Annotated in this window: 98 protein-coding genes, 1 tRNA gene, 1 other RNA gene and 1 pseudogene (2 of these 101 cut by a window edge); 59 read left to right on the top strand and 42 right to left on the bottom strand. The window is 65.5% G+C overall.

Annotated features, from left to right (window positions below):
- Positions 1–2456, top strand: the 3' portion of a protein-coding gene (locus G572_RS0116835; RefSeq protein WP_029059482.1) for a TRAP transporter large permease. The gene continues 208 nt to the left of window position 1, outside the view; 2456 of the gene's 2664 nt are visible here — the last part of the coding sequence; its start codon lies off the left edge, out of view; it ends in the stop codon at positions 2454–2456.
- 305 nt (positions 2457–2761) lie between these two features.
- On the top strand, positions 2762–6223 hold the full coding sequence (locus G572_RS0116830) for an indolepyruvate ferredoxin oxidoreductase family protein (protein WP_029059481.1): 3462 nt from the start codon (positions 2762–2764) through the stop codon (positions 6221–6223).
- A gap of 30 nt (positions 6224–6253) precedes the next feature.
- Here G572_RS0116830 and G572_RS0116825 read toward each other — a convergent pair whose 3' ends face one another.
- Positions 6254–7000, bottom strand: coding sequence for a response regulator transcription factor (locus G572_RS0116825; RefSeq protein WP_051242561.1), 747 nt, complete (start codon positions 6998–7000; stop codon positions 6254–6256).
- Complete coding sequence (locus G572_RS0116820) at positions 6997–8937, bottom strand: PAS-domain containing protein (protein WP_029059479.1); 1941 nt, start codon at positions 8935–8937, stop codon at positions 6997–6999. Before G572_RS0116820 ends, G572_RS0116825 begins: the two co-directional genes overlap by 4 nt.
- A 264-nt stretch (positions 8938–9201) precedes the next feature.
- On the opposite strand from G572_RS0116820, the gene G572_RS0116815 reads away from it, so the two are divergent.
- From G572_RS0116815 to G572_RS0116780, 8 genes are all read left to right on the top strand, one after another.
- Positions 9202–11190, top strand: coding sequence for an AMP-binding protein (locus G572_RS0116815; RefSeq protein ID WP_029059478.1), 1989 nt, complete (start codon positions 9202–9204; stop codon positions 11188–11190).
- A complete protein-coding gene (locus G572_RS0116810; RefSeq protein ID WP_029059477.1) occupies positions 11187–12014 on the top strand; it encodes an ABC transporter ATP-binding protein in 828 nt (275 codons plus the stop codon). The genes G572_RS0116815 and G572_RS0116810 overlap by 4 nt, the downstream gene beginning before the upstream one ends.
- Before the next feature lie 13 nt (positions 12015–12027).
- Positions 12028–12924 (top strand): branched-chain amino acid ABC transporter permease, encoded by an 897-nt coding sequence (locus tag G572_RS0116805; RefSeq protein WP_029059476.1) that lies wholly within the window; start codon positions 12028–12030, stop codon positions 12922–12924.
- A 32-nt stretch (positions 12925–12956) separates the two neighbouring features.
- On the top strand, positions 12957–14033 hold the full coding sequence (locus G572_RS0116800) for a branched-chain amino acid ABC transporter permease (RefSeq protein WP_029059475.1): 1077 nt from the start codon (positions 12957–12959) through the stop codon (positions 14031–14033).
- A gap of 74 nt (positions 14034–14107) precedes the next feature.
- Positions 14108–15427, top strand: coding sequence for an ABC transporter substrate-binding protein (locus G572_RS0116795; protein ID WP_029059474.1), 1320 nt, complete (start codon positions 14108–14110; stop codon positions 15425–15427).
- A 40-nt stretch (positions 15428–15467) separates the two neighbouring features.
- The gene (locus tag G572_RS0116790) at positions 15468–16286 is read left to right on the top strand and encodes an ABC transporter ATP-binding protein (RefSeq protein ID WP_029059473.1); all 819 of its coding nucleotides are present in this window, start codon (positions 15468–15470) and stop codon (positions 16284–16286) included.
- Between the two features lie 131 nt (positions 16287–16417).
- On the top strand, positions 16418–17659 hold the full coding sequence (locus G572_RS0116785; protein WP_029059472.1) for a phenylacetate--CoA ligase family protein: 1242 nt from the start codon (positions 16418–16420) through the stop codon (positions 17657–17659).
- Positions 17660–17800: 141 nt separating this feature from the next.
- Positions 17801–18241: a response regulator gene (locus G572_RS0116780; RefSeq protein ID WP_029059471.1), complete on the top strand. Its 441-nt coding sequence runs from the start codon at positions 17801–17803 to the stop codon at positions 18239–18241.
- A gap of 39 nt (positions 18242–18280) precedes the next feature.
- On the opposite strand, the gene G572_RS25605 is transcribed toward G572_RS0116780, so the two are convergent.
- On the bottom strand, positions 18281–18814 hold the full coding sequence (locus G572_RS25605) for a response regulator (RefSeq protein WP_051242557.1): 534 nt from the start codon (positions 18812–18814) through the stop codon (positions 18281–18283).
- Between the two features lie 314 nt (positions 18815–19128).
- On the opposite strand from G572_RS25605, the gene hemH reads away from it, so the two are divergent.
- From hemH to G572_RS0116760, 3 genes are all read left to right on the top strand, one after another.
- Entirely contained in the window at positions 19129–20160 is a 1032-nt protein-coding gene (gene hemH, locus G572_RS0116770; protein WP_245566249.1) for a ferrochelatase, read from the top strand.
- A 157-nt stretch (positions 20161–20317) separates the two neighbouring features.
- Positions 20318–21316, top strand: a complete 999-nt coding sequence (locus G572_RS0116765; RefSeq protein ID WP_029059469.1) for an SPFH domain-containing protein — start codon at positions 20318–20320, stop codon at positions 21314–21316.
- A gap of 2 nt (positions 21317–21318) precedes the next feature.
- Positions 21319–21783, top strand: a complete 465-nt coding sequence (locus G572_RS0116760) for an NfeD family protein (RefSeq protein WP_029059468.1) — start codon at positions 21319–21321, stop codon at positions 21781–21783.
- Between the two features lie 9 nt (positions 21784–21792).
- On the opposite strand, the gene G572_RS0116755 is transcribed toward G572_RS0116760, so the two are convergent.
- From G572_RS0116755 to G572_RS0116745, 3 genes are all read right to left on the bottom strand, one after another.
- On the bottom strand, positions 21793–22647 hold the full coding sequence (locus G572_RS0116755; RefSeq protein ID WP_029059467.1) for an OmpA/MotB family protein: 855 nt from the start codon (positions 22645–22647) through the stop codon (positions 21793–21795).
- A 77-nt stretch (positions 22648–22724) separates the two neighbouring features.
- Positions 22725–23492: a motility protein A gene (locus G572_RS0116750; protein WP_029059466.1), complete on the bottom strand. Its 768-nt coding sequence runs from the start codon at positions 23490–23492 to the stop codon at positions 22725–22727.
- A 166-nt stretch (positions 23493–23658) separates the two neighbouring features.
- A complete protein-coding gene (locus G572_RS0116745; RefSeq protein ID WP_029059465.1) occupies positions 23659–24666 on the bottom strand; it encodes a KpsF/GutQ family sugar-phosphate isomerase in 1008 nt (335 codons plus the stop codon).
- A gap of 231 nt (positions 24667–24897) precedes the next feature.
- Between G572_RS0116745 and G572_RS0116740 the strand changes: the two genes are divergently transcribed.
- The 5 genes from G572_RS0116740 to G572_RS25600 all read left to right on the top strand — a co-directional run bounded on the left by G572_RS0116740 (position 24898) and on the right by G572_RS25600 (position 31590).
- On the top strand, positions 24898–26370 hold the full coding sequence (locus G572_RS0116740) for an outer membrane beta-barrel protein (RefSeq protein ID WP_029059464.1): 1473 nt from the start codon (positions 24898–24900) through the stop codon (positions 26368–26370).
- Between the two features lie 91 nt (positions 26371–26461).
- Positions 26462–27724, top strand: coding sequence for a lytic murein transglycosylase (locus tag G572_RS24380; RefSeq protein WP_084650231.1), 1263 nt, complete (start codon positions 26462–26464; stop codon positions 27722–27724).
- Between the two features lie 98 nt (positions 27725–27822).
- A complete protein-coding gene (locus G572_RS0116730) occupies positions 27823–28977 on the top strand; it encodes an SGNH/GDSL hydrolase family protein (protein WP_051242555.1) in 1155 nt (384 codons plus the stop codon).
- A gap of 133 nt (positions 28978–29110) precedes the next feature.
- Complete coding sequence (locus tag G572_RS0116725; RefSeq protein ID WP_051242552.1) at positions 29111–30472, top strand: methyl-accepting chemotaxis protein; 1362 nt, start codon at positions 29111–29113, stop codon at positions 30470–30472.
- 122 nt (positions 30473–30594) lie between these two features.
- Positions 30595–31590: an alpha/beta hydrolase family protein gene (locus tag G572_RS25600; protein WP_051242551.1), complete on the top strand. Its 996-nt coding sequence runs from the start codon at positions 30595–30597 to the stop codon at positions 31588–31590.
- A gap of 137 nt (positions 31591–31727) precedes the next feature.
- Here the strand turns inward: G572_RS25600 and G572_RS0116715 are convergent, their stop codons facing one another.
- Entirely contained in the window at positions 31728–33158 is a 1431-nt protein-coding gene (locus tag G572_RS0116715) for a glutamate synthase subunit beta (protein WP_029059461.1), read from the bottom strand.
- Positions 33159–33173: 15 nt separating this feature from the next.
- Positions 33174–37907 (bottom strand): glutamate synthase large subunit, encoded by a 4734-nt coding sequence (gltB, locus tag G572_RS0116710; protein WP_029059460.1) that lies wholly within the window; start codon positions 37905–37907, stop codon positions 33174–33176.
- 609 nt (positions 37908–38516) lie between these two features.
- Here gltB and G572_RS0116705 point away from each other — a divergent pair.
- On the top strand, positions 38517–39545 hold the full coding sequence (locus tag G572_RS0116705) for a threonine aldolase family protein (protein ID WP_029059459.1): 1029 nt from the start codon (positions 38517–38519) through the stop codon (positions 39543–39545).
- Between the two features lie 143 nt (positions 39546–39688).
- Here the strand turns inward: G572_RS0116705 and G572_RS0116700 are convergent, their stop codons facing one another.
- On the bottom strand, positions 39689–40138 hold the full coding sequence (locus G572_RS0116700; protein ID WP_029059458.1) for an Hsp20 family protein: 450 nt from the start codon (positions 40136–40138) through the stop codon (positions 39689–39691).
- A gap of 277 nt (positions 40139–40415) precedes the next feature.
- Between G572_RS0116700 and G572_RS24370 the strand changes: the two genes are divergently transcribed.
- Positions 40416–40844 carry a hypothetical protein gene (locus G572_RS24370; RefSeq protein WP_037546994.1) on the top strand — a complete coding sequence of 143 codons (429 nt, stop codon included), beginning with the start codon at positions 40416–40418 and terminating at the stop codon, positions 40842–40844.
- Positions 40845–40968: 124 nt separating this feature from the next.
- The gene (locus G572_RS0116690) at positions 40969–41925 is read left to right on the top strand and encodes an alpha/beta fold hydrolase (RefSeq protein ID WP_029059457.1); all 957 of its coding nucleotides are present in this window, start codon (positions 40969–40971) and stop codon (positions 41923–41925) included.
- Positions 41926–41946: 21 nt separating this feature from the next.
- Here the strand turns inward: G572_RS0116690 and hisN are convergent, their stop codons facing one another.
- On the bottom strand, positions 41947–42738 hold the full coding sequence (gene hisN / locus G572_RS0116685; protein ID WP_029059456.1) for a histidinol-phosphatase: 792 nt from the start codon (positions 42736–42738) through the stop codon (positions 41947–41949).
- Between the two features lie 356 nt (positions 42739–43094).
- Positions 43095–43985, bottom strand: coding sequence for an N-formylglutamate amidohydrolase (locus G572_RS24365; protein ID WP_037546992.1), 891 nt, complete (start codon positions 43983–43985; stop codon positions 43095–43097).
- Between the two features lie 300 nt (positions 43986–44285).
- On the opposite strand from G572_RS24365, the gene cpdR reads away from it, so the two are divergent.
- The 5 genes from cpdR to G572_RS0116655 all read left to right on the top strand — a co-directional run bounded on the left by cpdR (position 44286) and on the right by G572_RS0116655 (position 47178).
- A complete protein-coding gene (gene cpdR / locus G572_RS0116675) occupies positions 44286–44645 on the top strand; it encodes a cell cycle two-component system response regulator CpdR (RefSeq protein ID WP_029059455.1) in 360 nt (119 codons plus the stop codon).
- Positions 44646–44846: 201 nt separating this feature from the next.
- Positions 44847–44921: transfer RNA gene (locus tag G572_RS0116670), tRNA-Val, on the top strand.
- A gap of 180 nt (positions 44922–45101) precedes the next feature.
- Positions 45102–45227, top strand: coding sequence for a type B 50S ribosomal protein L36 (gene ykgO, locus G572_RS0116665; RefSeq protein ID WP_029059454.1), 126 nt, complete (start codon positions 45102–45104; stop codon positions 45225–45227).
- A 202-nt stretch (positions 45228–45429) separates the two neighbouring features.
- A complete protein-coding gene (locus tag G572_RS0116660; RefSeq protein WP_208979126.1) occupies positions 45430–45987 on the top strand; it encodes a tetratricopeptide repeat protein in 558 nt (185 codons plus the stop codon).
- 129 nt (positions 45988–46116) lie between these two features.
- Positions 46117–47178: an alpha/beta fold hydrolase gene (locus G572_RS0116655; RefSeq protein WP_029059452.1), complete on the top strand. Its 1062-nt coding sequence runs from the start codon at positions 46117–46119 to the stop codon at positions 47176–47178.
- A 57-nt stretch (positions 47179–47235) separates the two neighbouring features.
- Here G572_RS0116655 and pyk read toward each other — a convergent pair whose 3' ends face one another.
- From pyk to G572_RS0116640, 3 genes are read right to left on the bottom strand one after another with little or no spacing between them, the layout of a single operon-like run.
- Positions 47236–48672 (bottom strand): pyruvate kinase, encoded by a 1437-nt coding sequence (gene pyk / locus G572_RS0116650; protein WP_029059451.1) that lies wholly within the window; start codon positions 48670–48672, stop codon positions 47236–47238.
- Positions 48669–49163, bottom strand: coding sequence for a DUF1036 domain-containing protein (locus G572_RS0116645; protein ID WP_084650229.1), 495 nt, complete (start codon positions 49161–49163; stop codon positions 48669–48671). Before G572_RS0116645 ends, pyk begins: the two co-directional genes overlap by 4 nt.
- Positions 49164–49196: 33 nt before the next feature.
- Positions 49197–50525 (bottom strand): glycerate kinase type-2 family protein, encoded by a 1329-nt coding sequence (locus G572_RS0116640; RefSeq protein ID WP_029059449.1) that lies wholly within the window; start codon positions 50523–50525, stop codon positions 49197–49199.
- A 155-nt stretch (positions 50526–50680) separates the two neighbouring features.
- On the opposite strand from G572_RS0116640, the gene G572_RS24360 reads away from it, so the two are divergent.
- From G572_RS24360 to G572_RS0116625, 3 genes are all read left to right on the top strand, one after another.
- Positions 50681–51496 (top strand): N-formylglutamate amidohydrolase, encoded by an 816-nt coding sequence (locus G572_RS24360; RefSeq protein WP_037546990.1) that lies wholly within the window; start codon positions 50681–50683, stop codon positions 51494–51496.
- A gap of 46 nt (positions 51497–51542) precedes the next feature.
- Entirely contained in the window at positions 51543–51848 is a 306-nt protein-coding gene (locus G572_RS0116630; RefSeq protein ID WP_029059448.1) for a DUF1244 domain-containing protein, read from the top strand.
- Between the two features lie 143 nt (positions 51849–51991).
- Positions 51992–52255, top strand: coding sequence for a DUF2312 domain-containing protein (locus G572_RS0116625; protein ID WP_029059447.1), 264 nt, complete (start codon positions 51992–51994; stop codon positions 52253–52255).
- 129 nt (positions 52256–52384) lie between these two features.
- On the opposite strand, the gene G572_RS0116620 is transcribed toward G572_RS0116625, so the two are convergent.
- The 7 genes from G572_RS0116620 to G572_RS0116590 all read right to left on the bottom strand — a co-directional run bounded on the left by G572_RS0116620 (position 52385) and on the right by G572_RS0116590 (position 60213).
- Positions 52385–53782: an NAD(P)(+) transhydrogenase (Re/Si-specific) subunit beta gene (locus G572_RS0116620; RefSeq protein ID WP_029059446.1), complete on the bottom strand. Its 1398-nt coding sequence runs from the start codon at positions 53780–53782 to the stop codon at positions 52385–52387.
- Between the two features lie 12 nt (positions 53783–53794).
- A complete protein-coding gene (locus G572_RS0116615; RefSeq protein WP_029059445.1) occupies positions 53795–54271 on the bottom strand; it encodes a proton-translocating transhydrogenase family protein in 477 nt (158 codons plus the stop codon).
- A gap of 12 nt (positions 54272–54283) precedes the next feature.
- The gene (locus tag G572_RS0116610) at positions 54284–55423 is read right to left on the bottom strand and encodes a Re/Si-specific NAD(P)(+) transhydrogenase subunit alpha (protein ID WP_029059444.1); all 1140 of its coding nucleotides are present in this window, start codon (positions 55421–55423) and stop codon (positions 54284–54286) included.
- 48 nt (positions 55424–55471) lie between these two features.
- Complete coding sequence (locus tag G572_RS0116605; protein ID WP_029059443.1) at positions 55472–55756, bottom strand: aa3-type cytochrome c oxidase subunit IV; 285 nt, start codon at positions 55754–55756, stop codon at positions 55472–55474.
- Between the two features lie 118 nt (positions 55757–55874).
- Complete coding sequence (locus tag G572_RS0116600; protein ID WP_029059442.1) at positions 55875–57245, bottom strand: ABC1 kinase family protein; 1371 nt, start codon at positions 57243–57245, stop codon at positions 55875–55877.
- A 113-nt stretch (positions 57246–57358) separates the two neighbouring features.
- A complete protein-coding gene (locus G572_RS0116595) occupies positions 57359–58339 on the bottom strand; it encodes a heme-dependent oxidative N-demethylase family protein (RefSeq protein ID WP_051242546.1) in 981 nt (326 codons plus the stop codon).
- Positions 58339–60213 carry a M3 family oligoendopeptidase gene (locus tag G572_RS0116590; protein ID WP_051242545.1) on the bottom strand — a complete coding sequence of 625 codons (1875 nt, stop codon included), beginning with the start codon at positions 60211–60213 and terminating at the stop codon, positions 58339–58341. The genes G572_RS0116595 and G572_RS0116590 overlap by 1 nt, the downstream gene beginning before the upstream one ends.
- 188 nt (positions 60214–60401) lie before the next feature.
- On the opposite strand from G572_RS0116590, the gene G572_RS0116585 reads away from it, so the two are divergent.
- The 3 genes from G572_RS0116585 to mepK all read left to right on the top strand — a co-directional run bounded on the left by G572_RS0116585 (position 60402) and on the right by mepK (position 66133).
- A complete protein-coding gene (locus tag G572_RS0116585) occupies positions 60402–62018 on the top strand; it encodes a sigma-54-dependent transcriptional regulator (protein ID WP_029059439.1) in 1617 nt (538 codons plus the stop codon).
- A 116-nt stretch (positions 62019–62134) separates the two neighbouring features.
- Positions 62135–64099 (top strand): L,D-transpeptidase family protein, encoded by a 1965-nt coding sequence (locus tag G572_RS24355; RefSeq protein WP_051242543.1) that lies wholly within the window; start codon positions 62135–62137, stop codon positions 64097–64099.
- A gap of 279 nt (positions 64100–64378) precedes the next feature.
- Complete coding sequence (gene mepK, locus G572_RS0116575; RefSeq protein ID WP_051242541.1) at positions 64379–66133, top strand: peptidoglycan L,D-endopeptidase MepK; 1755 nt, start codon at positions 64379–64381, stop codon at positions 66131–66133.
- A gap of 272 nt (positions 66134–66405) precedes the next feature.
- Here mepK and G572_RS0116570 read toward each other — a convergent pair whose 3' ends face one another.
- Both G572_RS0116570 and rpsU read right to left on the bottom strand, forming a co-directional pair.
- On the bottom strand, positions 66406–67230 hold the full coding sequence (locus G572_RS0116570; protein ID WP_029059437.1) for a tetratricopeptide repeat protein: 825 nt from the start codon (positions 67228–67230) through the stop codon (positions 66406–66408).
- A gap of 356 nt (positions 67231–67586) precedes the next feature.
- Entirely contained in the window at positions 67587–67814 is a 228-nt protein-coding gene (gene rpsU, locus G572_RS0116565) for a 30S ribosomal protein S21 (RefSeq protein ID WP_029059436.1), read from the bottom strand.
- A gap of 382 nt (positions 67815–68196) precedes the next feature.
- On the opposite strand from rpsU, the gene G572_RS0116560 reads away from it, so the two are divergent.
- Positions 68197–69588: an MATE family efflux transporter gene (locus G572_RS0116560; RefSeq protein WP_029059435.1), complete on the top strand. Its 1392-nt coding sequence runs from the start codon at positions 68197–68199 to the stop codon at positions 69586–69588.
- Between the two features lie 61 nt (positions 69589–69649).
- Here the strand turns inward: G572_RS0116560 and G572_RS0116555 are convergent, their stop codons facing one another.
- The 3 genes from G572_RS0116555 to G572_RS0116545 all read right to left on the bottom strand — a co-directional run bounded on the left by G572_RS0116555 (position 69650) and on the right by G572_RS0116545 (position 71678).
- Entirely contained in the window at positions 69650–70753 is a 1104-nt protein-coding gene (locus tag G572_RS0116555) for a 5-(carboxyamino)imidazole ribonucleotide synthase (RefSeq protein ID WP_029059434.1), read from the bottom strand.
- A gap of 71 nt (positions 70754–70824) precedes the next feature.
- A complete protein-coding gene (gene purE, locus G572_RS0116550; protein ID WP_029059433.1) occupies positions 70825–71322 on the bottom strand; it encodes a 5-(carboxyamino)imidazole ribonucleotide mutase in 498 nt (165 codons plus the stop codon).
- Between the two features lie 134 nt (positions 71323–71456).
- Entirely contained in the window at positions 71457–71678 is a 222-nt protein-coding gene (locus G572_RS0116545) for a YdcH family protein (protein WP_084650224.1), read from the bottom strand.
- Positions 71679–71981: 303 nt separating this feature from the next.
- Between G572_RS0116545 and G572_RS0116540 the strand changes: the two genes are divergently transcribed.
- On the top strand, positions 71982–72161 hold the full coding sequence (locus tag G572_RS0116540; protein WP_029059431.1) for a YdcH family protein: 180 nt from the start codon (positions 71982–71984) through the stop codon (positions 72159–72161).
- Positions 72162–72257: 96 nt separating this feature from the next.
- Here the strand turns inward: G572_RS0116540 and G572_RS0116535 are convergent, their stop codons facing one another.
- A complete protein-coding gene (locus G572_RS0116535) occupies positions 72258–73895 on the bottom strand; it encodes an acyl-CoA synthetase (RefSeq protein WP_029059430.1) in 1638 nt (545 codons plus the stop codon).
- A 102-nt stretch (positions 73896–73997) separates the two neighbouring features.
- Positions 73998–74762: a sulfite exporter TauE/SafE family protein gene (locus G572_RS0116530; protein WP_029059429.1), complete on the bottom strand. Its 765-nt coding sequence runs from the start codon at positions 74760–74762 to the stop codon at positions 73998–74000.
- Positions 74763–75069: 307 nt separating this feature from the next.
- Here G572_RS0116530 and G572_RS0116525 point away from each other — a divergent pair, with 307 nt between their 5' ends.
- Positions 75070–76977, top strand: coding sequence for a propionyl-CoA synthetase (locus G572_RS0116525; protein ID WP_029059428.1), 1908 nt, complete (start codon positions 75070–75072; stop codon positions 76975–76977).
- 177 nt (positions 76978–77154) lie between these two features.
- A complete protein-coding gene (locus G572_RS0116520; protein ID WP_029059427.1) occupies positions 77155–77946 on the top strand; it encodes an SDR family NAD(P)-dependent oxidoreductase in 792 nt (263 codons plus the stop codon).
- 74 nt (positions 77947–78020) lie between these two features.
- Here the strand turns inward: G572_RS0116520 and G572_RS24350 are convergent, their stop codons facing one another.
- Positions 78021–79928 (bottom strand): ABC transporter transmembrane domain-containing protein, encoded by a 1908-nt coding sequence (locus G572_RS24350; protein ID WP_084650222.1) that lies wholly within the window; start codon positions 79926–79928, stop codon positions 78021–78023.
- A gap of 348 nt (positions 79929–80276) precedes the next feature.
- Between G572_RS24350 and rpmE the strand changes: the two genes are divergently transcribed.
- A complete protein-coding gene (rpmE, locus tag G572_RS0116510) occupies positions 80277–80501 on the top strand; it encodes a 50S ribosomal protein L31 (protein ID WP_029059426.1) in 225 nt (74 codons plus the stop codon).
- 169 nt (positions 80502–80670) lie between these two features.
- On the opposite strand, the gene rcdA is transcribed toward rpmE, so the two are convergent.
- A complete protein-coding gene (rcdA, locus tag G572_RS0116505) occupies positions 80671–81213 on the bottom strand; it encodes a protease adaptor protein RcdA (RefSeq protein WP_029059425.1) in 543 nt (180 codons plus the stop codon).
- Between the two features lie 419 nt (positions 81214–81632).
- Positions 81633–81824 (bottom strand): DUF1192 domain-containing protein, encoded by a 192-nt coding sequence (locus G572_RS0116500; protein ID WP_029059424.1) that lies wholly within the window; start codon positions 81822–81824, stop codon positions 81633–81635.
- Positions 81825–81956: 132 nt separating this feature from the next.
- Between G572_RS0116500 and G572_RS0116495 the strand changes: the two genes are divergently transcribed.
- A complete protein-coding gene (locus tag G572_RS0116495; RefSeq protein ID WP_029059423.1) occupies positions 81957–82967 on the top strand; it encodes an NAD(P)H-quinone oxidoreductase in 1011 nt (336 codons plus the stop codon).
- 131 nt (positions 82968–83098) lie between these two features.
- A pseudogene (locus G572_RS24345) lies at positions 83099–83824 on the top strand (DUF1013 domain-containing protein); the annotation flags it as partial.
- Positions 83825–84075: 251 nt separating this feature from the next.
- Here G572_RS24345 and G572_RS0116485 read toward each other — a convergent pair.
- From G572_RS0116485 to tkt, 10 genes are all read right to left on the bottom strand, one after another.
- The gene (locus tag G572_RS0116485; RefSeq protein WP_029059422.1) at positions 84076–85107 is read right to left on the bottom strand and encodes a peptidoglycan -binding protein; all 1032 of its coding nucleotides are present in this window, start codon (positions 85105–85107) and stop codon (positions 84076–84078) included.
- Between the two features lie 25 nt (positions 85108–85132).
- Positions 85133–86137 carry a hypothetical protein gene (locus G572_RS0116480; protein ID WP_029059421.1) on the bottom strand — a complete coding sequence of 335 codons (1005 nt, stop codon included), beginning with the start codon at positions 86135–86137 and terminating at the stop codon, positions 85133–85135.
- A 91-nt stretch (positions 86138–86228) separates the two neighbouring features.
- Complete coding sequence (locus tag G572_RS0116475; protein WP_029059420.1) at positions 86229–87023, bottom strand: inositol monophosphatase family protein; 795 nt, start codon at positions 87021–87023, stop codon at positions 86229–86231.
- Positions 87024–87142: 119 nt separating this feature from the next.
- Positions 87143–87706, bottom strand: a complete 564-nt coding sequence (gene efp, locus G572_RS0116470) for an elongation factor P (protein WP_029059419.1) — start codon at positions 87704–87706, stop codon at positions 87143–87145.
- A 234-nt stretch (positions 87707–87940) separates the two neighbouring features.
- Positions 87941–89089, bottom strand: a complete 1149-nt coding sequence (locus tag G572_RS24340; RefSeq protein WP_051242537.1) for a tetratricopeptide repeat protein — start codon at positions 89087–89089, stop codon at positions 87941–87943.
- Entirely contained in the window at positions 89086–89730 is a 645-nt protein-coding gene (locus G572_RS0116460) for a thiamine phosphate synthase (RefSeq protein WP_029059418.1), read from the bottom strand. Before G572_RS0116460 ends, G572_RS24340 begins: the two co-directional genes overlap by 4 nt.
- 154 nt (positions 89731–89884) lie before the next feature.
- Positions 89885–90916: a class I fructose-bisphosphate aldolase gene (locus tag G572_RS0116455; protein ID WP_029059417.1), complete on the bottom strand. Its 1032-nt coding sequence runs from the start codon at positions 90914–90916 to the stop codon at positions 89885–89887.
- 105 nt (positions 90917–91021) lie between these two features.
- Positions 91022–92218, bottom strand: coding sequence for a phosphoglycerate kinase (locus G572_RS0116450; protein ID WP_029059416.1), 1197 nt, complete (start codon positions 92216–92218; stop codon positions 91022–91024).
- Between the two features lie 279 nt (positions 92219–92497).
- Entirely contained in the window at positions 92498–93505 is a 1008-nt protein-coding gene (gene gap, locus G572_RS0116440; protein WP_029059415.1) for a type I glyceraldehyde-3-phosphate dehydrogenase, read from the bottom strand.
- 165 nt (positions 93506–93670) lie between these two features.
- A complete protein-coding gene (tkt, locus tag G572_RS0116435) occupies positions 93671–95659 on the bottom strand; it encodes a transketolase (RefSeq protein ID WP_029059414.1) in 1989 nt (662 codons plus the stop codon).
- A 372-nt stretch (positions 95660–96031) separates the two neighbouring features.
- Here tkt and G572_RS0116430 point away from each other — a divergent pair, with 372 nt between their 5' ends.
- The 7 genes from G572_RS0116430 (at position 96032) to G572_RS0116405 (ending at position 101285) form a co-directional block, all read left to right on the top strand.
- Positions 96032–96340 (top strand): DUF4164 domain-containing protein, encoded by a 309-nt coding sequence (locus G572_RS0116430; protein ID WP_245566238.1) that lies wholly within the window; start codon positions 96032–96034, stop codon positions 96338–96340.
- A 9-nt stretch (positions 96341–96349) separates the two neighbouring features.
- Positions 96350–96727 (top strand): cell division protein ZapA, encoded by a 378-nt coding sequence (locus tag G572_RS0116425; protein WP_029059412.1) that lies wholly within the window; start codon positions 96350–96352, stop codon positions 96725–96727.
- Positions 96728–96822: 95 nt separating this feature from the next.
- Positions 96823–96978: non-coding RNA, 6S RNA (gene ssrS, locus G572_RS26030), on the top strand.
- 64 nt (positions 96979–97042) lie between these two features.
- Positions 97043–97699 carry a 5-formyltetrahydrofolate cyclo-ligase gene (locus G572_RS0116420; protein WP_245566237.1) on the top strand — a complete coding sequence of 219 codons (657 nt, stop codon included), beginning with the start codon at positions 97043–97045 and terminating at the stop codon, positions 97697–97699.
- 2 nt (positions 97700–97701) lie between these two features.
- Positions 97702–98532 carry a TIGR00282 family metallophosphoesterase gene (locus G572_RS0116415; protein WP_029059410.1) on the top strand — a complete coding sequence of 277 codons (831 nt, stop codon included), beginning with the start codon at positions 97702–97704 and terminating at the stop codon, positions 98530–98532.
- A 204-nt stretch (positions 98533–98736) separates the two neighbouring features.
- A complete protein-coding gene (locus G572_RS0116410) occupies positions 98737–99486 on the top strand; it encodes a YebC/PmpR family DNA-binding transcriptional regulator (RefSeq protein ID WP_029059409.1) in 750 nt (249 codons plus the stop codon).
- 449 nt (positions 99487–99935) lie between these two features.
- Positions 99936–101285, top strand: coding sequence for a globin-coupled sensor protein (locus G572_RS0116405; protein ID WP_029059408.1), 1350 nt, complete (start codon positions 99936–99938; stop codon positions 101283–101285).
- A gap of 11 nt (positions 101286–101296) precedes the next feature.
- Here the strand turns inward: G572_RS0116405 and G572_RS0116400 are convergent, their stop codons facing one another.
- Complete coding sequence (locus G572_RS0116400) at positions 101297–102073, bottom strand: sulfite exporter TauE/SafE family protein (protein ID WP_208979125.1); 777 nt, start codon at positions 102071–102073, stop codon at positions 101297–101299.
- Positions 102074–102286: 213 nt separating this feature from the next.
- Between G572_RS0116400 and ruvC the strand changes: the two genes are divergently transcribed.
- The 13 genes from ruvC to glmM all read left to right on the top strand — a co-directional run.
- Entirely contained in the window at positions 102287–102802 is a 516-nt protein-coding gene (ruvC, locus tag G572_RS0116395) for a crossover junction endodeoxyribonuclease RuvC (protein WP_084650217.1), read from the top strand.
- Positions 102802–103416: a Holliday junction branch migration protein RuvA gene (gene ruvA / locus G572_RS0116390; protein WP_029059405.1), complete on the top strand. Its 615-nt coding sequence runs from the start codon at positions 102802–102804 to the stop codon at positions 103414–103416. Before ruvC ends, ruvA begins: the two co-directional genes overlap by 1 nt.
- On the top strand, positions 103413–104465 hold the full coding sequence (gene ruvB / locus G572_RS0116385; RefSeq protein ID WP_029059404.1) for a Holliday junction branch migration DNA helicase RuvB: 1053 nt from the start codon (positions 103413–103415) through the stop codon (positions 104463–104465). The genes ruvA and ruvB overlap by 4 nt, the downstream gene beginning before the upstream one ends.
- Positions 104455–104922, top strand: a complete 468-nt coding sequence (gene ybgC / locus G572_RS0116380; protein WP_029059403.1) for a tol-pal system-associated acyl-CoA thioesterase — start codon at positions 104455–104457, stop codon at positions 104920–104922. Before ruvB ends, ybgC begins: the two co-directional genes overlap by 11 nt.
- A 244-nt stretch (positions 104923–105166) precedes the next feature.
- Positions 105167–105880, top strand: coding sequence for a protein TolQ (gene tolQ, locus G572_RS0116375; protein WP_029059402.1), 714 nt, complete (start codon positions 105167–105169; stop codon positions 105878–105880).
- A gap of 3 nt (positions 105881–105883) precedes the next feature.
- Positions 105884–106333: a protein TolR gene (gene tolR / locus G572_RS0116370; RefSeq protein WP_029059401.1), complete on the top strand. Its 450-nt coding sequence runs from the start codon at positions 105884–105886 to the stop codon at positions 106331–106333.
- 20 nt (positions 106334–106353) lie between these two features.
- Positions 106354–107307, top strand: a complete 954-nt coding sequence (locus G572_RS0116365) for a cell envelope integrity TolA family protein (RefSeq protein WP_029059400.1) — start codon at positions 106354–106356, stop codon at positions 107305–107307.
- Between the two features lie 199 nt (positions 107308–107506).
- Positions 107507–108808, top strand: a complete 1302-nt coding sequence (gene tolB / locus G572_RS0116360; RefSeq protein ID WP_051242533.1) for a Tol-Pal system beta propeller repeat protein TolB — start codon at positions 107507–107509, stop codon at positions 108806–108808.
- A gap of 195 nt (positions 108809–109003) precedes the next feature.
- Positions 109004–109489, top strand: a complete 486-nt coding sequence (pal, locus tag G572_RS0116355) for a peptidoglycan-associated lipoprotein Pal (protein WP_029059398.1) — start codon at positions 109004–109006, stop codon at positions 109487–109489.
- Positions 109490–109800: 311 nt separating this feature from the next.
- Complete coding sequence (ybgF, locus tag G572_RS0116350) at positions 109801–110817, top strand: tol-pal system protein YbgF (protein WP_084650215.1); 1017 nt, start codon at positions 109801–109803, stop codon at positions 110815–110817.
- Positions 110804–112144, top strand: a complete 1341-nt coding sequence (gene tilS / locus G572_RS24335; protein WP_051242532.1) for a tRNA lysidine(34) synthetase TilS — start codon at positions 110804–110806, stop codon at positions 112142–112144. The genes ybgF and tilS overlap by 14 nt, the downstream gene beginning before the upstream one ends.
- A 129-nt stretch (positions 112145–112273) precedes the next feature.
- The gene (ftsH, locus tag G572_RS0116335; protein WP_029059396.1) at positions 112274–114202 is read left to right on the top strand and encodes an ATP-dependent zinc metalloprotease FtsH; all 1929 of its coding nucleotides are present in this window, start codon (positions 112274–112276) and stop codon (positions 114200–114202) included.
- Between the two features lie 190 nt (positions 114203–114392).
- On the top strand, positions 114393–115343 hold the 5' portion of the coding sequence (gene glmM / locus G572_RS0116330) for a phosphoglucosamine mutase (protein ID WP_029059395.1). It continues 396 nt past the right edge of the window; the window shows 951 of its 1347 coding nt (coding positions 1–951); the start codon lies at positions 114393–114395; the stop codon falls past the right edge of the window.

The raw sequence follows: 115343 nt of genomic DNA, 5'->3' as shown, positions 1-115343 counted from the left end.
GCGGCGTCTACTGGGAGGCGGAACGCGACACGCTGATCGCAATTCCGTTGTTCGTTTTCATGGGGATCATGCTGCAGCGCTCGAAGATCGCCGAGGATCTTCTGGTTACCATGGCGCAGCTCTTCGGCCCGATCCCGGGCGGCCTCGGCATTTCCGTCGTCTTCGTGGGCGCGCTCCTGGCCGCGACCACCGGGATCGTCGGGGCGACGGTCGTGGCGATGGGCCTGATTTCGCTCCCCGCCATGCTGCGCAACAATTATTCGCCCTCGCTTGCCACCGGCACGATCGCCGCCTCCGGTACGCTGGGGCAGATCATCCCGCCGTCCATCGTTCTCATCATCCTGGCCGACCAGCTGGCCAGCGCCGTCGATCAGGCCGGAACGATCCGCCAGTCGCTCTTCAAGGAAAGCACCGGCGAATTGTCGATGCCGTCCGATTTCGCCGTGACCTCGACCAGCGCCGGCGAAATGTTCCTCGGCGCCTTCCTGCCCGGGCTCGTGCTCGTCGGCCTCTACATGCTGTTCATCATGGGGTTCGCCATCCTGAACCCGAAATCGGCACCGGCCGTCCACTACGGCGGCAAGTTCGACCGGGCCTTCTTCGGCAAGGTCGTGCTGACCCTGTTTCCGCCGCTTGCCCTGATCTTTCTGGTGCTCGGCTCTATCATCGCCGGCGTGGCGACCGTCAACCAGGCGGGCGCCATCGGCGCAATCGGCGCCATGATCATGGCCGGCTACCGCCTGAGCGACGGCGAGAAGGGCCAGTACACGCCCGCCATCCTGGCCGTTCTGGCGCTTCTGGCGATCGCCGTCGTCGTCAGCTTCCACGAGATCAACATCAAGCGGATCGACACCAGCGCGGATATGCTCGGCCTCATCGTGGCGCTGATCGCGGTGTCGCTGCTGCTCATCGCCATCTTCTGGAGCGGCTGGCGCACGCTGAAGATCCAGGACACGCTGAAGGGGGTGATGGTCGAGACCGCGAAGACCTCCTCGCTGGTGTTCATCATTCTCCTGGGGGCGGCGATGCTGACCTCGGCGTTTCGCGCCTTCGGCGGCGAGGAACTGGTCAAGGAGTTCCTGCAGGGGTTGCCCGGCGGCTTCTGGATGCAGTTCCTGATTGTCATGCTGGTGATTTTCGTCCTCGGCTTTTTCCTCGATTTCATCGAGATTGCCGTCGTGGTCGTGCCGATCGTCGCGCCGATCCTGCTGGCCGACCCGTCCGCCAATGTAACGGCCGTCTGGCTCGGCGTGATGATCGGGCTGAACATCCAGACGTCCTTCCTCACGCCGCCCTTCGGTTTCGCGCTGTTTTATCTGCGCGGGGTGGCGCCGGCGACGGTGAAGACGACGGCGATGTACAAGGGCGTGATCGCCTTCATTGCGCTGCAACTTCTGGCGCTGGGCATCGTCGGCTTCTATCCGGCGCTGGTGAACTACCTCCCGAACCGCTCCTCGCTCTTGTCGGAGACCGCGCCGCCGCCACTCAATCCGCGTTTGCAGTACTGCATGGAAAATTACGTTCAGGAGCGCTTCGCGGAGGACAGTGGCGACATTCGCGCCGCGATCCAGACGGCGCGGGCGCTCGATCTGTCCTATGTGCCGGAAGACCTGCGCGAGGACCTCGTGGAGAGCTTTGACAAGGCCGAGGAGAGCCTGACGCTGATGTCGCAGATCGTCGAGGCGGAAGCCGCCGTTGCGGTCGCGGCGGTCGATTATCGCCCGCTGCATGTGGCGGTGCGCGCCCTTGAACGTGACATTCGCCGCATCGACGAGCGGGTTTCCGATCTTGAGGTGATCGTGCGCCGCTCGGGCGAGGGGCAGATCTACTCTGCCGCGCGTGGCGAGCGGGCCGCGGCCGAGATCGAGGATCTCACGGCGGACCGCGAGGCGCTGGTGGCGCAGATCCCGCCCGTGTGGGAAAAGACGCACACCACCTTCGCCAAGATCCAGACACTGGAGAACCAGACGCGTCGCGACTATCGCCGCGCCGTCGACGACGCCTATGAGCCGCTTGGCGAACTCATGACGGTGATCGCCGACGTGGACCGGCTCGCGGCAACCGAGGACGATCTGCGCGGGCTTGCCGGGGAGCTTGAAACGATGGAGCCGGAAGCCTTCGTGGATCGTGTCACCGACGTGCGTGGCATCTACAGCGACATCGAAGGGGCTCGCGACGTGCGCTCCGCGGTGAACGATGCGCGCAAGGCGATGCGCTCACGCGAGCCCGACCGGGAAGAGGCGCGCGCCGCGCTTGGCGAAGCCTTGCAGCGCTTCGAGGCCGACGTCGCCTGGCGCCTTCGGGCGCGGGACGAGCTGCTGCCCGAACTCAGGGCCTACAACGACGCGATCAAGGACACCATCGGACTGCGCGGTCAGCCAAGACTGCCGCGCGAGCAGGCGCTTTATGTGGCTGCTTGCAACTCCGATCACCGCGACGTCTCGCTGAGCTTCTAGGTTCGGTCCGGCTCATTGACCGGGCGCATGGGAATGCGCCCGGCGCGACGCGCCGGGGAGACGTCTGTGGCAGGCCCCGGTTCCGCCTTGTAGGTGCCGTGCCTGCCGTTGCGGAATGCATGCGTGGCGATTTCGACCCGGTCGACACGCGAGGGCGCGGCTTGCCGCGCAGTGCTTGATCCCGGTGGGGGCAAGGCTGTTTACTGGTTGGCAAATGCATGCCCCGGCGCGACTGCGCCGTTTCGGGCGACCGTGTGCCCGCCCTTTCCGACAGGGCGAATACAGGCGAGGGGATCGCACATCACATGACGCGCAATCGGGTTTCGCTCGACGACAAGTTCGACCTCAGCAAGGAGCGGATCTTCATTTCCGGCACGCAGGCGCTCATTCGCCTGGTGTTGATGCAGAAGGAGCGCGACCGGCAAGCCGGCCTCAACACGGCCGGATATGTCACCGGATACCGCGGCTCGCCGCTGGGCGCGCTCGACCAGCAGTTTCAGCGCGCCTCGAAGCTCCTGACCCCGGCGGATGTCGTGTTTCGCCCGGCGATCAACGAGGATCTCGCGGCGACCGCGCTGTGGGGCACCCAGCAGGCGCAGATGCGCGGCGAGGGCAAATACGACGGCGTCTTCGGCATCTGGTACGGCAAGGGGCCGGGCGTCGACCGCTCCGGCGACGCCTTCCGCCACGCCAATCTCGCCGGCACCTCGCCGCATGGCGGCGTGCTGGCGCTGATGGGCGACGACCACACCTGCGAAAGCTCGACAACCGCGCATCAGTCCGAGTTCGCGCTGGTCGACGCGATGATGCCGATCCTCAACCCCGCCGGGGCGCAGGAGATCCTCGACTTCGGCCTCTACGGCTGGGCGCTGTCGCGCTTTTCCGGCCTCTGGACGGGACTGAAGCTCGTCAAGGACAATGTCGAATCGACCGCCTCCATCGACGGCCGGCTCGACCGGGTCATGCCGGTTCTTCCCGATTTCGCGTTTCCCGAGGGCGGTCCGCACATCCGCCCGGCCGAACATGCGCTGACCCAGGAAGCGCGGTTGCATAACCTCAAGCTCCCGGCGGCGCGCGCCTTCATTGCCGCCAATCCGCTCGACCGGGTTGTTCTGTCGGGCGGGCGCCGGCCCCGGATCGGCATCGTGTCGACCGGCAAGAGCTATCTCGACGTGCTGGAAGCGTTCGACATGCTCGGCCTCGACGAGGTTGCCGCCGCCGATCACGGGCTCGCGTTCCTGAAGATCGGCTGTCCCTGGCCGCTTGATGCCGCGCGCCTGCGCGACTTTTCAAAGGGCATGGAACTGCTGGTCTTCGTGGAGGAAAAGCGCGGGCTGATCGAGGGGCAGGCCAAGGAAATCCTCTATGGCGTCCGCGAGGCCCCGGCGATCATCGGCAAAGAGGACGAGGAGGGGCGCGTGCTCTTCCCGGCGCCGGCGGCGCTGGAGCCGATGCATATCGCGCTGGAAATCGGCCGCAGGCTGCAGGAGCGTCGCCCGACCGAGGCGCTCGGCGCGGCGATTGCGGATCTGCAAGGCCGCCGCGAGCGGCTCGCCCGCACCGGCGATGTCGCGGTTCGCAGCCCCTATTTCTGCGCCGGCTGTCCGCATAATTCCTCCACCGTGATCCCGGAAGGAAGCCGCGCCTATGCCGGCATCGGCTGCCACTACATGGTGCAGTGGATGGACCGCAACACCGAGGGCTACACCCAGATGGGCGGTGAGGGCGCGAACTGGATCGGCGAAGCGCCGTTTTCGCGCACCGGTCATGTGTTCCAGAACCTCGGCGACGGCACCTACAATCACTCCGGCGCGCTGGCGATCCGCGGCGCCCATGCCGCCGGCGTCAACATCACCTACAAGATCCTTTACAACGACGCGGTCGCCATGACCGGCGGCCAGGCCCACGACGGCGGGCTGACCGTCCCTGAAATCGCGCGTCAGGTGGCCGCCGAAGGCGCGCGCCGCGTCGCCATTGTCACCGACGAGCCGGAGAAATACCCGCCAGCAACCGACTGGCCGGCCAACACCAGCATCGATCACCGCGACGACCTGGTCCAGGTGGAGCGGGAACTCGCCGGCATCGAGGGCCTCACGGTCCTGATCTACGACCAGACCTGTGCGGCGGAAAAGCGTCGCCGGCGCAAGCGCGGCCTCTTCCCCGATCCCGACGAGCGGATCGTGATCAACGAACTGGTCTGCGAGGGGTGCGGCGATTGCGGCATCCAGTCGAACTGCGTCGCCATCCAGCCGGTGGAGACGGAATGGGGCCGCAAGCGCGCCATCGACCAGTCGTCCTGCAACAAGGATTATTCCTGTGTGAAGGGCTTCTGCCCCTCCTTCGTCAGCGTCAAGGGCGGCGTGCTCAAGGGCCGGGCGGTATCTCCGCCGCCGGCGCCGGACGTTGAGGAGCCGACGATTTCACCGCTGACGCAGACGCATTCGGTGCTGATCACCGGCGTTGGCGGCACCGGCGTCGTGACCATCGGCGCGGTGCTCGGCATGGCCGCCCATCTTGACGGGCTCGGCTGCGGCATTATCGACATGGCCGGCCTTGCGCAAAAGGGCGGGGCCGTCACCAGTCATCTGAAGCTCGCGCCGCGACCGGAGGATATCTCCGCAATCCGCGTCGGACCGGGAAGCGCCGATCTGGTGCTTGGCTGCGATATCGTGGTGGCCGGATCCGCCAAGGTGCTGACCGCGATGAAACAGGGGCGCACCACGGCGGTCATCAACACGCATGAGACGCTGCCCGGCGATTTCGCCCGCGATCCCGATTTCAGCCTGCCGGGCCGCCGTCTGGTGTCGGCGATCGAGGAGGCGGCCGGGCGCGAGGCCAGCCGCTTCATCGATGCGACCGCCGTTGCCACCGAGATCTTCGGCGATGCGATTGCCGCCAACATGTTCCTGCTCGGCTACGGCTGGCAGCTCGGCGCGCTGCCGCTCACGCGCGATGCGATCGAGGAGGCGATCCGCCTCAACAAGGTGTCGGTGGAGATGAACCTCTCCGCCTTCGCCTGGGGACGGGTCGCGGCCGTCGATCCGCAGGCCGTCGAGCGCATGGTTCGCAGCCGCCCCGAGGCGCTGGCGCATCGTCGCCTGTCGGAAACGCTCGACGAGATGGTGGAGCGCCGCGTCGCCTTCCTCACCGACTATCAGGATGCCGCCTATGCGGAGGCCTATCGCACGCGCATTTCGGCGCTGCGCCAGCGTGCGGCCGGTGTCGGCGCGCGCGGCGAGGACGTCGCCCGAACGGCGGCGCGCGAGCTCTTCCGGCTGATGGCGATCAAGGACGAATACGAGGTCGCGCGGCTGTTCACCTCGGGCGCATTCGCGGAGCAGATCGCGGAGACCTTCGAAAGCCACGAACGGCTGGAGTTCCACCTTGCACCGCCGATGCTGAGCCGCACCGACCCGCGAACCGGACGGCCGGCCAAACGGCGCTTCGGGCCCTGGATGATGCCGGCGTTCCGCATGCTGGCGCGGCTGAAAGGCCTGCGCGGCGGGGCGCTGGATTTCTTTGGCCGCACAGCGGAGCGGCGCATGGAGCGGCGCCTGCGCGACGACTATGTCGCCGTCCTCGAGGAGGTCGCGGGAACGCTCTCGCGGGCCAACGCCGATCAGGCGCTGGCGCTTCTGGCCTATCCGGAAGGGATCAAGGGTTTCGGGCCGGTGCGGGAGACATCCGCGAAGCGGGCGGAGGCGAAGGTGCCGGACCTGCTCGCAGCCTATCGCAATCCGGAGGCGGCGAAGCTCGCCGCGGAATAGCAGCGCAAGGGGCGGGCCGGGCGGCCCGCGTCAGCTCCAGTCGACCTGGGCCGTGAGCATGTAGCCGGATCCGTAGACGGTGCGGATCAGGGTCGGTTCGTCGCGGCGGGTGAGCTTCTTGCGAATGCGCGAGATGCGCACGTCGATCGCCCGGTCGAGCGTGTCGTCGCGCCCGCCGTGCTCCAGCAGGTGGTCGCGGGTCAGCACCCGTTTCGGAGCCTTCAGCAACGCCGTCAGCAAGGTGGCCTCGCCGGTGGAGAGAAAGCTCTCCTCCCCATCCGGCGCGACCAGCCGGTGCGACCCCGGCTCGAAACGCCAGCCGGCGAAGCGGGCGGTCTTTTCGTCCGCCCCGGCTTGCGCGTCCGGCGGGTTGGCGCGGCGCAGCAGCGAGCGGATCCGGGCCACGATTTCGCGCGGGTCGAAGGGCTTCACCACATAGTCGTCGGCGCCGAACTCCAGACCCATGATCCGGTCGGAGGCATGGGCGCGCGCCGACAGCACCAGAATGGGGACGGAGCCGCGCGCGCGGATGCGGTTGATCGCTTCCATGCCGTCCATGTCGGGCAGGCCGAGATCGAGAATCACGGCGGCGGGCATCTGCCGGGCGAGCTGCTGGAGCGCTGCATCGGCGGTCATGAAGCCCGTGGCGCGAAACCCGTAGGTGGCGAGCGTGTCGCACAGGAGCGAGCGGATGTCGGCGTCATCCTCCACGACGAAGATCTGCATGTCCGCGCCTTCAAGGGCGCCCGCGTCGTGGTGGGGTCCGGAAGTGGTCATGGAGCAAGAATCTCGCTCATCGTTTTCGCCAGAAGACTGCTTGTAAAGGGTTTGGGCAGGACGGGACAAGCGGGGCGCGGCGCCTTGGCCGTGTGGCCTTCGCGGTAACCGGTCATCAGCGCCAGCGGGAGGCCGGGTCGTATCCGGCGCAACTCCTCGACGAGGGCAAGGCCGTTGATCTGCCCGGGCATGACGATGTCGCTGACGACCGCGCGGATATCGGCAACGTCACGCACCAGGTCGATGGCATCGCGGGCCTCCGTCGTCACCAGGACCGTGTAGCCGAGCGCGCAAAGCTGGTCGCGAACGACGTTGGCAACGGCCTCGTCGTCGTCGACCAGGAGGATCAGTTCGCCGCTTCCGCCCGTGGCCTGCGACCCGTCCGCGCGGTCGTCGCCGACCTCAGCACCCGAAAGCGCGGGAAGAAGAATGCGGATGTCGGTGCCGCGCCCCGGTTGTGATTCGATCGCCGCGTTGCCGCCGGCGCGACGCGCGAAACCGTAGACCGTCGGCAGGCCGAGCCCGCTCCCGGTGCCGAAGGGCTTGGTGGAGAAAAAGGGGTCGAATGCCTGCCGGCGCACGTCCTCGCTCATGCCCGTGCCGGTGTCGCCTATGAGGATCTGCGCGTAGGCGCCGGGCTCCACCCCGAGCCGGTCGGCTTCGGTGTCGCTCAGTTGCAGCCTGGTGAGCGACAGCGACACGCGTCCGCCCTCCGGCATGGCATCGCGCGCGTTCAGCACGAGGTTGACCAGCGCGTTTTCCAGTTCCGCCGGGTCGACTTCCGCGACCAGATTGTCGTCGCCGATGGCGGTCGTCCATGAAATCGCGGAGGGCAGCGAACCCGCCACCAGCCCCTCGATGTTGGCGATGACGCCCGACAGACGCACGCGCCGGGTGTTCGGCGCATCGCCGCGCGCGAAGGCGAGAAGCCGGCGGGTGAGATCGGCGCCGCGCTGCGCGGCGTGGAGGATCGGGTCGAGGTGGCCGGCAAGATCCGGCATGGCCGGCGCATCCGCCCGGCGGCGCAGCGCCAGCACATTGCCGATGATGATCGTCAACAGGTTGTTGAAGTCATGGGCAAGGCCGCCGGTGAGCTGGCCGACGGCCTCCATGCGCTGGGCGTGGGCGAGCGCGGTCTCGCTGCGCTTCTGGTCGGTGGCGTCGAGCGACAGCACGAAACAGCCGAGCGTGCGCCCGTCGAGGGTGCGGTCGGGAATGAGCGTGGAGCGCATATGCACAAGCCGGCCGTCGGGGCGCGCGCGCGAATACTCGTAGGAGACCGCATGTCCGCGAAAGGCCTTTTCGATATGCGGGGCGATTTCCCGGTAGAGATCCGGTCCGATCACGTCTTCCGCCCGTCTTCCGATCGTGGATTCCACCGTCTGGTCGAACCATTTGGCGTAGCGGCGGTTGGCGAAGCGGAAGATCGGACCGGGACCGAGATAGGCGACGAGGGCGGGCACATTGTCGGTGACAAGGCGCAGCCAGTCCTCGCTCTGGCGCAGCTGGCGCGTGCGCTCCTCCACCGTGCGTTCCAGCGAGGCCTGTTGCTCGCGCTCGCGGGTGATGTCGGTATAGGTGGTGACGAAACCGCCCTCGGGCAGCGGCGCGCCGGTGACCAGAACCACCTGTCCGTCAGGGCGGATGCGTTCGAAATTATGCGGTTCGAACAGGCGGGCGCGCTCCACCCGTCGCGCGACCAGTTCCGCGACATCGCCCTCGCCATATTCACCGCGCGCGGCGTTGACCTCGAGAAAGGCCGCCAGGTGGGTGCCGCGCCTGGCCAGCCGAAAGGGAAAGTCCAGCATCTCGAAGAGCTGGCGGTTCCAGGCAACGAGCCTGAGATCGCCGTCGAAAACGGAAAAACCCTGGTTGATGTGGTCAAGCGCCGCCTGAAGCAGGTCGAGGCGGTCGCGGAAAAGATCGCCGCTGGACATGAAGTGACTTTACGCGAAGTCGCCGGGCTGTCGAAGAAAAACACGGGCGCGGGGGCAGGCCGATCTGAAACAATTCGTTGCAATTGGCACATACTGGCGCAATGACCGCGCCGTAGCCTTCCCTTGCGCCCCGATCCGCGTCACTCAACGGCAATTCTCCAAAAAGAGAGAAAGGCTTGATCCGGCGGGTCGATGGTAGTCTGATGGCGCCAAAGAATTATGCGACCCCGCAAGAAAAGGGGCGCGAAGAGGGGAAGAAACGCAATGGCAGGGTCGCCCGTCGTCGAGCGCCTCGACGAGGACACCTTTCCGAAAATCCTTCTGCACAACGCCAAGGTCTTTGCTGACCGTCCGGCAATGCGCGAGAAGGATCTCGGAATCTGGCAAGCCTGGAGCTGGTCGGAGGTCCTGGAGGAAATCCGGACCTTCGCCATCGGCCTGCAGGATATCGGCTTCACAGTAGGCGACCGGATCGCCATTGTCGGCAGCAACCGGCCGCGCCTCTATTGGACGATGGTCGCCGCGCAGTCGCTCGGCGGCGTGCCCGTCCCGCTCTATTCCGACAGTGTCGCAGAGGAAATGGCCTTCGTGCTGGAGCACGCCGAGGTGCGTTTCGCCTGTGTGGAGGACCAGGAGCAGGTCGACAAGCTCCTGTCCATGTCGGAAGACCTGCCGCGGCTCGAGCACATCATCTATGACGACCCGCGCGGCTTGCGCGATTACGACCACACAAGGCTGCATTCCTTCGAGGAGATGCAGGCGGTCGGGTGCAAGGCGCTCGACGCGGAGCCTGCCCGCGACCAGGCCTGGCTGGAGCGGATCGCGAACGGCAAGGGCGACGACATTTCGGTGATGCTCTACACCTCCGGCACCACCGGACGGCCCAAGGGCGTCATGCTGTCCTTCGACAATCTCGTGATCTCGGGACGCAACGGCAATGCCTTCGACAAGCTCGACGAGCATGAGGAAACGCTTGCCTATCTGCCGATGGCCTGGATCGGCGACCATGTGTTCTCGCTCGCCCAGGCCTATACGGCCGGCTATTGCGTCAATTGCCCGGAGAGCCTGGAAACGGTCTTGTCCGACCGCCGCGAGATCGCGCCGACCTATTTTTTCGCGCCGCCACGGGTGTTCGAGGGGCTTCTGACGCACATCATGGTGCGCATGGAAGACGCCGGAAAGCTCAAGAAGAAGATGTTCGACGTCTTCATGGGCGTGGCCAAGCGCGTCGGCGAGCACATTCTCAACGGCGAGAATGTCGATCTGAAGGACCGGCTTGCCTATCGGCTCGGCGAGATCCTGGTCTACGGCCCCCTGAAGAACCAGATGGGCTTCACCCGGCTCAAGGTCGGCTATACCGCCGGCGAGGCCATCGGCCCGGAGATCTTCCGCTTCTATCGCTCGCTCGGGCTCAACCTGAAGCAGCTCTACGGCCAGACGGAAGCCAGCGTCTATATCACCATGCAGCCCGACGGCGAGATCTTCGGCGACACGGTCGGCAAGCCGGCCACCCAGGTGGAGCTGAAGATCGCCGAGAACGGCGAGGTTCTCTACCGCTCCCCGGGCGTTTTCGTCGGCTACTACAAGAACGACGAGGCGACGAAGTCGACCAAGACCGAGGACGGCTGGGTGCTGACCGGCGATGCCGGCTTCATTGCCGACAACGGCCATCTCAAGATCATCGACCGGGCCAAGGACGTCGGCAAGCTCACGAGCGGCGCCCTGTTTGCGCCGAAATACGTCGAGAACAAGCTGAAGTTCTTCCCCGATGTGAAGGAGGTCGTGGCGTTTGGCGACGGCCGCGACTTCTGCGGCGTCTTCGTCAACATCGACCTGACGGCGGTGGGCTCCTGGGCGGAGCGCAACAATGTCAATTACGCCTCTTATCAGGAACTCGCCCAGCATCCGCAGGTCTACGACATGATCGAGAAACACGTCGATCAGGTGAACCGGGATCTCGCCGGCGAGCCGATGATGGCGGGCGCGCAGATCAAGCGGTTCCTGGTGCTGCACAAGGAGCTGGAGGCCGATGACGGCGAGCTGACGCGGACGCAGAAGGTGCGCCGCTCCTTCATCGCCGAGCGCTATGCGCCGCTGATCGAGGCGCTGTACGACGGCTCGACCAGCAAGCACGTGAAGACGGAAGTGACCTATGAGGACGGCCGCAAGGGCGCGCTTGAGGCAACCGTCGAGATCCGCGACATGACGATCCACCCCGCCTCGGGGCGCAACATTCAGGAGGCGGCGGAATGAGTGCCTTTGTCGAACCCGCCCGCATGGCCGGTCACTCCGGCATGGCGAAGGGCGAGGTGCTGCTGCGCGTCGACAACGTGTCGCTGTCCTTCGGCGGCGTGAAGGCGATCACCAACATCTCCTTCGATATCGTCAAGGGCGAGGTGCGCGCCATCATCGGTCCGAATGGCGCCGGCAAGACGTCGATGCTCAATGTGATCAACGGCTTCTACCATCCGCAGGAAGGCACCATCGCCTGGCGTGGCAAGGTGCGGCGCAAGATGAAGCCCTATGAGGCGGCGAGCAACGGCATTGCCCGCACGTTCCAGAACGTGGCGCTGTTCAAGGGCATGACGACCCTCGACAACATCATGACCGGCCGCGGCCTGAAGATGAAGAAGAATTTCCTCTGGCAGTGCCTGCACTGGGGGCCGGCGCTCACGGAAGAGAACGAGCACCGCCGCAAGGTGGAGGAGATCATCGACTTTCTCGAGATCCAGGCGATCCGCAAGACGCCGGTCGGGCGGCTGCCCTATGGCCTGCAGAAGCGGGTGGAGCTTGCCCGCGCGCTGGCCATGGAACCCGAGCTGCTGCTGCTCGACGAACCGATGGCCGGCATGAACCTGGAGGAGAAGGAGGACATGAGCCGCTTCATCCTCGACGTGAACCAGCAATTCGGCACCACCATCGCGCTGATCGAGCACGACATGGGCGTCGTCATGGACCTGTCCGACCGGGTCGTGGTTCTCGACTACGGACGCAAGATCGCCGACGGGCCGCCCGACGAGGTGCAGGCCAGCCAGGATGTCATCGACGCCTATCTCGGCGTTCCGCACGAACACTAAAGGACAGCGTGAGATGGAGTTTCTGATCGAAACGATCCTGTCGGGCCTGATGGCCGGCGTGATGTACTCGCTGGTCGCCCTCGGCTTCGTGCTGATCTTCAAGGCATCCGGCATCTTCAATTTCGCGCAGGGCGTCATGTGCCTGTTCGCCGCGCTCACCTTCGCCGGCATCATGGAAAAGACCGGCCTGCCCTGGCCGATCGCCTTCGTGATGACCATCGGCGTGATGGTTTTCGTTGCCTGGGCGGTGGAGCGCTTCGTGCTGCGCCATCTGGTCAACCAGGAGCCGATCATCCTGTTCATGGTGACCATCGGGCTCGCCTATGTGCTGGAAGGCGTCGGCGACATCCTGTGGGGATCGGACGTCAAGGTGCTGGACATCGGCCTGCCGTCGGGCGCCTCCGACTACATGCTCGACAATTTCAACATCTACGTCGAGAAACTCGAGGTCTTCGCGGCACTGATTGCCGCCGTGCTCGTCGGCTTTCTCGCCATCTTTTTCCAGAAAACGCGGATCGGCCGGGCGCTGAGAGCGGTCGCCGACGATCACCAGGCGGCGCTTTCGGTCGGCATTTCGCTGCAGACCATCTGGGTCATCGTCTGGTCGGTCGCCGGCTTCGTGGCGCTGGTGGCGGGAACGCTCTGGGGCGCCAAGTCGGGCGTCCAGTTCTCGCTGTCGCTGATCGCGCTCAAGGCGCTGCCGGTGCTGATCCTGGGCGGCTTCACCTCCATTCCCGGCGCCATCGTCGGCGGGCTGATCATCGGCGTCGGCGAGAAGCTTGCCGAGATTTATGTCGGCCCCTTCGTCGGCGGCGCGATCGAAAACTGGTTTGCCTACATGCTGGCGCTCGCCTTCCTGCTGGTCCGCCCGCAAGGGCTGTTCGGCGAACGCATCATCGAGCGCGTCTGACGCGGGCTTTTCCTCAGGAGGGGTGATACCTCATGCTTTATCGTGAAGCCGGCCAATACAAGACGTCCTACCAGAGCGACCAGGCGATCTTTCCGATCGCCCAGGACCGCTGGGTGGTTTGGGCGTTCGTCGCGTTCGCATTCCTGGTCGTGCCGTTCTTCGTCAACGATTACTGGACGAATGCCGTCCTCCTGCCGCTCCTGATCTACGGGCTGGCGGCGCTGGGCCTCAACATCCTGGTGGGCTATTGCGGCCAGATCTCGCTCGGAACGGGCGGGTTCATGGCGGTTGGCGCCTATGCCTCCTACAAGCTGATGACCTCCTTCCCCGAGATGAACATGATCATCGTCGTGTTGCTGTCGGGCGGGATCACCGCGGCGGTCGGCTCGCTCTTCGGACTGCCCAGCTTGCGCATCAAGGGGTTCTATCTGGCGGTTGCAACGCTTGCCGCGCAGTTCTTTCTGGTCTGGGTCTTCAACAAGTTCGGCTGGTTCTACAACTACTCGATGACGGGGCAGATCACCGCGCCCGACCGCGAGGTCTTCGGCTTTCTGCTCACCGGTCCCTCGGCGCTGCCCTGGGTGAAATACCTGTTCTGCCTGACGCTTCTTGCCGTCTTCGCGCTGATTGCGAAGAACCTGGTGCGCGGGCGGCTGGGGCGCAACTGGATGGCGATCCGCGACATGGACATTGCCGCCGAACTGATCGGCGTGCGTCCGCTGCTCACCAAGCTGTCCGCCTTCGCCGTCTCCTCCTTCTACATCGGCATGGCCGGCTCGCTGCTCTTTTCCGTTTACCTCGGTGCGGTGGAGGTCGGCGAGGTGTTCGGCATCAATGTGTCGTTCCTGGTGCTCTTCATGGTGATCATCGGCGGGCTCGGCTCCATCGTCGGCTCCTTTCTGGGGGCCGCGTTTCTGGTGCTCCTTCCGATCTTCCTGAAGAATTTCATGGTCGACGGTCTCGGCATGCTGCCGACCATGGCCAAGCACGTCGAGATTCTCTTGATGGGCCTTCTCATCATCTTCTTCCTGATCGTCGAGCCGCACGGCCTTGCCCGGTTGTGGCAGATCACCAAGGAGAAGCTGCGGATGTGGCCCTTCCCCTACTGAGGCAACGCGACACAACAGACAAACACGCGTCCTCAGCCAACTGCCAGAGATCCTGTTCCAAGGGAGGAAACGAAATGAAACTGAAGCATCTGACAGCCGGTCTGGCCGCTCTTGCGGTGGCCGCGCCGCTGGCGGCGACAACCGCCCAGGCGTACGAACTGACGATCCCGTCGCTGGTCTATCGAACCGGCCCCTATGCGCCGGGCGGCATTCCCTTCGCCAACGGCTACGCGGATTACTTCAAGCTCCTCGAGCAGCGCGACGGCGGCATCAACGGCGCCACGATCAACTTCGTGGAGTGCGAGACGGCCTACAACACGCAGCAAGGCGTGGAGTGCTACGAAAACACAAAGAACCAGGGCGAAAGTGGCGCGCTCGTCTATCAGCCGCTCTCCACCGGCATCACCTACCAGCTGATCCCCAAGGCTTCGGTCGACGAGATCCCGATGTTCACCATGGGCTACGGCCGGACTTCGGCGGCCAACGGCAAGGTGTTCCCGTGGATCTTCAACTTCCCCGGCACCTATTGGGACGCGGCGTCGGGCATGGTGAATTATGCGGCCGCGATCGAGGGTGGCGAGGACCAGCTCAAGGGCAAGACCATCGCGCTGGTCTATCACAACTCCGCCTACGGCAAGGAGCCGATCCGTACGCTTGAGGAACTGTCGAGCAAACACGGCTTCAAGCTGGAACTGCTGCCGGTCGACCATCCGGGCCAGGAACAGAAGGCCACATGGCTGCAGATCCGCCGCATGCAGCCCGACTGGGTGCTGATGTGGGGCTGGGGCGTCATGAACCAGGTCGCGGTCAAGGAAGCCTCCTCGATCCGCTTCCCGATGGACCGCTTCATCGGCAACTGGTGGGCCGGGTCCGAGCACGACGTGACGCCGGCGGGCGAGGGCGCCAACGGCTATCTCTCCGCCACCTTCCACGCACCCGGCGCCGACTTCCCGCTGCACCAGGAAATCCTGGAAAAGGTCTATGACGCCGACATGGGTGCGGGCGACCGCGACCGGGTCGGCGAGGTGCTCTACAACCGCGGTCTCGTCGCCGCCGTGTGGACGGTCGAGGCCATCCGCAAGGCCATGGAGATCAAGGGGTCCAACGAGATCGTCGGCAAGGACGTGCGGGAAGGCCTCGAGGCGCTGAACGTCACCGAAGAGCGGCTTGGCGAGCTTGGCCTGCCGAACTTCACCTATCCGGTGGAGATCTCCTGCGCGGTTCACTCCGATCCGGGCACGGTGCTGATCCAGCAGTGGGACGCGGCCGCCGGAACCTGGCGCGTGGTCGCCTCCGGGATCGAGCCGGACCGGTCGGTGATCATGCCGTTGATCGAAGAGGATTCCGCGGCCTATGCGGCGGAAAACAACATCACTCCGCGGGACTGCAACTGACCGTCGCGACGGTCACAATCCCGGTAATGTGGAGCTGAAAATGAACGAGACGTCCGCCAATCCAATCCTGTCGGTGAACAACATCGAGGTGATCTACGATCACGTGATCCTGGTGTTGAAGGGCGTCTCGCTCACCGTTCCCGAGGGGGGCATCGTTGCCCTCCTCGGCGCCAACGGCGCGGGCAAGACCACCACGCTGAAAGCCGTGTCCAACCTGCTTGGCGCCGAACGCGGCGATGTCACCAAGGGCGCCATTCTCTTCGAGGGCGAGGAGGTTCAGGCGCTGTCGCCGAACGATCTCGTCAAGCGCGGCTGCATCCAGGTGATGGAGGGCCGGCACTGTTTCGGCCATCTGACGATCGAGGAAAACCTTCTGACCGGTGCCTATACGCGCCGCGACGGGGCGGCCGCGATCCGCCAGGACCTGGACAAGGTCTACGCGTATTTTCCGCGACTGAAGGAGCGCCGGTCGAGCCAGGCGGGCTACACCTCCGGCGGCGAGCAGCAGATGTGCGCCATCGGCCGCGCGCTGATGAGCCGACCGAAGATGATCCTTCTCGACGAGCCGTCGATGGGGCTTGCCCCGCAGCTGGTCGAGGAAATCTTCGAGATCGTCAAGGAACTGAACCGCAAGGAAGGCGTGTCGTTCCTCCTGGCGGAGCAAAACACCAATGTCGCCCTGCGCTATGCGACCTACGGATACATTCTGGAATCCGGGCGCATCGTGCTGGACGGCGACGCCAAGGCATTGCGGGAAAACGAGGACGTCAAGGAATTCTACCTCGGAGTCGGTGGCGAGGGTCGCCGGTCGTTCCGAAACGTAAAGCATTACAAGCGGCGCAAGCGCTGGCTGGCCTGACCGGCCACCGGCCCGTTTTTCGACCGGATCCCGATGACTGTCCGCCGCCGCCGAACCGTTTCAGCGGAACGGGGGCATATTGCCCGGGACGGCCGGGAGAAGAGCGTCAGCCCAAGCGCATGGGGAGAGCGATGAGCGACCATCATTTCGACCGACTGGAAGGACAGGACCCGGATCAGCGCGAGGCGGAGCTCTTCGCCCGGCTCCCGGGCCAGATCTCGCATGCGATCGCCAACGCGCCGGCCTGGGCGAAGCATCTGGCCGGCGTCGCGCCGCAAGACGTGCGCGACCGGGCGGCGCTCGCAAGCCTGCCGGTGCTGCGCAAGGCCGACCTGATGGCGGCCCAGCAGAAGGCGCCGCCCTTCGGCGGGTTCGCCGCCGGCGACCCCTCGACCTTTGCGCGCATCTTCATGTCTCCCGGCCCGATCTGGGAGCCGCAGGGCGAGGGCGCCGATCCCTGGAGCGCGGCGCGCGCCTTTCATGCCGCCGGCTTCCGGTCCGGCGACATCGTCCACAACGCGCTGTCCTACCAGATGACGCCGGGCGGCTTCATCCTCGATCATGGCGCGCGCGCCCTCGGCTGTGTGGTCTATCCCGCCGGGGTCGGCAACACGGAGGCGCAGGTGGATGCGATTGCCGCCTTGCGCCCGGTCGGATACGCCGGAACGCCGGATTATCTCAAGGTGCTGCTCGACAAGGCGGCCGAGCTTGGCCGAGACGTTTCCTCGCTGACCAGGGCACTGGTGTCCGGCGGGGCGCTGTTTCCCAGTCTGCGGGCGGAGTACAAGAGCCGCGGCGTCGACGTGCTGCAGGCCTACGCCACTGCCGATCTCGGCGTGATCGCCTATGAGGCGATTCCCGACGACGGGCTGATCGTCAACGAGAACATGATCGTCGAGATCGTGCGTCCGGGCACCGGGACGCCGGTGGCGGACGGCGAGGTCGGGGAACTCGTCGTCACGACATTCAAGCAGAGCTATCCGCTGATCCGCTTCGGCACCGGCGATCTGTCGGCCGCCCTGCCGGGCCGGTCGTCGTGCGGGCGCACCAACAGGCGCCTCAAGGGATGGATGGGACGCGCGGATCAGCGCACGAAGGTCAAGGGCATGTTCGTCGATCCCAAGCAGATCGCCGAGGTGCTCGCGCGCCATCCGCAAGTGGCGCGGGCCCGCCTCGTGGTCGAGCGCAAGGGCGATCAGGATGCGATGCGTCTGCTGTATGAAACCGAAGGGGCGGACGCGGATTTTTCCGACGCCCTGGCGCTCAGCCTGCGCGAGATCACGAAGCTCGGCGGGCAGGTCGAGCGGGTCGAGGGCGGCAGTCTGCCGAACGACGGAAAGGTGATCGCCGACGAGCGGGATTATGAATCCTGACGGCGGCATTAGCACTTTGTTAGGAATATCAGCGTGTAGGGACTATGGTGTTCGCGTTTTTGTTGCACACTCATGCCGGTTCGGCCTATGCAAGCCCGGATCATGGCAAAGAGAACGAGGGCAAGCGCGGCAATGCAAGATGTGGATACGCGGACACACGGTGCCGGCATTCTGCTCGTCGAGGATGACCCCGACGATATTCGCATCATCCAGAAATCGCTTGAAACCTCGCCTGTGCCCGTGTGCATCACCACCGCCGAGAACGGTGTCGACGCGCTTGCGGCGCTCGACCGGGTCGCGGCAGCCGGCGGTCCGCCGCCCGATCTTATCCTCCTCGACCTCAATCTTCCCGTGATGGGCGGCACGGAGTTTCTGGCGCGGTTGCGCGCGCATCCGCTGTTCAGCGCGATCCCCGTATGCGTCTTCACCACGGCGGACGATCCGGTGACCATCCGCTCCGCCTATGCGGCGGGGGCGAATGCGGTCGTGACGAAGGCCGACAGCCTTGCGGGCATGAGCGAGGTGCTGCACACGATCGTCGAATTCTGGTTCAAGGTCGCGGAGCGCTATCCGGCGGACTGACACGGCCTGTCCGCGCCGCAGCACGAAGGCCTGCTCTTTTTACAGATAATAGATTTCCGATTCCTCAAGCGCCGGCTCGGGCATCGGCGGGGTGTCGCCCTGCGTGGGCGTCAGGGCGGGGGTGGCCGCGGCCTCGGCCTTGGTCTCGGCGCTTGCCTGCGCCTCGATTTCGCCGACGGCCGCCAGGATATGGGCGCGCAGCACCTTCAGCGAGAACGGTTTGAGGATGACGGAACGCGCGCTGAGGTTTGCCGCACGCTCAAGCAATTCGAGATCGACCTGTGTGCTGGTGATGATCACCGGCGTGACGGCGGTCTTCGGATTGTCGGCCTGTCTAAGCCGGGTCAGCATGCGCGCGCTGTCGGTCCCCGGCGCGCGCCAGTCGAGCAGGATCGCGTCGACTGGGTTCGTCTTGAGCATGTGCTCGGCCATGGCGGCGCTTTCCGCCTCGACCACACCGCAAACCCCGATTTCCTTCAGCATTTGGCGGATCAGGCGCCGGGTGAAGGCATTGGGTTCAACCAGCATGACCGTCTTGCGACGGGTGAGATTTGCGTTCGATGTGACTGGCATGCCTTTGCGGGGTCCGGACTGTCACCGAGATGTTCGGGCGTTGCATTTATTGGTAGTTTTCACTATCGCCGCTAAAGGCCGCGTTAATTCCGTGCCCGACGCCTGCGGGAAAATCGGCGAAACGCATGCGGCAGCATGTCGCGCAAGGGGGAAAACCTTTGTGCACTTGTGCGCGTACAAGGGCTAATGTGAGGATAATCGCGGCCGACCGCCTGTCGCAGGCGGGGGCAACGCAAAAGACTGTGACCGGGAGTCCCATGGACAGCATGACCGCAATCGACCAGGAAGCCGACATCGAAAACCGTGCGCGCGCAATGCGGCAAATCCGGCTGCCCTTAGATCATCCGAAGGTGAAGGCCGGCAAGATCGGCGTCTTGCTGGTCAACCTCGGCACACCGGACGGAACGGATTTTCGCTCGATGCGGCGTTATCTGCGCGAGTTCCTGTCCGACAAGCGGGTGATCGAGTGGCCGCGCGCGCTGTGGTATCCGATCCTTTACGGCATTGTTCTCAACACCCGGCCGACGAAATCCGGCAAGGCCTATGACGAGATCTGGAACCGGGAGCTGGACGAATCGCCGCTGCGCACGATCACCCGGTCGCAGGCCGACAAGCTCGCCGCCGACATGAACGACCCCGACGGAAGGATCGTCGTCGACTGGGCCATGCGCTACGGCAATCCCTCGATCGCGTCGCGGCTGGAGCATCTGCGCGAGCAGGGCTGCGAGCGCCTTCTCGTCTTTCCGCTCTATCCGCAGTATTCGGCCTCGACGACGGCAACCGTGAACGATGTGGTGTTCAACGAACTGACCAAGCTGCGCTGGCAGCCGGCGCTCAGGACCGTGCCGCCCTATCACGACGATCCCGCCTATATCGACGCGCTGGCTGTTTCCATCGAGCAGAGCCTCGCCTCGCTCGACTTCGAGCCGGAACTGGTGCTGGCCTCCTTCCACGGCATTCCGCAGTCCTATTTCAAGAAGGGCGATCCCTATCATTGCCACTGCCACAAGACGACGCGGCTGGTGCGCGAACGTCTGGGATGGTCCGAAGACAAGCTCAAGATCACGTTCCAGTCCCGCTTCGGTCCCGAGGAGTGGCTTCAGCCTTACACGGACAAGACGGTGGAGAGCCTTGCAAAATCCGGCGTGAAGAAGCTCGCGATCATCAATCCGGGGTTCGTCGCGGATTGCCTCGAGACGCTTGAGGAAATCGCCGGCGAAGCCGGGGAGATCTTCGAGGAGCACGGCGGCGAGCACTTCGCCCATATCCCCTGCCTGAACGACAGCGTGGAAGGCATGTCGGTGCTGAAGACCATTGTCGATCGCGAGTTGTCCGGCTGGGTCTGAGCGAATCGGCGGTGGAAGATCCGCCGGCGTGACTTCGCGACCTTGCACATCCGCGCGGAGCGGGTACATCTGAGCGGGCAACCTGTCGGCAATCCCGTCGCCGGGTCGCCGCACGGGATGCCCCGTGTCCAAAATCCGTGCCGGGAAGGACAGTTTCATGATCGATGGTATCGCCGGCTTCGACATTCTGGTCGTTGTCTTGTTCGTGCTTGTCGTCCTGGTGGTCATTGCCGGCGTCAAGACGGTGCCGCAGGGCTTCAATTTCACGGTCGAGCGCTTCGGTCGGTATCGCAAGACGCTGACGCCGGGCCTCAATTTCATCGTGCCTTTCGTCGATCGCATCGGCCACAGGATCAACATGATGGAGCAGGTGCTCGACGTGCCTGCACAGGAGGTGATCACGCGCGACAATGCGAGCGTGACCTCCGACGGGGTGACCTTCTACCAGGTGCTCGACGCGGCCCGTGCCGCCTATGAGGTGTCGGGGCTGGAAAACGCGATCCTGAACCTGACGATGACCAACACCCGCTCGGTGATGGGATCGATGGATCTCGACGAGCTTCTGTCCAATCGCGACGAGATCAACAGCCGGTTGCTGAGGGTCGTCGATGCGGCGGCCGCGCCCTGGGGCATCAAGATGACCCGGATCGAGATCAAGGACATCAATCCGCCGCGCGACCTGGTCGAGGCGATGGGCCGGCAGATGAAGGCGGAACGCGAAAAGCGCGCTTCGATTCTGGAAGCGGAAGGCAAGCGCCAGTCGGAAATCCTGCAGGCGGAAGGCGAAAAGCAGTCGCTGATCCTGGAAGCCGAAGGCCGCCGCGAGGCCGCGTTCCGCGATGCGGAGGCGCGCGAGCGCTCCGCCGAGGCCGAAGCCCAGGCGACCCGCATGGTCAGCGAGGCGATCGGCGCCGGCGATCTTCAGGCGATCAACTATTTCGTCGCCAACAAATATGTCGAGGCGCTCGGCAAGTTTGCGAATTCGCCGAACCAGAAGCTGCTGATCCTGCCCACTGAAACAACATCGGTGCTGGGATCGCTCGCCGGCGTTGCGGAGATCGCCAAGGAAGCCTTCGGGGACGAGAACCGCGCCCGTCCGCGCGGCGCCGGCCGTGTGCCGAGCACCGGGACACGGCCCGACGAGAGCGGCGCATGAGCATCATCGAGCGGATCGTCTTCGAGCTCGGCCCCTGGTCCTGGTGGATCGGGGGGCTCCTGCTGCTCGGGCTGGAAGTGGTGGCGCCGGGAACCTTCTTTTTGTGGTTCGGCCTGTCGGCGCTGATCGTCGGGACGCTCGCGCTTTTCGTCGATATCTCCTGGCAGGTGGAGCTTGTGCTGTTCGGGGCCCTGTCCCTGGTCAGCCTGCTTGCGGGCCGTGCGTTCATGCGCAAGAGCGGGGACGCGGACGGCGATCCGAACCTCAACCGGCGCGGAAGCCGGCTGGTCGGCCGGGAGTTCGTTCTGGAGCAACCGATTGCACAGGGCGACGGCCGGGTGCGGATCGACGACACGATCTGGCGCGTGACCGGCGACGACATGCCCGCAGGCACCCGCATCCGCGTCGAGCGGCTGGACGGTCCGCTTCTCGTGGTATCGGCGGTGCCGTCGAAAGACCCCGTCTGAGCCGCGGCCTTACGGGTTGTGCCCGAGCGGGATCGGCGGCGCCTCGCGCATCAGCAGAATGCCGATGCGCCGGTTGGCGGCCAGATAGGGATCGTTGGGAAACAGCGGCTCGGTGTCGGCCTTGCCGACAACGCTGTAGAAGCGGTCGGAGGGGATACCGTATTCCGACAGGACCTGCCGGGCGGCATTCGCCCGGTCGGCGGAAAGCTCCCAGGCGGTGTAGCCGGGATTGATCGCCGCGCCACCCGAGGTGGTGTGGCCGGTGATCTCGATGCGGTTCGGCATGCGCGCGATGACCGGCGCCATTGCGGACAGAAGGCGCCGGGTGATCTCGTAAGGGTACTTCGAGCCTTCCGGGAACATCGAGCGGCCGTCCTGATCCACCAGCGTGATGTTCAGTCCTTCCTCGGTTTCCTCCAGAATGATGTTGGAGGAAATTTCGGTGATGTCGGGCATTTCCTGCCAGGCCTGGCGCAGTGAGGCGGCTGCGGTGGCGAACTGACGCGGACGCTCGATTTCCGCCTCGCGCACGTCATGGGTGTTCGCTTCCGGCCCCTGCTTGCGGCGTCTCTCGTGACGCTCTTCGGCGAAGTCGGAATCGAGCTCCTCGGGAACCTGGGTGATGTCCTTCATGTAGTCGCGGATCGGAATGCCCTCGACCTCGATGATGCCGGTGCGGCGCGATGTTTCCTTGATGCCGAAGGCCTCGCGCATGGAGCCGGCCACGACCTGAAGCTTCTGCTTGTCCTGGATCGAGAAGGAGATGATGAGCACGAAGAAGCACACCAGCAGGGACATGAGATCGGCGAAGGTCACGAGCCATTCCGGCGCGCCGCCGCCGCCAGCCGGTTTCTTTCGAGCCATCGTTTTCTCTCCAGTCTCGCGTCTGCCCGCTCAGCGAGCGACTGTGCCGTGGCATCGGGCTCCCGTGTGGGGCCGCCCTAGGCTGCCTCGGACAGTTCGGCGCGCTGCTTTTCAGGCAGATAGGCGATCAGCATGTCGCGGATCAGGGCCGGGCTCTTGTTCTCGCGGATCTGCATGACGCCGTCGATGACCAGTGTCTGGTTGACTTCTTCGACGTCGAACTTGGAATCCAGCTTGTCGACGATCGGCAGACAGATAACGTTGGAGATCAGCGCACCGTAGAGCGTCGTCAGAAGCGCGATCGCCATTGAGGGGCCAATGGTGGACGGGTCGTCCATCGTCGCCAGCATCTGCACAAGACCGACAAGCGTGCCGATCATGCCGAAGGCCGGAGCGGAATCGCCGAGCGCCTTGAACACCTTCTTGCCTGCCTGCAGACGGTCCAGATAAAGGTCGCGTTCGCGCTCCATGCTGTCCTTGATGAACTCCGATTCGTAGCCGTCGGCGATATATTGCACGCCCTTGGCAAGCGCCGGATCGCTGACCTCGACGTTTTCCAGTCCGAGCGGACCGGACTTGCGCACGGTGTCGGCAAGCGTGGTGATTTCCTCGATCAAGTCGCGCGGGTTGACCTTCTTGTGCGTGAAGGCGGCCTTGCTGCCAACGCCAAAGGCGCTGGTGATGCCGGACAGGGGAAAGCGCACCAGCGTTGCCGCAAAGCCGCCGCCCATCACGATCAGCATCGAGGGAACGTCGATGAACTGCGTGAGGTTGCCGCCAAGGAGAATGGCGATAACCACAACGGTGAAGGCCGCGATAATGCCGATGATTGAACTTAGATCCATGATCCTACCATGCTCCGGAACAAATCCGACCGACTGGAAGCAATGGCGATCATAGGCGCGGCAGGGCTAATCAATCCCTAAGCCGATAAAAAGCAACCGATGAGAATGCCGAAAAAAAGATCAAGGTAAACAGATTGTTAAGGCGCTCAACCTGAGGGCGGTCAGGTCAGGCGACGCCGTGGCGCAACAGGTCGTGCAGGTGAATGATGCCGACCGGGAGGTCGTCTTCCACGACGAAAACGGCGGTGATCGACGTGCGGTTGATGAACTCCATCGCCGAGGCCAGAAGGAGGTCGGCGCCGATCGTCTTGGGAGCCTGGGTCATGACCTCGCCGGCGGTCTTGTCGAGGAAGTCGCTGCTCAAATGGCGCCGCAAATCGCCATCGGTGATGATACCGATCAGCTTGCCGTCCGGATCGACGATACCGAGCACGCCGAAGCCCTTCTGGGTGATCAGAACGATCGCCTCGCGCATCAAGGTTCCGGCCGTCGTCAAGGGAAGCTTGTCGCCGGAATGCATGATGTCGCGCGCATGCAGCAGCGTCGCGCCGAGCCGGCCGCCGGGATGGTAGACCTTGAAATCCTGGGCGGTGAAGCCGCGCGCCTCGAGCAGCGCGATGGCAAGCGCGTCGCCGGTGGCCATCTGCAGCAGCGTGGAGCTGGTCGGAGCCAGTCCGTGCGGGCAGGCCTCCTCGACCTTGGGGAGGGAGAGCACAACGTCGGCGGCGGAGCCGAGCGCGCTGTCGATGCGCGAGGTCATCGCAACGAGCGGCACCTTGAAACGGCGCGTATAGGCGATGGTGGCGGCAAGCTCCTGGGTCTCGCCCGACCAGGAGATCGCGAGCACCACGTCCTGGTCCGTGATCATGCCGAGATCGCCGTGGCTTGCCTCTGTCGCATGTACGAAGGAGGCGGGCGTGCCGGTGGAGGCGAAGGTGGCGGCGATCTTGGCACCGACGTGACCGCTCTTGCCGACGCCCGTGACGATGACGCGGCCGCGCGCATGCACAATGGTGTCGACGGCGCGCGCGAAGGGATCGGCCAGCCCGTTTGCCAGCGCCTCGCGCAGGACGGCGAGACCGGCCAGCTCCGTGTCGATCGTGCGCAGCGACGAGGCGCGGGCCGAACCCGCATCTTGCGGGCGCGAAGAGGGCTGAAGCTTGGCTGCCGTCATGGTTTATCTGTCCAGTGGTGTCTTGCCGCCGGTCATACCCGTCGGAGGAACGTCCGGCAAGCGCTGGCTTCCGCGCGCGCAGGCGATTGGATGCGCCGGGGCGCGTGTCGGTCTCACCCGGGCCCGCTCTGTGCGATGTCGGGGGCGCGGAAACGCTTGGTTAACCTTAACAGATCATGATCGTGGCCAAAGTGGGCCGTTGCTGCCCGACGTTCCCGATTGGTCCCGTTTATGAACCGGTTTGTCGCGCCTATTCTCTTCGCCGTCATCCTCGCCGCGTCCGTGCAGACGGGTCGCGCGCAGGACGCGTCGTTGCGCGGCAGCCTGGGTGGTGCCGCGCCGCAGGGCAATGTCTTTGCGCAGGACGATGTCGGGGCAGAGGGGGAAGAGGGCGCGGACGAAGAGGATACCGCCACGAGCGGGTTGGCACGCGATACCGATGCCGGCGAGGACGCAGAACCCCTGGCGGAGGCGGGCCGCATCCGTGCCGTCCAGCCCTTTTCGGAACGTTTGCGCGCCGTGGAGAAACGCTCGCCGACCGGTGGCGGCGGCTCCCTCGTCAACGACATTTATGATGGCGAAACCGTGCGCGATGCACCGCGCGGGATCCGCGTCGGGTCGTTCCTGCTGTATCCGGAGCTTTTCACCGGCCTGGGCTGGAGCGACAACCGTTCCGGCGACACCTCCGGCACCTCCGGTCTGCTCTATCGCATCGCGCCGACGCTGCGGGCGCAATCGGACTGGTCGCGACACAGCCTCGGCGTGAATTTTCGCGGCAGTTTTACCGGCTATCCCGACAGCACCGTCGAGGCGGATCCGAGCGCCACGCTCGATGCATTGCTGCGGCTCGACGTCAGTGACCGCACCGAAGTGGACGTGTCCGCGCGCTACGGTCTGTCGCTGGAAGACAGCGGCAGCGCCGAGGCGACCGGCGGCGGGCGGGACATCCACGAACTGGGCGGCGGGCTTGCGCTGCGTCGCTCGGTCGGCATCGTCGGCGCGCAGTTGCGCGGCGAGGTGGATTCCACCGTCTACACCGGTGGCAACACGGCCGCCGCCAACCGGCAACGCGACAACGCGCTGTTTTCCGCGACCCTGCGCCTCGACAGCAACACCGGCGCCGGGCTTCAACCCTTCGTGGAGGGCAGTCTTCTTACCCGCCGCTATTTCGAGCGCTGCACGGATCCCGCCCTTTGTGCAGACCGCGATTCCAAGGGCTATGCCCTGCGCGCCGGCATCGCCTTCGACGCCGGCGGCAAGATCAGCGGCGATATCAGCGCCGGCTGGCGCAGCGAAACGCTCGACGATAGCCGCCTGGCGCGGCTTGAGGGCCTGACCGTCGACGGCTCGCTGATCTGGTCACCCTCGCGCCTGACCACGGTCACGGCGACACTTGCGACCAACCTCGCGCCGTCCACCATTTCCGGTACGCCCGGGTCGCTGCTTTACTCTGGCGACCTGCGGCTCGCCCACGGGTTTTCCGACGCCGTGTCGGGCGAGGTCGGTGTCGGCTTGTCACGGCGCGACTACGCCGGGATCTATCTGGTCGAGGATGAGGCGAGCGCCACGGCGGCGCTGACCTGGGCACTGACATCGAATGTCGCGGTTCAGGGGAGGTACACGTTCCGCCGCTTCAGTTCGACGACGCCGGGCTCGGGTTACAGCGAAAATGCGATCGAGGGCGGATTGCGGTTTCGTCATTGAGCGCCACTTAATTTGCAAACACGGGGCGCCGGGGGGCGCGCATGATCCTTCGCCGGACGGGCGGAGGGTTGAAACCACACCAGGAGTTTTGATGACTGTCTTGCGCATTTTCCGGATGGCCGTTGTGGCGTCTCGCGGGTTTCGGCGACGCTCGGGTGCCAGACTGTCGCTTGTCGCGCTGACGGCCGCGGTGACCTTCGGCGCCGGTGTGGTGTCGCCGGTGGCCGCGGATACGGACTTCAACCGCTGGGTCGAGGGCTTCTGGCCCGTCGCGCGGGATGCCGGCGTCCGCCGCGACACCTATCGGCGGGCCTTCCAGGGCGTCACCCCCGACCCCGACACGATCCGCCTGATGAACAAGCAGTCGGAATTCGTTAAGCCGATCTGGGAGTATCTCGGCACGGCCGTTTCCGACACCCGCGTCGAGAAGGGGCGCGAGATGCTCACCGACTATGCCTCGGAGCTGGCGGCCATCGAGCGGCGCTACGGCGTCGACCGCGAGGCGGTCGTGGCGATCTGGGGCATGGAGACCAACTACGGCTCCTTCATGGGCGAGCATTATGTCGTGCGCGCCCTGGCAACGCTTGCCTATGCCGCGCCGCGCCGCCGCAGTTTCTGGAACAAGGAGCTGGTGACTGCGCTGAAGATCCTGGACGACGGTCATGTGCAGCCCGACCGCATGGAAGGGTCGTGGGCCGGAGCCATGGGCCACACGCAGTTCATGCCGTCGAGCTGGAACCAGTATTCGTCCGACTACGACGGCGACGGGCGCCGCGATATCTGGACCAACATCCCCGATGCGCTCGCGTCGACCGCAAATTATCTCAAGCGGCACGGCTGGCAGACCGGCAAGACCTGGGGCTATGAGGTCGTGCTGCCGCGCGGCTTCGATTATGGTGCCGTCGACGAGGAAAAGGACCTTGCAGACTGGAGCCGGCTTGGCGTGCGCCGCACCAACGGGCGCGACTTCCCGCGTCCGTCCGACGATGCGGTGTTGATCCTTCCGGCCGGTGCGTCGGGTCCGGCCTTCCTGATGCTGCGCAACTTCTACGTCATCAAGCGCTACAACAACGCCACCGCCTATGCGCTCGCCGTCGGTCATCTGGCCGACCGCGTGCGCGGCGGCGGACCCTTCGTGCAGGACTGGGACCGCAAGGCGCTGCCCTTGTCGCGCTCCCAGACCAAAGACCTGCAGACCCGGCTCAACCGGCGCGGGTTCAATGTCGGGAGCGCCGACGGACGGATCGGCCCGGCGACCCGGCGCGGCATTCGCGCCTATCAGCGCTCGGTCGGCCTCATTCCGGACGGCTACGGATCGGTCGCGCTGCTGGAGCGCATCAGCTCCGGCGGCTAGCGCGCGGTGCATCGTCGGCGCGGGTCCTGGCTGACAATTGTCTTGCCGGGATCCGCGGGACCTTGGACGGCGGCGGTGGAATTCGCTAGGATTGCCGCATGATCCGCCTTCAAGCCCCGACGCCGACCTCTGTCGGCCAGAGCCTTTGCCGCGCGCTGTGTCGTGCGGCACTGCTGCTGTGTGTCGCCGGCCTCATCGCCGCCGGCGGCGCGCCGGCGTTCGCCCAAAGCAACGGTCCGATCGTCAAGCCGGGTGACACGCGGGGGACCGGCTTTCATCCGCTGTCGCCGCTCTTGCGCCTGTTCGGCGTCGACAACAAGCGACGCACGCGGATGAAGGAACAACGTCCGAAACAACGGATCCAGCCGAGGCGGGAACCGGTGAAGCCGGTGATCGTCGAGGTGCCCAAGGATGCGGATGCCCGCGTCGTGCTCGTCGTCGGCGGCGATCTGGCAAAGGACCTTGGCGAGGGGCTCGAGGCGACCTATTCGGAAGTGCCGTCGGTGCGGGTCGACACGCTGCTTTTCGCCGACGAGGGCCTGACGACGGACCTGGGCGGGGAGATCGCCGACCGCGTGCAGAGTGTCGTGCAGGGGCGCCGCGTCGGCGCGCTCGCCGTCCTGGTCGGGTCGGCCGACATGCGCGATTTCACGCTGCCGTCGGGAGCTGAACTGAAGTTCCGCAGCGAAGCCTGGGCCGATGCTTACGGACGGCGCGTCGACGGGCTGTTGTCCGCTGCCCGCCGGCAACGCACGCCGCTCGTGTGGGTCGGCCTGCCGCCGCCCAAGGGACCGGCCCGGCGCTCCGACTTCCGGTATGTCACCACCTTGATCAAGGACCGCGTCGAGGCGGCGAATGCCATCTATGTCGACGTCTGGGACGTGTTCCTCGATGAAGAGGGCGGGTATACGTCCTATGGGCCCGATGTCGAGGGACGCCGGCGGCGCCTGCGCGACAACGCGGGCGTTGGCTTCACCTGGTCGGGCAAGAACAAGCTTGCCTTCTTCGCCGAGAAGGCGATTGCCCGTGTGCTCGGTTCCTCGGGCGCCTTCGCGTTCGAGGGGGTCGAGGACGATCCGAATTTCGTCGTTCTGACCGGGCGCATCGGCTCGCCCGAAACGGAACTGGCGGGCGCGGAAGACGCGCGCAACGCCCCGGTGGCGGGGACCCCGCAGTATCGGCTGATCGTCCAGGGGGCGGTGCTTCCGCCGGCGAGCGGCCGCGTCGACGACTTCCGCCTGTCCGGCCCCTGACCGGCTGCGGAATGCGCGAAAGCAGCGCCGGACGTCCTTAGCGTCAATTGGCGAGATTGAAATCGTCAGCGGGTTTTCTTTTTTTTCATCAATTCAACGAAGGATGCTTGCAGGTCGAATACAGGGTCGCAACATGACTTCTTTCCGTTCTTCTCTTTTTTCCCTGACCGTTCTGGGTCGATTTCTGATCATGGTCGGCACCGCCGCGATGATCATGCTCGGCGGTACGGGGTTCGCGTTCTATACTTTCCGCGCGTCCCTCACCCAAGCGCTGGGCGACCCGGACAAGGCGTCTGCATTTGTCGGACCGGAGGCGGCCGCGAGCCTCGACGCCCTGATCCTCGGCGAAATGCTCGAGATTGCGCTGATCTGCACACCGGTCGGCTTGGCGTTTCTCGGCATCGCCTACGTTCTTGCCATGGGTGTCAAACGGCCCCTCAAGGCGCTGCAAACCGGGCTGGAAAACCTGTCGGACGGGGATTTCGAGATCGAGATCGCCGGTGCGGATCGCGGCGACGAGATCGGGTCGATTGCCCGCGCGGTGGCGGGATTTCGCGAAAGGCTTGCGGAAAAGGCGGTCGAGGACGCCCGTCTGGCAATGGCGCAGCAGGACGACATGGCCCGTCAGCGCGCCGATACGCTGCGGCAGGTCGCAAATGACTTCGAAACGTCGGTTGTCGGTGTGGTTCAGCGCCTGAGCACGGCGGCCGAGCGGGTCGGCGGATTGTCGAACGAGCTCGACGGGGCGGTCGACCAGGCGTCCACGGCGGTCGGGATTGCCTCCGACTCATCCCAGCAGGCCTCCAGTTCGGTGGCCACGGCGGCGGAAGCTGCCGAGGAGATGACGCAATCGATCCTGGCAATCGGCCGCGAAATGGAAGAATCCGCCAAGATGGCGCAGGCAGCCGTCGACGAATCGCGCGCCACCGACACCATTGTCGGGCGGCTTGCGGAAAGCGGTCGGGCCATCGGCGAAGTGGTCGACCTGATCAAGCAGATCGCCGACCAGACCAATCTTCTGGCACTCAACGCGACCATCGAGGCGGCCCGGGCCGGGGAAATGGGCCGGGGCTTTGCGGTCGTCGCAAACGAGGTCAAGACACTGGCCGGCCAGACCTCACGCGCCACCGAGGACATTTCCCAGCAGGTGGAGGCGGTGCAGCAGGTCTCCGAACAGGCCGTCGGCGCAATCCGCTCCATCGCGGAAACCGTCGAGCGGATCCACTCGATCTCCAACACCATCCTGAGCGCTGTGCAAAAGCAGATGGCGGCAACGGGCGAGATCACCCAGAGCGTCGATTTCGCCACGCAGAACACCGAAAGCGTTGCCTCCAGCATGACGGAGCTGTCCCAGGCAAGCGAAAGCACGCGGTCCGCCACAGACCAGATTCGCGGAGCAACCTCCGAACTGGCCGATCTGTCGGGTGCCCTGCACCAGCAGGTCGGAGGGTTCCTGAAAAGCATCCACGCCAGCCAGGACCGCGACGCGGCCTGATCGCACCGGCCCGCTCCAGGGCGGCATCTCCCGGGGCATGTTGCGCATGCGGGTGCGGGAGGATATTTCGGGCCGGTCCCGGTGACGTCTCCCCGCGCACCGGCATGATAGGGCTCCGGCACATGCGGTATCTTCGCCTTCTTCTGCTCGTTTTCCTTCCTGTCGGGTCCGTGAGTGCGATGGATGCGCCGGGACGGGCGATCCTGCCGGTCGCGGATCCTCAAGGCGAGCGCGAGCTGTCCCTGTCGCTGTGGTATCCGGCCAGCGGCGGCTCTGCGCAGGGCGTCGGTGGAAACGCCGTCTTTCGCGGCCCAATAGCCGTGCCCGGCGCGGTGGCGGACGCGGGTCCGTTTCCCCTTGTCTTGCTGTCGCATGGCGGTGTCCGGTCGAGCCCGGATTCCGGCGCCTGGCTGGGTGCGGCGCTGGCACGGTCCGGGCATATTGCGGTCGAGGTCAATGCGCCCCGGCCAGGGAGCGCGCGTGCGGGCGCGGACGAGATCTGGCGACGGCCGGACGACCTTGCGCGCGCCCTGGAGGCTGTGCTTGGCGATCCAAAGTGGGCGCAGCGCATTGACCGAAACCGGATTTCGGCAGTCGGGTTCGCGCTTGGCGGCACTGCCGCCCTTGCCGTTGCCGGCGGGCGGATCGATCCGGATGCCGTTCTGCGGTCCTGTCGGGACATGACCGGTCCCGACTGCGCCTGGTATGCCGCCGGGGACGTTGCCCTTGAAACGCTTGCCCGCGCGCCGCTGGCGCGTGACCGTCGGATTCCCGAGGTGTCCGCCGCGGTGGCGATTGCGCCGGAATATCCGGACGCGTTTTCCGGCGAGGGCGCGGCGACGGAGGTTCCCGCGCTCGTGATCGCGCTTGGTCCGGCGACGGAGACGAAAGACGCCTTTGCGGAGGTGGTCGAGAGGAGCGGGACGGCCAGCCTTGCAAGGCTTCCCGACGCCGGCCCCTTCGATGCCTTTCCGCTGTGCACGCCGAAGGGGGCGAAGATCCTGTCGCAAGAGGGGGGAGATCCCGCGCTTTGCGCGACATCGGCGCAAGCGCGCGGCACCGTTCATGCGACACTTGTCGACCGGATCCGTTCCTTTCTCGCGCGGACGGAAAAGTGACGCGGTCCGCCTGTCGGGCCGGATTGCGCCGAGCGACGCGATTTCGCGCCAGGCGCTGACGTTCAAACGAAAAACGGCGCCCATTCGGGCGCCGTTTTTCGTTTTTTCGGCGATTAAACCCCGTGAGTGTTTCCGCCTCAGCGCGGCAGATTGGTCGTGCCGGTCAGATGCAGGTCGATGGCGCGGGCGGCCTGACGGCCCTCGCGGATCGCCCAGACGACCAGGGACTGGCCACGGCGCACGTCGCCGGCGGCGAAGATGCCGTCGACGGAGGTCTTGTAGGCCTCGGTGTCGGCAAGGATGTTGCCGCGCGCGTCGCGGGCCATCTCGTCCTTCAGCTCTTCCAGATAGGTGCCTTCCATCGGACCGGCGAACCCGATCGCGGCCAGCACCAGCTCGGCGCGCAGGATGAATTCGGTGCCGGGGATCGGCACGCGCTTTTCATCGACGCGGGCGCATTTCACGCCGGTCACATGCCCGTCCTCGCCGACGATCTCGAGCGTTGCGGCGGCGAATTCGCGGTCCGCACCTTCGGCCTGGCTGGAGGAGGTGCGCATCTTGGTCGGCCAGTAGGGCCAGACCGCGAGCTTGTCTTCCTTTTCCGGCGGACGCTGGCGAATGTCGAGCTGGGTCACCGACAGCGCGCCCTGGCGGAACGACGTGCCGACGCAGTCCGATGCCGTATCGCCGCCGCCGATCACGACGACATGCTTGCCGCCGGCCCAGAATGGCGCCTCGCCCGAGACGTCCTCGCCGCCGACGCGGCGGTTCTGCTGCACCAGGAACGGCATGGCATACATGCAGCCCTGAAGGTCCATGCCCGGGAGCCCCGGATCGCGCGGGCGTTCCGCGCCGCAGGTCAGGAGCAGTGCGTCATGGCGGTGCTTGAGCTCGTCCACCGTGACCGAAACCCCGACATTGGCCTCGTAGTGGAAGACGACGCCCTCGGCCTCCATCTGCTCGACGCGGCGGTCGATGTAGTGCTTTTCCATCTTGAAGTCGGGAATGCCGTAGCGCATCAGACCGCCGGCGCGGCGCTCGCGCTCATAGACATGCACGGTGTGCCCGGCGCGGGCCAGCTGCTGGGCAGCCGCCATGCCGGCAGGACCCGAGCCCACCACCGCGACGGTCTTGCCGGTCTTCACGGCCGCCGGCTCCGGCTGGATCCAGCCTTCCGCATAGGCCTTGTCGGCAATCGCCTGTTCCACGGTCTTGATCGCGACCGGCACGTCCTCGAGGTTCAGCGTGCAGGCTTCCTCGCAAGGCGCCGGACAGATGCGGCCCGTGAACTCCGGGAAGTTGTTGGTGGAGTGCAGGTTGCGCGCCGCCTCTTCCCAGTCGCCGTTGTAGACGAGATCGTTCCAGTCGGGGATCTGGTTGTTGACCGGACAGCCGACCGGACCGTGGCAATAGGGAATGCCGCAGTCCATGCAGCGGGCTGCCTGTCGCTCGACTTCCTTGTCTTCCAGCGGGAGCGTGAACTCCTTGAAATGGCGGATACGGTCTGAAGCCGGCTGGTACTTTTGTTCCTGCCGATCGATTTCCAGAAAACCGGTGACTTTTCCCATGTTCTCCGTCTCCCCTTACTCGGCCGCCACCAGGCCGAGCCGCTTTTCTTCCATTTCCTTGAGCGCGCGGCGGTATTCCACCGGCATCACTTTCACGAACTTGGGACGGAAGTCGTCCCACTTGTCGAGGATCTCCTGCGCCCAGGCGGAGCCCGTGTGCGCGATATGGTTGGAGATCAGCTGGCGCAAGCGCTCGTCGTCGTGTCGGGTCATGTCGGCGGTAAGGTCGACACGTCCCTTGTGCTCGATGTCGCCGCCATGGTGGTGGAGCTTTTCAAGCAGATCGTCTTCTTCCGGAACCGGTTCGATATCGACCATCGCGAGGTTGCAGCGCGAGCGGAACGAATTGTCCTCGTCCAGCACATAGGCCACGCCGCCGGACATGCCGGCCGCAAAATTGCGCCCTGTCCAGCCGAGCACGACAACCACGCCGCCGGTCATGTATTCGCAGCCGTGATCGCCCACGCCCTCGACAACCGCGAGCGCGCCGGAGTTGCGCACCGCGAAGCGTTCGCCGGCGATGCCGCGAATGTAGCATTCGCCCTCGGTCGCGCCGTAAAGCACGGTGTTGCCGGCGATGATCGACGTGTCCGGGTCGGCCGCGCTCTTGGGGCTTGGCCGGATCACCAGCCGTCCGCCGGCGAGACCCTTGCCGACATAGTCGTTGGCATCGCCTTCAAGCCGCATCGAGATGCCGCGGGTCAGGAAGGCGCCGAACGCCTGACCGGCCGTGCCGGTCAGATTGATCTCGATGGTCCCGTCCTTCAGGCCCTTGTGGCCGTAGCGCCGGGCAACCTCGCCGGAGAGCATCGCGCCGGTCGAGCGGTCGACGTTCATGATGGTCTCGTCGATCGTCACCTTCTCCTTGCGCTCCAGCGCGGGCTCGGCGGCGGCGATGAGACGGCGGTCGAGAATGTCGTCGATCGGATGCTTCTGGCGTTCGCTCCAGCGCCGTTTTTCCGGCGTCGCCTCGGGCATGTGGAAGAGGCGCGAGAAATCGAGCCCGCGGGCCTTCCAGTGCTCCAGCATCTTTTCCTGGTCGAGCATGGTCGTGTCGCCGACGAGTTCCTCGAAGCGGGTCACGCCCATGGCGGCCATCATCTCGCGCACTTCTTCCGCCACGAAGAAGAAGAAATTCACCACATGCTCGGGCATGCCCTTGAAGCGCTTGCGCAGCACCGGGTCCTGGGTGGCGATGCCGACCGGGCAGGTGTTGAGGTGGCACTTGCGCATCATGATGCAGCCCGCCGCGATCAGCGGCGCGGTGGAGAAACCGAACTCGTCGGCGCCCAGAAGCGCGCCGATCACGACGTCGCGGCCGGTCTTCAGGCCGCCGTCGACCTGAAGGGCGATCCGCGAGCGCAGCCCGTTCAGCACCAGGGTCTGCTGCGTTTCCGCAAGGCCCATTTCCCAGGGGCTGCCCGCGTGCTTGATCGAGGTCAGCGGGGAGGCGCCCGTGCCGCCGTCGTAGCCGGAGACGGTGATGTGGTCGGCGCGCGCCTTGGCCACGCCTGCGGCAACCGTGCCGACGCCGACTTCGGACACCAGCTTGACCGAGATGTCGGCGGCCGAATTGACGTTCTTCAGATCGTAGATCAGCTGTGCCAGATCCTCGATCGAGTAGATGTCATGGTGCGGCGGCGGCGAGATCAGGCCGACCCCTTGCGTCGAATGACGCACCTTGGCGATCACCGCGTCGACCTTGTGACCCGGCAACTGACCGCCTTCGCCGGGCTTGGCGCCCTGCGCGACCTTGATCTGGATCATGTCGGCGTTGACGAGATAGTCGGTCGTCACGCCGAAGCGGCCCGAAGCGACCTGCTTGATCGCGGAGCGCATCGGGTTGGTCGACCCGTCCGGCATCGGCCGGTAGCGCTCGGGCTCCTCGCCGCCCTCGCCGGTGTTCGACTTGCCGCCGATCTGGTTCATCGCCACCGCGAGGGTGGAATGCGCCTCGCGCGAGATCGAGCCGAAGGACATGGCGCCGGTGGAGAAGCGCTTGACGATCTCGGCCGCCGGCTCGACGTCCTCGATCGCGACCGGCTTGCGTCCGACGTCTTCCGCCGCTTTCACCCGGAACAGGCCGCGGATCGTGAACCGGCCGTTCTCCTCGTTCGTCTCCTGCGCGTACTCGCGATACTTGTCCGGCAGGTTGCCGCGCACCGCGTGCTGAAGCGAGGCGATGTTGTCCGGCGTCCACATGTGACGTTCGCCGCGGATGCGGTAGTTGTATTCGCCGCCGACTTCCAGCGCGTCGCGCAGAGCCTGCACGTCCTCGAAGGCGACCCGGTGACGGCGGGTGGTCTCGTCGGCAACCGCATCGAGGTCGATGCCCTCGATGGTCGTCGCCGTGCCGAAGAAGAACTCCTTCACGAAGTCGCTCGAGAGGCCGACCGCATCGAAGATCTGCGCGCCGCAATAGGACTGGTAGGTCGAGATGCCCATCTTGGACATGACCTTGAGGATGCCCTTGTCGATCGACTTGATGTAGCGGTGCACGACCTCGTCCGCGTCGACTTCCTCGGGGAAATCGAGTTCGGCGTGCAGCTGCAGCAACGTCTCGAAGGCGAGATAGGGGTTGATCGCTTCCGCGCCATAGCCCGCCAGGACGCAGAAATGATGCACCTCGCGCGCCTCGCCGGTCTCCACGACAAGGCCGACGGAGGTGCGCAGGCCCTTGCGGATCAGGTGGTGGTGCACGGCCGCCGTCGCCAGAAGCGCCGGGATCGGGATCCGGGCGCGCGACAGCAGGCGGTCGGACAGGATGATGATGTTGTAGCCGTTGGCCACCGCACGTTCGGCGCTGGCGCACAGGTTGGTCAGCGCCTCGCGCATGCCTTCCGCGCCATGGGCAACGTCATAGGTGATATCGAGCGTCTTGGCCGAGAACTGATTGTCGGAGGTGTCGCCGATGGTACGGATCTTTTCCAGATCGTCATTGGCGAGGATCGGCTGGCGCACCTCGAGGCGCTTGGAGGTCGACAGGCCCTTGAGGTCGAACAGGTTCGGACGCGGCCCGATGAAGGACACAAGGCTCATCACCAGTTCCTCGCGGATCGGATCGATCGGCGGGTTGGTGACCTGGGCGAAGTTCTGCTTGAAATAGGTGTAGAGCAGCTTCGGCTTGTCGGAGAGCGCGGAAATCGGCGTGTCCGTGCCCATCGAGCCGATGGCTTCCTGGCCGATGGTGGCCATCGGCTGCATCAGGAGCTTGATGTCTTCCTGGCTGTAGCCGAAGGCCTGCTGGCGGTCGAGCAGGCTTTCCGCCGCGACCGGCGCGCGACCGCGCACGGCCGGCATGTCTTCCAGCACGATCTGGGTGCGGTGCAGCCAGTCCTTGTAGGGATTGGCCGTCGACAGGGTGCGCTTGATCTCGTCGTCGGAGATGATGCGGCCCTCTTCCAGGTCGATGAGCAGCATCTTGCCCGGCTGGAGCCGCCACTTGCGGATAATCTTTTCTTCCGGGACCGGCAGCACGCCGACCTCGGACGACATGATGACGAGATCGTCGTCGGTCACGACGTAGCGCGCCGGACGCAGGCCGTTGCGATCCAGCGTCGCGCCGATCTGGCGCCCGTCGGTGAAGGCAACGGCGGCGGGGCCGTCCCACGGTTCCATCAGGGCTGCGTGATACTCGTAAAAGGCGCTCAGGTTGTCGTCCATCAGCGGGTTGCCGGCCCAGGCTTCCGGGATCAGCATCATCGCGGCATGGGCGAGCGAATAACCGCCGGAGACGAGGAATTCGAGCGCGTTGTCGAAACAGGCGGTGTCCGACTGTCCTTCGTAGGAGATCGGCCACAGCTTGGAGATGTCGTCGCCGAAATGCGGCGAGGAAACGCTTGCCTGGCGCGCGGCCATCCAGTTGACGTTGCCGCGCAGCGTGTTGATCTCACCGTTGTGGGCCACCATCCGGTAGGGGTGCGCCAGATCCCAGGAGGGGAAGGTGTTGGTGGAGAACCGCTGGTGGACGAGCGCCAGCGCGGAGGCAAAGCGCGGGTCTTTCAGGTCGGAATAATAGGCGCCGAGCTGATAGGCGAGGAACATGCCCTTGTAGACCAGCGTCCGGCTCGACAGCGACACGATGTAGAAGCCGTGCTCGACCGCGTCGCTTTCCGCGCGCACGGTGTTGGAGATCACCTTGCGCAGCACGAAGAGGCGACGCTCGAAATCCTCCGGCGTCTCGCAGTCGCGGGATGCGATGAACACCTGGCGCGAGCAAGGCTCGGTCGCGGCAATGTCCGGCGCCTTCGACAGCGAGGAATTGTCGACGGGCACGTCGCGCCAGCCGAGGCACGCCTGCCCCTCGGCCGCGATCACGCGCTCGATGATGTCTTCGCAGGTCTTGCGCAGCTCGGGATCGCGCGGAAGGAAGATGAAGCCGACACCGTAGCGGCCCTGTTCCGGAAGCTCGATGCCAAGGCCCTTTGCCTCTTCCGCGAAAAAGGCATGCGGGATCTGCACGAGCATGCCCGCGCCGTCGCCCATCAGCGGGTCGGCGCCAACGGCACCGCGGTGGGTGAGGTTTTCCAGGATGCGAAGACCGTCGGTGACGATCTGATGCGACGCCTGGCCCTTGAGGTGCGCGATGAAGCCGACGCCGCAGGCATCGTGTTCCTTGCCGGGATGATACAGGCCGCAGCGCGTCGCCTCGTCGCGGCGCATGCGCATCGTCTTTGCCGTTGGGGCAGTGGCCGGTGCGGGTGTTCCTGCGAAGTCCTGTGCTTCGATCATCGCGTCGGTCTTGCTCATCTCAGCCCTCTTGTCTCATCCCGGCGTCCGGTCCGGCCTCTCCCGTTCGGGTCGCGTCCCCCTCGGGCAACGCGGCTCGTCCGGCGAACAGGCAAAAGCCCTGACGCTGACTTTGTGAAGCGGTCCCGCTCCGTCTGCCCGCCCGCTGTCGCGGCAGGGGCCAGTGGACGACCGTCCCTGTCCCCGGCGGTGCCAGATGCAAGCCTGACCCTTCGCCCCGGCTGCCTGTCCAGACCTTTCCGGCGGACGCGCCGCCGGTGGCTGCGCTGGCAGCGTTCAATCCCCTTGCCCGACACGCCGTTGTCGCCAAGCAACCGCTTAACCTAGGGCGCGCGAGACGCGGAACCACTGGGGCCCCGGATTTCCTTGCCCCAGATGGGACAGTATTCCTGTCCTATTGGGAGCGGCGCACAATGCCAGATTTCCGAAAAGGGGGCAAGCGGCTTGCGAATGGCCTTATAAACTATTTCTTTCGCCCGCGCGCAGCAATTTGTCACATTCGACCAGAGGCGAAACGCGCGCCGAAACAATCTGTCGAAGGGACGTCGCGTCGGTCGGGACTTCGCGACGGGACTTGCCAGTCGCGCCCCGTCGGGCCTAGATCGGATCATGAACTTTTCCAGCGACAACTGGGCGGGGGCATCGCAGCCGGTGATGGATGCGCTCACCCGCCACAATCACGGATTCGCTCCGGCCTACGGCACGGATCCGCTCACCGACCGGATCACCCAACGATTCCGGGACCTTTTCGAGACCGACGTGTCCGTGTATTTCACGGCGACCGGCACGGCGGCCAACGCGCTGTCGATGGCGGCCTGTGCGCGGCCGGGCGGGTTGATCCTGGCAAGCGAGACGGCGCATCTGCATTGCGACGAATGGGGTGCGGCGGAGTTTTACACCCACGGCATGAAGATCGTTCCGCTCAGCGCACCTGAGGGCCGAATCGCGCCGGAGGCGGTGAGCGAGGCGCTCGAGCGCTTTGGGCAAGCAAGTCGATTCGGGGCGCCTGCGGCGATGAGCCTTACCCAGGCAACCGAATGCGGAATGGTCTATTCCCCAGCGGAAGTGGCGGCGCTGACCGAGCAGGCGCATGCGCGCGGGCTCGTTTGTCACATGGACGGCGCGCGCTTTGCCAATGCGCTTGTGCATCTGGGGGCCAGTCCGGCCGAAATGACCTGGAAGGCGGGTATCGATGTCCTGTCCTTCGGCGGGACCAAGAACGGCTGCTGGTGTGCCGAGGCGATTGTGGTGTTCAACCCGGAAGCCCTGCCGCATCTTGCGACCCATCGTGCACGCGCCGGCCATCTCTTTTCAAAGTCGCGCTTCGTGGCGGCACAGTTCGACGGCTATTTCGAGGGGGATCACTGGCTCGACCTTGCAGGCCGGGCCAATGGGGCAGCGGCACGGCTCGCCAGGGGGATCGACGAAAGCGGTCGGGCGCGCGTCGCCTGGTCGACGCAAGCGAATGAGGTCTTCGCGGTCCTGACCAAGGCCCAGATCGAGAAACTCAGGGGCGAGGGCGCCCTGTTCCACGAGTGGTCGCGCGAGGGCTGCGCTGCCGACGAGCATGTCGTGCGGCTGGTCGCGAGCTTCGCGACCACGGACGACGAGGTCGACCGGTTCATTTCGCTGTTGTGACCGGCGTGCGGCTTCGCCGCGCGCGCAAAAACAGGAACGCCGCCGCCCGGATTGTCTCCGTGCGGCGGCGTTGCTGGTCCCGGATTGCCTGCCTGTCACTCGGGGGAGGTGGGCGTGACACGGCAGGCTTCGGGTCGGGTGCCTCAGTTCACGCTGCTTTCAATCTGACGGGCGTTCTCGCCGTTCTTGATCTCGATCCGGCGCGGCTTCATCGCTTCGGGAATCTCCCGGGCGAGATCGATGTGCAGCAGGCCGTTTTCCAGACTGGCGCCGGTCACTTCGACATAGTCGGCCAGCTGGAAGCGGCGCTCGAAGGCCCGCGCGGCAATGCCGCGATGGAGAAACTCGCCGCTGTCGGCGTCCGCCGGGCGTTCGCCCTTGACCGTCAGCACGTGTTCCTTGGCCTCAAGCGTCAGGTCCTCGTCGCGGAAACCCGCGACCGCCATGGTAATGCGGTAGGACGATTCACCCGTCCGCTCGATGTTGTAGGGCGGATAGCTGGGTGCATCCTGTGCATTGGCATCGAGCATGGCGAACAGCCGGTCGAAGCCGACGGTGGAGCGGTAAAGGGGGCTGAAATCCATATGACGCATCGGTGTGTCCTCTTTGGTTGAGCAACATGTGATGGTGCGATCCCATGGCGTCCGCCAGCTTGGCCGGACGGTGTCGGGATCGATCGTACAGACCCGTGTGTGGCGCCTGCACGAGAAGAGGTGGGGAGCGGATTTCTAGGTTTCAAGAGGGGGGCGCGCGGCGTGTTTTCGCCGATGAACGGATTCTGAACGGGGCCTTCCGGTTCGGTTCACGTGGCACCTGACACATTGGGGGCGTTCAACAGGCGCAGTTGGCGCCGCAAACCAGGAGCCCCCCATGAAAAAGACCCTCCTCGCCGCCGTGGCCGCCGGACTGTTGATGACCGCTCCGGCCGCACAAGCCCTCGATGCCCGGGTCTCGTCCTTCGCGCCGACCCCGGCCGTTTCCACCACCGCCGACGCCGGACAGGTGATCAAGGTCGGTCGGCGCTGGGGCCGGCATCGCGACCGCCGCCTCGGCCCGCGCCGCATCGTGCGCAAACTGCATCGGCGCGGCTTCCGCAACATTTCGCGCGTTCGCTCGCGCGGCGATGTCTATGTCGTTCGGGCGAAAGGCCGCCGCGGCGCGCCCCTGCGCCTCGTCGTCGACGCCTACTCGGGCCAGGTCGTGGGGCGCACCGTTCTCGGCGGGCGTCGCTGGGGCGGCGGCCATCGCGGCGGTCGGCGCGGCGGCCAGTTCAGCTGGGGCGTCTGGGGCCGCTTCTGAGCCGGAACTGCCTGCGTGACAGTGCCCCCTTGCGGCCGCCGGTGTTGAGCCGGCGGCCGGGCTCCTGTAAGACATTGCAAGCGTCTTTCTTCCGGCGTTTCGCCGTTCCAGCTTCCGGATTGCCATGGACCTTTTCGATCATCCGGACAACCCGGTCCCCGAGGGCGGACTTTGCGCCGAGGTTCGCACCGTGGACGGACACGCGCTGCGGACAGCCCGCTGGATGCCGAGCCATCGCCCGCTGAAGGGCACGGTGACGCTCCTGCAGGGGCGGGCCGAATGCATCGAGAAATATTTCGAGACGATCGCCGACTTGCGCGCCCGCGGCTTCGCGGTCGTGACCTTCGACTGGCGCGGCCAGGGCGGCTCGGCGCGGCTCCTGCGGAACGCCCGGCGCGGGCATGTCGACGATTTCGCGGATTTCGTCGTCGATCTGGAAACGGTCATGCGCGAGGTCACGCTTGCCCATATGCCGGGTCCCCACAACATCCTGGCGCATTCGACCGGAGGTCTCGTGCTGCTGCTCGCCGCCCGGCGGTTGCGCACCCAGATCGAGCGGGCCGTCCTGTCTGCGCCCCTGATCGGACTTGGCAAGGTGGGCCTGTCGCAAGGTCTCGTGTGTCCGCTCTCCGCCGCGCTGTCGGCCATCGGTCTCGGGACGGCGAGCGTACCGCGCTTTGGCCCGAATGCCAGTATCGCGTTCGAAGGCAATCCCCTGACCTCGGATGCGACACGGTTTCACCGCATCGAGACGGTTCTGGACGCGCGTCGCGATCTGGAAATCGACATGCCGACGATCGACTGGCTCGCCGCCGCCTGCCGCGCCATGCGCCAGGTGACCGGGCCGGACTTCGGTCCCGCGATGTCCCTGCCGATCCTGATCGTGGCGGCGGGTCAGGACATCATCGTGTCCACGCGCGCGGCCGAAGGTTTCGCCCGGCAGACGCGCTCCGCCCGCTATCTGGAAATCGCCGGATCGCGCCACGAGATCCTGATGGAAGACGATCTCTACCGCGACCAGTTTCTCGCCGCCTTCGCCGCCTTCGTCGCCGAGGGGGCGCCGCAGGCCGCGCTTTCGTGATGCAGGGCGCGGCGGTCGTCCTTACCGTGCCGCCGGGGCAAGCTGCGCCAGTGCGGCCTCGTGAAGGCGCGCGTCGCCGCTTGCAACAATCTGTCCGCCCTTCGCCGGCGAACCGCCGGACCAGTTGGTGATGATCCCGCCGGCGCCTTCCACGATCGGTGCGAGGGCGACGATGTCATAGGGCTGAAGGTCGGTCTCGATCACCAGATCGACCTGGCCGGAGGCCACCATGCAATAGCCATAGCAATCCGTTCCGTAGCGCGCGTTGCGCGCCTGTGCCTCGATCGCGCGATACACACTCTCTTCGGCGCCCTGAAACAGGCCGGGGTGGGTGGTGCACAGGATCGCATCCTCGATCCGCGCGCAGGCGCGCGTCGCCAGCGTCGCGGATTGGCCCGCGTGCCGGCGCCATGCGCGGGTGCGGTCGCCATAATAGCGTTCTCCGACAAAGGGCTGGTCCATCACGCCGAAGGTCGGCTCGCCGGCGGACATGAAGCCGATCAGCGTGCCCCAGGTCGGCAGGCCGCAGATGAAGGCGCGTGTGCCATCGATGGGATCGAGCACCCAGACATTTTCCGCGTCGAGACGGACGTTGCCGTGCTCTTCGCCGAGGATGCCGTGATCGGGATACTGTGCCTCGATGATTTCGCGAATGACGGCTTCCGCGGCGCGGTCGGCAACCGTCACCGGATCGAAGCCGGCCTTAAGCTTGTTCTCGACCGAAAGATCCGCGCGAAAATGCGGCAGGATGGTCCGGCCCGCCGCATCCGCGAGACGGTCCGTGAAAGAAACGAGGTCCGGGATCGACGGCATTGCGGCAAATCTCCTGCAGGGTGAAGGGAAACCGGAGGTGAGTGTCGGGCCGTTAAACCAGCCCGGCGGACCGGCGTCGAGAAAAACCGGTTCGGACGGATTTTTTCAGGAGATTTATGAATAATCACCTCATTGAAAAATATGAAAAAACGCTTTCTCCTCTGCGCGGGAGACCGCGGGATTGCGAAATCGACATTGACTTTTGTGCAGTGCGGTGGAATATTTGTGCAGCGCGATATGACTTGGTCATTGAGCGCCGCCCTCCTTGGGCGTTTCCTCCCTAGACTCGGGCCGCCTCGCAAGAGTGCGGCCCTTTTTTCTGTCCGGGCGTCAGGTGGCGGGGCGCGGTCTCGGGGTTATTCGGCGGCAAGCGCGTCCGGGAAGAAGCACTCGCCCTGCGCGGCCACCAGCGCCTTTGCCAATTTTTCGAGATCTCGCGTCAACGTGTCGAAGCCCGCGTGCTTGCGGGTGTGCGTCTCGTCCATGTAGAGCCCGCGGTTGATCTCCACCTGAAGCGCATGCAGTCCCTTCACCGGGCGCCCGTAATGCTCGGTGATGAACCCTCCGGCATAGGGCTTGTTGCGGCTGACGCGATAGCCCATGCCCCGCAGGATATCGGTCGCGGCATCCACGAGCTGGACCGCGCAGCTCGTTCCGTAGCGGTCGCCCAGGATGAAGTCGGGTCGGGGCCCGCCGTCGCTGGTCTTGATGGCTGAGGGCATCGAGTGACAGTCGATTAGGATCGCGTAGCCGAAGGCCACATGGGTCTGCGCCAGCAGTCGGCGCAGGGTCTGGTGATAGGGCTTGTAGATCGTCTCGATCCGGTTGAGCGCCTCGCGCACGCACAGGCGTCCCTGGTAGATCTCCTGGGCCTCGCCCACGACCCGCGCGATGGTGCCAAGCCCCCCTGCGACGCGGATGGAGCGGATGTTTGCGTAAGAGGGCAGCCGGTCGTCGTACATCTTGGGGTCGAGTTCGTAGGGCTCGCGGTTCACGTCGAGATAGGCCCTTGGAAAACGGGCCTTCAGGAGCGGTGCGCCCAGCGGGACGACGCTTTGGAACAGTTCATCGACAAACGCGTCCTCGGAGCGCCGGATCGCCGTCTTGTCGAGACGCGAGGCGCGCAGGAACGCATCCGGGTAGTGCCGTCCGGAATGCGGGGAATTGAACACGAAAGGCACGTTCTGCTCGGCGGGATGCAGAACCTCGAAGGCCTCAAGATCCTCGAACCCGCTGATCACTTCCATCGTTTGCAGTCCTCGCCTGGATGCGGTCTGGCCTCTTTCCAAACGCCTATTTGTCCCCGAATCGCGGTTAATGTCCACAAGGCCGGTGGGAAACGCCGCGGGCAGGTGCCCCTTGCCCGGGTTTCACTGGATGTTTACCACGGGAGGGCCTTATAACGGGACGGTGCGCTGTGCCAAAACGGGAAGCATCCTGGCGATCCCGGAACGGCCCTGAGCGCTTGCCGCGGCGGCGCGCGCCGGGCGAGCAGTCGCGACTTCCGACAGGACGCGCGACGGTGCCAAGCAGGACGGACGGAGCGAATGACACGGATCCTACTCGCGGAAGACGACAACGACATGCGCCGGTTTCTCGCCAAGGCGTTGCAGAAAGCCGGCTATGACGTCGTTTCTTTCGATAACGGGAAAAGCGCCTACGAGCGGTTGCGCGAAGAGCCTTTCTCCCTGCTTCTGACCGACATCGTGATGCCGGAAATGGACGGCATCGAGCTGGCGCGGCGCGCGACGCAGCTCGACCCCGACCTGAAGGTGATGTTCATCACCGGCTTTGCAGCCGTGGCGCTCAACCCGGATTCGCAGGCGCCGAAGGATGCGAAGGTCCTGTCGAAGCCGTTCCACCTCAAGGACCTCGTGCTTGAGGTCGAGCGCATGCTCGTTGCCTGAGGGAACGGGCGCACCCGTCACCAATGGCAGGGGCAGGGTTTTCCACTGCGGTCACAGGGAAAAAAGAAGTTTGCCGAGAGGGCTTGCACCGGTCTTCGAACCTCGGTATATCGCTTGCCACCGCCGCCGCTTGGTCGGCGCGGTGACCGGACTTCCCGGTATGAGTCGTCCAGCGGCCATCACGGGCATTCAGAAAGTCTCGGGCGTGTAGCTCAGCGGGAGAGCACTACGTTGACATCGTAGGGGTCACAGGTTCAATCCCTGTCACGCCCACCATTTTCTCGTCCGGACCGTTGGGTCGGATCGGACAAGCACCCGCCAGACGGATCCGCAATCCCGGTGGGGGATGCGCGCAGGGTGTCTCGCGCGCCGGATCCTGGCGAAACGGGCGCATGAGCGCCATTTGATCATGCCGGACACCGCGCAAGCGGGGTTCCGTCGACGAGGACGAAGACGATGAAGATCAAGAACTCGCTGAAGGCGCTGATGGGCCGGCATCGCGACAACCGCATGGTTCGTCGCAAGGGGCGCGTCTACATCATCAACAAGAAGGCGCCGCGCTTCAAGGCACGCCAGGGCTGACGTCGAGCGTCGCTTCGCACGCTTTCGTGCGAGGCCGCGACCGGCAAATCCGCCGCACGCCATTGACGGCCGCAATCGGTGATCCATAATCACCGGTATGCGGCCTTTTAGCGTTGTCCTTTTCTTTTCTGTTTTGACCGGTCCCGCCCTCGCGCAGGGTGAGCCGCCGGGTGTTCTGCCGCCGGAGGCCGCGCCGCCGGCGATGGAAGATCTCGCGCCGCTTCCCGAAAGCGGGATCGAATCGGGTGCACAGACCGCGATCCCCGACGAAGAGCCGGCGCAAAGCGATGTCGACGCGCATTTCAATGCGCTCGCCGAGGCTTCCTCGGCATCGGCGGCCCGTCCGATCGTCGCCAAGATCCAGCGCAAATGGATGCAATCCGGAAGCGCGACCGTCGATCTCCTGATGTCGCGGGCCGGCACTGCGATGAAGGCAAAAGACAACGGTCTCGCGCTCGACCTTCTCGACATGGTCACCCGCCTCGCGCCGGATTATGCGGAAGGGTGGAATCGCCGGGCGACAGTCTTCTATATCAAACAGGATTTCGGCCGGTCCATTGCCGACATTGAACGCACGCTCGCCCTGGAGCCGCGCCACTGGGGCGCGATGTCGGGGCTTGCCATCATCATGCGCCGTCTCGACCGCGACCAGGAAGCGATGCGGATCTTCGAGGAAGTCCTCAAGATACATCCGGCAAGCGAAAGCGCACGTAAGGCGATAGAGGATCTTGCGGCCGAGTCTGCCGGGTCGCCAACCTGACTGTGCGTTCGACATTCCGATATCGGGGATGCTTGTGCGGAGACGACACCGCTTTGCTGCCGCTCCAGGGGCGCGCCGGGGCACTGAAACCGTCTTTTCGCAAACGTGAGGTGTGTCATTAGGCTCTGGATGATTGTTTTTCTATTCGTTCTGGCCGCAACGGCCATCATTCTCGGCGCGCTCGCCCTTCACGCCGCGCAACGCAAGGCCGTCGCGGAAGCGCGTTATCCTCCGCTTGGCGTCACACGGACAATCGACGACGTCGCCCTTCACTATGTCGATCACGTGCCGCAGGGCTGGAAAGCGGAAGATCCGGTTCTCCTCTTCGTGCATGGCGCAAGCGCAAACCTGCGCGACCCGGTGACCGCGTTCTTTCCCGCCTTGTCGCAGCGCTATCGGCTGATTTTCGTGGACCGGCCGGGTCATGGCTATTCACAGCGCGGAGGGGGCGAGGCCCACAGTCCCGCGCGACAGGCGGCGCTGATCGCCGGGCTTGTGCGCGACCTGGGGATCGACCGCTCGGTTGCAATCGGTCATTCCTGGGGCGGGGCGGTGGTCGCGCAACTCGCGCTGCAGGCGCCCGGGACCTTCGCCGGACTGGTGTTTGTCGCGCCGGCCAGCCATCCCTGGCCAGGCGGCGTGAACTGGTACTACGACCTGGCGGCAATGCCCGTCCTCGGGCCGCTGTTTTCCCACACGCTGGCGCCGGCCGTCGCCTCGCTGGTCGCGTCGAACGGCGTTGAGAGCGTGTTCGCCCCCGAACCCGCGCCGGAGGGTTACGGACAGTCCATCGGTCTGCCGTTGCTGTTTCGTCCGCACAGTTTTCTCGCCAACGCCCGCGATGTCGCGCGGCTGAAACCTGAGGTGAGCGAGGCTGCCCCCCGTTATCCGCAGATCGATCAGCCGGCCGCGGTGATCACCGGCGATGCGGATACGATCGTCTATCCCGATATCCATTCCGCCGGCCTTGTCCGCGACCTGCCGAACGCCTGGCGCGTCGATCTCGCCGGCGCCGGACACATGCCGCACCACACGCGCACGGACGCGGTGGTGCGCGAGATCGAGGCGGTGATCGCCCGGGTCTACGGCGACGAGGCAAGACGCAGCGCGGGGGACGTCGCCATCACGCCGAAGGCGCCCGACGCCAGCGACGGCACCGGCGAAACGCAAAACGCGCCCGCGCGGCTTTGACCGGCGGGCGCGCTCATTGGTGTCGTCGTCCTGAGTGACGCCGGAGCGTCCTGAAAATCAGAGGCCGCTGCTGCCGTCGCTTCCGATGAAGGCGATGCGAAGCATGTTCGTCGAACCGGGCGTTCCGAAGGGGACGCCGGCGGTCGTGATGATGCGCTGCCCGGGCTTGGCGAGTTCTTCCTGGAACGAAATGCGGCAGGCGCGGTCGACCATGTCGTTTTCGTCCTTGGCGTCGTCACTGACGACGCAGTGCAGACCCCAGGCAAGGGCAAGTCGCCGTGCCGTTTCCAGCACCGGCGAGATCACGATGACGGGGACCGCCGGGCGTTCGCGCGCGGCGCGCAGGCCCGTGGCGCCGGACGTCGTGTAGCAGACCACGGCGGCGAGGTTCAGCGTCTCGGCGATCTGCCGGGCGGCGGCAGCGATGGCATCGGCGCCGGTGGGTTCCGGCTCCTGGCGCTGACCGTGAATGATGCCGCGGTAGTTCGGATCTTGCTCCACTTCGCTGGCGATGCGGTCCATTGTCTCCACCGCTTCCACGGGGAAATCGCCGGCGGCCGATTCGGCCGACAGCATCACGGCGTCCGCGCCTTCGAAGACGGCGGTGGCAACGTCGGAAACCTCGGCGCGGGTCGGAACCGGGGCGGTGATCATCGATTCCAGCATCTGGGTCGCGACGACCACCGGCTTTCCGGCCTTTCGGCAGGCGCGCACGATCTGCTTTTGCAGGCCGGGGACGCGCTCCAGCGGCATTTCGACGCCGAGGTCGCCACGCGCCACCATGAGCGCATCCGACAGATCGATGATCTCCGACAGGCGTTCGATGGCCTGGGGCTTCTCGATCTTGGCGAGAATGCCGGCCTTGCCGCGCGTGACCTTGCGCACTTCGGCAAGATCGTCGGGGCGCTGGATAAAGGAAAGCGCCACCCAGTCGACGCCCGCCTTGAGGGCCGCGTCGAGATCCTTGCTGTCCTTCGGCGTCAGTGCGCCGACCGGGATCTCGCTATCGGGAACGCTCACGCCCTTGCGGTTCGACAGCGTGCCGCCGACCTCGACGGTGGTCGTCGCGTGTTTGGCATCGCAGCTTTGCACACGCAGGCGGATTTTGCCGTCGTCGAGCAGCAGGCGGTGGCCCGGCTCGAGCGCGTCCAGGATTTCACGGTGGGGCAGGTGCACGCGCGCGACCGATCCCGGAGCCGGATCGCTGTCGAGCGTGAAGGTTGCCCCGTTCTCGAGCACCGCGCTGTCGCCCTCGAAGGTGCCGACGCGCAGCTTCGGGCCCTGGAGATCCGCGAGAATGCCGATCGGCCGGCCGACCTTGGTCTCGATCTCACGGATCGTCTTGACCAGCGAGTTCAGCCGGTCGTGATCTGCATGGCTCATGTTGATGCGAAAGACGTCGGCGCCGGCCAGATAGAGTTTCTCGATTGTCGCGGGGTCCGATGAAGAGGGTCCGAGAGTTGCAAGTATCTTGACCCGTCTGTCACGCTTCATCGTCCACCCGTTCCTGTTTGCACCGGCTCAGTCAGCTGGACCGTCCAGCTGCTTTGTTCGCCTGTATCGATTTCAAAAAATCCCGTGCGCTCGAATCCGCGCGCCACGCAATCCTCAATTCCCGAAATGGTGAATTCCTTTTCGCGGGTGCACATGAATGCACGTCCGCCCCATTCACCGAACTGGTCGTAATCGACCGCATAAATGTAATAGAAGCGTGACACCAGCGATCCGGACACCAGCGTCTCGCAGGAGTTGGCCGGCAGGTTCCACCACCCTTCGGTCACCCAGGCCTCGTCCTCGCGGTAGCCGATTGCAACGCCGACCTGACTCTCGGTCTTGTTGCACAGCCGGAGCTCGGCCTGCGCCGGAGTGGCGGAGAACAGCGAAAGAAAAACCGTTAGAAACGCCGCCAAGCCGACAGGAGCCACTCCCCAACGGAGCTTGCGTGTCGCCGTGGTGCGCCGATGCCTTGCGGCTGTTGTCATCATGCGATTTCTCGTGCCACGACCATGCGGGTCATCTTATGGCCGACGGGCTTCGGGCTTGTCAATGATGACAGCCCTGAAGTCGTTGACGTTGGTGTAAGTCGGCCCGGGTCGAAGAAGATCATTCAGGGCTTCGAAAAAGCCCGTGCTGTCGTTTCTCGCTAAAAATGAGGCGGCATCATGACCCTTGCGCTTGGCCCGGCTAAGCGTTGTCGGGTCCACAAGCGCGCCGGCCGGATCGTCGGCGGCCCCGGCGCCGCCGTCGGTTCCGTCGGTGTCGCCGGCGACCGCGAAGACGGCCGGATGGGCGCGAAGGGCAAGCGCGAGGGCCAGGGCATATTCCTGATTTGGTCCGCCGCGTCCGTCCCCGCGCAGGGTGACCGTCAGCTCGCCGCCCGACAACAGCACGCAGCGGCGGCCGGCTTCGGCGAGCGCGATCGCCTGCGCGGCCTGCGCGGCGGCCACCTCGGATGCCTCGCCTTCAAGACTGTCGCCGAGAAGCCGCGTCTCGTAGCCCATGTTGCGCGCGGCCTGTGCCGCGGCCTCGAGCGACAGCGCGGGACGCGCGACGATCTCGAAACGCGTGTCGGTGAACAGCGGGTCACCCGGCTTGGGCGTTTCGTTGCGCGGGTCGTCAAGCGCGGCGACGACGCTTGCGGGCGGGGTCGCAACGTAGCGTGCGAGCAGCGCGCGGGCATCCAGGAGCGTGGAGGGGTCAGGAAGCGTCGGCCCGGAGGCGATTGCAATGGCCGCGTCATGCGGCACGTCGGAGACCGCCAGCGTCGTCATCAGTGAACCGGCGCCACGCGCCGCGGCGAGCCGGCCGCCCTTGATGCGCGACAGGTGGCGGCGCAGCGTGTTGATCTCGTCAATGGCCGCGCCGGAACGCAACAGCGCCCGGGTGACAGCCTGCTTGTCTTCCAGCGACACGCCGTCGACCGGGGCTACCCAGTTGGCCGAGCCGCCGCCGGACAGGAGCACCACGATGTGGTCGCCGGGCCGCGCGGCGCGCGCGATGGCGAGAGATTGCCGGGTGGCCTCCACGCCGGCCGCGTCGGGAACCGGATGCCCGGCCTCGATGACGGGAATCTGCCGGGTCTGTTGGGCATAGCCGTGGCGGGTTACGCACAGGCCGGTCAGGCGCTCGGGCGCGAGGCCGAAGTCATCGAGATAGACACGTTCGGCGACATTCGTCATGGCGCCGGCGGCCTTGCCCGCGGCCAGCAGGATGATGCGGCCGTTTTCCTGCGGCGCGGGAAGATGCGGGGGCAGGCAGTTCTCCGCCCGTGCGGCGGCGACTGCCGTGTCGAAGAGGGAGGCAAGCCGGGTGCGCAGGCACTGTGTGTGTGATGATGTGTCCGGCATCCGGTCCCGGGATCTCCGCCTTGGGTCGATTCGCGCAATTGAATACAACCTTAGGGAATGGAGACGGCCCTGTCTGCCATGGTTTCCCGTAGACGACGGGATTTCGATGGCACGGGATCTTGCGTGGGGGCGTTGCATTGCCCCATATCGGGGGCATGAACGTGCCCGTCTGCCTTCCCCCCGCTCCCGACCCGGACCTGTCCGCGGTCGAACGCCTGCCCGGCGCCCCGGACAGCGGGCTGTTGATCCTGTGCGATCACGCCGGCAATGCAGTGCCGCGGGCCTATGGCACGCTCGGTTTGCCCGAAGCGGCATTTCAGCGGCACATTGCCTACGATATCGGCGTGCGGGCACTGACGTTCGCGCTCGCCCGCGCCCTGAACGCGCCCGCTGTGCTTTCGACCTTCTCGCGTCTCCTGATCGATCCGAATCGCGGCGAGGACGACCCGACACTGGTGATGCGTCTGTCCGACGGTGCGGTGGTTCCGGGAAACGCGGACCATGACGCTGCGGAGCGCGAGCGTCGTCTCGCTGCCTATCATCGCCCCTATCACGCGGCGATTGCAGAGCAAATCGACGCCGCGATTGGCGCCGGCCATCCGCCCGCGATCCTGTCGGTTCACAGTTTCACGCCGGTGTGGCGCGGCGTTCCGCGCCCCTGGCATGCCGGCGTGTTGTGGGACAACGACCCCCGCTTCGCCCGTCCGCTGCTCGAGCGCCTGCGGGAATGTCCCGATCTGGTCGTCGGCGACAACGAGCCTTATGACGGGGCGCTGAAGAACGATTGCATGTACCGGCACGGGACCGTGCGCGGTCTCGCCCATGCGCTGCTGGAGGTGCGGCAGGACCTGATCGGCGACGCGGCCGGCGTGGCCGAATGGGCGGACCGGCTCGTGCCGCTGCTGCGGCAACTGCTGGAAACGTTCCCCGGGCTCGGGGAAATCAGGCACCACGGTTCGCGAAGTGCGTGAGCGACGCGCAAACGAGAGTTTTTCCAATCCACCTCAGGAGGACACAATGGCCGGGATCGACGACACGAAACGTATCGAACTTGAGGCGGCGGTGTTTCGCCGTCTGGTTTCGCATCTGCGCAACCGCACGGATGTGCAGAACATCGACATGATGAATCTCGCCGGCTTTTGCCGCAACTGCCTGTCGAACTGGTATGTCGACGCGGCGCGCGAAGGCGGGCTCGATCTGGACAAGGACGCGGCGCGCGAAATCGTCTACGGCATGCCTTATGCCGAGTGGAAGGCCGCTTATCAGACCGAGGCGACGCCCGACCAGACCGCGGCCTTCGAGAAAGCCAGGCCGCACGACTGATCCCTGGGGAGGCCGTGTGCATAAGTGTTCCGTGTTCGTTCGCGGAGCTTGAATTCGCCGCAAAATGCGCGCAAGGAGAAGTCCGCGCCGTTTCCGGCTCTCCACATTCGAACCAGTGTCAAACGATCAAGGAGTGTTCATCCATGTCCGATCCAGGCGGTGTTGCCGGCGACCAGTTGCGTGCCTTTGTCGAGCGCATTGAGCGTCTCGAGGAAGAAAAGAAGGTCATTGCCGACGACATCAAGGATGTCTACGCGGAAGCCAAGGGCACGGGGTTCGACATCAAGATCCTGCGCAAGATCATCAGCCTGCGCAAGAAGCAGCCGCATGAGCGCGAGGAAGAGGAAGCGATCCTCGATCTCTACATGCATGCGCTCGGCATGGCCGGACCCGCCAACGACGCCTGACACGGGTGTCGTCGTGCCGGGAAAACGGCGCGGCAAGAGTGGCAGCACAAACCAAAACGCGGCGCCCGATGCCCGGACGCCGCGTTTTTTGTGTGTCGTCCGGTTCCCTTCGGATCCGGTCGGAAGGGTCTACATCGACTTGATGATGCCCTCGGTCATCTTCTTGGCGTCGCCGAAGAGCATCATCGTCTTGTCCAGGAAGAACAGCTCGTTCTGGATGCCGGCATAGCCGGAGCCCATGCCGCGCTTGACGAAGAGCACCGTGCCGGCCTTGTCGACATCGAGGATCGGCATGCCGTAGATCGGCGATTGCGGATCGTCGCGCGCGGCCGGGTTGGTCACGTCGTTGGCGCCGATCACATAGACGACATCGGCCTGGGAGAACTCGGAGTTGATGTCCTCCAGCTCGAAGACCTCGTCATAGGGCACCTGCGCCTCGGCCAGAAGCACGTTCATGTGGCCGGGCATGCGCCCTGCGACCGGGTGAATGGCGTATTTCACCTCGACGCCTTCTTCCTTCAGCGTGTCGGCCAGCTCGCGCAGCGCATGCTGTGCCTGGGCAACCGCCATGCCGTAGCCCGGCACGATGATCACCTTGCCGGCGTTCTTCATGATGAAGGCCGCGTCTTCGGCCGAGCCCTGCTTCACCGGGCGCTCTTCTGCACCGCCGGCCGCCGCCGCGACACTGTCGCCGCCGAAGCCGCCGAGAATGACGGAGATGAAGGAGCGGTTCATGCCCTTGCACATGATGTAGGACAGGATCGCACCCGAGGAGCCGACCAGCGCGCCGACGACGATCAGCGCCATGTTGCCGAGCGTGAAGCCGATGCCGGCCGCAGCCCAACCCGAATAGGAGTTGAGCATGGAAACGACCACCGGCATGTCGGCGCCGCCGATCGGGATGATGATCAGGCCGCCGAAGATCAGCGACAGGATCACGATCATCCAGAACACCGTGTGGCTTTCGCCCTGTACGAAGACGACGATCAGCACGAGAATCAGCAGCGCAAGGCCGGCGTTGATGGCATGGCGCATCGGCAGCATGATCGGCGCGCCCGACATGCGTCCGTCGAGCTTGGCGAAGGCGATGACCGAGCCGGTGAAGGTGATCGCGCCGATGGCGACGCCGATCGACATTTCCACCAGGCTCGCGCCGGGGATCGCACCGGTCACGCCGATGCCGAAGGCCTGCGGCGCATAGAGCGCGCCGGCGGCCACGAACACGGCCGCCATGCCGACAAGCGAGTGGAAGGCGGCGACGAGCTGCGGCATGGCCGTCATCGGCACCCGCTTGGCGGTGACGGCGCCGATGGCGCCGCCGATGCCGAGACCGGCAAGGATCATCAGCAGGCCGCCGGCGCCCGGTGCTGCGGTAAGCAGCGTCGTGACGATGGCGATGGCCATGCCGGTCATGCCGAGGAAATTGCCCTGGCGCGACGTCTCGGGGCTGGACAGCCCGCGCAGCGCAAGGATGAAGAGAACAGCCGAAATCACATAGAGGACGGCCGTGACATTGGCGGAAAGCATGTGTCCGGCCTCCTATTTCTGCTTTTTCTTGTACATGGCGAGCATGCGCTGGGTGACCAGGAAGCCGCCGAAGATGTTCACGCTGGCCATGATCAGGGCAATGAAACCGAAGCCGCGTGCGTAGCCTGCGCCCTCGGCCGCCAGATCGACGCCGACGGCGAGCAAGGCACCGACGACGATGACGCTCGAGATGGCGTTGGTGACCGACATGAGCGGCGTGTGAAGCGCTGGCGTCACCGACCACACGACATAGTAGCCGACGAAGATCGCCAGCACGAAGATCGTGAACTGGAAGACGAAGGGATCGATCGCTCCGCCGGTGGCCGCAGAGGCGGCCTGTGCGAGCGAGTCTCCCATTCCGCCTGCGAGCTGATCGGCATAGCCTTGCGCGGCGTTGGCCGCAGCTTGCGCGGTTTCAGCCGCCTCGCGGGCCGTCTCGGCTGCAGCCCTGGCGCGTTCGAGCGCTTCAGTGGCGTTTTGTTCCGTCATCTGGACCCCCTCTTATTTGGTGTCCGGCGCAAACGCCGGATGCACGACCTGACCGTCGCGGGTCAGGACGGTCGCCTTGACGAGTTCGTCGTCCCAATCGACCGCGATCGCCTTTGCGTCCTTGTCGACAAGCGTCTCGGCGAAGGCGAAGAGGTTCTTCGCGTAGAGCGTCGACGCGGAGGCCGCGATCCGTCCGGGCACGTTCAGATGCCCGATGATCTTGACGTCGCCGGACTTGGCGATCTTGCCGGGCTTGGCGCCCTCGACGTTGCCGCCGCGCTCGACCGCAAGGTCGACGATCACGGATCCCGGCTTCATCGCGGCGACCATGTCCTTGTCGACCAGCTTCGGCGCCGGCCGCCCGGGGATCAGCGCCGTGGTGATGACGATGTCCTGTTTGGCGATATGGGTCGCCACCAGCTCGTTCTGCTTCTTTTTGTACTCGTCGGACATTTCCTTCGCGTAGCCGCCGGCGGTTTCGGCCTGCTTGAACTCCTCGTCCTCGACGGCGACGAATTTCGCCCCCAGCGATTCCACCTGTTCCTTGGCGGCGGGGCGAACGTCGGTCGCGGTAACGACGGCGCCGAGACGGCGCGCCGTGGCAATCGCCTGAAGTCCGGCCACGCCCGCACCCATGACGAACACGCGCGCCGCGGGCACGGTGCCGGCGGCGGTCATCATCATCGGAAGCGCACGGTCGTATTCGGCAGCCGCGTCGATCACCGCCTGATAGCCTGCGAGGTTGGCCTGCGAGGAGAGCACGTCCATCGACTGGGCGCGGGTGATGCGGGGCATGAATTCCATCGCGAAGGCGGCGATGCCGGTCTCGGCCATGGCCTTGACCGCGTCGTCGTGGCCATAGGGATCCATGCTGGCGATGACGATCGCGCCCTTCTTCATCAGGCCCAGTTCCTCCGTGGAGGGACGGCGGACCTTGAGCACGACGTCGGCATCGGCAAGGGTGGCCTTGGCATCGGCGGCGAGAGTCGCGCCGGCCGCTTCGAAGTCGGCGTCGACGATCCGGGACAGAGCGCCCGCGCCCTTCTCGACGGTGACGTCAAATCCGAGCGCGACGAAGCGTTTCACCGTGTCGGGCGTGGCGGCGACGCGCGTTTCCCCTGCCTCGCTTTCGCGGGGCACTGCGAGTTTCATCGGCTGTCTCCTCCCAGTCTCAAATGGATATGAATGTTATGCGGCGCCTCACGCGAGGGTGATGACCGCCAGAAGGCTCGAAATCAGTGTGATCACGGCGGAGGGAATCCAGCCGTTGGCGCCCGCGAACAGGCCGATACCGGCAGCGATCAGCGTTGCGATCATCAAGACGGTTCCGAAGAACGCGGCCGCACCGCCGCCGAAGGTCAGCAGCAGAAGGCAGATCATCACGTTGATCAAGGCGACAGTGCCCACCTTCGAGAAGTTCAGGAAGCCGGCGTAGGTACGCTCGTGCTCGTCATAATCCATTGCCGGTGTCGTCTGATCGGACATGGGTTCCTCTTGAATGGCTCAGTTAAGCGGTTGCGCGTACTTATAGCAGCTACGCCTCCCACGGCAACGCGCAGTTTTGCATTGCGGTCGTTCGGCGCGCGCTGCCGAAACCTTCGGCTCAGCCGGCAAGGCCGACCGAGCCGAGAAGCTCCGTCTGTCGCTTCTCCACCACGGCGGTTTCGAAATTCTCGATCTGTTCGTTGAACAGGCGGAAAAAGTTCATTTCCGCGCGAAGATGCAGGAACACGCCGCCGAGACCGATGGCTGCGCGGTCCATGAAGACGAACTCGCGCGGCACCGTGACCGGGCCCTTTTCCTTGAGCGCCTTGTGCACGCGAAACGCCTCGCGCCGTCCGTATTCCGCCGGCTTGACCCCGTCGGCGATGGAGCGCACCCGGTCGGTAAGCAGCGGTCCGTAGATGAAACGGGCCCAGATGTTGAGGATCTCGATCAGTTCGCGGGTCAGCCCCTTGAAGCCCCAGCGCTCATAGGCGGAGACGACCAGCGCATCGTCCTCTTCCAGCAGACCGCGGTAGAGATCGACAACGCCGGCGACGAACTCCGGCGGAAAGATGCGGATGCAGCCGTAGTCGAGCAGGTTGATGCCGGCCGGCCGGCTGCTTTGCGAAAACACCGTGTAATTGCCCAGATGCGGATCGCCGTGGATCATCCCGAAATGACTGAAGGGATGCCACCAGGCCTTGAACATCGTTTCCGCCAGCAGGTTGCGATCTTCCAGCGGCGCGTCCCGGAACGACAGCAGTGGCGCCCCGTCCAGCCAGTTCATCGTCAGGAGACGGCCGGTGGACAGCGTGTCATGGACCTCGGGCACGCGAATGCGCGGCTCGTCCTTGAAGATCTCGCTGTAGGCGGCGATCTGTTTCGCCTCGCGCTTGTAGTCGAGTTCCTCGCGCACCCTTTCGCCGATTTCCTGGGCGATCTCGCGTGTGTCGATCGCCGGCTGCATGCGCCGGTGAACGGAAAACAACAGGCCGAGCTGGCTGAGATCCGCTTCCACCGCCGAGGCCATGTCGGGATATTGCAGTTTGCAGGCGAGCGGCGCGCCGTCTTTCGAGACCGCGCGATGCACCTGGCCAAGCGAGGCGGCGGCGGCCGGCGCGCGGTCGAATTCGGCAAAGCGCGACTGCCAGTCGCGGCCGAGTTCCGCCGACATGCGGCGCTTGACGAAGGGCCAGCCCATCGGCGGCGCATCCGACTGCAGCTGCGCCAGCTCGACCGCATACTCCGGCGGGATCGCATCGGGGATGGTGGACAGAAGCTGCGCCACCTTCATCAGCGGCCCCTTGAGACCGCCAAGGGCCGCCGCCAGCTCGGCCGCCTGTTTTTCGTTGTCGACCTGATAGCCGAAGACGCGCGCTCCGGCGAGCTTCGCCGCCAGCCCGCTCATGTTCGCGCCGACCCGCGCATAGCGCCCGACCCTCGCGCTCATGCGGTTCTGTTCCCGGTCGCGAGGCGGTGTTGTCGACATGCGAAAGAGGTCTCCGTTGAGAAGGGATTGCCGGGTGGCGGTGGAGGCGGGGAGCCACCATCACCGGGATCTACGTCTGCCAGCATAGACCGGATTGTCCGGGGCGGGGGGCGTTACTGCCCGGCGGCGGTCTTTGCGAGATCTCGCAGACGTGCGGCAATGGTGTCGCGCGCGCCGGTCAGGCCCTTGTAGGCGAGCTGGTCGGCATCGAGCGCTTCCAGTTGCGCACGCAGCCCTTCGGCAAGCTCCGCGCCTTGCGGATGTCGGGCGAAGGCCGTTGCCGGATCGTGGTGCACCTTGATGGTGAAAAGGATATCGCCGCTTTTGGGCAGGCGCCGCAGGGTCTGGCGTTCGACGCGCACGAACAGCGGGATCTTTGCACCGGTGCCCGTCAGCGCATGCCGGTCCATGCGGTTCGGGTCGGTCGCCTCCGCGTCGATGCGCTTGGCGTGAGGCTGGTGCAGCGCCGCGCCGGAATAAAGCGACCAGTTCAGCCGCCAGGACGGGCGGTCCACCGGGAGATTGTCGAAGATCCGCGCCACCATCATGCCCATGCGCGTCCCGTTGAAGCCCGGCACGGTCTCGTGGATCCCGGTCATCGACTGGCCGAATTTCTCAGCAAGCGACCAGGAAGAGGGAAAGCAGAGCGCGGCGGCTGCAAGGCGGTAGCCGTCTTCGCCCTTGCGCATGAGTACGAGATCTTCCTGAACCAGGCGGGCCGCCGTCTTGAGCGGTGGCGCGCCGGACGTGTCCAGGTCGATGTCGCGTCCGGTCGCGGCGAGGTGGAGGCCGGTCGCTGTCGGTGTGTAGAGGTCGGGGAAGCGCTGCGGCAGATGGTGTCGCAGCATCTCAAGCACTTCCGCCTGCGCGGCATGTGTGTCCGGTTCCGCCAGGAACACCGGAGCCTCGCCGGCTCCGGCGAACAGGCGGTCCTTCTCGGCCATTTGTTCGGCGAAGCGGCCGTCCGGCTCGATCCACTCGCGCGGATCGAGTGGCATCAACCCGACGGTGAAGGGTTTCGACGAGCCGTCATAGGGCGTATGCGCGAAGGGCGCGCGCACCGCCGTGTCGCCGTCGGCCTGCTGTGCCGGCATCAGTCCTCCAGACGTTCCAGTTCGTCGATGAAGCCGGAAATCACCGACAGGCCCTTCGACCAGAAGGCGGGGTCGCTGGCATCCAGTCCGAAGGGCGCCAGCAGCTCCGAATGGTGCTTGGTGCCGCCCGCCGAGAGCATGGCGAAATACTTGTCCTGGAAACCGTCCTCGGCCCCCTCGTAGACGGCGTAGAGCGAGTTCACCAGACAGTCGCCGAAGGCATAGGCGTAGACATAGAAGGGCGAATGGATGAAGTGCGGGATATAGGTCCAGAAGGTCTCGTAGCCGTCGCCGAATCGGATTGCCGGCCCGAGGCTTTCGCCCTGCACGGACATCCAGAGATCGCAGATCGCCTCCGAGGTCAGTTCTCCCTCGCGGCGCGCGGCGTGGACCTTGCGCTCGAAGCTGTAGAAAGCGATCTGGCGCACCACCGTGTTGAGCATGTCCTCGACCTTGCCGGCGAGCAGGATCTTGCGGCGCTCCGGGGTTTCCGCCGTCGCCAGCAACTCCTTGAAGGTCAGCATCTCGCCGAAGACGCTGGCGGTCTCGGCAAGCGTCAGCGGGGTCGGGGCCATCAGCGCGCCGTTGGGCGCGGCGAGCACCTGGTGAACGCCGTGGCCAAGCTCGTGGGCGAGCGTCATCACGTCGCGCGTGCGGCCCTGGTAGTTAAGCAGGACGTAGGGGTGGGCGCTGGGCACCGTGGGATGGGCGAAGGCGCCGGGCGCCTTGCCGGGGCGGGCGGGTGCGTCGATCCAGCCCTTGGAGAAGAAATCGTCGGCGATGCCGGCCATTTTCGGCGAGAAGCGGCCGTAGGCTTCCAGCACCAGCGCACGGGCTTCCTCCCAGGGGATCTTGCGGCTGTCTGCGGAGGGAAGCGGCGCATTGCGGTCCCAGTAGTCGATCACGTCCGTACCGAACCACTTCGCCTTCATCGCGTAATAGCGATGCGACAGGTCCGGATAGGCGGCGCGCACGGCCTCCACCAGGGCATCGACCACCTCGCGCTCGACACGGTTGGAAAGGTGGCGGCTGTCGGCGATGTCCTCGAAGCCGCGCCAGCGGTCGGAGATTTCCTTGTCCTTGGCCAGCGTGTTGGTGATCAGCGTGAAGGTCGACAGGTTTTCCCTGAAGGTCTTGCCAAGTGCCTCGGCCGCCGCCTTGCGGGTGGCTCCGTCGGGATCCTGCAAAAGCGTCAGCGTCGGCTCCAGCGCCTGTTCCTTGCCGTCGACGTCGAAGCGAAGCCCGGCCATGGTCTCGTCGAACAGGCGGTTCCAGGCGGACGACCCGGTCACGGATTTTTCGTGGAAGAGCTGCTCGATGCGGTCCTCCAGCTGATAGGGACGCGCCTTGCGGATGTCGTCGAGCCAGGGACGATAATGCGCAAGGCCCGGGTCCTTGGCCGCGCCATCGAGGACATCGTCGGGGATGCGGTTGAGTTCCAGCGTGAAGAAGATCAGATGCGTGCTGGCGGCCGTCAGCTTGTCCTGTGCGTCGCCATAGAACTTCTGGCGCACCGGATCGGTGGTGTCGCCGGCGTAAAACAGACCCGCATAGGAGGCGATGCGGCCCATCAGGTCGTCAAGCGCTTCCATCTCCTTGAGCGCATCCGCCAGTTCGGCACCGGAGCGCGTCGCCATTTCCTCCAGCTTGCCCTTGTAGCGATCCTCGAAGGCGGCGGCGTCGGTGGCCGCGCGCGCCATGTCGGCGGCAAGCTCCGGCGCGTCATGGGCGGGGTAGAGGTCGGCGAGGTTCCACTCGGGCAGGTCCCCGAGGCTTTCCGGATGTGCGGTTCCCTCGCCTGGGGATGCGAACGCCGGCCCTGTCGTGAGCGGCCGTGCGGCGAACGGGAACGAATTCTGGCGCGGGAATGTCATGCGGTCTCCGAGAGGGTCCTGAAGTGGTCTGTCGTTCCTACTGGATATTGTGGATTGCAGCCGAAGGGCAATGTTCAATCGCTTTTCCGCTCGCGTATCGGGGAAAAGATGGACGATTTGTTTACCGCTCCGGCGCTACGGTGACCCGAATTGACACAGGGGCGAGATCCGAAAGGCGCGGCACCCACATGATCCCGACCAGCGGACGCATTCTCATCGCCGACGACGACCCGGTGCAGCGCCGGCTGCTCGAGGAAGCGGTCAAGCGCTTCGGCTATCGCTCGCGAACCGTCGAGAACGGCGCGCAGGCCGTTGAGGCCCTCTCCGGACCCGACGGCGCGGACATCGATCTTCTGATCCTCGATCTGGTGATGCCCGAACTCGACGGCATGGGCGTGATCGCGCGGCTGCGCGAGATGCGTTCGACGATCCCGATCATCGTCCAGACGGCGCATGCCGGCATCGATGCCGCGGTCAATGCCATTCGCGCCGGCGCGCAGGACTTCGTGGTCAAGCCGGTCTCGCCGGAGCGCCTGGAAGTCGCAATCCGCACCTTCATGAAGATCAAGGCGCTTGAAGGCGAGATCACCCGTATCCACAAACAGTCGAGCGGCACCTTCGGCTTCAGTGACATCGTCACGCGCTCTGAGGCGATGGAGCGTGTCATCCGCGTCGGCAGCCGGGCTGCGCATTCGCAGATCCCCGTGCTGATCGAGGGCGAGTCCGGCGTCGGCAAGGAACTGATCGCCCGCGCCATCCAGGGCACCAGCGAACGGCGCGCCCGTCCCTTCGTCACCGTCAACTGCGGCGCGATCCCCGAGCATCTGGTGGAATCGATCCTCTTCGGCCACGAGAAGGGCGCCTTCACCGGCGCGGTCGACAAGCACATCGGCAAGTTTCAGGAAGCGCATGGCGGAACCCTGTTTCTCGACGAGGTCGGCGAGCTTCCGCCCGACATCCAGGTGAAGCTGCTGCGGGCGCTTCAGGAAGGCGAGATCGATCCGATCGGCGCGCGGCGCCCGGTGAAGGTCGACTTCCGCCTGATTTCCGCGACCAACCGCCGTCTGGTCGATCTGGTCAAGGACGGGCGGTTCCGCGAGGATCTCTATTACCGGCTCAACGTCTTTCCCTTGTGGCTGCCGCCGCTGCGCGACCGCCGGGAGGATATTCCCGATCTCGTTCGCCATTTCCTGGCGCGCTTCGTCGCGGAGGAGGGGCGTCCGCATATTACGTCCGTTGCCCCCGACGCAGTGGCGATGCTTCAGGCCTACGACTGGCCCGGCAACATCCGCCAGCTTGAAAACGCCGTGTTCCGCGCGGTCGTGCTGTGCGAGGGAGATCACCTGCGAAAGGACGATTTCCCCCAGGTTCTGGCAAGCGTGGGCGGCGTGGATATCGCCGGGGAGGCTCTTTCGGTTGCCGGTCATTCCGCAGCCGCATCCAACGCCACGGCCGGCAGCGCCGGAGCGCATGCGCCTGCGCCTGCCGCCGGGACCGGTCGGCATCCCGTGGCGGACGTCGACGGACAGACCCAGTCCGAGCCGAGCGGTGAGGAGGTTGCCGGCGCAAGCGCCGGTTCCGGCGAAACCCGCGTGCCCTTCGGCTATCTGCGCTGCCTCGACGATCAGGGGCACATGCGCGCACTCGATTCAATCGAGGCGGAGATGATCCGCACCGCGATTGACCACTACGGTGGACGGATGACCGAAGTCGCGCGAAGGTTGTCGATAGGGCGCTCAACTCTCTACCGCAAGTTGAAAGACTATGGCCTTGATGCAACACATGGCGCGGAGGCTGCCGAATAGGCGTGCCATCGCGGTCGCGTGACTTGCATCAGCCTCTCCGCGCAGGCTTGGTAACGTTACGACACCAGTTCTCGCGGGACTCTTGAACCCGCCAATCGTGTTCAGGATCCGCGATCATGCCGAAGACCTTTTGCTCCACGCTCGTGCGTACAACGCTTGCAGGGGCGTTCTTCGGCCTTGCCGCCGTGTCCGGCGCCCTTGCCAATGCAACGGACGATGCGGTGTCGTCCGGTCCGGCGGACACGCGGTCGCTTTTGACGGCGCAGCCGGCAACGGCTTTGCAGGTCCTTCTGGAAGACACCGCTTCACGCGCCGATCCGGACGCGCAGACGCCCTTTCTGACCGACGCCAGGCGCAAGGCCGTCGCCGCGTTTTACGCTGCGCGCGATTACGCACCGGTGTGGACGCGGGACGGCGCGCCGACACTCGGTGCCTATCAGCTGGTGGCGCGCATGGAACGGGCCGGGGAAGACGGCCTGTCGGCGGAGGCTTACGCACTTTCCGCCGATCTGCTCGCCCGGGTCGGGCGGCTTGACGACGATGCGGCCGCCCGGTTCGAACGCGCGCTGTCGGCAGCCCTTTTGACCTATGCCGAACACGCCCAGGCCGGCCGGGTCGAGCCCTCGAGCCTGTCGGGCTACATCACCGCCTCGCCGGAAAAGCCCGAGGCGGCCCTGGTGCTCGAGACGCTGGCAGCGAGCGCCGATCCCGTTGCCGCCCTCGATGGCTACAACCCGCCGCACAGCGGGTTTCAGGCGCTGCGGACGAAACTCGCCGAATTGCGCAAGGCCGCCGCCGGGGAGACGGGGCCGCCCGTCGTGCCGGCTGGCAAGGTGCTGAAGGAAGGTGTGAGGGATGCGCGCGTCGCTGTGCTGCGCGAACGGCTCGGTCTTGCATCTGCCCAACCGATTGAGACGCCGGCGGACGGGCAGGCCGCAGAGGCGGCTGAAAAGACGGTCGAGGCTGTCGATGCGGGGGCCGGTGAACCGACCGGGCAAACCCGGGCCGGGAGCGAAGCCGGAGCCGGGGCTGAGAGCGACCCCGCCCTGTTCGACACCGCGGTGAAGGATGCGGTCTTCGCGTTTCAGGAGGAAAACGGACTTCATGCAGACGGCATTGTCGGGCCGCGCACTTTGCTGGCGCTGAACGCGACCGCCGACGACGGCATGGCGATCTCCGACATCATCGCCAACATGGAGCGCTGGCGCTGGCTGCCGCGCGATCTCGGGGCGTTTCACGTCTCCGTCAACATTCCCGAATTCAAGGTGCGCCTTGTGCGCGATGGGGCGCAGGTCTACGAAACGCGGGTCGTCGTTGGCAAGCCGGCGAACCAGACGCCGGTGTTTTCCGACGAAATGGACCATGTGATCGTCAATCCCTACTGGAACGTTCCCTATTCCATCGCGTCGCAGGAACTTCTGCCGTCGATCCGTGCCAATCCGGCCTATCTGGGCGCACGAAATTACGAGGTCCTTGCGGGGGGGCGGGTCGTCAACCCGTCGTCCATCGACTGGGCCGGCGTCAATCTGCGCTCCGTGCGCATCCGCCAGCGTCCGGGATCCGGCAATGCGCTTGGACGCATCAAGTTCATGTTCCCCAACCGGCATTCCGTCTATCTGCACGACACGCCGTCGAAGAGCCTGTTCAACCGGTCGCGCCGGGCGTTCTCCCATGGCTGCGTGCGCGTTCAGGATCCCTTCGATTTCGCGGATGCGCTCCTGCAGCTCGATCCGCAGTGGGATGCGGCGGCGCTGAAGAAGATGATCGGTGGACGTGAAAAGCGGGTCAACCTGAAGCGCCATGTTCCGGTGCATCTGACGTATTTCACGGCGCATGTCGACGCAGCCGGCCGTCTGCAGCGCCGCCCGGACATCTACGGCCACAATGCCAGGCTGACGAAAGCGCTCGAGATCGAGGGGTGGCAGGACTGGCAGAAGTTCGCCGTCGCCGATCCGGTGAAACGCGCAGCCCCCGTTCGTCGTGCGGCGCCGAAGAAGACAGTTGAAAAGCTTTCGGTGCGTGAGCAACGTGCCAGGGTGTTTCGCCTGCGCCAGCGCGGTTCGAACGACCTCTACCGCTAGAACCGGCGAAGGGCGTCTCTGTCGAGCCGCGCCCGAGCCGCACCGGACCCCGTCAAACGCGTTGTCGCTGCCCGGGATCGGTCCGCGCCGCGGCCCGATTTCGGCGCGTGTCGCCACTGTTTTAACGAAAACGTGAAAATTTTTCGATTGTGATGCGTAATTGCCACGATTTGCGCTCATTTTTGAATACGGTAAAGGCTTCTTAACTTCGCTCACCTACACCAGTCCGACGGGGGGCGGGTGTTCGGCGATCCCGCCGACAAACTAGCGAGACTGACATTGCTCGAAGCACTGTTCTCCAGGCTGCGATGCCGCACACGCTCGCTTGCAGCGATTGCACTGGCGGCATGCCTGTCCGTGGCATCGCTTGCGGTAGCGCCGGCGTCTGCCGAAACGCGCACGCTGAAGCTCTACAACACCCATACGCAGGAACGGGTCTCCATCACGTTCAAGAAGAACGGCCGGTACCTGTCATCGGGTCTGCGCGAGCTGAACCGCTTTTTGCGGGACTGGCGCCGCAACGAAATCACCAAGATGGATCCCGAACTGTTCGACCTCGTCTGGGAGGTCTACCAGAAGGCGGGAACCAACAAGGCGATCCATGTCGTTTCCGGCTATCGCTCGCCGGCGACAAACAACATGCTCCGCCGTCGTTCGCGCGGTGTGGCGAAGAAGAGCCAGCACACGCGCGGACGCGCGATGGATTTCTTCATTCCCGGCGTGAACGTCTCCAAACTGCGTGCGCTCGGCCTGCGTCGTGAGGTCGGCGGCGTCGGCTATTATCCCACATCGCGCACGCCGTTCGTTCATCTGGACACCGGTACCGTGCGGCACTGGCCCCGCATGACGCGGCGCCAGCTCGCCAAGGTGTTTCCGCGCGGCGACACGATCCATGTGCCGACCGACGGCAAGAAGATGCCGCGCTACGCCGAGGCGCTCTCGCGCAAGAAGAGCGGTGCCTCGCGCGCAACCGTCGTCGCCAGCAGCAACACCTCGCAGCCCGTCCGACGCAATTCCTCGGATATTTCCAACGACGCGGGTCGCCGCATTTCGCGTCCGCCCACCACGCAGGCCTCGAACGGGCCCGGCCTGATTGCGCGCATTTTCTCGAGTGACGAGGAAGAGGAAACCTCGTCCGCATCCACGCCGACCCCACCGGCTCCGCTGCGTTCGCGTGTGGTGCAGGCCGGTACGCCGGCGCCGGTTCCGCCGCAGGCGCCGCCGGGCGTGCGCAGCGCGGGCGGGGCCGAAGAGGACGCGGCGCCGACCGTCACCGATCCGATCGTCGTGGCGGACGTGCGTCCGCGCACGAAGCCGGCCGGGTTTGCCGCCATCGTCGCCGCAGCGACGGCCGGTGCGGTCGCACCCGGTACGCTTGAGGCGCAGGCCCAGCGGATTGCCAGCGGACTTCCCGCCGTGGAAGAGGGGCCGTCGGAAATTGCGGCGCAGCCGGTGCAGGTCGCAAGTGCCGCTCCCGCCATCACGCCGCGGCCCAGAACGGCGGAGCTTCGTCAGGGGCCGACAGACGGCGGCATCCTTCCGCGTCCCGCACCGAGCGACGGTGCCTCGGCGATTGCCGCGGCAACCGGTGGAGGCCAGCCGTCACGCAAGCCTCAGGGCGACCTCAACGCCGCGACGCTTGCCTATGCACCGGCCGTCGCCGCGACCGCGACAAGCGCGGCAACTGGTGCCATCGGTGTTCCCAGGCGGCGCAGCGCGGACGACAGCAAGCCGGCGCGTGTCGGATCCATGTCCGGACGCCTGCCAGCGCCTGTGATCAAGGATCCGCTGGCGGTCTTTGCCGCCCTGCCGGACCGTTCGATGCCGGCGCTGATCTCCGGCGCCGCCACGACACGCACGCAGACCTTCGCATCCCTGTCCCATCCCAATCAGCGCCGGCTCGAACTGTTGCTGTCGCCGGGCGGACGGGTCTTTGCCAACCGCTTCGGCAACGGCGCCGGTGCGGCGCCGCGTGCGGATCGCTTCGACGACGGGCCGGCCGTGGTGTTGCTACCCGTTGTCGCCCTGCGCTGACCTGACCAATGGAGGCGAACGGTTGCAACCGTTCGCCTCCTTTCGCGCTGTGTTTTCACGCCGGTGCAAAAGTGCAGCGCCCTGATCTTCGCACATTCCCGTCACGGCCGGTCACGCCGCCTGCAGCAGTCAGCTGATGCGCATGCGATGCGCCGCGCACGTCCACGCACACAATTGCGTTCGGGCAGGCGCCGTTGCCTGTGGATATTTGTGGGCAATCTTGTGGATTTTTTGGGGGAGGCGGGCCTGTGCCCGCCCGAGCGTGAGAGCGTTCAGCCGCCGCGATCCAGGCGGCCGATGCCGTCGCGGGCGATCTCGTTGGAGGCATCGATGCCGAGCGCCCGGTTGAACGAGCGCCGGGCATCGTTCGGCTTGCCGAGAAGCTCCAACGCCAGTCCGCGGTTGGCCCAGGCGACTGCCGAGCGCTTGTCGCGATTGACGGCATCCGACAGGTCGGAGAAGGCGGCTTTCGGATCGTTCAGCGCAAGATAGGAAACGCCGCGAGCAATATAGGGTTCGGCGGCGTTGGGATCGAGACCGATGGCGGTCGCGAAGTCCTCGACCGCGCGCGCGTGCTGGCCCTGGGCCTGATAAATCAGGCCGCGATTGTGATAGGCGCGGGCGTTGCTGGAATCGATGGCGATTGCCGCATTGAAATCGGCGAGGGCCATGTCGTTGCGGCCGAGCGTGCGATAGGCATTGCCGCGGCCGACAAGCGCCACATCGTAGTCCGGCTTGATCCGCAGTGCGGCGCTGTAGTCGGAGATCGCAGCCTGGGTGTTGCCCATCCTGCGATGAACAAGCGCGCGATTGGCGTAGGCCTGGTAGGAGTTCGGCGCAAGCTGAAGGGCGGTACCGAAATCTTCAAGCGCGTTGTTGAACCGGCCCGCCTGGCCGTAGGCGATGCCGCGGGTGTTATAGGCGGCGGCATCGCGCGGGTTCGCCTCGATCACGGCGTTCAGCGAATCGATATTGGCGGCCGACCCGGCCGATCTGTCGATGGGAACGCCGGAAACCCCGGCAGTCTGGCATGCGGAAAGCAGAAGACCGCAGGAAATCACTGCGGCCAAGGAGGCCCGGTGCTGCACCTTCGCCATCTGCATCGCTGCCCCTTCCGGACTTCCGTTTTCGCCTCAGACTTTGCACACCCAAGACTATCGGCGCCACCGTCCAAGCCGCAATGCGCAAATTCCGCAGTGCGTTTCTTCCGAACCGTGCCGTCAGTCCTGAGTCAGGATTGTGGCATTGCCCCGGATGCGATGCAAAGACGGCGCAGCCGCGTGGGCCGCGCGGCGGCTGCCGCGCATGCACGTGCCTTGCCCCCGGGCCTCTACGGCCTGCGGGCTATCGGCTCATCCCGATGAAGCAGCATGTCAGAAAGGTCCTGAACGGCCGCAGTCAAAGGACACCCTGCGCAAGCATGCGACAGAAGGCGCAGGCCCGTCCGGATTTTCTAGCGGCGCGGAGCCTTGCTCGGCAGAAGGCCTTCGCGCTGAGCGCGCTTGCGCGCCAGCTTGCGCGCACGGCGAACGGCTTCCGCCTTCTCGCGGGCCTTCTTTTCCGACGGCTTCTCGTAGTGGCCACGAAGCTTCATCTCGCGAAAGATGCCTTCGCGCTGCATTTTCTTCTTCAGCGCCTTGAGCGCCTGATCGACATTGTTGTCGCGGACCAGAACCTGCACGCGTTTTTTCCCATCGTTCTTGCACCCATGCGACTGCCGCATCCGGTGCCGGATCTCACCCAGTTGGACTCGCTGTGTGACTCGGAAGCGAAACCGGCTTGCCTCTGTCATCAGCTGCAAGCCTGGGGCGCGCTGTGCAAAAGACACCGGCGCGCCGCTTTCACGTCGCTAATCAGGCCGTCTAGTTAGCAGAGGCCGGAGTTATTGTCCACCGCCATAAGTGCCAGATGCATCGGATCTCAGGTTAATCTGCGTCCGGAGTGTCATCGACCGGAAGGCCACTGGACGCTGCATCGGCCGCAGGATACCACAGACTCATGACAAGAGGGCCTAGCCGGGCACGCGGCGGCCGTTGGCCGGTCCGATCGGGGAGAACGGGGAAATGACAGCGTCGGGGCCCGATGCGCAAAGCGCAGCAGACGCAGTGGGCGCATGGCGCAATGAGGTCGTCCAGAGCCTTCGGCTCGGCATACCGATCGCCGGCGCACAGGTTGCACAGATGGCGATCAACACCACAGATGTGGTGATGATCGGCTGGCTGGGGGCGGTGGAACTTGCCGCGGCCGTTCTGGCGTTCAATCTTTATATCGTCATTTGGCTGTTCGGCATGGGCGTGCTCCAGGCGGTGGTGCCACTGGCGGCAAAGGCGCGCGGCGAACGCCGGCCGCGCGACCTGCGTCGGTCCGTGCGCATGGGCTTCTGGTTTGTCGCGGTCTATTCGGTTCCCACGCTCGGCGTGTTGTGGTTCACCGAGGATATCCTGCTTGCGTTCGGGCAACAGCGGGATGTCTCCGCGCTTGCCGGCGATTATGCGCGCATCATGATGTTTGCGGTGTTTCCCTCGCTGATGACGATGGCGCTGCGCAATTTCGTCACCGTGCTGGAAAAGGCCCAGGTGGTGCTGTGGGCGACGATCGCCGCGGCACTGTTCAACGCCGTCATCGACTATGCGCTGATCTTCGGCAATTTCGGGATGCCGCGGCTGGAGCTGGTCGGGGCCGGGATCGCTTCTGTCGCCACGTCCTTCGCCACGCTCCTCATCATTGTCGTCTACACCCTGCGCCAACGCCAGCTGCGCCGCTACGCGGTGTTCGGCCGCCTGTGGCGCAGCGACTGGTCGAAATTTTTCGAGATCCTCAGGCTGGGGTGGCCAATCGCCATCATGCTGCTTGTGGAGGTGGCGCTGTTTTCCGGTTCGTCGCTGATGATGGGCTGGATCGGGACGGTGCCGCTCGCCGCCCATGGCGTCGTCCTTCAGCTGACCTCGATCACCTTCATGGTTCCGCTCGGGCTGGGGCAGGCTGGGATGATTCGCATCGGCCTCGCCGCCGGACGCGGCGACCGCGTCGGGGTGGGCCGCGCCGGCTGGGCGGCTCTCGTCGTGTCGATGGGGTTCATGGTGATCTGCGCCATCGCGTTCTGGCTGAAGCCCGTGCCCTTCGTGTCGCTGTTCCTCGATCTCGACAATCCGCAGTCCGCCGAGGTGCTGGCGATCGGGGTGACCTTCCTGGCGATCGCTGCCGTGTTCCAGATCTTCGACGGCGCCCAGGTGGTCGGCGGCAGCCTGCTGCGTGGGCTATCCGACACCAAGACGCCGATGGTCATTGCCGTCATCGGCTATTGGGTCGGCGGCATGGGGCTCGCCTATGTGCTTGCCTTCCCGCTGGGCCTTGGCGGCATCGGCATCTGGTGGGGGCTGGCCTTCGGTCTGGCAGCGGTCTCCATCGTGCTGTTGTGGCGCTTCGCGGCGCGCGAACGGCTCGGCCTGCTCTAGGACCGAGCGGGCGGGCCTTCGCGACCGCAGGCCGGGCGCATTGCGGCGTTCCGGACGGGGGTCAGGCGCGCTGGGGGCAGATGCGGTTCACATGGCCCATCTTGCGGCCGGCGCGCGTATCCGACTTGCCGTAGAGATGCAGCGCGGACGCCGGATCGCGCAGGATCTCCTGCCAGCGCTCGACCTCGTCGCCGATCAGGTTTTCCATCACCACGTCGCTGTGGCGTTCGGCGCTGCCGAGCGGCCAGCCGGCGATTGCCCGAACATGTTGCTCGAACTGCGAGACGAGACAGGCGTCCTGCGTCCAGTGCCCGGAATTGTGCACGCGCGGGGCGATCTCGTTGACCACAAGGCGGCTTGCGCTCCCTTGTGGCAGAACGAACATCTCCACGCCGATCACGCCGACGTAGTCCAACTGGTCCGCAATGCGCTCGGCCATCGCGCGCGCTTCCGCCGCCAGTTGCGCATCGAGCGCGGCCGGGACGGTCGAGGTCTTGAGGATATGGTCGCGGTGGACGTTTTCCGCCACGTCGTAGGCGCGCACCGTGCCGTCGACGGCGCGGGCGGCGATCACCGAAACCTCGCGTTCGAACGGCACGAAGGCCTCAAGGATCGACGGCGTCTTGCCAATCTGCTGGAAGGCGGCCGCGGCATCGGCTTCCGCGCGCAACAGCACCTGCCCCTTGCCGTCGTAGCCCATGCGCCGGGTCTTGAGGATGCCGGTGCCGCCCAGCTCCGCAAGCGCGGACGCGATGTCCCCGGCCGCATCGATCCGGGCGTAATCGGCGACGGGCACGCCGGCCTCGCGCAGGAACGTCTTTTCGTTCAGCCGGTCCTGGGAAACGGCGAGGGCTTTGGGGCCCGGGCGCACGCAGACCCGTTCGGCAAGATGGGCGGCCGTCGGTCCCGGCACGTTCTCGAACTCATAGGTCACGACATCGACCGCGGCCGCGAAGATGTCGAGCGCCGACACGTCGTCGTAGCCGGCGACCGTGTAGCTGCTGGCGACCTCGAAGGCGGGGCTGTCGGGATCCGGGCACAGGATGTGGGTCTTCAGGCCGAGCGGGGCGGCGGCGAGCGCGAGCATCCGGCCGAGTTGACCGCCTCCCAGGATCCCGATCGTGTCGCCCGGCGACAGCGGGCGGGACAGCGCCTTTGTGGTCATGATGTGCGGATCCTTCGGCTGCATGGCGGGACGGGGCGCTGACGCCCTCAAGGCGGTTTGCCTCAGTGGTCTCAGGCGTCGTCGACGGGGCGCTCGGCAACCGCCTCGCTCTGGCGCGCGCGCCAGGCATCGAGACGCTCGGCAAGCGCGGGATCGGCCAGTGCCAGGACGGCAGCGGAGAGGAGGGCGGCGTTGACGGCGCCGGCGCGTCCGATCGCCAGGGTTCCAACGGGAATGCCGGCCGGCATCTGGACGATCGACAGCAGGCTGTCCTCGCCCTTCAAGGTGCGCGATTCGATCGGGACGCCGAAGACCGGCAGCGCTGTCATCGATGCGGTCATCCCGGGAAGGTGCGCCGCGCCGCCCGCTCCGGCGATCACGGTCTTGAACCCGGCCTCCCGGGCCCCGCTTGCGAAATCATAGAGGCGTTGTGGCGTGCGATGCGCCGACACGATCCGCGCGTCATAGGCGATCTCGAGCGCATCGAGCGTGTCCGCCGCGTGTTTCATGGTCGGCCAGTCGGATTGACTGCCCATTATGATCGCCACCGGTGGTCGTGTCGTGGTCATGCGCCGCTTGCCTTCAAGATCGGTTGGGGTCCTCGCGGATCTGCGGGAACGCTTCCTGGAAGGCTCCGCACTATATGCAGCGCGGGGGCGGGCGCAAGAGCGGTCGGGCACATCAGACCGGGCGCGCGCGCCGCTCAGGCGATGATGTCGGGCAGGAGCTTGTCTTCCAGCGTGGTGATGCGGTCTTTCAGCGACAGTTTCTTCTTCTTGAGGCGCTGCATCTGAAGGGCATCGTTGCGCCCGGTTTCGCTCATCGCCGAGATCGCCGTATCGAGGTCGCGGTGTTCCTGCCGCAGCTTTGCAAGCTCGATGCGAACCGCGTTCTCGTCCTGGCCGCTGCCCATGCCTGAATCCATGCCTTACTCCACGCGTGTGGTCCGAAGCGGCTCGGACCGGATGCCGGCGGCCGAGCGGGAATCTCCGCCGCATTCTCTTCCGCCCCGGGCAGGATACAGCGCGGGCGCGGTTTGCGGTAGGGCCGACTTGGCGCGACCGAAAATCCGGGTCCGGCAGGGCGAAAGGACACGGTGTCGCAGGGGGCGAAATCCGCCGTAACCGCTGGGTAACCCTGCCCTCGTTACAACCCGGAAGCGTTCGACAGCCGTTTCCTGCTGTGTCACACTCCAGTCGTCAAAAGCGCATAGGCAAGGAGGTTATCCATGTCCCTTCAGTCGCATCTCGTCGAGTTGCAGAGACGCCACTCCGATCTTGAACGTGAACTGGAAAAAGCGATGCGGCATCCGAGCACGGACTCGCTCGAGATTGCCTCCCTCAAACGCCGGAAGCTTCACCTCAAGGACGAGATTGAAAAACTGCAATCGAACGCGACCTTGCACTGAAGTCAAAATGACGCAAGCCGGCAGGCCCGACCTGCCGCACGACATCAGAAGCCGCGGCAATGCCGCGGCTTTTGTCGTTTGAGGAGGCGTTCTCCGCTAGACTGATTTTGCCATCTCGCGCAGCACGAACTTCTGGATCTTTCCGGTCGAGGTCTTCGGCAAGTCGGTGAAGACGACGTGGCGCGGCGCCTTGAAGCGGGCCATGTGCTCACGGCAGAATTCGATGAGATCGTCCGCCGACACGCCGGCGCCGGTCTTGAGCTCGACGAAGGCGCACGGGGTCTCGCCCCATTTGTCGTCCGGGCGCGCCACCACCGCCGCCGCGATTACCTGTGGATGCTTGAACAGGACCTCCTCCACCTCGATGGAGGAAATGTTCTCGCCGCCGGAAATGATGATGTCCTTGGAGCGGTCCTTGAGCTGGATGTAACCGTCGGGATGCAGCACGCCGAGATCGCCGGAATGGAACCAGCCGCCGGAAAAGGCTTCCGCCGTGGCTTGCGGGTTCTTCAGATAGCCCTTCATCACCACGTTGCCGCGAAACATGACCTCGCCGAGCGTCTCGCCGTCGGCCGGAACGGCCTCCATGGTTTGCGGATCGCGGACGCTGAGGTCATCCAGGGCAACGTAGCGAACGCCCTGGCGCGCCTTGAGTGCGGCCTGTTCGGCCGCGGGGCGCGCGTCCCATTCGCGCTTCCACTCGTTGACGACGGCGGGACCGTAGACCTCGGTCAGGCCGTAGAGGTGGGTCACGTTGAAGCCGGCTTCCTTCATTGCGGCGAGCACCGATTCCGGCGGGGGCGCGGCGGCAGTGAAGAAATCGACCACGCGTCCGCCGAGATCGCGCTTGTCGGCGTCCGCCGCGTTCAGGATGGTGGACATCACCACGGGCGCGCCGCACAGATGCGTCACGCCTTCATCGGCCAGCGCATCCCAGATCGGCTTTTGCCGCACCTGGCGCAGGCAAACGTGGGTCCCGGCAACGACCGACATCGACCAGGGAAAGCACCAGCCGTTGCAGTGAAACATCGGCAGGGTCCACAGGTAGACCGGGTGTTTCGCCATGCCGGCGGTCAGGATGTTGGCCTGGGCCAGCAGATAGGCGCCGCGATGGTGGTAAACCACGCCCTTCGGGTTCCCGGTGGTGCCGGAGGTGTAATTCAGCGCGATCGCGTCCCATTCGTCCTCCGGCAGCGACCAGGCAAACGCGGGGTCGCCGCTCATGACGAAGGCCTCGTAGTCGAGCGAACCGAGCCGCTCGCCCTCCTGGAAAAACTCCGGATCGTCGTAGTCGATCACCAGCGGGGAGACCTCGGCAAGGGCGAGCGCCTCCTTCATCACGGGGGCGAATTCCCGGTCCGTGATCACGATCTTGCTGTTTGCATGATCGAGCTGGAAGGCGATGACGGCCGCGTCGAGCCGGGTGTTGAGTGAATGCAGCACCGCGCCGGCCATCGGCACACCGTAGTGGGCCTCCAGCATGGGCGGGGTGTTGGGAAGCATCACCGTGACGGTGTCGTTCTTGCCGATTCCTCTTGCGGCGAGCGCGGAGGCAAGGCGGCGGGACCGGGCGTAGAAATCCGCGTAGGACGTTCGGTCCGTTCCATGGACGATGGCTGTGTGATCGGGAAAGATGCCGGCGGCGCGGGCCAGGAAACTCAGGGGCGACAGCGGTGTGTAATTCGCCTTTGTCTTGTCGAGATCGCGTGTGTAGGGGCTGCCGCTTTCGGCCATTCTGTCCTCCAAGGTCTCCGGCGGGTCCGCGGAGCGGGCGCCGTTCGTCGCGCCATCAAAGCGGCATTGCGCCCCGCGATCAACAGCAATGGTGGCCGCGGATCAGGCGAGAAGCGCGCTCAGTCCGTCCCAGAACAATTTGACCCCGATGATCCCCACGCCCGCATAGGTGATCTTGTAGAAGATGCCCGGGCGAATGCGTTTCACCAGCCAGGCGCCGGCAAGTGTCGCCAGCGGCGCCAACGGCAGCAGCACGGCGGAGGTCGCAAGGTTTTCGGGCGCGAACTGGCCGAGCGCGGCATAGGGAACCAGCTTGATCGCGTTCACGGTGGTGAAGAAGATCACGGAGGTTCCGGCAAAGCGCACCGGCTCGAGGCGCAGCGGCAGCATGTAGACCTGATAGGGCGGTCCGCCGGCATGGCTGACGAAGCTGGTGAAGCCGGAGATCATGCCCCAGAACCGGCCGAGCCAGGGGCGTTGGGCGCGCGGCGCATTGCCGGTGCGCGCACCGGCCACGGCGTTGAGCGTGAAAAGGATCGCCACAAGCCCGATCAGCAGACGCACATGGGCCTCGCTGACGAAGGCGGCGGTGAAATAGCCGACCGCAATGCCGACGATGGCAGCCGGAAGCAGGATTTTCAGGCTCGCCGTGTCGTAGATGCCGCGATAGGCAAACAGGCCGGCCATGTCCATGACGACCAGGATCGGCAGCATGATGCCGGCTGCCTGCACCGGGGCGATGGTGAGGCTCATCAACGGCACGCCCAGCAGCGACAGCGGTCCGCCGAAGCCGCCTTTCGCCAGGCCGACCATGATGACGGCCGGCACCGCGAAGGCGTAAAACAGCGGATCGGCGATCGGGGTCATTCTGGTCTCGTTCGGCGGGCGGGTCGGCTGTTGTCATAGGGCGTGCAGGGGCCGCTGTCACCTTCGTCCGCGGAGGACGGTGGTCGCAGGAGAGGTCGGGCGACCGTCGAAGCCAGGGCGGGCCCGGTCGCGGCCATACGCAAACTCCCCATTCGCCGAATGTCGTAGCCGCCCAAGTCTTGCCTTTCGCGGGCGGCTGGCGGCACATACGATGCACGAGGGACAGGGGAGAAACTGCCGCCTGCAATCCGGTGCCGGGCCATCCGGAGCACGGACCGCCGGCGCGGCGCACAGGGAGGAACGTCAGATGGCAAGCCGCTATCACGAGGTCTACGAGGGCTGGAAACGCGATCCGGACGGCTTCTGGGCGGAGGCCGCCGGCGAGATCGACTGGGTCAAGCCCTGGGACAAGGTGTTCGACGAGACGCTTGGAGACTACGGCCAGTGGTTCGCCGGCGCGCAGTGCAACACTTGCTACAATTGCCTCGACCGACATGTGGAGCGCGGGCGTCCCGGCCAGCCGGCGATCATTTACGACAGTCCGATCACCGGTGCCAAGGCGAGCTATTCCTATGAGGAAACGCTGGAGCGCGTGAACGCGATGGCCGCCGTCCTGAGCGATCAAGGCATTGCCAAGGGCGACCGCGTCATCATCTACATGCCGATGATTCCGGAAGCGGTGATGGCGATGCTGGCCTGCGCGCGTCTCGGCGCCGTTCATTCGGTCGTCTTCGGCGGATTTGCCGCGAACGAGCTGGCCACCCGCATCGACGATGCCAAGCCGACCGCGATCATCGCCGCCTCATGCGGCATCGAGCCGGGCCGCGTCGTGACCTACAAGCCGCTGCTCGACGAGGCGATCAATCTGTCCGCGCACAAGCCGGCCAACTGCTTCGTGCTGCAGCGCGAGCAATCCCAAGCCTCGTTGAGCGCGGGGCGCGACCACGATCTGGGTGCGCTGATGGACGAGGCGCTCGCCGCCGGGCGCACCGTTCCTTGTGTGCCGGTCAAGGCAACCGACCCGCTTTATATTCTCTACACCTCCGGCACCACCGGTCAGCCGAAGGGGGTCGTGCGCGACAACGGCGGCCATATGGTCGCGCTCAAGTGGTCGATGACCAATATCTACGGCATCGAACCGGGCGAGGTGTTCTGGGCGGCCTCGGATGTCGGCTGGGTCGTCGGTCATTCCTACATCGTCTATGCGCCGCTGCTGCAGGGCGCGACCACCATCGTCTTCGAGGGCAAGCCGGTCGGGACGCCCGATGCCGGCGTGTTCTGGCGGGTGATCTCCGAGCACAAGGTCGCAAGTCTCTTCACGGCGCCGACGGCGTTTCGCGCGATCAAGAAGGAAGACCCGCACGGCAAACTGATCGCCGACTATGATCTTGCCGGCTTCCGCTCGCTGTTCCTGGCCGGCGAACGTGCCGACCCCGATACGCTGCAATGGGCGGAAGACCAGCTCGGCGTTCCGGTGATCGATCACTGGTGGCAGACGGAGACCGGCTGGACCATCGTCGGCAATCCGCTGGGGCTCGGGCTGCTTCCGATCAAGCACGGCTCGCCGACGGTTCCCATGCCGGGCTACGACGTGCAGGTGCTGGACGATGCGGGGCATCCCGTGCCGGCCGGAACGCTGGGAAATGTCGTGGTCAAGCTGCCGCTGCCGCCGGGCTGTCTGCCGACCCTGTGGCAAGCTCCGGAACGCTTCCACAAGGCCTATCTCGACGAGTTTCCGGGCTACTACAAGACCGCGGATGCCGGCGTCATGGACGAGGATGGCTATCTCTTCATCATGGCGCGCACCGACGACATCATCAATGTCGCCGGCCACCGGTTGTCGACCGGCGCGATGGAAGAGGTGCTGGCCGGGCATTCCGATGTCGCCGAATGCGCGGTGATCGGCGTGGTCGATACGCTGAAGGGCCAGGCGCCTTGCGGGTTTGTCGTGCTCAAGGCCGGCGTCAACCGTCCGCATGCGGAGATAGAGGCGGAGCTTGTGAAGCGGGTGCGCGAGAAGATCGGCCCGGTCGCCGCCTTCAAGCTGGCGATCACGGTCGAGCGCCTGCCGAAGACGCGCTCAGGCAAGATCCTGCGTGCCACCATGCGCCAGATCGCCGACGGCACGGATGTGCGGGTGCCCGCGACAATCGACGACCCGGCGATTCTGGAAGAAATCGAGGAGGCGTTGAAAGCGCGCGGTCTCGCCGTTTGATCCGTCCGCCAGAGCGGCGCCCGCGAGATTACGTCGCGTTTTCATGCCTCTGCCCGGGGGCGCTTACGGGAGACCCGCGCCCCCATCGACAGGCCATGTTCCCCGGCCTATGGTCGCGCGATTGTCCGGCCTGGCCGGTCATTCACGATATGGACAACGCCACAAACGAGGATCCCAGTGTCCCTGGAAAACAAGGTAGCCATCGTCACCGGCGCGGCTGGCGGCATCGGCTTCGCGATCGCGAAGCGTTTCGTCGAGGACGGCGCGAAAGTCGTCATCGCCGATCAGGACGAGACCCGCGGCGAGGCGGCGGAAGCCGAGCTAAAGGCGCTTGGCGAGGTGCATTACGTGCACTGCAACGTCGCCGAGAAGCTCGACGTGCGCAATCTCGTGGCGGCGACGCTCGACGCTTTTGGCGACATCGACATCCTGGTGAACAACGCCGGGATCGTTGTCGGCGCGGATTTTCTCGACCTCGACGAGGCCGATTTCGACCGGGTCCTGTCCGTCAACCTCAAGGGCGCGTTCCTGTGCAGCCAGGCGGTTGCCCGGCACATGGTCGACAAGGTCAAGGAAGGCGGGACGCCCGGCACGATCATCAACATGTCGTCGGTCAACGCGGTCTTCGCCATCCCCAACCAGGTGCCCTATTCGGTTTCCAAGGGCGGGTTGAACCAGTTGACCAAGGTCGCGGCGCTGTCGCTTGCCGAATACGGCATTCGCGTCAACGGCATCGGCCCGGGCTCGATCATGACGGAGATGCTGGCCTCGGTGAATTCCGACCCGGCCGCCAAGGCCCGCGTCTTGTCGCGCACGCCGCTGCGTCGTGTCGGCGAGCCGTCGGAAATCGCCGGCGTTGCGGCTTTCCTTGCCTCCGACGATGCAAGCTACATCACCGGCCAGACGATCTACGCGGATGGCGGGCGACTGCCGTTGAACTACACAGTCCCGGTGCCGGATCAGGACTGAGCCCACGGGCCGAACCACGAAAAAAGCCGGCCACGTGGCCGGCTTTTCTTTTGAAGGTCGGAGCATCCGTCCTTTTACTCGGCGGCCGAGCGTTCCGTCTCCGGACCCGTGTCGGAGAAGGCACGCGCGCCGGTCTCGAACTGCAGCTTGGCGAGTTTCGCGTAGAGCCCGCCCTGCGCCACGAGATCCTCGTGCCGGCCGGTCTCGACGATGCGTCCGCCGTCCATCACCACGATCCGGTCCGATTTCAGAACCGTCGCGAGACGATGGGCGATGACGAGCGTCGTGCGCCCTTCCATCAGCCGCTCCAGCGCCGTCTGGACGAGGGTCTCGTTTTCCGCGTCGAGCGCGCTTGTCGCCTCGTCGAGAAGCAGGATCGGCGCATCCTTGAGGATGGCGCGTGCAATCGCGACGCGCTGGCGCTGACCGCCCGACAATGTGATGCCGCGCTCGCCGACCGGCGTGTCGTAGCCCTTCTCGAGCGCGCGGACGAATTCGTCGGCCGAGGCGGCGACCGCCGCCGCCTCGATTTCCTCGCGGCTGGCGTCGGCGCGCCCGAAGGCGATGTTTTCGGCAATCGTTGCGCCGAAGACCGTGGTGTCTTGCGGTACCAGAGCGATATGGCGGCGGACGTCGATCGGGTCGCACTCCTTCAGGTCGAAGCCGTCGATGCGGATCGTGCCGGCGGTCGGGTCGTAAAAGCGCATCAACAGGTGGAACAGCGTCGACTTGCCGGCGCCCGAGGGTCCGACCACGGCGACCGTTTCCCCGGGCGATATATCGATGTCGATCCCGTCGAGAACCGGCAGGTTCGTCTCCGTCCCATAGGCAAAGGATACGCCGTCGATGTGAACCGCACCCTCCATGCGTTTCGGCAGCTTCGCCGGCGCGGGCGGGGCCGCGATCTGCGGGCGGATCTGGAGGATTTCCGAAAGCCGCTCGGCCGCGCCGGCCGCAAGCGAAATCTCGCCCCAGACCTGGCTCATTTCGCCGAGCGCGCCGGCGGCGAAGATCGAATAGAGCAGGAACTGTCCGAGCTCGCCGGCACTGATCCGGCCGACGAAGACGTCGCTCGCGCCGACCCAGAGAACCGTGACCACGCTGGAGGCGATGACGAAGATCGCAAAGCCGGTCAGCAATGCACGGGCGAGGATCGCGGCGCGGGCCGCGCGAAAGGCCTCTTCCACGGAGGAGGAAAACCGGCCGCCGGCATGGCGCTCATTTGTGAAGGCCTGAAGCGTGCGGATCGCGCCGAGCACTTCCGAGGCATAGGCGGAGGCATCGGCGAGCGTGTCCTGGGCGTGGCGCGAGCGCTTGCGCACGGAGCGGCCGAAAGCGATCAGCGGCAGCACGATCACCGGAATGGCGCCAAGCACGAAAAGCGACAGACGCGGGCTGGTGACGACCATCATGCCCGAGGCGCCGATAAACATCATCATGTTGCGCATGGCGATGGAGGCGCTGGCGCCGACGGCGGACTTGACCTGGGTCGCATCGGCGGTGAGACGCGAGATCATCTCGCCCGACTTGGCCTTGTCGAAATAGGCCGGCGACAGATGCACCAGATGCGAGAACACGTCCGCACGCACGTCGGCGACGATACGCTCGCCAAGCGAGGTGACGAGGAAATAGCGCAGTGCCGAGAAGGTGGCGAGGGCTGCCGCCACCGCGATGAGCACGGAAAAATAGTTGTTCACCAGCGAGGGGTCGTCGGCACCGAAGCCGAAGTCGATCATCCGGCGGATGGCAACCGGCAGGAGCAGGGTGGTCGCTGAGGCGCCCAACAGCGCGAGCAGCGCAAGCGCGGCATGCATCTTGTAGCGCGCGACATAGGGAAGCAATGCGGCGAGCGGCCGGATATCGCGTTTTCCGGCCCGTTGGGGAGCCGTTGATGAACCATAGCGGGACACGCTGTCTCTTTTCTCCGTTCGGGGTCTCGTTGGTCTTGCGGCGTCCTCCGCGCCGGATCTTGAGCGGACCATAACCGGATCGGCACGCCAAGGCCAAGCGCCTCCATGCCGGCGTTTGGACGCACCTGCGTTTTCGCCGCCTGCCAATGGCCGAAGCGTCCGCGCCTGTCGACCGGGCAGGCGACAACCCGCCCTTGTTTTCGCGGTGCGTATCGGGTATAGGCTCGCGATCAGGGTTTCGGGTCCTGGACCAGACGACGGTCCAGCCCCTGCGAACCGCACATCCACTCGAAACACGGTAGAGGTCGGCATCGCCGGGCGCGGCGCGTGTTTTTTCGGATCGGTGCGGTGCCACACAGATCAACCAGACGCGCCGAGCCTCCCCAGGGCCGGTGTCAGCCGCAGGCACGGGGACTAACGATGAAGAAAGACATTCATCCCGCATACCACACGATCAAGGTGGTGATGACGGACGGCAGCGAATTCCACACGCGCTCCACCTATGGCGCCGAAGGCGACACGCTGCAGCTGGACATCGATCCGCGCACGCATCCGGCCTGGACCGGCGGCGACCGTCAGCTGATGGACCGTGGCGGCCGCGTGTCCCGCTTCAAGAACAAGTATGCAGGTTTCCTCGGCAACTGAGCCGGGCGCATCCGAACGTCGACGCTCGCGCGTCGAAAGCAAAAACCCCGGCTCGTCGAGCCGGGGTTTTTTGTGTCTGCGATTGCGATATGTGGCGGCAGGTCTCGTCAGCTGGCCGTCGGCGAGAACCGCCGGCCCTTGTGACCGGCGTTCCTGCGGTGTGCCGGTGTCAGGACGGGCGGTTCTGGCCGAAGGCGGCGGTCAGCACGTTGAGCTGCGCGGCGACGGGGTTCTCGCCGGGCACCGGCATCGGCGCACGGTCCTTGGCCTCGTAGATCATCCGGTCGAGATGCAGGATCCGTTCCTGAAGGCGCACCGAGCGGTCGATCAGGTCGCGAAGCTGCTCGGGCAGCTCGTCCCAGCCCGGGCCGCCCTGGCTCGAGGCCAGGGTGTTGAGGCGGACCTTGTTTTTTTCGCTGCCGGCCTGCTCGGTGGACATTTCGCCTTCATTCACCGCGCGCTGCAGCAGCAACCAGGAGGCCATCTGCATCAGCCGCGTGGTCAGGCGCATCGATTCGGTCGCATAGGCGAGCGAGGCGGCGCGGGGAAGGGATTTCGATTCCACCCTGCCGTCGCCATCGAGATAGGCGGCGGTTTCTTCCACCAGCGCCATGCCGTCGCTGAACAGCGCCGAAAACATGTCCGAATTGGCCAGCCTGTCGACGAAATCGATGGGACCACCCTGGAAAGTCCGTGTGTTCCGGTCCGTCATGCGCCTGTGCCTCCTGTAAACTCGTGGGTCTTGTCGCAGTGGCGGCCCGGGCAAGCGGTGTCCGGTTTTGGTCCGGCTTGCGCTGTCCCGATCTGGGCCGTGTGCGGTGACGTTCCAGAACACGTCGCAAGCGGCGTGCCAAGGGGAGGAGGCCACAGACCCTCCTCTGTCCGCACCCGGGATACACCGAAGCGCGGCACAAAAAAAGAGCCGCGACGAACGCGGCTCGAAGTCATTAACAGGGAGGCGTCAAACAGAGTGGACAGGAGCCACTCGAAATCCAGATGACTGGATATACACAGTTATAATTTGGAAAGCTTAATAAACGGTAAATGATTAAAATTGGAATGACCTGAAATGGGTCACCTTGCGTCGTCGTGACACAAGGTAACGGCCGTCATGCATGTTTGTTGTTGGTATTATTTGCGGAATACGGCATCCGCTGCAGCGCGCACGCCGCCGCGCGCGTCGCGCTCCGTCGTCACGCGCAAGACCTCGGCCTGCAACAGGGCGAGGCGTTCCGCCAGTTCGTGTTCCGACAGCCGGGACAGGTCTTCGCCAAGCACGACCGGTGCGGTGAGCGGACGCCCGCTTTCGTCATTGCCCGCCATCTTGCGACCTCCCGTATCAGCATCTTGTCACCGGGCAATTGTTCCGGCTTTCCCGGCTTGCGTCAATTGTCAGGGCTGCCGTGAATGCGTAAACCGGAGGCTATGCAATCGTTCACATCCCTGGAGGCAGCCATGAGCACCACCGACCACATGATGACGGCCATCGGCTTCAAGAGCCCCGGGGGACCGGATGTGCTTGCCGCCGAGACGCGTCCGGTTCCTTCTCCGAAGGAGGGGCAGGTGCTGATCGCGGTCGCGGCCGCCGGCGTCAACCGGCCGGACGTCATACAGCGCAAGGGTGCCTATCCGCCGCCGCCGGGCGTGACCGACATTCCGGGCCTCGAGGTCGCCGGCACCATTGCGGGGCTCGGGCCGCAGGTCGAGGGGCTTGCCGAGGGCGATGCCGTCTGCGCGTTGGTGCCCGGCGGCGGCTATGCGCAATATGTCGTTGCCGATGCAGGCTGTGTGCTGCCCGTGCCCAAGGGGCTCACCCTGACGCAGGCCGCGGCCCTTCCCGAAACCTTCTTCACTGTCTGGAGCAATGTCTTCGATCGCGCCGGGCTGAGCGCGGGGGAGAGCTTTCTGGTTCATGGCGGCACGTCGGGGATCGGCACGACCGCGATCCAGCTCGCCAAGGCCTTCGGCGCCACCGTGTTCACCACGGTCGGCTCCGGGGAAAAGGCCGAGGCGGCACGCGCGCTCGGCGCCGATCATGTCATCGACTACAACCGACAGGACTTCGTGTCCGAGATCCTGCAGATCACGGGCAAGCGCGGGGTCGACGTCATCCTGGACATGGTTGGCGGCGACTATGTGGAGCGGAACTGGAAGGTGGCGGCCGTTGAGGGACGCATCTGCCAGATCGCCACGCTGAACGGAGTGAGCGAACAGGTAAACTTCTCGCGCCTGATGGTGAAGCGGCTGACGCACACCGGCTCGACGCTGCGCCCGCGCGACACCGCCTTCAAGGCCGCGATCGCCCGCAAGCTCGCCGAAAAGGTCTGGCCGCTGATCGAAGCCGGCACGATCGCTCCGGTGATGGATTCCACCTTTGCGCTTGCGGATGCCGCTGGGGCACATGCGCGCATGGAGAGCTCCGGGCACATCGGGAAAATCGTGCTTTTGACCGGCGACACGGCCTGATCCGTGTTTGATTTCGGGGCACGAAGCGCGTATAAGCCTGCAAGTTCCCCGTCAATGTGACATGATTTCGGCTTTGCCAGCCGCCTTGCGAAAGCTTGGGACCTGGCGAAGCGCACAGGAGGATTTTACCCATGGCGACGCCTCCCCTGATGCCCAAGGCCACGGCCGTGTGGCTGGTGGACAACACGTCCTTGAGCTTCGAGCAGATCGCGGATTTCTGCAACCTGCACCCCCTTGAGGTCAAGGCCATCGCAGACGGCGAGGCGGCCCAGGGGATCAAGGGGCTCGACCCGGTCATGACCGGCCAGCTCAGCCGCGAGGAAATCGACAAGGCACAGGACAACACCGGCTACCGGCTGAAGCTTCAGGAAGCCAAGACCCGCGTGCCGGAAACCAAGCGCAAGGGGCCGCGCTACACGCCGGTGTCGCGCCGCCAGGACCGTCCGAACGCGATCCTGTGGCTGGTGCGCAATCATCCGGAGCTGAAGGACGCGCAGATCATGCGTCTTGTGGGCACCACCAAGCCGACGATCCTGGCGATCCGCGAGCGGACGCACTGGAATTCGGCGCAGCTGACGCCGATGGATCCGGTCACGCTCGGACTGAGCAGTCAGATCGAACTCGACATGGAAGTCGAGAAGGCGTCGAAGAACCTGCCGCCGAAGCCGGAAGGCGAGGTCGAGACCACGCTTCTGCCGGTCGACGAGACGACATCGGAAGACGCGATGGCCGCTGCCTTCGCCCGTCCCGCACCGTCCCAGCCCAAGGAAGAAGAGATCGATGCCGATGCGGTCTTCGCCCGGCTGAACTCGTTCAAGGACGGCTCCGCCGCTCCGGCCGAAGACGTTGCCGACGAGGAGATCCCCGCCGATCCCTTCGCGGGCACAGCGGATGCTGCCGAGAGCGATGTGGAGGCGGAAAGCGACGCCGAGCCCGCCCCCGAGAGCGATGCCGACGAAGCTGGCGCCGACGACACGGCCAAAGACGAAGAGGCCACCGACGAAGAGGCCTCCGACAAGAGCTGAGGGCCGACGGCTTCTCACGCCTTTGGCGCAACATGCCGAGACAAGCCGCTCCGGGCCTTCGGGGCGGCTTTTTTCGTGGCGGCTCAGCGTTCGGTGAGTTTCAGCTCGATGCGGCGGTTGCGGGCAAGCGTGTCGGGAGCGTCGCCGTCTTCCAGCGGCTGGAATTCGCCGAAGCCGGCGGCGACGAGGCGCTCCGGATCGACGCCCTGGTCGATCAGATAGCGCACGACCGAGATCGCGCGCGCTGCCGACAGCTCCCAGTTGTTGCGGAAGCGTCCCGTGCCGGAGAGCGGGCGGGCATCGGTGTGGCCATCGACGCGCAGAACCCAGTTGATCTCGTCGGGGATCTGCACCGCGAGTTCCTGGATGGCGTCGGCGAGCTTCTCGAGTTCGGCTTCGCCCGCCGGATTGATCGTGTCCTCGCCGGAGGAAAAAAGCACCTCCGACTGGAAGACGAACCGGTCGCCGACGACGCGGATGTCGGAGCGCTGCGACAGGATCTCGCGCAGCCGGCCGAAGAAGTCCGAGCGATAGCGTGACAGCTCCTGCACGCGCTGGGCAAGCGCCACATTGAGGCGGCGGCCGAGATCGGCGATCTTGGTCTGGCTTTCGCGGTCGCGGCTTTCCGATGCCTCCAGTGCGCTTTCCAGCGCGCCGATCTGACGGCGCAGGGCGGAGATTTGCTGGTTGAGCAGTTCGACCTGGGAGAGGGCGCGCTGGGAGAGCCGTTTTTCGGCATCGAGCGCGCTTTCCAGCGTGGCCACGGCGCCGCCGGCCTGATCGGCCTGATCGGTGGAGGAATCGAGCAGTCCCGCGAGCCGGTCGCGTTCGGATTGCGCGTCGTTGAGGTTGGCGGTGAGCGAGGCAATCGTGTCTTCCAGATCGCGCCCGCTCGCCCGTTCAAGCGCGAGCAGCTCCGTCAATTCGCTGATCTGCGCGTTGAGGCGGTTCAGGACGGTGTCGCGACCCGAAAGCTGCTGACCCAGAAAAAACTGCGCGAGTACGAAAATGGACAACAGGAAGATGATCACCAGCAGGAGCGACGCCATGGCGTCAACGAAGCCCGGCCAATAGTCGGTGCGCGCCTCGCGCCGTCTGAGCCGTGAGCCGGCCATGATCAACCCGTCCTTTCAGGTCGGTTCAACTCTTGTCGTCCTTGATGCGCTCGAAGGCGCGGGACATCGTCTTGAGCAGTTCCTCGATGCGCTTTTGCTGAAGCGACTGGTCGTCCGCCCACTCACGCATCATTTGCTGCTCGTTGCGCACATGCTGCACCAGCCCCTGAATGCCCTCGGCAAGATTGGCCATCGCTACAGCAGCATTGCGGCCCGCGCCGCCGCTGCCGTCGGCCACCGCCTTGCGCAGGTTGTCGATGGCAAAGCGCAGTTCGGCCATGCCCGATCCGCCGCCGCCCGCGCCGTCTTCCGGTTCGATATCGGTCTGCGTCGACAGCCAGTCCTCGAGTTCATTGTAGAACCGGTTCTGGGCCTGACCGGCCTGCAGGTCGAGAAAGCCCAGTACCAGCGAGCCGGTAAGGCCGAAGAGCGAGGAGGAAAACGCCGTGCCCATGCCCGACAGCGGGGCCTCGAGACCGGCCTTGAGGTCCTCGAAGATCACATTGGCATCGCCCGAGCCGACGTCGAGGCTCTGGATCGTGATATTGACGGAGCCGACTGTCTGCAACAGGCCCCAGAAGGTCCCGAGCAGGCCGAGAAAGACGAGCAGGCCGGTGAGGTAGCGCGCCATTTCGCGCGCCTCGTCCAGGCGCATGCCGATGGAATCGAGAATGGAGCGGGTGGTCGCCGGCGAGAGCATCGTCTCGCCCGCGCGATTGCCGAGGAGCGTTGCCATGGGAGCCAGCAGCACGGGCGGTCTGCGAACCTCGATGCCCGGGTCGCCAAGGCGAAAACCATTGACCCAATTGACCTCGGGCATCAGGCGGATCACCTGACGGATGGCGAGGAGAATGCCGATAAGCCCCGTCGCGAGGATCAAGCCGTTGAGGCCCGGATTGCTCATGAAGGCGGTGGCGATCTGGCGGTAGAGAATGAGGGCGAGAAACGCCACCACCGCCAGGAAAATCATCATCCGGATCAGATAGACCCAGGGACTGGACAGGCTATACGGATCATAGGCGCGCGCCATGATGGCTTGTCGACTCCCCTGTTGAAGACGCGCCCTTGATAGCGTGATTGTCCCTTGCGTGAAAAGCCGTAATTCGCGCGGGCGCGCCTGCTCACGCTTCGGCGTTGGCCAAAAGCTTGCGCAACTGGCCCTGAATGGCCTCGTTGCCGGCAACGATCGAGCGCGTCTCGAACATTTTCTCTCCGCCCTTGATGTCGGTGACGAAGCCGCCGGCCTCGCGCACCATCAACAGGCCGGCCGCCATGTCCCACGGCGAAAGGCCGTGCTCCCAGAAGCCGTCGAAACGGCCCGCGGCGGTCCAGGCGAGATCGAGCGCGGCGGCGCCACAGCGGCGCAGGCCGGCAACTTCGCCCATCACGTGGCGGATTTCCTTGAGCGAACGGGCATGGTCGCCGACGCCGAGAAAGGGAATGCCCGTCGCGATGACGCAATCGGGCAGGGCCTTGCGGGCAGCGACCCTGAGCCGGCGATCGTTCATGAAGGCGCCGCGACCGCGCTCGGCGGTGTAAAGCTCGTCCATGGCCGGATTGTAGATCACGCCGGCGACGATCACGCCGTCGCGCTCAAGCGCGATGGAAACATTGAAGATCGGGATGCCATGCAGGAAATTCGTGGTTCCGTCGAGCGGATCGACGATCCAGCGATGCTGCGGGTCCTCGCCGGGAATCGTGCCGGCCTCTTCCATCAGGAAGCCGTAGTCGGGGCGGGCCTTCTGCAATTCGGCGCGCACGATCTTCTCCGCATTGAGATCGGCGGCGGAGACGAAGTCGCTCGGGCCCTTGCGCGAGACCTGCAGGTTCTCCACCTCGCCGAAGTCGCGGGCGAGACTGCGCCCGGCCTTGATTGCGGCCTGGACCATGACATTGAGAATGGCTGAGCGGGACATCGCGGTTCCTGAAGAGATGGTGCGGGCAGGCAGGCACCCGGAAACATGGGATCATGCGAGGGGCGCCGGCGGAGGAGGGGACCTCGACAGCCGGCGACCCGATTGCGTTCGTGGCTGTGTCAGTCGGCGCGCTTGACGTATTCCACCAGTTCCGTGTCGACGACGATGCGCTCGCCGGCGGTGATGAACGGGGGCACCATCACGCGCACGCCGTTTTCCAGCATGGCCGGCTTGTAGGACGAGGACTGCGTCTGACCCTTGACGACCGCGTCGGCCTCGGTGATCTCGAGCGTCACATACTGCGGCAGCGTGATGCCGATCGGGCGCTCTTCATGCAGCTCCAGGGTGACCATCATGCCGTCCTGGAGAAATGCCGCACGCTCGCCGACGAAATCGGACTGCAGTTCGATCTGCTCGTAGCTTTCGGTGTTCATGAACACCAGCATGTCGTCCTGTGGGTAGAGATACTGGAAGTCGCGCTGCTCCAGACGGACGCGCTCGACCTTGTCGGCGGAGCGGAAGCGTTCGTTCAGCTTGCGGCCGTCGATGAGATTCTTCATCTCCACCTGGGCGAAGGCACCGCCTTTGCCGGGCTTCACATGCTCGGTCTTGACCACGGCCCAGAGCGTGTCCTGATGCTGGAGCACATTGCCGGGCTTGATTTCATTGCCGTTGATTTTCATGACTTCGAGCTCGTCTGCCGGTTTCCGCGCCGCCGGACCTGTCGCACGACGGGGCGGACGCTGACTGTGAATGAACGCAAGTGCGGAAAGCGCGCGCCTGACACGGTGCCGGCAATCCTGCCGGGTCGGTGTCGCTCGCCGCGCGGATCGCGAACTTGCCGCATGGTTTCTGATGCGCGGCCTGTGCACCACACTTCCGGGCGCCAATCAAGCAAAAAGGCCGGAAACGCGCCTTCAGGGAATGGGACCGCCTTCCGGCGCGGCGGTCGGATCGGCGACATACTCCTTGGCGAAGGTCTCGGCGGCGGCGAGGGCGTCCGGGTCCAGTCCGGCCAGAATGCCGTCGAGCTGAAGGTCCGAAACGCCAAGCCCGCGGGCCGCCAGATGCCAGCCGGCGGCCTTCTCCAGATCCACGTTCCGACCCCGGCCGTAGGCGTAGACCCGCGCCAGACGGTTCATGGCGACGGGGTTGCCCGAGGTTGCGGCGCGTTCGAACCAGTCGGAGGCCTCCGCTTCGTCCGGATCGACGCCGCGTCCGTTGAAACGCAGGATGGCGTAGCGCACCTGTGCACCGACATGCCCCTGCCGCGCGGCGCGGCCCATCCAGAAGGCGGCGCGCGCCTCGTCGCGCACGTCCGCCGGGCCGTCGAGACGGAATTGCGCGAGTTCGAATTGGGCATCGACATCGTCGAGATCCGCGGCCTTCTGGAGCAACTCCAGCGCCGTTTCGGGATCATACGGGCGGCCCTCGCCGGTCCGGTAGAGGCCGGCCAGATTGTAGATCGCTTCCGGCACGTCCGCGTCGGCGGCGATCTGGAACATGTCGCCGGCCTTTTGCCGGTCCTGGGCCACGCCGATGCCGTTGAGCAGAAGCAGGCCATAACGCAGGGCGGCCTTGATGTTGCCGTTTGCGGCGGCGAGCGAATACCAGCTCGCCGCCCTTTCGGCATCCTGGGGCAGCCCGCGTCCGGTCTCGTACAAGACGCCGAGCAGCGTCTGGGCCGCGGGGTCGCCCTCTTCGGCGCGCGGGGTCGCAAGCGAGAGCGCGGTCAAATACCAGCCCCGCTGGAATGCGCCATATGCGTAGTCGATGGTTTCGCCTTCGACGGGAAGCGGCAGCGGCGGGCGCGAGCCCACGGGGCTCGGCAATGGCTCCTGGTCGTCGGCCATCGCTTCCAGCCGGGATGCCGTGCCGGTGAGCGTCTTCACCACGGAGTCGGTCGCCGGGTCCCCTTCCAGCGGCGCGATCTGCGGCGGCGAGACGTCCGATGCCGCCGAAGGCTCGCCCGACTGTGCAACCGCCGCGCTGCCGGCGAGCAGCACCGCGGTGAGCGTTGCCGCCAACGTCAGCGTGAGGACCCCCGGTGTGGCGCGTGTGGTCATCCGTCTTCCGAATTGGCGAGCGTGTATTGCGCCAGAATGTCATTTGCCACCGTCACGGCTGCGGCCGGGCCGTCCGGGTGGTTCCAGACCGCCCCACGGGCGGCCACGAAATCCGCGCCGGTCGCCGCGCAGGTTTCGATCCCTGAGAAGGCACTGCCGGCAAGCGCGACGCAAGGTGTTTCGAACAATTCCGCCCACCAGTCGGCGAACTGGAGCGTTTTCGGATGCACCTCGGCATCCTCGCTGCGTTCGATCAGGCCGAAGAATACATAGTCCGCGCCCATTTCGGCGACACGCATCGCGTCGTGGCGGCTGCGGATATCGCCAACCCCGACGATACCGTTGGGATGGAAGTTTTCCAGCGCGCCGGCCAGGGTCTCGGACCCGGCGTCGACATGCACGCCGTCGGCGCGCGCGCGCCCGGCGGAGCGGGTGTCGTTTTGCAGGAGCACGGCGGTGCCGGCGGCCTGGGCGATCGGCACCACCTGTTCGGCGATCTTCTGGGCGGCGCCTTCGCCCCAACCGCCATCGGCGATCAGAAGACAGGCGACATCGCCGCCGGAAAGCGCAGCTTCCACGGTCTGCGGAAAGCTGTCCGGATCGAGGTCGATCGGTGAGATCAGATAAAGGCGCGGGTGCACGTCACTCGTCCTTCCGGTTCGCCAGATGAGCAGGGCAATCGACTGTCGCCGCTTGTGAGAGATGGCGGTCGATCACGGCAAAAGAGGGGCAGAACTGCCCCTCCCGGTTCGCTGCATGAGACGGGCGGCGGTGTGCCGCCCGGCGGTTCGCGCGTCAGGCGGTCTCGAGGTCCTTGGACCATTTGCCCTTTGCCGCGAGGCCGTTCATGCGGGCACGATGCGCGAAGGCCGCCTGACCTGCGGCAACGTTCGCCGGCTTGCCGCCCCAGGCCTTCAGCGCGGACTGCTGCAGCGCGCGGCCGTAGGAGAAGGTCAGCTTCCACGGCAGATCGCCGGAGGCGTTCATCAGGCTGAGGTGCTCTGTGGCAAGCTCGTCCGACTGGCCGCTAGACAGGAAGGCAATGCCCGGAACGGCGGCCGGTACGGTCGAGCGCAGGCAGCGCAGCGTCAGCTCGGCGACTTCCTCGGGAGCTGCCTGGAAGGCGGCATTCTTGCCCGGAACGACCATGTTCGGCTTCAGGATGATGCCTTCCAGCATGACGTCCATCTGGAACAGCTCGGCGAACACCGTGTTGAGCGTCCACTCGGTCACTTCGTAGCAGGTCTCGATGTCATGGCTGGCGGAAGCGCCGTCCATGAGCACTTCCGGCTCGACGATCGGGACGATGCCGGCTTCCTGACACAGCGCCGCGTAGCGCGCGAGCGCATGGGCATTGGCCTGGATGCAGGTCGAGGACGGCAGGCCGTCGTCTTCCGAGATGTCGACCACCGCGCGCCACTTGGCGAAGCGGGCGCCCAGCTCGTAATATTCCTCGAGCCGCTCGCGCAGGCCGTCGAGGCCCTCGGTGACGGTCTCGCCCGGAAAGCCGGCCATCGGCTTGGCGCCCTTGTCGACCTTGATGCCGGGGACGGCGCCGGCCTTGCGGATCAGCTCGACCAGCGGCGTGCCGTCGGCGGCCTTCTGGCGCAGCGTTTCGTCGAACAGGATGACGCCGGAGATGTGGTCCTTCATCGCCGCATCGGCGCGAAACAGCATCTCGCGATAGTCGCGGCGGTTGTCCTCGGTGTTTTCGGTGTCGATCTGGTCGAACCGCTTCTTGATGGTGCCGGTGCTTTCGTCGGCCGCCAAAATGCCCTGGCCAGGAGCCACCATGGCCTCGGCGATGTCCTCGAGACGCTCACTCATCCGATCGGTCCTTTTCTTCGTGCCGCCTTGTTTGCGGGATCTTGCGGCTTTTAATCAAAAGCGCCGGGCTTGAGAAGCCGCGGCGCAATGGGATCAACAACAGGCTTAACGCTTGAGCGCGTGCACGCCCGGGAGCGTCTTGCCTTCCATCCATTCCAGGAAGGCGCCACCTGCCGTCGAGACGTAGGAGAAGTCATCCGCGGCACCGGCGTGATTGAGGGCCGCCACCGTATCGCCGCCACCGGCGACCGTGATCAGAGGGCCGTTCTTGGTGCGCGCCGCCGCATAGCGGGCCGCGGTCACCGTTGCCGTGTCGAAGGGTTCGATCTCGAAGGCGCCGAGAGGTCCGTTCCACACCAGCGTCGCTGCGGCGTCGATCGCGGCCTTGACGGCGGAGACCGTCTGCGGGCCGACATCGAGGATCATCGCATCGGCGGGAACCGCATCGACGCTCACCGTTTCGTTCGCTGCGCCGGCCCTGAACTCGCGGGCGACGACGGCATCGGTGGGCAGCAGGATCTCGCAGCCGGCCGTCTCGGCCTCGCCCAGGATCGTGCGTGCGGTATCGGCCAGGTCGTGTTCGCACAGCGACTTGCCGACAGCCTTGCCCTGTGCGGCGAGGAAGGTGTTGGCCATGCCACCGCCGATCACCAGCGTGTCGACCCTCTTCACCAGATTGGCGAGAAGGTCGATCTTCGACGAGACCTTGGCGCCGCCGACAACGGCCATGACGGGACGCTTCGGTGTCGTGAGCGCCTTTTCCAGTGCCTCGAGTTCGGCCTGCATCGTGCGTCCGGCATAGGCGGGAAGGCGACGCGCAAGCCCCTCGGTGGAGGCGTGGGCACGGTGGGCGGCGGAAAAGGCATCGTTCACGTAAAGGTCGCCAAGCGCGGCCAGATCGTCGGCGAAGCCGTCGTCATTGGCTTCCTCGCCCGCATGGAAGCGGGTGTTTTCCAGAAGCAGGACATCGCCGTCGCTCAGGGCGTCGACGGCCACGCGCGCCGTCTCGCCGCCGCAGTCGGCGGCAAAGGCGACCGGCGCGCCGAGGCGCTCGGTCAGGGCGGCGGCGACCGGGGCAAGGCTCATTTCCAAGACCGCCTTGCCCTTCGGGCGACCGAAGTGGGCCAGCAGGACCGTCCGCGCGCCCTTTTGCGACAGCTCGCGCAGGGTCGGCAGGATGCGGTCGATGCGGGTCGTGTCGGTGACGCTGTTGCCGTCCATCGGAACGTTCAGGTCGACGCGTACAAGTGCACGCTTTCCGGCAATTTGATCAAGATCGTCGAGTGTCTTGAAGCTGCTCATCTTGGTTGGTTCCGTGAGATCGGCCCGGTCGGGGCTGGCAAGTTGCGGGCGGTCCGAGACCTCGTACCCTTCGCTCAACGGTCGGCGCCGCCGCTGGAATGGTTGCGGACAGTCTCGGCCCCGGCCCGGTCCGTGTCCGGATGCCACATCTTGCGGCGATCCGGATGGGGCGGGTCCGATTTCCGGTCGAGACGATAGAAACCGAACCCGAGAAGCGCGGTGGCTCCCAATAAAATGAAGATGCCCGGGATCTGAAATCCGGAATCTCCATTTGCCGTCCTAGATGGTCTTTGCCAGGGCGACGGCGGTGTCCGACATGCGGTTGGAGAAGCCCCACTCGTTGTCGTACCAGGTGAGAATGCGCACCATGGTGCCGTCCATGACCTTGGTCTGGTCCATGTGGAAGACCGAGGAATGGCTGTCGTGGTTGAAGTCGCAGGAGACAAGCTTGTCGTCGGTGAAACCGAGGACGCCCTTCAGCTTGCCGTCGGCGGCCGCGCGGATCGCCGCGTTGATTTCCTCGACGCTGGTCGCGCGCTTTGCGTTGAACGTCAGGTCGACGACCGAGACGTTCGGGGTCGGAACGCGAATGGCCACGCCGTCGAGCTTGCCGTTCAGCTCCGGCAGCACCAGGCCGACGGCCTTGGCCGCACCGGTGGAGGTCGGGATCATCGACAGCGCGGCCGCGCGGGCGCGGTAGAGATCGGAATGCATGGTGTCGAGCGTCGGCTGATCGCCCGTGTAGGAGTGGATCGTCGTCATGAAGCCGGTTTCGATGCCGATGGCCTCGTTCAGCACGGAGGCGACCGGTGCCAGGCAGTTGGTCGTGCAGGACGCGTTGGAGACCACGAGGTCGGCGCTGGTCAGGGCCTCATGATTGACGCCATAGACGATGGTCTTGTCGGCGTTGGCGGCCGGGGCGGAGACAAGCACGCGCTTGGAGCCGTTCTCAAGGTGCATCGCGGCCTTGTCGCGGCTGGCGAAGATGCCGGTGCACTCCATGGCGACGTCAACGCCGAGCGCGCCCCAGGGCAGTTCCTTGGGATCGCGGATCGCGGTCACCTTGATCGGGCCCTGTCCGACGTCGATCGTGTCGCCGTCGACCGTCACGGTGGCGGGAAAGCGGCCATGCACGGAATCGTAGCGCAGCAGGTGTGCGTTCGTTTCCACCGGGCCCAGATCGTTGATCGCCACGACCTGGATATCGGTGCGGCCCGATTCCACAATGGCGCGAAGAACATTGCGGCCGATCCGGCCAAACCCGTTGATGGCAACTTTTACGGTCATGTGAGTGTCCCCTTAAATCCTGGCGCAAATCGCCGTCCAGTCCGGCCCGTTGGACGCCGCCGTGGCTGGCTGCGCGCGGACCTGTCCGAAATGCCTGCCGGCAGGCGTCGTGCCCGCCGGCCGGAACGCCCGCTCTCCCTGTCCGGTCGAGCAGGCGCCTAGAGTTCAGCCGCCGACGCGGTCGGTGACGGCCTCAACAACGGCTTCGGCGGTAATGCCGAAGTGGGCATAGAGTTCCTTGTAGGGCGCGCTCGCGCCGAAGCCCGACATGCCGATGAACACGCCGTCGCGGCCGATGATCCGGTCCCAGCCCTGACGGATGCCGGTCTCGATCGCGACCTTGACGCCCGGGCCGCCGATCACGTCGGCCTGGTAGTCGTCGGACTGGCGCTCGAACCGCTCCATGCAGGGCACCGACACGACACGGGTCTGGATGCCCTTGGCGACGAGCGCCTCGCGGGCCTCGAGCGCGATCTCGACCTCGGAGCCGGACGCGAACAGCGTCGCGGCCGGGGTGTCGTCCGCGTCGGCGACAACATAGGCGCCGCGCGCGCAGAGGTTTTCTTCCTCAAAGGTCGTTCGGACCGGCGCGAGGTTCTGGCGGGTCAGCGCCAGCACGCTCGGCGCATCGCGCGCTTCCAGCGCGAGCTGCCAGCATTCCAGCGTCTCCGTGACGTCGGCGGGACGGTAGAAGTCGAGATTGGGAATGGCCCTCAGCGCGGCGTAGTGCTCCACCGGCTGATGGGTCGGGCCGTCTTCGCCAAGGCCGATGCTGTCATGGGTCATCACGTGGATGACGCGCTGCTTCATCAGTCCGGCAAGGCGCATGGCCGGGCGCGCATAGTCGGAGAAGACCAGGAACGTGCCGGAATAGGGGATCATGCCGCCATGCAGCGCCATGCCGTTCATCGCGGCGGCCATGCCGTGTTCGCGGATGCCCCAGTGAATATAGCGGCCGGTGAAGTCCTCCGGCGTGATCGCGCCGGTCTCGGCCGTGCGGGTGTTGTTGGAGCCGGTCAGGTCGGCCGATCCGCCAATCGTCTCCGGAATCGCCTGGTTGATCGTGCCGAGCACATATTCCGAAGCCTTGCGGGTCGCCATCGTCGGGCGGTCGGAGGCAATCTGCTTCTTCAGCGCGGTCATTGCGTCGGCGAAACCGGAGGGAAGATCGCCGCGCAGGCGACGCTCGAACTCGCCACGGGTCTCGGCATCCGCCTCGGCGAGGCGTTTTTCCCAGTCCTTGCGGGTCTGGCCCGAGCGCAGGCCGGCAATCCGCCAGGCGTCGAGAATGTCGCTCGGCACCTCGAAGGGCTCATGCGCCCAGCCGAGCGCCTTGCGGGTGGCGGCGAGCTCTTCCGCACCGAGCGGCGCGCCGTGGACCTTTTCGGTGCCGCCCTTGTTGGGGGCGCCGAAGCCGATGGTGGTCTTTGCGGCAATCAGGGTCGGGCGGTCGCTCTCGCGTGCGGCGTTGAGGGCCGAGGCGATGGCCTCGGGATCGTGGCCGTCGATCGCGACGGTCGCCCAGCCGCTCGCCTGGAAACGCTCGAGCTGGTCGGTGCTGTCGGTAATCGACACCTTGCCATCGATGGAAATGCCGTTGTCGTCCCAGATGACGACCAAGCGGTTGAGCTTGAGGTGGCCGGCAAGCGAAATCGCTTCCTGGCTGATGCCTTCCATCAGGCAGCCGTCACCGACGAGCGTATAGGTGTAATGGTCGGCAAGCTCGGCGCCGAAGGTTTCGCGCATGTGGCGCTCGGCCATCGCCATGCCCACGGCGTTTGCCAGCCCCTGGCCGAGCGGGCCGGTGGTGGTCTCGATGCCCGCGCCGTGACCGTATTCGGGATGGCCGGCGGTCAGCGCGCCGAGCTGACGGAAATTTTTGAGTTGGTCGAGGGTAAAGTCGTCCGACCCGAGCAGATAATGCACCGCATAGAGAAGCATCGACCCGTGGCCGGCGGACAGCACGAAGCGGTCGCGGTCCGGCCAGTTGGGATGCGTCGGATCGTAGTGCATCACCTGGGTGAACAGAACGGTGGCGATGTCGGCGGCGCCCATGGGCAGGCCGGGATGACCCGACTTGGCAGCCTCGACGGCGTCTGCGGCGAGGAAACGGATCGCATTCGCCATGCGATTGTGTTTTTCAAGATCGGTCATTGCTAGGTTCCGTCTGTCCCTGTCGGGGGGCCGCAAGGGCATTGCAGTCCTGGATTTCGAGCCCTGCGCGGCTGTCGCGCGGGGAATGTCGTCGGATCGGGCGCGGCAGATTTCGAGAGGATGCGAACGCGCCCGCCATCAGCCGTCGCGTGGCAGCCTACTGACCGCCTGCGCAAAGCGGGTCGACAAATATCAGGAACCCCCGGGGAGTCAACAAAGCGGATGCCGGGAAAACCGGCGTTCGCGCGAGGCCGGCGATCTCGCCTCTTCGGCAAAGGGATGCTATAGCGATGCGCCGGGATCGGGACGGCGCACAGATGGCTTTCGGGAAGCCCGGCGTCGGCGGACGCAGCGACAACAGCAAAGATGGCAATGGACGAGACGGGACACATGGGGGCTGGATCGGCAGAGCGTACGCTCGATGCGGCGCTGGAGCGGCTGACGCGGGCGGTCGGCCGGCTCGAGGCGGCCGTGGAGCGCCGGCAAGAGGCCGACCTGTCGGTCACGGGCCTCCAGCAGGAGGTCCAGCGACTGGGTGACGACCGATCCCAGCTCGCCGCCACGCTCGATACGTCGGAAGCCCGTGTCGGACGGCTGGAGGATGCAAACCGCGAGGTGTCCCGGCGCCTCGTGTCGGCGATGGAATCAATCCGTTCGGTTCTCGAAACCCACGGCGGCTGAGGAGGCGGCATGGCGCAGATCATCGTGACCATCAACGGCCGCAGCTTTCGCATGGCCTGCGACGATGGCGAGGAGGAGCGGCTGACCGGACTGGCCCGCCGCTTCGACGGCTGTATCGACACCTTGCGGGGAAGCTTCGGCGAGATCGGCGACCTCCGGCTCACGGTGATGGCCGGCATCATGGTGACCGACGAACTTGCGGAGCGCGAACGGCGGCTGAAGGCGCTCGAGGACGAGGTGGAAAGCCTGCGCGAAGCGCGCAGCGCGGCTCTCGAGCGGGCCGAGCGCAGTGAGGCCGCCGTGGCCGAGCGCGTCACCCAGGCCGCCGAACGGATCGAGGCCCTGGCGGAAGGCCTGAGCCGTCCGGTGCGCTCGTCTGACGCCTGACCCGGGCACGGTCGACACCGCGCACTCCGATTTTTAACGCCAAACACAAAACGTGTGTTGTGTTTGGCGCGGCGCCGACCCTATATCCAGAACTGGCGTGGCTGCGCGGTTCGTCAGGAGACATATCCCCGGGGCCTTACGCATCCCTTGGGAGCTGTTCCTGCCCTCGCCCGTGGGCTTGGGCACACGGCGCCCACCTACACAGTAGGTTTCCCGGGATTGCAAACTCCAACGGCTGATGCGGCCACGTCATTCGCATTTTCCGGCCGTTCCGGCCCGTCTGTACAAGTGTTTTCTGTCTGAAGAGAGCGTATCGTGACGGCAGCATCCGATTTCCGACCGCCGGACCCGTTGCGCGCATCGGACACGCCGGACCGCGATGTCGCCGATCCGGAAATGGCGGCGCGCAAGGCGGCCGTTCGCTCAGCCGCCCTTGCCCGGCGTGCCGCGCTTGATCCGCAAGTTCGGATCGAAGGCAGTCTCGCGCTTGTCGCCCATCTCGATGCACTCGATTTCCCCCAAGGTGCCACAGTCTCAGGCTTCTGGCCGATCCGCGACGAGATCGATCCCCGCCCGCTGATGGATGCGTTGCGTGCTCGCGGGCATGCGCTCTGCCTTCCCGCAATCGTCGAGGGCGAACTTGTGTTTCGCCGCCTGACGCGCGAAACCGTGCTGGTGCGCGCCGGTTTCGGGACGGTCGAGCCGCCGGCGGATGCGCAGGAGCTCGTTCCCGACTGCATGCTCGTTCCGCTTGCCGCTTTCGACATGCGCGGTGCGCGTATCGGCTACGGGCGGGGGTATTACGACCGGGCAATCGCCCGGATCACCGGGCAGCTGGGGCGTCGCCCCGCGACCGTCGGGCTGGCGTTTCACGCACAATGCGCCGACGTCGTGCCGGAAGAGGCCCACGACCAGCGGCTCGACCGGATCCTGACGGAGGCCGGCCTCATGGAATTCAAGGAGCACGAGTAGGCATGCGGCTGTTGTTTTTGGGAGATCTTGTCGGGCGCAGCGGTCGGCAAGCGGCCATCGATGCGCTTCCGGGTCTGGTTGAAACCAACGCGATCGATTTCGTCATCGTCAACGGCGAGAATGCGGCGGCCGGGTTCGGCATTACCGAGGAGATCCTCCAGGACGTGCTCGATGCCGGTGCCGATGTGGTCACCACCGGCAACCATGTCTGGGACCAGCGCGACACGCTGGTCTATATCGGGCGGCAGGACCGCCTGCTTCGACCGATCAACTTTCCGCCGGGCGCGCCAGGGCGCGGCGCCAATATCTTCACTGCCCGCAACGGCGCGCGCGTTCTCGTCGCCAATGCGATGGGACGTGTGTTCATGGACAGTCTCGACGATCCGTTCATGGCCATCGACACCTTGCTGGACAGCACGCCGCTCGGCCAGGTGGTCGATGCCGTGGTGATCGACATGCATGCAGAGGCGACGAGCGAAAAGCAGGCGCTGGCGCATTTCGCCGACGGGCGCGCGTCGCTGGTTGTCGGCACGCACACGCATGCCCCGACGGCGGATCACCAGATCCTTCCCGGCGGGACCGCCTACATGAGCGATGCCGGCATGTGCGGCGATTACGATTCCGTGCTCGGCATGGAAAAGGACGAGCCGATCTCCCGGTTCCTGCGCAAGATCCCGTCCGGCCGCTTCACCCCGGCGCTCGGCGAGGCCACCGTTTGCGGCGTTGCGGTGGAGACCGACGACCGGACGGGACTGGCCACAGCAGTGGCGCCGCTGCGGCTCGGCGGCCGGCTCAGCCCGGCGCTGCCGCCGTTCTGGCCTGCCTCTGCGTAGGGTCTCTGGATTTTTGGTGCGTCGCGGCCTATAACGCGGCGATCCAATTCCCAGTCCGGGCTTCGGCAACGGCACCGCTGACGATCATCGAATGCGACCTTGCGGCAAGCCGGTGCGAAATCGCCCTCGGGGACAGCTTCGCCTTGTCTCCCGCTGGCCGGCCTTGCAAGCCCCGGACGACACAGCGACGAACCAGGACACGACATGGCCGGACATTCCCAATTCAAGAACATCATGCACCGCAAGGGCCGTCAGGACGCGGTCCGTTCCAAGATCTTTTCCAAGCTGTCGAAGGAGATCACGGTCGCGGCCAAGATGGGCGGGCCGGATATCAATGCCAATCCGCGTCTGCGCCTGGCGGTTCAAAACGCCAAGGCCCAGTCCATGCCCAAGGACAACATCCAGCGCGCGATCAACAAGTCGCAATCCGGCGATGGCGACAACTATGAAGAGCTCCGCTACGAGGGCTACGGCCCGGCAGGCGTGGCGGTGATCGTCGAGCTCCTCACCGACAACCGCAACCGATCCGCATCGAACGTGCGCTCCTATTTCTCCAAGTGCGGCGGCTCGATGGGCGAGACAGGGTCGGTTGCCTTCATGTTCGACCGTGTCGGCGAGATTGTCTATCCCGCTTCGACCGGCACCGCCGACGACATGCTCGAAGCTGCCATCGAGGCCGGTGCCGAGGATGTGCAGTCGGATGCCGAAAGCCACGTCATCATTTGCGCCTTCGAGGACCTGGGTGATGTTTCCAAGGCGCTCGAGTCGGCGCTCGGCGAGGCCGAAACGGTGAAGGCGATCTGGAAGCCGCAGAACCTGACCCCGCTCGATGCGGACAAGGCGCAGACGATGTTCAAGCTGATCGCGATGTTCGAGGATGACGATGACGTGCAAAACGTCTTTGCAAATTACGACATCGACGATGAGACCCTGGCAAGCCTGACTGCGGCCTGAACCTCTCGACACATACGTTCGCCCGAAAACAAAACCGCCGGTCCCGCCGGCGGTTTTTCTATTTTCTACGCCTGTTCAAGCGTTTGCCGAAGCCGGCGGGTCGTCGGAAGAAAAGTGATTTCTGAAAGTAAGGCCCTGCCTTGCCATGACTATACATAATATGACTTTGGGGAATTGTGCTGTTTTTCCATTTTCCTAAAATGATTTTTTTAATATTTCGATTTCTATTGAATTACGAGGGTTGGGATTCGTTTTTTATTTTTGGAATTTGTTCGTAATTTCCAGATTACGATAAGGAAACCTCGGTTTTTTTGATTTCGATATTCACTCTTTCCAATAAGGAAAAGATCCTGCCCTATTGGATTAAATTTATTTAAACGTGCTTGAGGAATTATCCTGACGCCGGGGCAAGGGAAAAAGACCGTCTCCGGACTGTGGAGGAAGCGAGAATGTCCTATCATGCTGAAATTGCCGCGCGCCGCGATTTTTACAAATTGGATCAAGCGGCCATGACCCTGCTGCGCGAGGCGAAGCCACTGCTCATGCAGGCCCTTCCCCAGGTGCTCGACGCCTTCTACCAGCATGTCGGGAGTTTTTCCGAAACGCAGGCCTTCTTCAAGAACGCCAGGCACATGGATCACGCCAAGGAGATGCAGCTGCGTCACTGGGACACGATCACCGACGGGCTGTTCGATACGCATTACGTCGAATCCGTGACCAAGGTCGGCGAGACGCACAACCGGCTTGGCCTGGAGCCGAAGTGGTACATCGGCGGATACAATTTTCTCGCCTCCGGCCTGATGGAGGCGATCCAGACGGCGTGTGCAGGCGGGTTTCTGCGCCGGGGCGATCCGCAACGGATGACGGCCCTGCAGAAAGCGGTGTTGTCCGCGGCCATGCTCGACATGGATCTTGCGATTTCGGTCTATATCGATGCCGGCCGTCGCGACCGCCGCGACACGCTCGAGCGACTGGCAGGCGAGTTCGAGACTGCGGTCGGCACGGTGGTGGAAACCTGCGTCGCCTCGGCCTCCGCGCTTGATGCGGCCTCGACCGATCTGGGCGAGGTTGCCGAACAGACGACGGATCGGTCTCGCTTTGCCCAGGGGGCTGCCTCCGAGGCCTCGCAGAACGTTCAGGCCGTCGCGTCCGCAGCCGAGGAACTGAGCGCCAGCATCCATGAGATCGCACGCCAGGTGAGCGAGGCGACCCGCATTTCCGATCTCGCGGTGAACAATGCCGCCAAGTCCAACGAGAAGATCGGTTCGCTGACAGCCGCCTCGCAGAAGATCGGCGACATCGTCAGACTGATCTCCGATATCGCGGGCCAGACCAACCTGCTTGCGCTGAATGCGACCATTGAGGCGGCGCGCGCCGGGGAGGCGGGCAAGGGCTTCGCGGTGGTTGCTGCAGAGGTGAAGGGGCTCGCGGAACAGACCGCCAAGGCGACGGCGGAAATCGCTGCCCAGATCGGTGAAATCCAGACCGCGACCAACGAGTCGGCCGAAGCCATCGGTGGCGTGTCCTCCACGATCCAGAACATGAACGATATCTCGACCGCCATTGCCGCCGCCGTGGAGGAGCAAGGCGCCGCAACCGGCGAGATTTCCCGCAACATCTCGCAAGCCTCCGACGGCACGGGCCGGGTCACGGCAAGCACGCATGACATTGGCGGGGCCGCGGAGCGCGGCAGCGCGGTTGCGGGTCAGGTGCGCGAGCATTCCTCCGCGCTCAATGCCCATATCGCCAATCTGGACGAGCGCATGCGCGAGCTGATCCAGACCGTGCGCGCCGCCTGAGGGCGTCGGATTTACCGCAGCCAGGGATCGAGAAGCGGAAGGCTCGAGATCGCGGAAAACAGAATGATCCCGTAGGCCACCGGGCGATAGGCTTGCGGAGAGGCCGTTCCAAAGCCGCGCGCGCCGGCATAGATCATCAGGCCGTAGACCGGTGCAAGCACCAGGAAAAGGGCAATCACGGCGCGTGAGTAGAAGCCGTTGTAGAGAAAGGCGGCGAAGACCGAGACGCCCACGACAGCGAAGAAGGTGATCAGATTGGCCCGGATCACGGCGGGTGGCTTGGGGCCCGCGGCCCAGAACACCACCACCGGCGGGGCGGACACCTGCGAAACGCCGGACAAAAGTCCGGCAAAGGCGCCGACGGCCACGGAGGCCAGCCGGCCCGGCGCGCGCGTATAGCGATATCCGAAAACCAGAAGCGCCAGTGCGATCAGCACGATGGTCGACAGGCTCCATCTGAGCGCCAGCGTGTCGGCCCGCGCGAGGATCGCGGCGCCGAGCGGGACCATGATCATCGCGCCGATACAGGCGGGAAGCACGGTCGACCAGTCGCAACGCCGCACGGCGCCGGCCAGAAGCGGCAGGGTCACGAGCGTATCGAGCAGCAGAAACCCGGCCGCCGCAGCGGCCGGATCGATCACGCTGGACGCGGCCGGCATGAAGATCATCGCCGCGCCGAAGCCGGAAAAGCCGCGCACGGCACCGGCGAGCGCGATCGCCGCAACGAGCAGGGCCAGCGTTCCAGGCTCTGGCAGCTGCGCGAAAAGGTCGACGAGAACTGTCGGCATGTCGGTCCGTTCGGGTGCGTGGGGAAGCCGGCGAGGCCGCGGGATCGGGGTGGGACGGAGGCTTGAGACTAGCGAGCGCTCCAGTGGACCGGCAACTGCGGCGAAAGGCAAGCCCGTCCCGCCATCCTTTGCGCGCTCTTGCGCGCTGGAAAACGGCGGCTTGCCGGTGCTGCCTCTGGTCACGGCGCGCGATTGGCGTTACCGATTTGTTCCATGACAGCGCCGATTCGAATTCTGGGAATTGATCCCGGTTTGCGCCGCACCGGTTGGGGCCTGATTGGCGCCAGCGGCAACCGGCTGACCTTTATCGCGAGCGGGACGGTGATCTCCGACAACCGCAAGACCCTGGCCGACCGGCTGCGTCAGTTGCATGACGGGCTGCAGGAGGTGGTCGCCGAGAGCCGGCCGGACGAAACGGCGGTGGAACTGACTTTCGTCAACAAGGATGCCGGGGCCACGTTGAAGCTGGGCCAGGCGCGCGGAATCGCGTTGCTCGTTCCCGCGCTCAATGGGCTTTCCGTTGCCGAATACGCGCCCAATCTCGTCAAGAAGACCGTGGTCGGCACCGGCCACGCCGACAAGGACCAGATCCGTATGATGGTGAAGGTGCTGATGCCGAAGGCGACCTTCAATTCCGACGATGCGGCAGATGCGCTGGCCATTGCCGTGTGTCACGCCCAGCATCGCGGCGCGCGCGCCATTGCCCGGATCGCGGAGGGGCTCGTCTGATGATTGGAAAGCTCAAGGGGCGCGTCGACGAAATCGGCGAGGATCACCTGATCCTCGATGTCGGCGGTGTCGGCTATCTCGTCTATTGCCCGGCGCGCGTGCTGCAGGGCCTGCCCTCGCCCGGCGAGGCGGCGGCGCTTCACATCGAGACCATCGTGCGCGAGGACATGATCCGGCTCTACGGGTTCTCCTCGCGCGCCGAGCAGGCGTGGTTCCAGCTCCTGATGACGGTGCAGGGCGTCGGCGCCAAGGTGGCGCTGGCGGCGCTTGGCGTCATGTCGGCGTCGGAGATCGCCAATGCCATCGCGCTGGGCGACACGGCGGCGATCACACGCACGCCGGGCATCGGCAAGCGGGTGGCGGAGCGCATCGTCACGGAGCTGAAGAGCAAGGCGCCCGCCTATTCCAGCGTCGATGCGGACACGATCTCCGTGTCGCAGCAGGCCTCGAGCGGTGCGTCCTCGGCGGTTAGCGATGCGGTGTCCGCGCTGGTCAACCTCGGTTACCCCTCCGCACAGGCGAGTGGGGCCGTCTCCAAGGCGGTCAAGTCGGCCGGTGAGGGGGCCGATACCGCGACGCTCATCCGTCTTGGCCTCAAGGAGCTTTCGGTATGAGCGAGGCCGACCCCCGTCTGGTGACGTCCGAGGTTCGCGGCGACGAGATCGACACGACGATGCGCCCGCAAGTGCTCGACGATTTCGTCGGCCAGGCGCAGGCGCGCGCCAATCTCAAGGTGTTTATCGGCGCGGCCAAGGCACGTGGCGAAGCGCTCGATCATGTGCTTTTCGTCGGTCCCCCCGGCCTCGGCAAGACGACGCTGGCGCAGATCATGGCGCGCGAGCTCGGCGTGAATTTCCGCGCGACATCGGGTCCGGTGATCGCCAAGGCCGGTGACCTTGCGGCGCTTTTGACCAATCTGGAAGAGCGCGACGTGCTCTTTATCGACGAGATCCACCGGCTCAATCCGGCGGTGGAGGAGGTGCTCTATCCGGCGATGGAGGACTTCCAGCTCGATCTCATCATCGGCGAGGGGCCGGCGGCGCGGTCGGTCAAGATCGATCTGGCGAAGTTCACGCTGGTGGCGGCGACGACCCGTCTCGGGCTGTTGACCACGCCCTTGCGCGACCGCTTCGGCATTCCTGTCCGGCTGCAGTTCTACACCACGGAAGAGCTGGAGCTGATCGTGACGCGCGGTGCGCGCCTGCTCGGCATCGGCATGAGCGCGGACGGCTCGCGCGAGATCGCGCGACGCGCGCGCGGAACGCCGCGCATCGCCGGCCGGCTGCTGCGCCGGGTGCGCGATTTCGCCGTCGTCGCCGGACAGGAGACGGTGGATGCGGGCATCGCCGACCGGGCGCTGACCCAGCTTGAGGTGGACAGCGCCGGGCTCGACCAGCTCGACCGACGCTATCTCAACCAGATCGCGTTGAAATTCGGCGGCGGACCGGTCGGCATCGAAACCATCGCCGCCGCCCTGTCGGAACCGCGCGACGCGATCGAGGAGATCGTCGAACCCTTCCTGATCCAGCAGGGCTACATCCAGCGCACGCCGCGCGGACGCATCCTGACGCCGACGGCGTTCCAGCATCTGGGGCTTGCCGTTCCGGGAGGCGTCAATCCGCTGCAGCCCGGTCTCTTCACCGAGGACGGCAATGACGGGTGAGGCGGCCCCCTGGCCCGATCTCGCGGGCCGGCTGACGCCGTCGGGACACGTCCTGCCGGTGCGCGTCTACTACGAGGACACGGATTTCACCGGTGTCGTCTATCACGCGGCCTATCTGAAGTTCATCGAGCGCGGCCGGTCCGATTTCCTGCGCTTGTGCGGCATTCATCACGCAGATTTGAGCGACGGCGTGCATGGCGAGGCGCTGGCCTTCGCCGTGCGGCGCATGGAGATCGACTTTCTCGGGCCCGCGCGCATCGACGACGCGCTCGAGGTGGTCACGCGGCTTGACGGCGCGCGCGGGGCTCGCCTGTGTCTGGCGCAGGAGGTGCGTCGTGCCGGGGCGCTCCTGTTTTCCGCCAGCGTCACCGTCGCCGTCATCTCTTTCGACGGCCGTCCGCGCCGTCTGCCGGCGGCGCTTGCGGCGCGGCTTGAAGGCGCCGGTCAACCCGATTGAGGGTATCGCGCGCCGGCGTTGTATGATCCAAAGCCCTTGCGTCTTAACCGGGCAGTAACCTTAACGCCTGCTTAATGCCGGAGAAATTCGGCGGAAACAGTCCCAGTTTCGCCAAAATCGCTCGCCATTGAGGCGGGTGACTCAGCGAACATGACTGGTCCGGACAGGGTGTCCGGATGGCGGGCAACCGGCGGCCGATCCGGCAGACGTGCCGATGACATCGGGCAAGAGGTCCAATTACATAATGAATCCCGTAGAACTTGCACAAACGACCCTCGCCGCACCTCAGGGCGACATGTCGTTCTTCGCGCTCTTCTTTCAGGCGCATCTCGTCGTCAAGCTCGTGATGATCGGGCTCATCGGTGCGTCTATCTGGTGCTGGGCGATCATTGTCGACAAATGGCTGCTGTACGCCCGCACCAAGCGGCAGATGAACCGCTTCGAGACCGTGTTCTGGTCCGGCCAGTCGCTGGAGGAACTCTACCGAACGCTCTCGGGCCGGGCGAACCACTCGATGTCGGCGCTGTTCATCGCGGCGATGCGCGAATGGAAGCGCAGCCACGAGGGCGCGCGTCCGGCGATCGCCAGCCTGCGCCAGCGCATCGACCGGGTGATGGATGTGACCATCGCGCGCGAGGCGGAACGCCTCGAGGCGCGGCTGATGGTGCTGGCGACCGTCGGTTCGGCCGCGCCCTTCATCGGCCTGTTCGGTACGGTCTGGGGCATCATGACCAGTTTCCAGGCGATTGCCTCGTCGAAGAGCACCAATCTTGCGGTCGTGGCGCCGGGCATCGCCGAGGCGCTGCTTGCAACCGCGCTTGGCCTGTTGGCCGCCATTCCCGCCGTGATCGCCTACAACAAACTGTCGGCGGATGCCGGCAAGCTTGCGGCGCGCATGGAAGGTTTCGCAGACGAGTTTTCGGCCATCCTGTCGCGTCAGATCGACGAGAGGAGCTGAGCTATGGGCATGCAGCTCGGCGCATCGGACGACCAGGGCGGCGGACGGCGCAGGCGTCGGCGTCGCCATCAGCCGATGAGCGAGATCAACGTCACGCCCTTTGTCGACGTGATGCTGGTGCTCCTGATCATCTTCATGGTGGCGGCGCCGCTCCTGACCGTGGGCGTTCCGCTCGACCTGCCGGAAACGCAGGCGAAGCCGCTGGAGGGGGCAACCGAGCCGATCACGATCTCCGTGGCGGCCGACGGGCGCATCTTCATGCAAGACTCCGAGATCGCCGCCGACGAGGTGATCCCGACGCTCGAGGCGATTGCGCAGAACGGCTATGACGAACGGATTTTCGTGCGCGGCGACGAGAACGCCGACTATGGCACGATCATGCGGGTGATGGGGCGCATCAACGCGGCCGGCTACAAGCGGCTGGGTCTCGTGACGCTGGAAGAGCAGCAGTAGGTGAGGAGCCTTAGCGGGTAATGCGTGTCGGCCTGATCGCATCGATCGGCGGCCATCTGGCCGTGCTGGTTTGGGGAGTGGTGTCATTCCCCGAAGCGCGTCCGTTCGACGTCGGCCCGGTGGACACCTTGCCGGTGGATCTCGTGCCGATCTCCGAACTCACCCGATTGCGTATCGGCGAAAAGGACGCAGAGGTTCGCGAGATCGAGGCGACCAAGCCGGCGGAAAAACCGGTGCCCGATCCCGATCCCGAAACGCCGCCCGCCGAAACCGCCGCCAAGCAGCCGCGCGAGGCCGCGCCGGAGCCGACACCGGCACCTGAGCCGACTCCCGCGCCGCCGCCCGAACCCGCGCCGCCCGAGCCCGCCCCGCCGGAGCCGGCGCCCGAACCCGAACCCGAACCGGCGCCCCAGCCGGTGGAGGCCGAACCCGCGCCTGCGCCCGCGCCGGAACCGGAACCGCAGGTGGCGGAAACGCCGCCGCCGTTGCCGGCCTCCGCACGACCGCGCACCAAGCCGACACCGCCGCCGCGGACCGATCCGCCGAAGGATTTCAATCCCAACCAGATCGCCGCGCTCCTCAACAAGGTGGAACCCGCCGGCGGGGGGGCGCCCTCGTCCTCCGACACGCCGGCCTCGCTCGGCAGCCGCGAGGGGCTGAGCAACGTGACGATGAGCCAGTCGGAGCTCGATGCCCTGCGCGGGCAGATTTCCCGATGCTGGAGCCCGCCGGCGGGCACGGCCGGCGCGTCCGACCTCAATGTGCGGCTGAAGGTCTTCCTGACGCCGTCCGGCGACGTCGACCAGCGCCCGGAGGTGATGAATTCGAGCGGCAATCCGTCGTTCACGATCGCGGCGGAAAGCGCAAGGCGTGCGGTGCTGCGCTGCGCGCCCTATGCGTTGCCGCGCGACAAATATGAATCCTGGCGTGAAGTCATCATCAATTTCGACCCGCGGGACCTGTTGGGCGGATGATGCGTCGATGCGCCAGTCGGGAATTCTCCCGCACGGATGCGGTTCAGGCCGCGCCCGGAAACATGATACTGGAAGAGACGGCGCGCCAGATCGCGCCGCATGGGAGCCTCGCATGATGGAGCCTCAAGCGATGAAGCCAAGCGTGAAGCCGGGGCGAGCTGTTGGCCATGCCACAGCCCGCGTCTTGTCCGCTGTCGCGATGCTTGTTGCCGTGACGATCGGGGGGGGCGCGCTCGCGCCGCCGACCCCGGCGCACGCGGTGGTGGAGATCGATGTCACCCAGGGCAACATCGAGCCGTTGCCCATCGCGATCCCGACCTTTTCCGGTCAGGGGGGCGATGCCGATATGGCGGCCCAGATTTCCGAGGTGATCACCGCCGATCTTGGCCGCTCCGGCCTGTTTCGCACGCTCGATCCGGCGAGCTTCATCGAGAAGAACGTGAGCACCGGCGCCCCGCCGCAGTTCGCCTCCTGGCGGCCGATCGGCGCGCAGGCGCTCGTTGTCGGCGCGATTGCGCGCCAGTCCGACGGACGCATCCGGGCGGAATTCCGCCTTTGGGACGTGTTTGCCGGCCAGCAGATGCTCGGTCAGCAGTTCTACACGACCTCCGAAAACTGGCGACGCATGGCGCATATCATCGCGGATGCGATCTATGAGCGTCTGACGGGGGAAAAGGGTTACTTCGACACGCGCATCGTTTTCGTCGATGAGACGGGTCCGAAGGACAAGCGCGTCAAGCGGCTGGCGATCATGGATCAGGACGGCGCCAACGTGCGCTACCTGACGAACGGAAAAGACCTGGTGCTCACGCCCCGCTTTTCGCCGTCGCGCCAGGAAGTTACCTACATGGCCTATGACGGATCGGACCCGAAGGTCTATCTCCTGAACATCGAGACGGGTCAGCGCGAGGTGGTTGGCAACTTTCCCGGCATGACGTTCGCGCCCCGGTTTTCGCCCGACGGCCAGCGGGTGGCGATGAGCCTGCAGCAGGGTGGCAATGCCAATATTTTCGTGATGGACCTGCGTTCGCGCCGCACGACGCGGCTGACCAACACGCCGGCGATCGACACCAGCCCGTCCTATTCGCCGGACGGCAACCGGATCGTGTTCGAATCCGATCGTGGCGGTTCGCAGCAGCTCTATGTGATGGACGCCGGCGGCGGAAACCCGCAGCGCATCAGTTTCGGTCCCGGGCGCTACTCGACCCCGGTCTGGTCGCCGCGCGGGGATCTGATCGCCTTCACCAAGATGAACCAGGGCCGCTTCATGATCGGCGTGATGCGGCCCGACGGATCGGGTGAACGCGTGCTGACGGAGGGCTATCACAACGAAGGCCCGGCATGGTCGCCGAACGGACGCGTTCTGGTGTTTTTCCGGGAAACGCCGGGCGCCAACGGCGGGCCGCAGCTGTGGACGGTGGATCTCACCGGCTACAACGAGCGGCGCCTGCCGGTGCCGGCCTTCGCCTCCGACCCGGCCTGGTCGCCCTTGCTGGAATAGGTGTAGCGGGATAGGCTCGGTGGCTGAAATCCGCCGCCTGTCCGATCCGAGACCGTGGTGGCGCGCGGCCTGGGCGCCAAGAGCCGGGCAGGCCGGGAAAGAAAAAATTAACCACGTTGCTGAACGGCGGCTTAACCAGTTTCGCTTTAGAAGCGTTTACCCTATCGGGGCCGTGGGGATCAGGAGTAGGAATTCATGATGCAATTCGGGATGCAGGGCCGGGGCGTACGCTTCGCCGCCGTCGTCGCAGGCACGTTGCTGCTTGCCGCCTGCGCACAGACCAAGCCGGACGGCCTGACGGGCAATGTCCAGCCGGGCACCGGCCAGGACTTCGTCGTCAACGTTGGCGATCGCGTGTTCTTCGGAAACGACCAGACCACGCTGTCGTCGCAGGCGACCGCGACGCTGAACAAGCAGGTCAAGTGGCTGCAAAGCTATAGCCGCTACACGGTGACCATCGAGGGGCATGCCGACGAACGCGGCACGCGCCAGTACAACATCGCGCTCGGTGCGCGCCGTGCCAATGCGGTGCGCGACTATCTCGTCTCGCGCGGGATTTCCGCAAGCCGCGTCAAGACGATCTCCTATGGCAAGGAACGTCCGGTTGCCGTGTGCAACGACGAATCCTGCTGGACGCAGAACCGGCGTGCGGTCACCGTGCTGAACAACGCCGGAAGCTGATCGCAGTTCGATGCGGCGGGATTTCAGAACGGCTGGATGCGCTGGGCGCCTCCGGCCGTTTTTGCGTTCCAGGGCCCCCGCGCCCGGCGGCGGCTTGCACGGGCGTCAAAATTTGGCCGAACTCACAGCGCCCTGTGCTACGCAACCGGGCGTGACGCGCGCTCGGGCGCGCGGGCACCCGCGACGCCCGTCAGCCCGCGAGGCGCCGGTCTTGTCCAATTTGTCATGCCGGACAGCGCGGCCGGGCGGTCGGCACACGGTCTTCGGCAATGAACCCCCCGTCGGGGCGGAGGAGATGCATGGAATTGTCAATGTCCACCAGACGTGAAGCCGCCGGTCTGCGGCAAAGGCACCGCCGTCCGGCGGTGCGCCCGGGCGCGGTCGGTGCCCGCCTTCTCACGGCGATGCTTGCCCTGATTGTCGCCCTTGGCGTTGCCACGCTGCCGGCAAAGGCGCAGCTTTTCGGGTCGCGCGACGACGGACAGGCCTCGGTACGCCTCAACCAGGTCGAGGACCAGATGCGCACGCTGACCGGCCAGGTCGAGCAACTCAACTTCCAGATCCGCCAGCTTCAGGACCAGATCCGGCGGATGCAGGAGGACAACGAGTATCGCTTTCAGCAACTGGAGCAGGGCAGCGGAAACCGCTCCGACGCCCGTCCGCCGTCGGCGTCCGGAACGCAGGACTTCGCCGGCACCATCAATGGCAGCGAAAGCTATGGCGCGGCCCCCCAGACGTTGGGGCAGATCCCAGCCGAGGGCGGGTCGGGCGATGCCGAGTTCGCGGCCGAGGGCGGTTACCGGGAAGGAGGCAGCGGCGGGCCCCTCGATCTCTCCGCCCTGGCGCGCGGCATCGGATCCGCGCCGTCGTCCGACCCCGGCGGCTCCACCACGCCGCCGGGCGTTTCCGGCGGGGGCAACGACATGGCCGCGCTGTCGTCGGGTTCGCCGCGTTCGCAATATGACGCGGCCTATTCGCTCATCCTGTCCGGCGATTATCAGGCGGCCGAACGCGAGTTTCGGGCATTCCTGGAGGCCAATCCCAACGATCCGCAGGCGGCCAACGCCCAGTTCTGGCTTGGCGAGAGCCATTATGCCCGCGACCAGTACCGCGAAGCCGCCGATGCCTTCCTGAAGAGCTACACAGATTACCCCGACAGCGCCAAGGTGACTGACAGCCTGCTCAAGCTCGGGCTTTCGCTGCGGGGCATCGGCCAGACCGATGCCGCCTGCGCGACGTTTTCCGAACTCCTGACCAAATACCCCGGCGCCCCAACCTCGATCCGCGCGGAGGCCGAGGCCCAGAAGCAGCGCAGTGGCTGCGCCTGACTGCGAACCGTCCCGCGCAATCGCGCCGGACGAGGCCGACCGGCTGTTTTCTGTGTTTGGCGGGTATCGCAAGCTTGCCGTTGCCGTGTCCGGTGGCGCGGACTCGCTCGCGCTCATGGTCCTTCTCGCCGAATGGCGGCACCGGACCTCGTGTGCGCCGGAGCTCTCGGTCCTTACCGTCGACCATGGCCTGCGCCCCGAGGCGGGTGGCGAGACCGAGATGGTTGCAGGGCTTGCCCGCGCACAGGGGCTTGAATGCCGCATCCTGAAATGGGCCGGGGACAAGCCGTCCGGCAATCTCCAGGCGGAGGCCCGCGACGCCAGGTTCGCTCTGATGGCGCGCGCGCTTGCCGATGACGGCGGCGACGCACTCGTTTTGGCGCATCATCTGGAGGACCAGGCGGAAACCTTCCTGCTCAGGCTGGCGCGCGGGAGCGGGGTCTATGGCCTTGCTTCCATGGCGCCGGTCGCCGAGCGCGACGGCGTCGTGCTGTTGCGCCCGTTGCTGGGGATCGCGAAGGCGCGACTGGCAGCGACGCTTGCCGTGCGCGATATCGCCTGGTGCAGCGACCCTTCGAACGACGATCTCGCCTTTGCGCGCGTGCGCGTGCGGGCGCTCCTCCCGGAGTTGGCAGCCGAAGGGCTGACACCGCGCCGGCTTGGAGAGACGGCGGCGCGCATGGGGCGGGCGTCGGCGGCGCTCGATGCCTGGGTGCGCGACGTGGCGACGCGCCATGCGCAGGTGCATGCGGCCGGACCGGTGCGCCTTCCGCTCGCCGCCCTCGCCGCCGTCCCGGAGGAGGTGCTGCTCAGGTTGGTCTCCCGCCTGCTGCGGCGGGTCGGCGGACAAGCCTACCCAGTTCGCATCGAGAAGCTCGAGCGCCTCGTTGGCGATCTGGCGGGAAAGCCGGGCGCGCAGGCAACGCTCGCCGGGGCGGTTGTCCGGCGAACGGCCTCGGCACTGGTGATGTGGCGCGAATACGGTCGCAGTCCGCCCGAACCGCTTGTGGCGCGCGGGCCCGGCGCCTGGATCTGGGACGGGCGTTTCGCCGTGTCGACGACGACAGTGGAAAAGGTCGCGGTCGTCGCGCGCGCCGACATGGTCAAACGCGGGGACGCGGCGCCTGCCATCGCGATGCCGGCGGGCTGGCCCGCGCAGGCCTTCGACACCGCGCCCTGCCTCCTGCGCGATGGCGATGCGCCATATTGTCCCGGATTCGGCACCGCCGCGCCGCCCGCCAGCGTCCACCTGTCCCTCCTGCCGCTGTTCGAAGAGGCGGAACTCCCGGGAAATTCCTTAAATTCGCTGCATTCGCGAACGACTTAAGGAAAATGTGAGGGGTTTGATGCAAATCTCGCGTGTCACCTTGGCAGTCCCGCCTGTGAGACCTATCTTGCAGTCTATGCTTATCGTCCTCGGCGCAGACCGCCGCGCGCCCGCGGTGAAGGAAACGCAATGAACGCCAATTTTCGCAATTTCGCTCTGTGGGTCATCATCGGCCTGCTGCTGATCGCCCTTTTTCAGCTGTTCCAGAATCCTGGCCAGCGGACCGAGGCGAACAACATTCCCTTCTCCCAGTTCCTGAATCAGGCGGAACAGGGAGATGTCCGGGAAGTCACCATTCAGGGTCAGCAGGTTTCCGGCCAATACACGAGCGGCGACACTTTCCAGTCCTACGCGCCGGAATCCGCCGGCGAATATGTGGAGATGCTGCGCTCCAAGGGCGTTCGGATCACCGCGCAGCCTCCTTCGGAAAACTTCTCGCTTCTGGGCGCGCTGATTTCCTGGTTCCCGATGCTGATCATTCTGGGTATCTGGATCTTCGTGATGCGCCAGATGCAGGGCTCCGGCGGCAAGGCGATGGGCTTCGGCAAGTCCAAGGCCAAGCTTTTGACCGAGGCGCACGGTCGCGTCACCTTCGAGGATGTCGCCGGTATCGACGAGGCCAAGGAAGATCTTCAGGAGATCGTCGAATTCCTGCGCGACCCGCAGAAGTTCCAGCGTCTCGGCGGCCGCATCCCGCGCGGTGTCCTGCTCGTCGGCCCTCCGGGCACGGGTAAGACGCTGACCGCACGCGCCGTTGCCGGCGAGGCGAATGTCCCGTTCTTCACGATTTCCGGTTCCGACTTCGTCGAGATGTTTGTCGGCGTCGGCGCGAGCCGCGTGCGCGACATGTTCGAGCAGGCCAAGAAGAACGCGCCCTGCATCATCTTCATCGACGAGATCGACGCGGTCGGCCGCCATCGCGGTGCCGGCCTTGGCGGCGGCAACGACGAGCGCGAGCAGACGCTGAACCAGCTTCTCGTCGAGATGGACGGCTTCGAGCCGAACGAGGGCGTGATCATCATCGCCGCGACCAACCGTCCGGACGTTCTCGACCCCGCGCTGCTGCGCCCGGGCCGTTTCGACCGCCAGATCGTGGTTCCGAACCCCGATGTGACCGGCCGCGAGAAGATCCTCAAGGTGCATATGCGCAAGGTGCCGCTGGCGCCGGATGTCAACGTGCGCACGCTGGCGCGCGGCACCCCGGGATTTTCGGGTGCCGACCTGATGAACCTCGTCAACGAGGCTGCCCTGCTGGCGGCCCGACGCGGCAAGCGCCTCGTTACGATGGCGGAGTTCGAGGACGCCAAGGACAAGGTCATGATGGGCGCGGAACGCCGCACCCTCGTCATGACCGAGGAAGAAAAGAAGCTCACCGCCTACCACGAGGCTGGTCATGCCCTGGTGGCGTTGCACATGCCCGCCTCCGATCCCATCCACAAGGCGACGATCATCCCGCGCGGGCGCGCGCTGGGCATGGTGATGCGCCTCCCGGAGAAGGATCAGGTCTCGCTGACGCGCGCGAAGTGCAAGGCGGACCTTGCGGTTGCCATGGGCGGACGCGTGGCGGAAGAGATGATCTTCGGCTACGAGAAGGTGACCTCGGGCGCGTCCGGCGACATTCAGATGGCGACCAAGCTGGCGCGCGCCATGGCGACCCAGTTCGGCATGTCGGACAAGCTCGGTCCGCTGCTCTACGGCGAAAACCAGGAAGAGGTGTTCCTGGGCCATTCGGTCGCGAAGAACCAGCATGTCTCGGAAGATACGCAGCGCATCGTCGACGCGGAGATCAAGGCCTTCGTCAACACCGGCTACGAGACCGCCAAGCGCGTGCTCGGGGATCACGAGGACCAGCTTCACGCCATCGCCAACGGTCTGCTTGAGTACGAGACGCTCTCGGGCGACGAGATCCGCGATCTGCTCGACGGCAAGCCGCCGGTGCGCGACACAGACGATGACGCGCCGCCGACCCGGGTCTCCGCCGTCCCGAAGACGGGCGCCAAGCGCCGCGACGAGGGCGATCAGCCCAGCGGTGGCATGGAGCCGCAGCCTCAGGGCTGACAGGGCTTACAGCGGTTTCAGGAAATCCAGGCCCGGCGGGATGACCGCCGGGCCTTTGTTACGAATGAACACAAATTTTGAACCTGTTTGCCTGACGATGGTGCTAGGGAAACGGGTATCCCCTCGGGGCGATGCCCGCGCGACGGGGCTTTTCCCGCTTGGCGCTTTCGCAGGACGTAACAGGGTTCGCATGACACGCAAGTATTTCGGAACGGATGGAATTCGCGGAACGGCCAACCGGGCGCCGATGACCCCTGACATTGCGCTCAGGGTCGGCATGGCCGCCGGCGTTTCCTTCCGCAATGGGGCCCATCGCCACCGGGTCGTGATCGGCAAGGACACGCGGCTGTCCGGCTACATGATCGAGAATGCGCTCGTCGCCGGGTTCACATCGGTCGGTCTCGACGTGCTGTTGCTCGGACCGATGCCGACACCCGCCGTGGCCATGTTGACTCGCTCCGTGCGCGCCGATCTCGGCGTGATGATTTCCGCTTCGCACAATCCCTATCAGGACAACGGCATCAAGTTCTTCGGGCCGGACGGCTACAAGCTGTCGGATGCGGTGGAAAAGGAGATCGAGGTTCTGATCGAGCGCGACCCGGCGTCCATGCTTGCCGCGCCGTCGAAGCTCGGCCGTGCGCGCCGGATCGACGGAATGCGCGACCGCTACGTGGAGTTCGCCAAGCGCACCCTTCCACGCGAAATGAGCTTGTCGGGACTGCGAATCGTGGTCGATTGCGCCAATGGGGCGGCCTACAAGGTCGCGCCGGACGCTCTCTGGGAGCTCGGCGCGGAGGTGATCGCGATCGGCGACGAGCCGGATGGCTACAACATCAACCTCAAGTGCGGCTCGACGGACACCGAAGCCCTTTGCCGGAAGGTCCACGAGGTTCGCGCGGACATCGGCATCGCGCTTGACGGCGACGCGGACCGGGTGATCATCGTCGACGAAAACGGACAAGTGGTCGATGGCGACCAGCTGATGGCCGTGGTGGCACAGTCCTGGCTCGAGGACGGCCGGCTGTCCGCGTCGGGTATCGTGGCGACGGTGATGTCCAATCTCGGGCTGGAACGTTATCTCGGCGGTCTCGGGCTGAGCCTTGCCCGCACCCAGGTCGGCGACCGCTATGTGGTGGAACAC

Origin of the sequence: Stappia stellulata DSM 5886 (assembly GCF_000423705.1) — a bacterium.
GTDB lineage: Bacteria > Pseudomonadota > Alphaproteobacteria > Rhizobiales > Stappiaceae > Stappia > Stappia stellulata.
Note: the sequence above shows the minus strand (reverse complement) of the source record. Positions and strands in the feature narration are given on the sequence as shown.

What these genes read in the sequence shown, in the direction of transcription:
- G572_RS0116450 (WP_029059416.1), bottom strand. Translation starts at nt 92,218, where the DNA reads ATGAGCAGCTTCAAGACACTCGACGATCTTGATCAAATTGCCGGAAAG.
- efp (WP_029059419.1), bottom strand. Translation starts at nt 87,706, where the DNA reads ATGAAAATCAACGGCAATGAAATCAAGCCCGGCAATGTGCTCCAGCAT.
- hemH (WP_245566249.1), top strand. Translation starts at nt 19,129, where the DNA reads ATGCGGCAAATCCGGCTGCCCTTAGATCATCCGAAGGTGAAGGCCGGC.
- G572_RS0116810 (WP_029059477.1), top strand. Translation starts at nt 11,187, where the DNA reads ATGAGTGCCTTTGTCGAACCCGCCCGCATGGCCGGTCACTCCGGCATG.
- G572_RS0116625 (WP_029059447.1), top strand. Translation starts at nt 51,992, where the DNA reads ATGTCCGATCCAGGCGGTGTTGCCGGCGACCAGTTGCGTGCCTTTGTC.
- G572_RS0116765 (WP_029059469.1), top strand. Translation starts at nt 20,318, where the DNA reads ATGATCGATGGTATCGCCGGCTTCGACATTCTGGTCGTTGTCTTGTTC.
- G572_RS24360 (WP_037546990.1), top strand. Translation starts at nt 50,681, where the DNA reads ATGAACGTGCCCGTCTGCCTTCCCCCCGCTCCCGACCCGGACCTGTCC.
- G572_RS0116630 (WP_029059448.1), top strand. Translation starts at nt 51,543, where the DNA reads ATGGCCGGGATCGACGACACGAAACGTATCGAACTTGAGGCGGCGGTG.
- G572_RS0116480 (WP_029059421.1), bottom strand. Translation starts at nt 86,137, where the DNA reads ATGGCGCGCGCCTATGATCCGTATAGCCTGTCCAGTCCCTGGGTCTAT.
- G572_RS0116410 (WP_029059409.1), top strand. Translation starts at nt 98,737, where the DNA reads ATGGCCGGACATTCCCAATTCAAGAACATCATGCACCGCAAGGGCCGT.
- G572_RS0116715 (WP_029059461.1), bottom strand. Translation starts at nt 33,158, where the DNA reads ATGGGAAAAGTCACCGGTTTTCTGGAAATCGATCGGCAGGAACAAAAG.
- hisN (WP_029059456.1), bottom strand. Translation starts at nt 42,738, where the DNA reads ATGCCGTCGATCCCGGACCTCGTTTCTTTCACGGACCGTCTCGCGGAT.
- pyk (WP_029059451.1), bottom strand. Translation starts at nt 48,672, where the DNA reads ATGAAGCGTGACAGACGGGTCAAGATACTTGCAACTCTCGGACCCTCT.
- G572_RS24370 (WP_037546994.1), top strand. Translation starts at nt 40,416, where the DNA reads ATGAAAAAGACCCTCCTCGCCGCCGTGGCCGCCGGACTGTTGATGACC.
- tolB (WP_051242533.1), top strand. Translation starts at nt 107,507, where the DNA reads ATGCTTGTTGCCGTGACGATCGGGGGGGGCGCGCTCGCGCCGCCGACC.
- G572_RS0116530 (WP_029059429.1), bottom strand. Translation starts at nt 74,762, where the DNA reads ATGACCCCGATCGCCGATCCGCTGTTTTACGCCTTCGCGGTGCCGGCC.
- G572_RS0116825 (WP_051242561.1), bottom strand. Translation starts at nt 7,000, where the DNA reads ATGACCACTTCCGGACCCCACCACGACGCGGGCGCCCTTGAAGGCGCG.
- G572_RS0116725 (WP_051242552.1), top strand. Translation starts at nt 29,111, where the DNA reads ATGACTTCTTTCCGTTCTTCTCTTTTTTCCCTGACCGTTCTGGGTCGA.
- rpmE (WP_029059426.1), top strand. Translation starts at nt 80,277, where the DNA reads ATGAAGAAAGACATTCATCCCGCATACCACACGATCAAGGTGGTGATG.
- G572_RS0116560 (WP_029059435.1), top strand. Translation starts at nt 68,197, where the DNA reads ATGACAGCGTCGGGGCCCGATGCGCAAAGCGCAGCAGACGCAGTGGGC.
- ruvB (WP_029059404.1), top strand. Translation starts at nt 103,413, where the DNA reads ATGAGCGAGGCCGACCCCCGTCTGGTGACGTCCGAGGTTCGCGGCGAC.
- G572_RS0116750 (WP_029059466.1), bottom strand. Translation starts at nt 23,492, where the DNA reads ATGGATCTAAGTTCAATCATCGGCATTATCGCGGCCTTCACCGTTGTG.
- ybgF (WP_084650215.1), top strand. Translation starts at nt 109,801, where the DNA reads ATGTCCACCAGACGTGAAGCCGCCGGTCTGCGGCAAAGGCACCGCCGT.
- cpdR (WP_029059455.1), top strand. Translation starts at nt 44,286, where the DNA reads ATGACACGGATCCTACTCGCGGAAGACGACAACGACATGCGCCGGTTT.
- G572_RS0116365 (WP_029059400.1), top strand. Translation starts at nt 106,354, where the DNA reads ATGCGTGTCGGCCTGATCGCATCGATCGGCGGCCATCTGGCCGTGCTG.
- G572_RS0116555 (WP_029059434.1), bottom strand. Translation starts at nt 70,753, where the DNA reads ATGACCACAAAGGCGCTGTCCCGCCCGCTGTCGCCGGGCGACACGATC.
- G572_RS0116495 (WP_029059423.1), top strand. Translation starts at nt 81,957, where the DNA reads ATGAGCACCACCGACCACATGATGACGGCCATCGGCTTCAAGAGCCCC.
- G572_RS0116645 (WP_084650229.1), bottom strand. Translation starts at nt 49,163, where the DNA reads ATGATGACAACAGCCGCAAGGCATCGGCGCACCACGGCGACACGCAAG.
- G572_RS0116570 (WP_029059437.1), bottom strand. Translation starts at nt 67,230, where the DNA reads ATGGCGAAGGTGCAGCACCGGGCCTCCTTGGCCGCAGTGATTTCCTGC.
- G572_RS0116545 (WP_084650224.1), bottom strand. Translation starts at nt 71,678, where the DNA reads ATGGATTCAGGCATGGGCAGCGGCCAGGACGAGAACGCGGTTCGCATC.
- G572_RS0116475 (WP_029059420.1), bottom strand. Translation starts at nt 87,023, where the DNA reads ATGTCCCGCTCAGCCATTCTCAATGTCATGGTCCAGGCCGCAATCAAG.
- G572_RS0116455 (WP_029059417.1), bottom strand. Translation starts at nt 90,916, where the DNA reads ATGAGTGAGCGTCTCGAGGACATCGCCGAGGCCATGGTGGCTCCTGGC.
- G572_RS0116500 (WP_029059424.1), bottom strand. Translation starts at nt 81,824, where the DNA reads ATGGCGGGCAATGACGAAAGCGGGCGTCCGCTCACCGCACCGGTCGTG.
- G572_RS0116660 (WP_208979126.1), top strand. Translation starts at nt 45,430, where the DNA reads ATGGAAGATCTCGCGCCGCTTCCCGAAAGCGGGATCGAATCGGGTGCA.
- G572_RS24350 (WP_084650222.1), bottom strand. Translation starts at nt 79,928, where the DNA reads ATGGTCCGCTCAAGATCCGGCGCGGAGGACGCCGCAAGACCAACGAGA.
- tolQ (WP_029059402.1), top strand. Translation starts at nt 105,167, where the DNA reads ATGAATCCCGTAGAACTTGCACAAACGACCCTCGCCGCACCTCAGGGC.
- G572_RS0116525 (WP_029059428.1), top strand. Translation starts at nt 75,070, where the DNA reads ATGGCAAGCCGCTATCACGAGGTCTACGAGGGCTGGAAACGCGATCCG.
- G572_RS0116705 (WP_029059459.1), top strand. Translation starts at nt 38,517, where the DNA reads ATGAACTTTTCCAGCGACAACTGGGCGGGGGCATCGCAGCCGGTGATG.
- purE (WP_029059433.1), bottom strand. Translation starts at nt 71,322, where the DNA reads ATGACCACGACACGACCACCGGTGGCGATCATAATGGGCAGTCAATCC.
- G572_RS0116730 (WP_051242555.1), top strand. Translation starts at nt 27,823, where the DNA reads ATGATCCGCCTTCAAGCCCCGACGCCGACCTCTGTCGGCCAGAGCCTT.
- G572_RS0116590 (WP_051242545.1), bottom strand. Translation starts at nt 60,213, where the DNA reads ATGACATTCCCGCGCCAGAATTCGTTCCCGTTCGCCGCACGGCCGCTC.
- ftsH (WP_029059396.1), top strand. Translation starts at nt 112,274, where the DNA reads ATGAACGCCAATTTTCGCAATTTCGCTCTGTGGGTCATCATCGGCCTG.
- G572_RS0116785 (WP_029059472.1), top strand. Translation starts at nt 16,418, where the DNA reads ATGAGCGACCATCATTTCGACCGACTGGAAGGACAGGACCCGGATCAG.
- G572_RS0116755 (WP_029059467.1), bottom strand. Translation starts at nt 22,647, where the DNA reads ATGGCTCGAAAGAAACCGGCTGGCGGCGGCGGCGCGCCGGAATGGCTC.
- G572_RS0116485 (WP_029059422.1), bottom strand. Translation starts at nt 85,107, where the DNA reads ATGGCCGGCTCACGGCTCAGACGGCGCGAGGCGCGCACCGACTATTGG.
- G572_RS24380 (WP_084650231.1), top strand. Translation starts at nt 26,462, where the DNA reads ATGACTGTCTTGCGCATTTTCCGGATGGCCGTTGTGGCGTCTCGCGGG.
- G572_RS0116640 (WP_029059449.1), bottom strand. Translation starts at nt 50,525, where the DNA reads ATGCCGGACACATCATCACACACACAGTGCCTGCGCACCCGGCTTGCC.
- G572_RS24355 (WP_051242543.1), top strand. Translation starts at nt 62,135, where the DNA reads ATGCCGAAGACCTTTTGCTCCACGCTCGTGCGTACAACGCTTGCAGGG.
- pal (WP_029059398.1), top strand. Translation starts at nt 109,004, where the DNA reads ATGATGCAATTCGGGATGCAGGGCCGGGGCGTACGCTTCGCCGCCGTC.
- G572_RS0116790 (WP_029059473.1), top strand. Translation starts at nt 15,468, where the DNA reads ATGAACGAGACGTCCGCCAATCCAATCCTGTCGGTGAACAACATCGAG.
- G572_RS24340 (WP_051242537.1), bottom strand. Translation starts at nt 89,089, where the DNA reads ATGACCACACGCGCCACACCGGGGGTCCTCACGCTGACGTTGGCGGCA.
- G572_RS0116615 (WP_029059445.1), bottom strand. Translation starts at nt 54,271, where the DNA reads ATGACGGAACAAAACGCCACTGAAGCGCTCGAACGCGCCAGGGCTGCA.
- G572_RS0116655 (WP_029059452.1), top strand. Translation starts at nt 46,117, where the DNA reads ATGATTGTTTTTCTATTCGTTCTGGCCGCAACGGCCATCATTCTCGGC.
- G572_RS0116690 (WP_029059457.1), top strand. Translation starts at nt 40,969, where the DNA reads ATGGACCTTTTCGATCATCCGGACAACCCGGTCCCCGAGGGCGGACTT.
- tolR (WP_029059401.1), top strand. Translation starts at nt 105,884, where the DNA reads ATGGGCATGCAGCTCGGCGCATCGGACGACCAGGGCGGCGGACGGCGC.
- G572_RS0116425 (WP_029059412.1), top strand. Translation starts at nt 96,350, where the DNA reads ATGGCGCAGATCATCGTGACCATCAACGGCCGCAGCTTTCGCATGGCC.
- G572_RS0116700 (WP_029059458.1), bottom strand. Translation starts at nt 40,138, where the DNA reads ATGCGTCATATGGATTTCAGCCCCCTTTACCGCTCCACCGTCGGCTTC.
- ykgO (WP_029059454.1), top strand. Translation starts at nt 45,102, where the DNA reads ATGAAGATCAAGAACTCGCTGAAGGCGCTGATGGGCCGGCATCGCGAC.
- G572_RS0116400 (WP_208979125.1), bottom strand. Translation starts at nt 102,073, where the DNA reads ATGCCGACAGTTCTCGTCGACCTTTTCGCGCAGCTGCCAGAGCCTGGA.
- G572_RS0116430 (WP_245566238.1), top strand. Translation starts at nt 96,032, where the DNA reads ATGGACGAGACGGGACACATGGGGGCTGGATCGGCAGAGCGTACGCTC.
- G572_RS0116795 (WP_029059474.1), top strand. Translation starts at nt 14,108, where the DNA reads ATGAAACTGAAGCATCTGACAGCCGGTCTGGCCGCTCTTGCGGTGGCC.
- G572_RS0116600 (WP_029059442.1), bottom strand. Translation starts at nt 57,245, where the DNA reads ATGTCGACAACACCGCCTCGCGACCGGGAACAGAACCGCATGAGCGCG.
- G572_RS0116585 (WP_029059439.1), top strand. Translation starts at nt 60,402, where the DNA reads ATGATCCCGACCAGCGGACGCATTCTCATCGCCGACGACGACCCGGTG.
- G572_RS0116820 (WP_029059479.1), bottom strand. Translation starts at nt 8,937, where the DNA reads ATGTCCAGCGGCGATCTTTTCCGCGACCGCCTCGACCTGCTTCAGGCG.
- G572_RS24365 (WP_037546992.1), bottom strand. Translation starts at nt 43,985, where the DNA reads ATGGAAGTGATCAGCGGGTTCGAGGATCTTGAGGCCTTCGAGGTTCTG.
- G572_RS0116535 (WP_029059430.1), bottom strand. Translation starts at nt 73,895, where the DNA reads ATGGCCGAAAGCGGCAGCCCCTACACACGCGATCTCGACAAGACAAAG.
- G572_RS0116610 (WP_029059444.1), bottom strand. Translation starts at nt 55,423, where the DNA reads ATGAAACTCGCAGTGCCCCGCGAAAGCGAGGCAGGGGAAACGCGCGTC.
- gap (WP_029059415.1), bottom strand. Translation starts at nt 93,505, where the DNA reads ATGACCGTAAAAGTTGCCATCAACGGGTTTGGCCGGATCGGCCGCAAT.
- gltB (WP_029059460.1), bottom strand. Translation starts at nt 37,907, where the DNA reads ATGAGCAAGACCGACGCGATGATCGAAGCACAGGACTTCGCAGGAACA.
- G572_RS0116745 (WP_029059465.1), bottom strand. Translation starts at nt 24,666, where the DNA reads ATGACGGCAGCCAAGCTTCAGCCCTCTTCGCGCCCGCAAGATGCGGGT.
- G572_RS0116605 (WP_029059443.1), bottom strand. Translation starts at nt 55,756, where the DNA reads ATGTCCGATCAGACGACACCGGCAATGGATTATGACGAGCACGAGCGT.
- G572_RS0116805 (WP_029059476.1), top strand. Translation starts at nt 12,028, where the DNA reads ATGGAGTTTCTGATCGAAACGATCCTGTCGGGCCTGATGGCCGGCGTG.
- G572_RS0116830 (WP_029059481.1), top strand. Translation starts at nt 2,762, where the DNA reads ATGACGCGCAATCGGGTTTCGCTCGACGACAAGTTCGACCTCAGCAAG.
- G572_RS0116815 (WP_029059478.1), top strand. Translation starts at nt 9,202, where the DNA reads ATGGCAGGGTCGCCCGTCGTCGAGCGCCTCGACGAGGACACCTTTCCG.
- G572_RS0116800 (WP_029059475.1), top strand. Translation starts at nt 12,957, where the DNA reads ATGCTTTATCGTGAAGCCGGCCAATACAAGACGTCCTACCAGAGCGAC.
- G572_RS0116740 (WP_029059464.1), top strand. Translation starts at nt 24,898, where the DNA reads ATGAACCGGTTTGTCGCGCCTATTCTCTTCGCCGTCATCCTCGCCGCG.
- G572_RS25600 (WP_051242551.1), top strand. Translation starts at nt 30,595, where the DNA reads ATGCGGTATCTTCGCCTTCTTCTGCTCGTTTTCCTTCCTGTCGGGTCC.
- ybgC (WP_029059403.1), top strand. Translation starts at nt 104,455, where the DNA reads ATGACGGGTGAGGCGGCCCCCTGGCCCGATCTCGCGGGCCGGCTGACG.
- ruvC (WP_084650217.1), top strand. Translation starts at nt 102,287, where the DNA reads ATGACAGCGCCGATTCGAATTCTGGGAATTGATCCCGGTTTGCGCCGC.
- rcdA (WP_029059425.1), bottom strand. Translation starts at nt 81,213, where the DNA reads ATGACGGACCGGAACACACGGACTTTCCAGGGTGGTCCCATCGATTTC.
- G572_RS25605 (WP_051242557.1), bottom strand. Translation starts at nt 18,814, where the DNA reads ATGCCAGTCACATCGAACGCAAATCTCACCCGTCGCAAGACGGTCATG.
- G572_RS0116595 (WP_051242546.1), bottom strand. Translation starts at nt 58,339, where the DNA reads ATGCCGGCACAGCAGGCCGACGGCGACACGGCGGTGCGCGCGCCCTTC.
- G572_RS0116405 (WP_029059408.1), top strand. Translation starts at nt 99,936, where the DNA reads ATGTCCTATCATGCTGAAATTGCCGCGCGCCGCGATTTTTACAAATTG.
- G572_RS0116540 (WP_029059431.1), top strand. Translation starts at nt 71,982, where the DNA reads ATGTCCCTTCAGTCGCATCTCGTCGAGTTGCAGAGACGCCACTCCGAT.
- G572_RS0116415 (WP_029059410.1), top strand. Translation starts at nt 97,702, where the DNA reads ATGCGGCTGTTGTTTTTGGGAGATCTTGTCGGGCGCAGCGGTCGGCAA.
- ruvA (WP_029059405.1), top strand. Translation starts at nt 102,802, where the DNA reads ATGATTGGAAAGCTCAAGGGGCGCGTCGACGAAATCGGCGAGGATCAC.
- G572_RS0116620 (WP_029059446.1), bottom strand. Translation starts at nt 53,782, where the DNA reads ATGCTTTCCGCCAATGTCACGGCCGTCCTCTATGTGATTTCGGCTGTT.
- tkt (WP_029059414.1), bottom strand. Translation starts at nt 95,659, where the DNA reads ATGACCGATCTTGAAAAACACAATCGCATGGCGAATGCGATCCGTTTC.